The organism is Halosolutus sp. YCN4, assembly GCF_059736495.1.
In genome coordinates this window covers 1-112,463 of the sequence record NZ_JCASSM010000005.1, presented here as the reverse complement: position 1 = coordinate 112,463, position 112,463 = coordinate 1, and the positions used below count along the sequence as shown (strand labels likewise).

Below are 112,463 nucleotides of genomic sequence, written 5' to 3'. Positions count from 1 at the left end.
TCCGCTGGTCGTACTTCGTCAGGTGATAGATCGACTCGTAGCGGTCCTCGTACTCCTGTGGGGTGAGACACGAGAGGTGATCGAATCCGGCCTCGTCTCGCAACAGCGCCAGGACCGCCTGGACGTCGTCTGGGCGAATCACGAACGCCGGCGCGTTCTCGTGGTCGTCCCGGCCGATCGCGTACTCGTCGAGCAGCGCCGCGAGTTCGTCCTCGTCGACCTGCTCGTCCCGCAGGTGGTCGTACTCGGGGTCGATGCGCTCGCGTTCGCGGTGTTCTGGCTCGCTCATTGGTGGTCCTCCAGGGACGCCGTTGCGGACGCTAGCGTGTGTTTCCCTCACGTACACCTGACACGGGAATGAGGATTTTGGTGGGTCGGATTGACGGTCACGGGATCCGATCGGTCTTCGGGGTCGCGTCGTTCGGTTCTCTCGTCGCCGACTGCTCGCCGATCCGGGATCGCTTCTCGATCGCCCTCACATTGGCCGTCCCCGGAACGTTCGACCGTCAGTGACCGGCATCGGCCGCCGATGCGCGCACGATGTGGACCGGTACCGGGGCGGTTCGGATGGTCTTCTCCGCTACGCTTCCGAGCAAATATCGCTTGAATCCGGTTCGTCCGCGCGTCGCCATCACGATCAGATCGATGTCGTGCTCGTCGACGTACTCGAGGATCCCGTCGTGGGGTTCGCCTCGAACGACGGCCGGCACCGCGCGATCGACTCCGCGCGTCGACGCGGTTTCGACGACCGCCTCGACCGCCCGCTGTCCCCGCTCCTCGAGCGATTCGATCACCGACGACGTGATGCCTTCTGCGTCGTACGCCCTCGTGTCGACGACGTAGAGCACGTGGAGTGTCGCCTCGTACCGCTTGGCGAGATCGATCGCGTGGTCGACGGCGACGCTCGCTTCGTCGCTCCCGTCGGTCGGCAGGACGATTCGATCGTACATAGTCGACGTACGCCGTCCTAAGAGAAATCCCTGGGTGCAGTGGGAACCTCGATCCGGGTGTCGCGGGGCCCTCGATTGCTGCCGGGTTCGTGGTGCCCGATAGCGCCCGTTCCCTGCGCGCCGGAGCGTTGATTCGGCCGATCGCGGTCCGAACGATTAGCGTCTGCGGCGGTCGCGAGCGAGTCCCGATCGGTCTCTCCGACGCTCCGGAGGCCGACCGCAGTTCGTCAGGAATTTTACGGCGAGGACGAATCTCTCGACGGATGACCGACCGCGACCGGACCGTCACTCTCGAGGTGGTACTACTCGTCGTGCTCGGCGGTTTTCTGGGGGCGAACGCCCGGTACGGGGTCGGACTCGTCGCTCCGGGGGTGACCGGGACGTTCGTCGCGAACGTGTCCGGGAGTTTCGTGCTCGGGTTCGTCGTCTACGAGGCGATGTACACCGACTATCTCACGGATCGGAGTCGCCTGCTCGTGTCGACGGGCTTTCTCTCCTCCTATACGACCTACAGCACGTTCGCGTACCAGACGGTGACTGTCGAACCGCTGGTCGGCCTGCTCAACGTCGCCGCCAGTTACGCGTGTGGCTTTGCGGGCGTCGTACTCGGTCGACGGGTCGCGCTTCGAATTCGAGGTGGGTCTCGTGAGTGATCCGATCCCGGTGCTTCTCGTCGGCCTGGGCGGGGCGATCGGTGCGCTGGGACGGTACACGGTGACCGCGCTCGTCGAGGGAGGGCGCTTCCCGCTGCCGACGTTTCTGGTGAACGTCCTCGGAAGCCTCCTGCTGGGGCTCGTGCTGTTCGCGGACGTGGCCGGGTCGATCCAGTCGTTCGTCGGAATCGGTGTTTGCGGCGCGTTCACCACGTTTTCGACGTTCTCCGTCGACACGGTCCGACTCGTCGAGGAGGGGCACGTGCGGACTGCGACCGTCTACGTGCTCGGCAATACCCTGGGATCGGTCGCAGCGATCGGAGTTGCCTGGCTCCTGGTCGGCTGACCGGCTTGCTGGCGCTCGAAATGCCCTCGCCGTCGCCCGTTACTTCGCCGATTCGTCCGTATCGCCGTCCGCCCCGTTCTCGTCACTGGCGCGAGTGCCGGATTCGTGGTCGCCGTCGTCGGGGTCGACCTGCATATCGGACGCGTCCTCTTCCGGCGTCTCCTCGGGTTCGATCGCGTCCGTCTGCGTCGGCTGGGCCTGTTCGGGATCCGGCCCCGTCGCCTCGGACATCTCATCGGCCATGGCCGAGTCCGAGACGTCGATCGTCACGCTGTCGTCGTCGGTGTCGCGCCGAGGGTCCTCGTCGTCCCCGTCGAGTCCGGGTTTCGAGTGCGGTTCCGATTCGTCCCCGTCGTCCGTGAACTCGATTCTCGAGCCCGTGTCGCCCTCGTCGCCGAGCTGTGCCGAGTCGTCGATCTCGCCGCTCGCGTCGATCTGGGACTCTCGCCCGGAATCGGGGCGCTCGGCGGCAGCGTGGGCCGCATCCGAACTCTCCTTCCCCTCGGTCCCGCCGTCGATCTCGTCGGTACTCGGCTCGAACGTCGATCGATCGTCCGATCGGCGCTGCCGGAGGCCGATCCCGACCAGTCCGGCGCCGACGATTCCTTTCAGGAGCCCCCGTCGCTGCCCGCGTGACAGCGATCTGACCGCGGAGAGCAGCACCAGACCCCCGCCGGCCAGCGCGAGCGTCCCGTTCCGCGTCCCGCCGCTGGCGGCGGCCAGCGCCGTCTTCATCGGCGAGTCCAGTTCCTCGCGGTCCGCGAGTCCGTCCATCCCGACGTCGGACTGCCGGTCGTGATCTGCGGTCATCGTGACGGATCCGTACTCGTCCCGGACGGTTGAAGCTTGGACCGGCAGGTGCGGAAGACGGCGGGCCTACGTCCACTCGAACCGCTCCGGATCGCGGGCGGCGAGCGCCGTTCGCACCGCCGCGACGTTCTCCGGCACGTCGTGGACCCGGATCACGTCTGCACCCCGATCGGCCGCGAGCGCGCTCGCCGCGACCGTGGCTTCGAATCGCTCGCCGGCGTCGCGACCGACGTGCCCGAACATCGACTTGTGGGAGTGGCCGACGAGGACGGGACAGCCGAGCGCCACGAACTCGTCGATCCGGCCCAGCAGTTCGAAGCTCTCGCGAGCCGACTTGCCGAAGCCGATACCGGGATCGACGACGATGTCCTCGCGATCGATCCCCGCCTTCTCCGCGAGCAGGATTCGTTCGGTAAGCTGGTCGATCACGTCCTCGACGACGTCGTCGTAGGCGACCTCCCGGTCCGGAACCACCGGTGCGTCGATGCTGTGCATCAGCACGAGCCCCGCGTCGTGGTCGGCGACGACGAACCGCATCTCGGGATCCTCGAGTCCCGAGACGTCGTTGACGACGTCCGCGCCGGCCTCGAGCGCCGCCTCGGCGACGGCGCCCTTGCGTGTGTCGATCGAAATCGTCGCCTCGAGGTCCGCGATCCGCTCGATCACCGGGACGACCCGATCGATCTCGTCGGCCACTGGAACGGGATCCGCGCCGGGACGGGTCGATTCCCCGCCGACGTCGATCACGGTCGCGCCGGCGTCGACCATCGCCTCGGCGCGGGCGACCGCGTCCTCGATCGCGTCGTACTCCCCGCCGTCGTGGAAGCTGTCCGGCGTGACGTTCAGGATGCCCATCACGGCCGTTCGATCGTGCCACGGGTACCGAGACCCACTGCCCCCGCCGGTCCCGGCGCTGGCGCGATCGCCGTCCGTTTCCGCGGTCTCGCCCGCGTCGATCGCCAGCGTCTCGCGCAACTCGCGGCCGATCTCGGCGAGTCCGTACGGTTCGTCCGCGAGCGACTGGGTGAGCCGATCGAACTGGTCGAGCGTCCCCATCAGGACGGCGTCGACGTGCTCGTCGTCGCGGTCCAGCCCGGCGATCGCACACTCGCCGCCGAGGCGAAGCAGGTCCTCCTTGAGGCGTCTCGCCTGGCGTGACTGCAGGCTCGTTTTGACGACGCGGTGGACGGCTTCCCTGCGGGTTCGGGCGACGCCGGCCGCGTCGACGTTCGCCCCCTCGAGCGCGTCCGTCGCGTCGTCCACGTCCCGAATCCGCTTCGGAATCTCGGTTCCCGTCCACCGCGTCCTGGCCTCGGCGACGGCGAACAGCGAGCCGGTGACCAGCACGCAGTCGTCCGGGTCGCTCGCCGCGAGCGCCGCCGCGAGGGCGTCCTGGACGGCCGACTCCGTTCGCACGGTCTCGACGCCGGCCCGCTCGAACACCTCGGCGAGCACGTCCCGGTCTTCGGCCCGATCGAGCGGCGGTTCCGTCGCGACGACCCGATCGGGGGTCGGCAACGCGGCGGCCATCTCGCCGTGGTCTTTGTCGTGCATCGCTCCGAAGACGAGCGAGAGGTCGTCGTACTCGTAGCTCTCGAGCGTCTCGGCCAGTTGCTCGCAGGCCCCGGGGTTGTGGGCTCCGTCGAGGATCACCAGCGGATCGGTGTCGATCACCTCGAACCGGCCCGGCCAGTGGGCGCTTCGCAGGCCCCGTTCTACGTCCCCGATCGAAACGTCGGCGACCTGGCGGACGAGGGCGGCGGCGATGCCGGCGTTCTCGGCCTGGTGGCTCCCCGGAAGCGGGATCCGGGTCTCGAGGTCCCACCCCTCGGCGTCGATCGAGACGGCGGCCTCGGTGTGGTTCGCCAGTCCGTCGTAGGCGACGCGAACGTCTGCGGCCGAGTCGGTGCCAACCGTGACGACCTCGCCGACGACCTCGCGGATCGCCTCGAGCGGGGCGCCCGTCACGCCCGTCACCAGCGGCGCGTCGTCCGGGGCGACGTGGGCCTTGTCGCGGGCGATCGCCTCCTCCGTGTCGCCGATGATCCCCGTGTGTTCCAGGGTGACGCTCGTGACCGCGCTGGCGACCGGATCGACGACGCTGGTCGCGTCGTACTTCCCGCCGATGCCGACCTCGAGGACGGCGACGTCGACGTCCTGCCGGCCGAAGTGCCACAGCGCCATCACGGTCATCGTCTCGAAGAAGGTCGGCGACTCGCCGTCGGCACCGCGATCGGTGACGTACTCCCGGACGGCCGTGACGTACTCGGTGACGGCCGATCGGGGGATCTTGCGGCCGTCGACCCGGACCCGTTCGCGCAGGTCCTCGAGGTGGGGGGAGGTGTAGAGTCCGACCGAGAGTCCCGCCTCGCGCAGCGTTCGCTCGACCATCCGCGCCGTGCTCCCCTTCCCGTTCGAGCCGGCGATCTGGACGCAGTCGATCGACTCGTGGGGGTCATCGAGGTGGGCGAGCAACTGCGCGGTCGACTCCGTCCCGGGCTTCGGACGGAAGCGCCGCAGACCGAACAGAAAGTCCGCCGCCTCGTAATACTCCATACTCGAATCACAGAGTCTGCCCGCTTTAGGGTGTCGGACTCGGGTTCGACGCCAGAAATCGATCCACGGACGTCGGTTTCCGACGCGATCGTTCGATCGAACCCGCCGACGTGTTCGCCGCCCGCGCCCCCGTCGGTCGCGGCATTTGGCCCGTCGCAGATGGCCGATTCGCTGTCGTATGCGATGCGAGCGCGATGCCGTCGGGCCGTGACGACGATCAGTGGTCTTTCGGCTGGCCCCAGTACTCCTGGCGCTGCGGACGGTCGGTGATCGCCTGGACGTCGATCGGCTCGTCCTTGGCCGCCCTGGCCTCGAGGGCCGCCTTCGCGGATGTCTCCGTCGAGAAATAGGTGACTTCCTCCTCGACGGCGATCTCGAGTAGGTCGCGGTCCCGGGAAATGATCAGGTCCACCTCGCCCTCGCGGACGGCCTGGATCAGGTCGACCGCCTCGCAGAGGTCGTAGTACTCGGTGAAGCCGGAAACGAGTTCCTCGCCGGCCTCGCTGCCGGGGTCGGGGAACTCGTCGGCCGAGAGGTCGACGACGATCGTTCCGTCCTCCGGGATCGGTTTCCCGACGGCGTCCTGTGCCTTGTCGTAGGCCTTGCCGAACGTATCGGCGGTGCCCATGACCTCGCCCGTGGACTTCATCTCGGGACCGAGACGCGGGTCGGAGCCGGGGAGGCGATCGAACGGGAGGACGACCTCCTTGATCGAGGTCTGGGTGGGCACCTGTTCCTCGACGTCGAGGTCGGCAAGCGACTCGCCGGCCATCACCTTCGCGGCGATCTTGGCGATCGGGACGCCCGTGGCCTTCGAGATGAACGGGACGGTGCGCGAGGAGCGGGGGTTCGCCTCGAGGACGTAGACCTCTGGCTCCTCGTTCGGGTCGTCTATTCCGGTCACGGCCAGCTGGACGTTCAGCAGGCCGACCGTGTCGAGCGCCCGGGCGATCTCCTCGGCCACCTCGCGGACGCGGCGGTTGACGTCGCGGCCGAGCGACCGCGGCGGGATCATGCAGGCCGAGTCGCCGGAGTGGACGCCGGCGCTCTCGACGTGTTCCATGATGCCGCCGATCAGGACGTCTTCGCCGTCGGCAACGGCGTCGACGTCGAGTTCGACCGCGTCCTCTAAGAAGTCGTCCACGAGAATCGGCTTGTCCGGGCTCACGCGGACGGCCTCCTCGATGTAGGTCTCGAGTTCCTCGTCGTCGTAGACGACCTCCATCGCGCGGCCGCCGAGCACGTAGGAGGGGCGCACGAGGACAGGGTAGCCGATCTCGTGGGCGAGCTCCAGGGCTTCCTCCTGGGAGAAGGCAGTCCCGCCCTCGGGCTGGGCGATGCCTAGCTCGTCCATGAGCGCGTTGAACCGATCGCGGTCCTCGGCCAGATCCATCGCCTCGACGGAGGTGCCCATGACCTCGCAGTCGAGTCCGCGGCGCTCGAGTTCGTCCTCGAGCGGTTCGCCGATGTTGACGGAGGTCTGGCCGCCGAACTGGACCATCACGCCGTCCGCGCCGGTGGCCTCGGCGACGTCCGCCACCTCCTCGGCGGTGATGGGCTCGAAGAACAGCCCGTCGGAGGTGTCGTAGTCCGTCGAGACGGTCTCGGGGTTGTTGTTGACGACGTGGGCGTCGATCCCCTGGTCGCGCAGGGCCTGGACCGCGTGGACCGAACAGTAGTCGAACTCGACGCCCTGCCCGATGCGGATCGGGCCGCCGCCGACGACGATCACGCTCTCGACGTCCCGATCGACCTCGAGTTCGCCCGCCGCGGCGTCGCCCTTCAGCGGCCCCGACTCGAACTCGGACTTGCGCGCGGAGTAGTAGTACGGCGTCTCGGCCTCGAACTCGCCGGCGCAGGTGTCGACCTGCTTGTACGTGCGCCCGGGGACCGACTCCTCGACGGTGCCGACGTCCGCGCCGGCCGTGGCGGCGATCGTCGCGTTCGTGCGGCCGGCGATCGCGGCCTCCGTGAAGTCGCCGTCCTGGGCTGCGACGCTGGCGTCGGCGATCCGCTTGAACCGCTCGACGTACCACTCGTAGATGTCGGTCAGTTCACAGACCTCCTCGACGGTGTAGCCGCGTTCGAACGCCTCGAACATCGCGTACGGGCGATCGGGCGTCGGCGTCGCGAGGTGCTCGGACTCGAGTTCCTCGTCGCTGACCGCGTCCCAGTCGACGTCGGGGTCGTACTCCGAGGAGCGAAGCGCCTTGAGCAGGCTCTCCTCGAAGGTCCGGCCGATCGCCATCGCCTCGCCGGTCGACTTCATCGCCGTGGTCAGTTCGAAGTCGACGTCGTCGAACTTGTCCTTGGGCCACCGGGGCACCTTCGTCACGACGTAGTCGATCGCGGGCTCGAACGCCGCAGTCGTCTCGCCGGTGATCTCGTTCTCGATCTCGTGGAGGCGCTTGCCGAGCGCGACCTTCGCGGTGACGCGGGCGATCGGGTAGCCGGTCGCCTTCGACGCGAGCGCGGAGGAACGGGAGACGCGCGGGTTCACCTCGACGACCCGGTACTCGCCGCCGGGGGTGCCGTCGTCGCGCCAGGCGAACTGAATGTTACACCCGCCCTGAATCCCGAGTTCGCGGATGACGTCGAGCGCGGCGGTGCGCATCTCCTGGTGGCCCTCGTCGGGGACGACCTGCGAGGGCGTGACGACCGTCGACTCCCCGGTGTGGATGCCCATCGGGTCGATGTTCTCCATGTTGCAGATGATGATACAGGAGTCGTCGGCGTCGCGCATGACCTCGTACTCGTACTCGACCCACCCGGCGATCGATTCCGTGATCAGGACCTCGCTGTTCCGGGAGAGGCGCAGGCCCTTGCGCACGCGCTGAAGGAGTTCGTCCATCTCGTGGACGACGCCCGACCCGCTCCCGCCGAGCGTGTACGTCGTGCGGGCGATCACCGGCAGCCCGCCGACCTCCTCGACGGCGGCCTCGACGCGATCTTTGAGGTCCGCCTCGGTCAGTTCCGACACCTCCTCGCCCTCGTCGAGCGAGATGGTGGTCGACCGCGGGACCGGCTGCCCGATCTTCTCCATGCGCTGGCGGAAGAGGTCGCGGTCCTCGGTCGCGTAGATCGTATCGAGGGGCGTCCCCATGATCTCGACGTCGTGCTCCTCGAGAACGCCCTCCTCGGCGAGTTCGGCCGTGACGTTCAGGCCGGTCTGGCCGCCCAGGCCGGCGATGACGCCGTCGGGCTGTTCCTTGCGGATGATCTCGGCGATCGCTTCCGTCGTGATCGGTTCGATGTAGACCCGGTCGGCCATCTCCGGGTCGGTCATGATCGTCGCGGGATTGGAGTTGACGAGAACGACGCGAGCGCCCTCCTCCTGGAGCGCCCGGCAGGCTTGCGCGCCGGAGTAGTCGAACTCCGCGGCCTGCCCGATCTGGATCGGTCCACTCCCGATTAGCAGGATCGTACGTCCGTCCCCTGCGGCGTCCCCGCTGTGCTCGCCTTCCGCGGCTTCCTCGCCGCGCTGGTGGTCCGTACTCATTGGTTCCTGTCAGTCCGAAGTTCGCACATCGTAATAAGCCCCACGATACAGTACGAATCTCGAAATGGTGTTTCGAAATTCGAACCTCGCCGGAGACGGGTTCTCTGCCGGTTCCAGCGCGACCGGCCTCTAACGGCGGTTCGTACGGACCTCGCGGAACGGGGACGAGGCAGGGACGATCGTCTCCGATGTCGTCGAGACCCACGGCTGGTCGATCGAGATCGGCGTAAGTGGCGCGGACGGCGTCCGGTTCGACGTGACGATTTCCGACGATCGGGCCCAAATGCGGACTGAGGGCCGTCTCGCGAGCTAGAGCGCCCGATCGTGTTCGCTCTCGAACTCCCGCTGGCGGCGGTACTGGTCGACGAACTCGCTCACGTCGAATTCGAGCATCTGCGACTCGAACTCGGTGACGGCGTCGTCGTCTTCGGCGTGGCTGATCGCGTGTTCCATGAGTTCGACGACGAGTTCGACGACGATCTCGTGGAGTCGTCGCGAGTCGAAGTCGGTGACCCACAGCATCGCGTAGCCGACGGCCCCGTCCTCCGCGGCGTCGTGGACGGCGACCTTCTCGGGGAACTCCTCCATGACGACGCCCATCAGGTGCGGGGTCCCGAACTGGTCGAACTCGTCGTCGGTGTCGATCGTCTCGCGGAGCACGACGACGAGCGATTCGGGGAAAAAGCGAGAGGGCGGATGGACGTCGGTGACGACGGCGTGGGTGTCGCCACAGCCGCAGGCGTACTCACGCATGCCGAGGTCGATCGTGTGCGGGTCGAGGGTCTCCCCACAGGGAAGTTCGAGGTGGTCGTCACGGGGACCCGGGACGCGGGGTTCTGCCATCGGTCACGGTTCGGCCGGCGCGGGCATAAGGGCGACGACTCGGGCGATGGCAGCGTGACCGCTGGACGGGTCGAGAAGGCGGCGCGATCGGTCAGGGCCAGTCGTCCCGGACTGGTTCGGTGTCTTCCGTCTCGGTTTCGACGTTCGCGGCCAGCACCCAGTCGGCCGCCTCGGCGGCGTCCTCGATCGAGAGGAACTCCCAGTCGACCGTCTCGGCCAGCCGTTCGTCCTCCTCGTCGACGCCGATGAAGACGTACCGATCGGTGTCGAACTGTCCTTTGACGCCCTCGAGACTCTCCTGTTTCCCGCGGGGGCCGGAGAAGAAGTCCTGGCGGATGCGGTTCTTGCGCGTGAAGTTCGTGACGACGTAGGTCGGCTTCTCCGAGACGACGCCGATGTACTCGGTCCAGCTTCTGGCGTCCTCGAAGACGGTTTCCGGCGATGCGAGCTCCTTCAGCGCCTCGAGCTCGAACGCCAGCGTCATGTCGCTGTCGCCGTTCATACGTCATCGAACACGGGCACCGGGGAAAACGGCTTCGATACCGCGCACCTCGATCGGATCGCCGGGTTTCCCTATAGTCGCCACAGAAAGTCACTGCACACCTGATCGCAGAACGGCTTTGCGATCAGTGTGTGACTCGTTTCAGTGGCTACTCTAGCCGCGAACGACGCGGTAGTAGTCGGTGAAAACGATCACCTCGCCGGGCTCCAGACCGGTCCCGGTAGCCGGCAGCGATCGATCGGTTTCGATCGCGCTCCAGACGGCGGATAGCGTCTCCTCGTCGAGTTGATCGACGTGTCGAACGGTCGCGTTCGCGTCGACTGTCGCTACCGGTCGGAACTGCAGCGTCCGACCACGTCCGGAGCGTTCACTGGTTGCCATGCTTATAGTTACCAAATACCATGGTATCTCATAAGTGTTCCGCCGCGTACCGGTTCGCCAGCACCTGACGTCGGTTCCGATCGACTGGTCGATTCCGGGGATGTGTCTTTTTGTTCTACTGACCGCACAAAACATTGTATGAATAACATGTAATGGATCCCTGATGTGGTTGGAATGCGTACAGCGACCTCTCAGTCCGTGAGGCGCCGGTACACTTCGGTATGGGCGAAGAAAAATTCGCCCACAAGCCTTAATTATAATTAACTCTGAATGTTACAGCCATGTCACCCCCACGGCATCCAACGGGAACCGGCGACGGTAGAGACGCGCTACTATCACGGACGGACGACTACGGAGGGTGCCGCTGATGTTCGACGTTTCGCGGCGAACCTTACTGCGAGCAGGTGCCGCACTCGGACTCGCCGGCGTCGCCTCGTCGAGTGCGACGGCGGACGAGGGTCACAATGGGCCCTCGTACGAGGAACACTCCTCGCCGGAACTCGAGAAGTACGCACACGAACTCTCGATTCCGGAGGAACGAAGGGCTGACGGCAAGCGACGCGGCGCGGACTACCACGAGATCGCGGTCGAAGAGACGACACACAGCTTCCACCCGGATCTCCCGGATACGACGATCTGGGGATACGACGGACAGTTCCCGGGTCCGATCCTTTCGGCTCGCAAGGGCGAACGTCTCGCGGTCGAGTTCGACAACAGCGGGCTTCCCGACGAGCACCTGTTCAACGTCGATACGGACATCGACGGCACCACGTCCGAGAACTACGTCAACTACGACGGCCCCGTCCCGGAAGTCCGGCGCGTCACTCACTTCCACGGGCTCAAGGTCGACCCCGCGAACGACGGGCAGGCCGACATGTGGACCTCCCCCGATGGAGTCAACGGACCGCGATTCGCCGGTCGCGTACAGGAACTGCCGAACCGGCAGGACCGGCTGACGTCGATGTACCACGACCACGCCCGGGGCATCTCCCGGCTCAACAACTACGCCGGGCTGGTCGGCCCCTACCGGATCAAGAGCAAGCAGGAGGAGCAGCTCAATCTCCCCGAGGGCGAGTACGACGTCCCGCTCGTCATCGCGGACCGATCGTTCATGGACAACGGCGAACTCTACTACCCGGGCATGTTCATGGCGAACGTCGCCGGCGACGTCGCCACCGTCAACGGCGCCGCGTGGCCGTACATGGAGGTCGAACCGCGCAAGTACCGGTTCCACATCATCAACGTCTCCAACGGTCGAACCTACGACCTCTCGCTCGTCGAGGGCGAACCGGAGGACGACGGCGACCACCACGGCGGTGACGACGACCACCACGGCGACTTCCCGGCGCTCCACCAGATCTCGGCCGGTCACGGGTTCCTGGAGGACGTCGCGACCATCGGTCCCCACGGGGACATGGATTCGCTGGTACTGGCGCCGTTCGAGCGCGCCGAGGTTATCGTCGACTTCTCCGAGTACGCCGGCGAGACGTTCACGGTGACCAACGATGCCATGTTCCCGTACGAGGGGAGCATGGATCACGACGATCACGGCGACGATGACATGGACCATGGAGACGACGATGGGATGCACATGGACATGGATCATCCCGAAATCCACGAGATCATGCAGTTCCGGGTCGCCGAGGAGGTAACTACCGCGGACACCAGCGCCGACCCGACCGAACTCTCGCTCCCGAACCGCACCGGGGTAGACCCGAGTGCGGCCGGGGAAACCCGCGAGATCACCATGCACATGGGCATGGACGACAACGGGAACATGATTCACACGCTCAACGAGGAGCGGTGGGGCGACCCGATCGAGTTCAAGCCGCAGCTCGGCTCGACGGAGATCTGGGAGCTCAAAAACGACGACGACCACACGCACCCGATCCACCTGCACCTCGTCGAATTCGACGTCATCGAGCGCGAGATGCACGCCGAGGGCCACGATCCGAAACCGCCGAAGCCGAACGAGCGCGGCGGCGTGGACATCGTCAAGGTCAACCCCGGCGAGACCGTCCGGATCGCCGTGAAATTCGACGGGTTCGCCGGCAAGTTCCCCTACCACTGCCACATCCTCGAGCACGAAGAACACGACATGATGCGAATGTTCGAGGTCGTCAAAGGGGATTCCGGTAACTCGGGTCGCGACGGTAGTCACGGCCGTGGCTGCAACCGCGGTCGTGTCCCGGGGCAAGGTCGCGGGCAGACCTCCGATCACAACTACAGCCAGGGTCGTTGACGAAGCCACGAATCACCGCGCGATAACCGATCGGAGATTCCGATCGTCCCGAGATCGACACGCGACGCGTTCCGTCTAGTTCTTTCGGGCCGACGGAACTGGCCGCGTCCCGTCCGGATTCGTTTCTGTCCGAGGAACCGTCGGCTGCGGTCGCGCACCGCGATCGCTTCACCGCACGCGAGAACTCGAATTCACTTCCGATCACGGCGTACGTACCGGCGCGACGTCACGCCGATCGCGATACTCCGGATGAGAAATGATGCCGTCCGATTTCGACGCGGTACCCTTCGAATCGTCGGACCGAGCGCCGCTCCGTCGATCAGGCACGAGCGCGGACGGCCGGACGGGGGCGCTCGACCCGAGAGGAAACCGGCGTTACCGGGACGCGCCGCTCGTGTCGGTGTCCTGTGGCGCCGGTGCTTGCTCGTCACCGTCCGGGGACTCGTCCTGGCCGACGAACGAGAATACGTCGTCCCCGTCGGCGCTGGCCGATGTCCGGTCGCCGTCGATCGGAGTTCCGGGTTCGGCTTCGGTCTCGAACTCGTCCAGTTTCGCGGACAGCTCCGACGCCTGTTCGGAGAGGGTATCGATGGACCGAGTCACTTCGGTGAGCGCGGTGGTCTGTTCTTCGCCGGCGGCCGCGACGGTTTCGGCCTCGTCGGTGGTTTCCTTGGCGATCGTCGCCGCCTGGTCGACCATCGAGACCACTTCCTGGGTCGACGCCGCCTGCTGCTGGGTGGCCGCGGAGATTTCCTGGACGCCGTCGCTCGTCTCGTTCGCGTACGCCGCGATATCTTCGAGGACCGCCACGGTATCCTCGACCGCGTGCCTGTGGCGGGCGATTCGTTCGCGCGTCTGGCGAACTTCGCTGGCGGTGTGATCGGTCTCCGATTTGAGGTCCTCGATTCGCGCCTCGATGTCGTTCGTCGCCTCCTTCGTCTCTTCGGCGAGGTCCTTGACTTCCTCCGCGACGGCCGAGAATCCCTCGCCCGACTCGACCGATCGAGTGGCCTCGATGTTCGCGTTCAGGGCCAGCATGTTCGTCTGTTTCGCCACTTTCGTGATGTACTCGACCAGTTCGTCGATTTGAGCGATCTCGTCCTCGAGCGATTCGATGGCGTCGATCGTTCGGTCGGCATCGGCCTCGACCTCGTTCATCTCCTCGATGACTTCGCTCGCGACTTCCCGCCCCTCTCTGCCGGTTTTCGCGGTCTTCCCCGCGAGGTCGGCGAGGTTGTTCGACGAGGCGGCGATCTGTTCGGTCGTCGTCGACAGATCGTTCATCTCCCTGTTGACGGTCTGTAAGTTTTCGCTCTGTCGTTCCGCACCGTCGGAGATCTCCTGAATCGATTCCGTCACCTGTTCGCTCGCCGAGTGAACTTCTTCCGTGCTCGCGGTGACCTCTTCGCTCGAGGCGGCGACCTCGTTCGCGAACCGTGAGACGCGATCGACTGTCCCCTCGATCTCCGAGACCATCTGATTGAATTCGATCGCGATGTCGCTCATCGCCTCGCTCTCGCTCTCGGGATCCATTCGCTGCGTGAGATCGCCGTCCCCGCAGGTTTGCATTACCTCGGCGTACTCGTCGGCTTTCTCCTCCAGATGGTCGTTGAGACGATCGGTCCGGGCGCGGGCCTCCTCGACCTCCTGAATGCGTTCCTGTAAGGAGGTTCGCATGCTGTCGAACGCGTCGTACAGTTTACCGATTTCGTCCGTCCGGTTCGTCTCGAGTTCCGCATCGAGGTTCCCCGTTTCGAGTTCCGACGCCCGCTCGGCCAGCCGTTCGATCGGACGGGTCGTGTTTCGTCCGATGACGACGCCGACGGCCCCGAGGCCGAGTATCGAGAGGACGACCAGTGCGATGACGGAGGTTTCGATCTCGCTTTGCAGCGCGTACGCCGAGTCGGCGGGGACGTGGGTCATGATTACCCAGTCCGTCTCGGGAACCGGCGCGTACCCCATCGCCATCAGTTCGGCGTGCCCGTGGCCCATCTCCATCTCCATGTAGCCGGTGTCACCCTCGAGTCCGCGCATGACGGCCATCGAGTCCACGCCGAATTCGTCGTCGGAACCCCTGTTCTGGGTGTTGATGTCGTCGATGTGGTGGCTCATCACGACCGTCCCCCGGTCGTCGACGATATGGGTGAACGATCCGTCCGCCGTAGACGGTCGTTCGAGTTGCTCCATCTGGGTCTCGAGGTCGACGACCAGAACGATCGTTCGAGTGGGGTCGTCCGGCACCTGGCTGACGAACGCGACCGACTTGGTCCCCGTCGAGGGATCCTCGTACGGATGCGTGATGACGGTGTGGCCCTCGCTTTCGAACGAGAGGCCGTCGACCGCCCATTCGACGCCCTCCTCACGATAATCGACGTCGGTGGCCCCGTCTTCCGTACTGGCGAGCACGTCGTTCTCGGCCGTATCGTAGTAATGAATCGCCCCGATAGCGGCCGACATCTCCTGGTGTTCGGCCTGTAGATACGTCTCGATGTCCGAGGTGTTCCCGCTGGCGACGCGATCCGATTTCGAGAGGGAGTTCGTCTTGTCCCGCGTCTGATCGACCCACTCTCCGACGGTGTTCGCCTGAAGCACCGTCGACCGCTCCATGTTCTCTTCGGTGCTCTCCTGAAGCGCCGTTCCCGTTTGCATGTAGATGACGCCACCGATACTCGCGATGAGCACCAGGACGAACACGAAAAGGACGGCCAACTTCCGTGAGAAGCGACTTCGAATTGCCCTCATCGGCGACTCTAAAATACGAGTGTCCATATCCACCCCCAACAATACAGTAATCAAATAAGAGAATTGTGCTTCAGTAGAACAGTCTGGGGCACGTATCTAAGTCTCGCGGGAGAGATTGCGCTTCGAGTGGCGTTTGAACATCGTCTCGGTGACCCTTTCGAGAGGGTCGTAGGACCCTTTCGAAGGGGTCGTACGTCGTGAGATCCGCTCGCAGGTCGAAACGCGGCGTCGAGAAGGAGCGGTGACCGTTACTGTTCCTGGGGCGGGGCGAGTTCGTCCAGGTCGACGGTCTCGGAGAGCAGGACCTCCTTCTGGTCGGCGACGACGCGCTGTTCCCGCATCAGTTGCTTGAGTTTGCTCTGGGGCGAGAGGTCGCCGATGAGGACGCCGCCGACGACCTTGCCGTCCTTGAACGCGATGCGACGCCACTCGGTGTCGCTGTACTTGCGCTCGGCGTGGTCGTCGCCGAGCGTCGGGTGGCCAAAGGAGAGGAACGGGAAGTCGAAGTGCGTGATCGAGTACGAGGAGACCCACTCGAACGCCTCGGCCTCGTCGTCCGCGGCCATGTTGACGGCGGCGACGCGTCCCTGCTCTTTCGCGGAGCCCCACGAGCCGTTCTGGGCCTGTTCGCCGAGCAGGACGTCGTAGAAGCGGGTGATGTCACCGGCGGCGTAGACGTCGTCGACGTTGGTCTGCATGTACTCGTCGACGAGGATCCCGTTGTCCTGTTCGATACCGGCTCCGCGGAGGTACTCCGTGTTGAACGTCAGTCCGATCGCGACGCCGGCGAAGTCACACTCGTAGCGATCGCCGTTCGGGTCGACGGCGGCGGTGACGTGGCCGTCGTCGTCGGTCTCGAAGTGATCGACGCCGCTGTCGAAGACGGGTTCGACGCCCTTCTCGCGCATGCCCTCGTGCATGATCTCGGCGCCCTCTCCCGAGAGCGCGTACCGCCACCAGCGGTCGCCTCGCATGAGGTACTTGCCCTCGACGCCCTGGGAACCGCAGACGGCGGCGAAGTCGATTCCGAGCAGGCCGGCGCCGACGATGACCGCCTCGTCGGCCGCCTCGGCGCTCTCGCGGATCGTCCGGGCGTCCTGGAACGTCCAGAAGTGGTGGATCCCCTCGGCGTCGCTGTTGTCGACGGGGAGCTGGGTCGGCGTCCCGCCGGTCGCGATCAGCAGTTTGTCGTAGGAAATCTCCGCACCCTCGTGTGTGTGTACGGTCTTCGACTCCGTGTCGACGCTCGTCACGTGGGTGTTGAGCGAGAGATCGATGTCGCGCTCCTCGTACCACCCCTCGTCGTGGATCGAGATGGGGGCCTCAGGGAGCTTTCCTTTCGCGTGCTCCTTGATGAGAATCCGGTTGTACAGAGCTTCCCCCTCATCGGTGATGACGGTAATCGACGACTCCGGGTCTTCCTCCCGGAGGGTCTCGGCGGCTGAACTGCCCGAGATCCCGTCACCGATGATCACGTACTGAGTCATACCGTGACCGTTCGTAATGCGGGTTAAAGTGGGTTGCTATCTCGTTCATTTTGCCTCTCGGGCTGCGCTGTGCCAACGATCGTCCGCCAGCGGGCGTATTCGCACCCACGATCGAAACTTCGATCCCGTCATATGGTGGTCGTTTCGACCGATCGTTCGATCGGCCGCGATCGATCCGGTGACACGCCGGCGCCCACTGCCGGATGCAGCGGTGTTCGCCCCCTCCGAACCGTTCTTGAGGGACGACTCCCTAGATGGGTCCATGAAGATCCGCCAGAACGCGCGTCACTTCGCCTCGCGGAAGGCCCTCGAGATTCCGGGCGTTCGATCGGTCACCCGGTCGGGGCTGGTCCGCCTTCACACGTCGGTATTCACGAAGAAGGCCGACCCCGATCACGCCGACGAGCGAACCGATCGCCTCGACGCCTTCTTCGACGCGACGATGGACACCTACCTCCGGGCACTCCAGGACGGGTACTCCGAAGCCGAGGCCCGGGAGATCACCCACGTCCAGGCCAACTTCGACTTCTACAACCACGGCTGGACCGAGATGATGGAGTTCCCCGCCGACGAACTTGACGATCACTACGATCGCTACCGGGACTTCTTCGAGACGTGGGGGATCACGATCGACGACCCGCTCGGTCAGTTCGCGCCGCCGGAGGGACTCCCCGACGCGCCCTCGACCCCGGAGAAACTCGAGGAACCCGAACACCCGTACGCCGAGGGCGGGTTCGCGGACGACGTCTACGTCGAGACCGCGGACGGTGACCTCGTCGTCGGCGGGCAGGAGGAACCCGACGACGTCGACGTCTCGCGGGCCGTCGGCGTCGAGGATGGGGACGACGCGGCCGATCGCTGACGATCGATTCGTCTCGCTTCCGCACCGCCGCGTCGAACGGTTTCGCCCCCGGACGTGCGATCGGGTCCGAGATCACTTTTCGCCGGCCCGCAGGTCGGCAGTCAACTGCTCGAGCGTCTCGGCGACCCGTTCGAACGACTCGTCGTCGGAAACGGACAGCGTCGTCGGCGCTGACGGTGCGATCCGGGTCGCGAGCCGACCGACGAGCCCCTCGGCGTCGGTCCGCCAGGTGACGAGAGCCGACGATTCCGTCGATCGGCGTCGACGTCCGCGAGCCGCGAGAGACCGAAGCGGCGACCGTCGACGCACAGGGTCGGCGGCTCGAGCGAGTAGCGGTGATCGCCATCGCTCCAGTGGGCGGTCGCGTCCGTCGGAACGAGTGCGGCAGGTCGTCCCTCGAGCACCTCGCGGACGTCGTCGAGAACCCCGGCGGCGAGGGTTGCGTCGAGTTCGAACGTCCGGTGATCCGGGACGTACCACAGCAAGACGTTCCCATCCTGGCGGACGGCGACGGACTCGAGTGTGACGAATCGATGCCAGGTGTCGACCGCGAGAAGCCCGTCGAGCGCGTCCGTACACTCGGGGAGCGACCCGCGGTAAGTCCCCTCATCGATCCGCTCGAACTGCGCCTTCACGTCGGCGACGCGATCCGGGAAACCCTCCGCGAACCGGTCGGCGTCGAGTGTTAGCTCGACGCTGGTCCCGTGCTCGAGCACCGCCCCGACGGCCGCGTTCACGCACTCGAGTTCGTCTCGAGTGGTATCCTCCAGGGCACCGAGAATCAACGCATGCGTGGGATCGACGTCGGTCGCCGCCCCGTTCATATCGGCCGCTCGGTCCGCGTCGCGTTATATTCTACGCCGTTGGCGGGTGAACCAATCGCTCGAAACGGCCGGTTCCGGCCGCCGATCCAAGCCGCTAAGTGCGTAGAGCGTGCCGATTGAGGCAACGACTCGATGGCGCTCACTGCAAACGATCGATCGATCGCCGGCTTCACGATGGCCGGCCACGCGCTGGTTCACTGGTTCGAGACCTCCATTCCGATCTTCCTCGTCGTCTGGCTCGCCGAGTTCGACGTCGGCGTCGCGCTGTTCGGCCTCGTCGTCGCGCTCGGCTACGCGCCGTTCGGCCTCGGGGCGCTTCCCGGGGGCATCCTCGCCGATCGGTTCGGGACGAAACGGCTCATCATCGCCTGTCTCGCCGGGATGAGCCTCGCCTTTCTGGTGCTCTCGATCGGGACGTCGATCTACGCGATCGCCGCCGGACTCCTCCTGTGGGGGATCGCCGCCAGCATCTACCATCCGGCCGGCCTCGCGCTGATCAGCACCGGCGTCGAGGATCGCGGGACCGTCTTCGCCTGGCACGGCATCGCCGGCAACGCCGGCATCGCGCTCGGCCCCTTCGCCGCCGCGACCTTGCTCATCGTCCTCGAGTGGCAACTCGTCGCCGCCCTGCTCGCGCTCCCCGGCCTCGTCGCCGTCCTCTACGGACTCACCGCGGAGTTCGATCCCACCGCAGCGGTCGACGACGACGCGGACGCCGGCCCCGACGAGGCGCTCTCCCTGTCCGGCCTGCTCGGCGACTCCCGCGCGCTGTTCGCGAGCGCCTTCGCGATCGTCTTCGTCGTCGTCGCCTTCGAAGGGCTGTACTACCGGGGGATGCTCACGTACCTCCCCGAGATCCTCCACGGGCTCCCGGCGATGGACGCGCTCGACCTGCCGGCGGGACTCGAGGGGATCGAACCCGCCGACTACATCTACGTCGGCCTGCTGGTCGTCGGGATGGCCGGCCAGTACGCCGGCGGCAAGTTGACGAACCGCGTCGCGCCCGCCCGCGGAATGGCGACGATCTTCGGCGTTCTCGCGGTCCTCGCCGTCGCGTTCGTCCCGGTTACGGGACTCGGACTGGGGGCGATCGTCGTCCTCTGTGGCGTCTTCGGCTTCTTCCTCTTCGCGATCCAGCCGTTCTACCAGAACGCCGTCGCGGTCTACACCCCGCCGGACAGTCGCGGCCTCTCCTACGGCTTCACGTACCTCGGGGAGTTCGGGCTCGGGTCGGCGAGCATCGCGATCGGCGGCTTCGTCCTCGGCGGGTTCCCGCTGTCGACGTTTTTCCTGCTGATCGCCGGGTTCGCGGTCGCCGGCGGCCTCCTCTCGCTCGGACTGGTCGCCGGACTCGATCGATATCTCGTGACCGGACGCGCGCCGGAGAAACGGCCCGACGTCGACGACTGACGGCAGGGGTAGCTCGGTCGAATCCGCGAGCGAAACCGGTGGCACCTCCGACGAACCGGAGGCCGCGACGGACGAACCGGAGTCCACGAACGAGGACGCCGTCACCGACGACGCCGAAGCCGGCACCTTCGGTGACGTTTGGGGCCGGTGAACGCTCCGCGGACGACGAGTAGGAATATCTGACTCCGTTCCTGCCAGCGGTCGTTCTCGCGGCGGGTGACTCCGCCGTCAGAGACGCGTCTGCCGTCTGGCTCGCCGATCGCGATCGCGCCCGTCGAGTCGATCGGCACAGGCCAGTCCGGCGTCGATCGCCCCGCCCAGCCGTCGCTCCGGATAGTGGGGCGCGCTCGCGATTCCGGCGTAGTAGACGCCGGCGGCCACGTCGTCGGTGAGATCGATGGGGACGAGCGACGTTCGATAGCCGGCCTCGTAGACAGGCTGGCGAAACCGGGACGTCTCGACCGTCCGGAGGTCGGTCCGGTCGAACGCCTCGAACCGTTCCGCGAGCGCCTCGAGCCACCGGCGCTCGATCGCTCCGGTCGACTGGGTGCGGGCAGTGGACCCGCCGTCGAGGAGGTAGTACTGGTGGTGGCCGTCGTACCGGTCGGCGGGGACCAGCGCCGTGTGCGCGACGAGTTCGTCGAACGGCGCGTCCGCGTCCATCGTCACCCGGTACAGGTCGGTCAGCGGGGTCGTCGTCGCGATTCGGACGCAGGTCCGCGTCTGCACCCGGAGCGAACAGCCGTATCCGGTGAGTTCCGCCAGCGGGGCCGGTCCCGTGGCGATCACGACCGCGTCGACGGCGCACGTCTCCGACCCCCGCTCGCCGGCCCGATCGACGGTGATCGACTCGACCGCGTCACCGACGGCGACCTCGGTAACGCGTGCGTTCGTGTGGATTTTCTCGGGACCGATCGTCTCGACGAGCGCGTCGACGAGTCGGGCCGCACTGCCCGCGAGGTAGCCACGGATCGGCCGGCCGAAGCGGGTCGTTTCCCGGTCGGCCCGGACGTAATCGAGCACCCACGCGGCGCTGACGTCGGACGCGTGGGACCCGAACCGCGCCGCGAGGACGGGTTCGACGAACCGATCGTAAACGCGACTCGACACGCGCGTGCGCAGGAACTCGCGGGCCGGGACGTCGGCGAACGCGTCGTGGTCGTCGTACGCACCGAATTCCGGGGGCGATCGCGGGAGGCCGCTGCCGTTGACGCCGCTCGTCAGTGCCGCCAGCCGCGCGGCGTCGCCGAACGAGAGGTCCGGCAGGGCGAGAAACTCCCACGGCGCGTCGATCGGGTGGACGGTCCCGTCGACGTACCGTCCGGACCGGGTCGGGTGCCACTCGAGGCCGGCGTCCAGCCCCAGGTCGGCGAGCAGGTCGCAGGCCCGGTCGTCCTGCGGGCGGGACAGCGAGACGGGGACGGTCTCGATCGGGTCGCCGTTCGTCGCCGTCGTCCGCGCGAGGCCGCCGATCTCGTCGCTCGCGTCGAACACGCGAACGTCGTGGCCACGCTGGGCGAGACTGGCGGCGGCTGCGAGTCCGGAGACCGTTCCACCGACGACGGCGATCATGCCTCGACGACGGGCGTGATCGTTCTTTGCAGTTGCGGATGTGGGGGTCCCGGCCGATCGCGTCGTCGGTCGTCGTTCGCTACCTTTTTGCCTGCCGTCTCGGAAGGATTCGGCATGCTCTCCGTGCGGGCACCGGCGACGAGCGCGAACCTCGGGAGTGGCTTCGACGTCTTCGGCGTCGCGCTCGGGACGCCCGCGGACGTCGTTCGCGTCGAGCGCGCGCCCGAGACGCGGATCACGGTTACGGGTGTCGGGAGCCAGTACATCCCGGAGGACCCGGATCAGAACACGGTCGGTGCCGTCGCGAACGCCCTCGACGCGCCGGCCCACATCGAGATCGACAAGGGCATCCGTCCCTCCTCGGGACTGGGGTCGTCGGCCGCGAGCGCGGCCGCGGCCGCCGTCGCGCTGAACGCGCTCTACGATCGGGGCCTCTCCCGGGAGGAACTCGTCCCCGTCGCCGCCGAAGGCGAAGCCCTCGTCTCGGGCGTCGCCCACGCGGACAACGTCGCTCCGTCGTTGCTGGGCGGGTTCACGATCGTCACCGACGACGGCGTCACGCAGGTCGACGCCTCGATCCCCGTCGTCGTCTGTCTCCCCGAAACGACCGTCTCGACGCGCGACGCGCGCGGGATCGTCCCCGAAACCGCGTCGATGACCGACGTCGTCGAGACGGTCGGGAACGCCGCCACCCTGACCGTCGGGATGGCCCGCGACGACCCCGAACTCGTCGGCCGCGGGATGGGTAGCGAAATCGTCACCCCGGAACGCGCCGCGCTGATCGACGGCTACGACGCCGTCTCCGAGGCGGCACTCCAGGCCGGCGCGGCCGGCGTCACCGTCAGCGGGGCCGGGCCGGGCGTACTCGCGGTCTGTCAGGCGGAGGATCGCCGCCGAGTCGCGGCGGCGATGATGGACGCGTTCGACGACGCGGGCATCGACAGCCGGGCGTACCAGACGGCCGTCAGCGACGGGGCGCGACTGTATCGAGACTGATGGGGAACCGGACGGACGCGGGGCTCGCCGTGCTCGCACTCGCCGCGTTTCTCGGCGCCTTCGTCGTCGCCGATGCCGACTACTCGGTCCCGTTTCTGCTTCTCGGTGCCGCCGGCACCGTCGCGTTCGAACTGGTCGCGTTCCGCCACGTCGACGCCGTTCGCCGGGTGTGGGAGCGGCGATCGGTCCAGACCGCGTCGCTCCTCGGTGCATTCCTGCTGGCGATCGGCGGTGCTCTCTTCGCCCCGTCTCGCGTGCTTTCGGCGGGGATCGGGACGCTGATCGCGTATCTGATCGTTCTCGGTCTGGTCGTCGCCAGGCGGCGGTGGTGAACCGTTTTCCACCGTTCGTGATCGTTCGAGACCTCGAACGGTTCAACCGACACGGAGCTTATAATGGGAGAATGGTGTACTGCCGGGTGCCTATGACGACCGACGATTCGCTGTCAATAGTGCCGACTGCCGACGACGAATACGTCTATCCCGTCGTCAGGATCGCGTTGATCGTCGTCGCCGGACTGCTCCTATTCGGCCTGACGGCCCTCCTCCCAGGCCTCGATCGATTCCTGTCCGTGCTCCCGGTGGCCGTCGACGCCGTCCTGCTCGCCGGGGCGACGTACCTCGTCGCGGCCGGGCTCCTCGCGGCGGCCCCGTCGATCGATCGCCTCGTCCGGAACAGTCTCGACGGACCCGATCGCATCGTCGCGGACGCGGGCGCGAACGCGAAGAATCTCACCGCGTTCGTCGCCGTCCTCGTCGCGTATCGCGGCTTTCGGCCCGCGTTCGAGCCCGCGGTCGCCGACCTCGCCGGGGCCTGGGTCTACCACGCGGCGTTCCTGCTCGCCGGCCTGGTCCCGGTAATCTTGATCGGCCGTCGACTCCGCCGGAGTCTGGATCCGGTTGCCGACCTGATCACGAGGGAACTCGTCCGGACCGCCGAAACTCGCAGGGACGATTCGAACACGAGTCCCCAGCACGAGTGACGGGCGGCGCGAGTGACGATCGGATTTTCGCTCCCGTCTTCGGGACGGTCGGAACCGTTTTTACTCGGTAATCGATCCGCCTCGACGCCTGTCCGGGTACTGCGGTAGTCGCCACCTAGCACGCTAGTACGCGGCCCGTACGATTCGAAACCCGTGTTATACCGCCCGTAACTCGTTCTATAACGATTACTGACGTTCACGAAATCCGAACGAAATGGGGCGAGTGTTTCGCGGCGATCATCGAACCGGGGGGAGAGGGTGGTGCAGTTCGAACGTGTCGCGGTCCGGAACCGGGAGCCGCGGCCAGGTCCACGTTCTCGGGCTGGTTCTCCTCGTGGGGCTCGTCGCGATCGCGAGCGTCGGGATCGTCCTCCTCGGCTCGACCGCGCTCGACGCCCGGGCAACGACGGCCGAAACCGAACGCGCCGAGGGATCGATGCTCGAGTTCACCCACGCCGCGAAGACGGCCGCAGTAACTGGCCAGCGATCGTCGGTCGTCACGCTCGGGCCCTTCGATCACGGGTCGGTCGAGACGAGGCCCGACGACGGCCGGGTGCGGATCACGCACGTCACCGACTCCGAGGAGGTGTTGTACGACGCCTCGCTCGGGACGATCGCGTACGTCGACGGCGAGACCGAGATCGCCGCCCAGGGCGGCGGACTGTGGCGGCGCGAGGGCGACGACGCCGTGTCGCTCTCCTCGCCCGGCGTCGAGTACCGGGACGGAACGCTCTCGATTCCCGTCGTTCGCGTGACCGGAGACGGCGTCCAGGGCCAGTCGCCCGACGTTGCGGTGGCTCGATCGAGTGCCCCGACGGCGATCGATCTCTCCGACCGCGACGGCGATCGGTTCCACGCCTCGGCCGACGTCCGGATCGAGATCGAGAGCGCGTACTGCGAGGGCTGGGAGCGGGACCTCGAGGCGGCGGTCCCGGGGAGCGTCGTCGAACGGTGTTCGGAGGGGCAGCCAGATCGCCTGCGAATCGAACTGACCGAGCCGACGACGATCCGTTCGATCGATAGCGCCGTCATCGCCCACGAGATCGACGTCCACCGAAACGCACCGCCGATCGAGGGCGACGTGCGAACCGGCGCCGTCGACGCCGATCGGGTCGACGGGACGGTGCACGACACGGGGTACGACGCCCCGTCGGTCGACGACGCCGTCGACGCGATGGTCGATCGCTGTGCGGACGAGGGGTTCGAATCCCTCCCCGACGAGGTGACCGAACCCGGCCGCTACTGCGTCGAGACGATCGACGACGCCCACACGATCGACACCTCCGCGGGGGACGTCGAAATCGTCGTTCGCGACTCGATCGGCGATCCGAACTACCAGGACAACCTGCAGGTCACTGGGGAGAACGACCTGACGATCTACGTCGACGGCGATCTCTCGGCGCGCGGGAACGCCGCGATCGGGAACGAGTCCGACCCGTCCCGGACGCGCCTGCTGTTCTCCGCGGACGGGTCCGTGACGACCGCGAACGGCACCCCGACGATCGCGGCGCTCGTCTACGCCCCGGATTCGACCGTCTCCGTCAGGGGGAATCCGACGATCGACGGGAGTATCGTCGCCCAGCGGGTCGAGATCGATAATATCCGACCCGGCGTGGTCCGGCACGACGATCGGATCGCTGGAATCGACACGACCCCCGGTCCCGGGCCGCACATCCGGTATCTCGACGCGACCGCGTACGAACTCTCGATCGACGACTGAGTCGGGGTTCGTCAGCGCACCAGTGCTACCGCCGGGGCACACCGGATCGCCACCGCCGGCCGTATATCCGCGGGAGCGCGTCGACTTTGGCGTGTCGGACGTTCGACGGCACGGTCGACACTCTCGTTGAGACGCTTGCCGGGAGCGGGCCGTACGGAACGGACGAGACCGCCGTCGGGTTCTTCGAGACCGGTTTCCGGCCGGCGTAGCCGGTGCCGCGCTGGGACGACTCGTACAGGTCTTCGAACTTCGAGTGTCCGTCGATGACGCCGTTCCGAGCCTTCTTCGCCGCCTTTTTTGCCTCCTGCTGGATCGCCGCGTTCGTCGCGTTGCCTTTCTCCTCCTCGACGAACGTCTCGATCTCGGTCGCCGCCTCGGAGTCGCCGCCGGACTCGAGGGCGCCGAGATCGACGACGTCCTCGAGTTCGCTCCTGAACTGTCGCGCCTCCTTCCCGAACTCGACGAGATCGACGGTGTTCCAGAGTTCTCGCAGCGTGACGACCTTCCGGATCGTACTGAGATCCAGCATCAGATCCGGATCTTTCTCCCGGATCGCGTCCGGGACCTCGTCGAGATTCAGGAGTTCCGGGAGCGCCGACATCTCGACGGTATCCGGCAACCGCTCGAAGTCGATCGTTCCGAGGAGGTCCTCGACCTCGTCGACGACTTCCCACAGTTCGGTCGCGGTCGTCGCCACCGACTCGTCGGACGAGTCGGTGGCGATCTCCCGGAACAACTGCCCCGTTCCGGTTACGAGTCGATCGAGGAGGTGCTCGAGGCTGTTCGATGCTGGTTCCATACGGTACGGAAACTGGGTAGCGAGAAAACGGCAGTGCTTGCCGATCTATCGGGCGCGCAGCACGTTACGGTCCGCAGTCGCAGCCATCCGGTCCGCGGCAACAGCCGCCGCGGACGACTCCGGAGCGATCGACCGATCGATCAGACGCCGCGGCCCTGCAGTTGCTCCGCTTCGGGGAGGTCGGCGTTCGCGTCGCCTTTCATCCCCTTGCCGAGGTTCTTCGAGATCTCGGCGAGCGTCTCGGGATCGTCCCAGTTGGTGGTGGCCTCGACGATCGCCTCGGCCATCTCCGGCGGGTTCTCCGCGCCGAAGATACCGCTGCCGACGAAGATGCCGTCGCACTCGTGGTGCATCATGAGCGCGGCGTCGGCGGGCGTCGCGATGCCGCCGGCGGCGAAGTTGACGACGGGCAGCCGTCCCATCTCGGCGGTCTCGTGGACCAGTTCCGCGGGCGCCTCGATCTCGCGGGCGTAGGCCTCCCGTTCCTCGTGGGTCATTCCCTCCAGTTCGCGGATCGCTCCCTTGATCGTCCGCTGGTGGTGGACGGCCTGGTTGACGTCGCCCGTTCCCGCCTCGCCCTTGGTGCGGATCATCGCCGCGCCCTCGTTGATCCGGCGCAGCGCTTCGCCGAGGTCGCGTGCGCCGCAGACGAACGGTGCGGTGAAGTCGCGCTTGTCGATGTGGTAGGCGTCGTCGGCGGGCGTCAGAACCTCCGACTCGTCGATCATGTCGACGCCGACGGCCTCCAAGATCTGGGCTTCCTTCGTGTGACCGATGCGGGCCTTGCCCATCACCGGGATCGAGACCTCCTCGACGATTTCCTCGACGTCGGCGGGATCGGCCATCCGGGCGACGCCGCCGCGCTTGCGGATGTCCGCCGGGACGGCTTCCAGGGCCATGACCGCGACTGCGCCCGCGTCCTCCGCGATGCGGGCCTGTTCTTTGTCGACGACGTCCATGATGACGCCGCCTTTCTGCATTCGGGCGAACCCGCGCTTGACGAGATCGGTCCCGCGTCGCAATTCCTCCAGATCGGTGTCTTCCGCCATGGCGAGGCGTTAGGAGCCACCGCACTTACGCGTGTCCTTTGGGGACACATGAGGCCGCTACCGATCCCGGCCCGTCGGGGGATCCGTCCGGCTCTGTCTCGACTGCCGGTCCGTCACCGCGAACCGTGCGACGGCTCCTGGGAATCGCTATCGTTTTGCACCTGCCGTTCGTGGCGCTGGACGAGCACGATGTCCACGTCGACCGGGATCCCCGATCGCGACTCGTTGCCGAGCTATCTCGCCCCCCTACCGAAGACGATCGAGGAGCTGGGGCTCCGGTTCGCGTGGTTGATCGTCGCGATCAACCTGGCGGGGACGGCCTTCGGCTTCTGGTACTACTCGGGCCAGTTCGCGACGACGGCGCCCGTGATGTGGCCGTGGGTCCCCGACAGCCCGATGGCGACCCTGTTCGTCGCGCTGGCGATCGCGGCGTGGAAACTCGGTCACGAACAGCCGTGGCTCACGGCGCTCGCCTTCTTCGGCAATATCATCCTCGGACTGTGGACGCCCTACACGCTGCTGGTCTTCTCGGATATCTACGCCGCACAGACCCACCCGCTGATGTACCAGTTCCTCTTCTGGAGCCACCTCGCGATGGTCGTCCAGGCCTACGTGCTCCACCGGATCTCGGACTTCCCCGTCTGGGGGGTCGCCGTCGCCCTCGCCTGGTACACGAGCAACCTGCTCGTCGACTACTTCGTTCCGATCGTCGGCGAACCACACCACACGATTCTCCCGGTCCCCCGCGACGAACCGACCTTCCTCGGGGCCGACGCGCTGGGTGCCGCCGCCGCGGGCGAGGTGACGTTTACGCTACTGGCGCTCTTTCTCGCACTCGCCACCCGGGTCAAAAAGTGTGAAGCGGCCCGATTGCAGGACGAGAGCGGTTGAACGTGGGTACCGCGGTTCCCGGAATACGGGCGGGCGCTCCACGGGACAGCAGTCGCCGATCGACTCGCCACTGCCGAATGCGGACTGCGAGATTCCGGCCTACAACGGGCCGAAACGGACAGTGCGACGTCGGCAACCCCGACGCCTCGAACAGTCATCTCGGCCGGATAGTGTCGGTTACCGTGACCAGTATTTTATGTCGGATCGAACTGTCGAGTAGGGTGTGTCAGCCCTCGCGTTCCCTCACGAGCGCTTCTCCCGGAGGTGATGACTCGTGCGCACCCGGACCGAAGCGATCGAACCCGAAACCGACCTCGACGCGGCGACGATCAGGCTGGACGGTCTTACCAAGCACTACGGCGACGTCACCGCCAACGACGACATCAGCTTCAGCGTCGAGCACGGCGAAATATTCGGCTATCTCGGCCCGAACGGAGCGGGCAAGACGACGACGATTCGGCTGTTGCTCGGACTCATCAGGCCGACGTCGGGCACCGCGGAAGTGCTCGGTGCGGACGTTCGCGATCGGCGGGCGCTCACCGCGGTGAAAGCCAACGTCGGGTATCTACCGGACGAACTCGGATTCGAGGAGCGACTGACCGGTCGTCAGGCGCTGGACCACTTCGCGCGGATGCGAGGGGACGACCGACGGGACGAACTCCTGGACCTGTTCGATCCGCCGCTCGAGAAGCGGATCGAGACGTACTCCTCTGGGAATCGGCGGATGCTCGGCATCGTCCAGGCGTTTATGCACGATCCGGACCTCGTCATTCTGGACGAACCGACCGCCGGACTGGACCCGCTCAAGCAGGACCGGATGCACGCGTTCCTCGAGTCGGAACGCGACGCCGGGAAGACGATCTTCTTCTCGTCGCACGTCCTCAGCGAAGTCCAGCGCGTCTGTGACCGCGTCGGGATCATCCGCGCGGGGGAACTGGTCGCCCTGGAGGACATCGACGTCCTGCTCGAACAGGGCGGCAAGGACGTGCGGGTCCAGCTATCGGAACCGATCGCCAGGGAGCAGTTCGCAACGGCGGAGGTGATCGACCTCGAGATCGTCGACAGGACGGTTCGATTCACCTACACCGGCGACCCCGCCGCGTTACTGGAACACCTCGTCCAGTTCGACGTCGACGACGTCGACATCGGCGATCCACAACTCGACGACATCTTCAAGCACTACTACGGGGACGACGCCACCGCAGGGGCAGAATGACGGCGATTCTGCGCGTCGAATCCCGCAAACTGCTCCGCGGTTCGCTCACCCTGTCCGGCCTCCTCGCGATGCTCTCGGCGTTCTTTCTCGTCGTGTTTCCGAGCGTCCGGGAGGAAGCGGCGTTGATCGAGGAGGTGTACCCGGCGTACCTCCTCGAACTCCTGGGGATCGAAGAACTGCACACGATCGAGGGGTTTGTCGGCGGCTACATCTTCTCGTTCGTCTGGATCCTTCTCACCGGGATCTACGTCGCGTACGTCAGCGCCGGTATGATCGCGGGGGACGTCCGCGACCGGAAGATGGATCTCGTCCTCGCCAATCCGGTCTCGCGCGAGTCGGTCGTCCTCCAGAAGGTGGCCGCCCTGTGGGTTCCCCTGGTCGCGGTGACCGTTGCCCTGCTAGCCGTACTCCTCGCCGGCGTGCCCGTCCTCGACGAGTCGTTAGACCCCGTCGCGCTCACGATGGTGCACCTGCTCGGCGTCCCCTACCTGCTGGTCTGTGCCGGCATCGGCATCGTCCTCTCCGTCCTCGTCGATCGCGTCGAAACCGCCCAGGCCACAGCACTGGGACTGGTGTTCGTCCTCTGGCTGATCGACGGCCTCTCGATCATGAACCCCGATTTCGAGTGGGTCGGCGCCCTCACGCCGAGTCGGTACTACGATCCGACGGCGATCCTCGTCCACGAGGAGTACGCGTTCCTCGACGCCGGGATTCTCCTCGCGGTCTTTCTCGTGTTGCTGGGGCTGGCGCTCCTCGTCTTCACACGGAGGGACATCTGACGTGCGTCACGACGCGCACGATGGCGCGGGCGATCCACCGGAGGTGACGCCGTGACGGCCATTCTCCGACTCGAGTCCAGGAAGCGGGTTCGGGGCTCGATCGTCCTGCTCGTCGTGTTCGCCCTCCTGTCGGCCCTTTACTTCTCGATGTTCCCCGGCATCCAGGAGGAGATGGAGGTGTTCGAGGACGCGTTCCCGGCTTTTCTGTTCGACCTGTTCGGGATCGAGGCGCTGGACACGATCGAGGGGTTCATCGCCTCCGAAATCTACTCCTTCTTCTGGTCCCTCCTCGTCGCCGTCTACTTTGCATACGTCGGGGCTGGTATGATCGCGGGCGACGTGCAGGAGCGGCGGATGGACCTCACGCTCTCCAACCCGGTCTCGCGCGAGTCGGTCGTCCTCCAGAAGGTGGCCGCCCTGTGGGTTCCCCTCGTCGCCCTGAACGTCGGCGTTCCGGTCATCGTCTACGTCGGCGCGCTCGCGATCGGCGAGTCGTTCGATCCGATCGCGCTCGCGATGGTGCACCTGCTCTCCGTGCCCTACCTGCTGGTCTGTGCCGGCATCGGACTCGTCGCGTCGGTCCTCGTCGATCGAGCGCGTACCGCCAGGACGACGGCGCTGAGCGTGGTGTTCGCCCTGTGGCTCGTCGAGGCCGTCTCGCGGCTGGACCCGGCCTTCGAGTGGATCGGCGCCCTCACGCCGAGTCGGTACTACGACGAGACGGCGATCCTCGTCCGCGAGGAGTACGCGTTCCTCGACGCGGGGATCCTCGCGGTCGCGTTTCTCGCTCTGGTCGGCCTCGCCGTGCTGATCTTCACGCGTCGAGATATCTGACTCGCTGGGACCTGTAACAGTCGTGTGCGGACGAACGAGGACACGGGCTATATGCGGACGTGGGGTGTACGGGCCGTGATGGCGCCGAATCGGCGGGACGTACTCGAACTCGCAGGTGCAGCGGCGACGGTGGCCACCGTCGGAACCGCGGCCCCTCTCACGGGCGCCACACAGGAGACGACCGACGATCCCCCCGCGTATAGCCAGTGGCTCACGATCGAGGACGGCACGCTCGAGTTCGCCTACGTCGAGTGGGCGGCCCTCGACGACTACGTCCGGGACGAACTCGAGGACGCGGATCCGAACGAAGAGGTCCCAGAAGCGTACGAAGCGGATCCGATGATCGCGCCCGTCTCGGAAGGGGCCCTCGCCGTGTACTTCGTCGGCGGTCTCACGCTCGGCCAGTTCAGACTCGGCGGACTCCTCGACGACGCGTTCGACTCGACCGTCGAGGGACTGCTTCGGACGATCGACGCGTTCGTCGTGACCGGGCGCATAGAGCCCGGGGAGATCGACGCGCAACTCACCGCCGAACCGGAGGCGGAGTTTCTCGTCCAACTCGAGCGGACGACCGAGATTGGCGGGTTCGACGTCTATACGCCGGTCGCGGACGGCGACGACGCGGCGATCGGCGTCGACGGCGACGCGCTCGTCATCGTCGACGGCGAGGACGATCCGCTGGGGATACTGGAGACGACCATCGGTGCCGCGGCGGGCGACGTCACACGGGCGACGGACGACGCCGACGCGTTCGAGTGGGCCATCGGAACCACCGGCGACGGCGACGTCGTCGCCGGTCAGTACGGTCCCCAGCCGGACGACGAACTCGTCGATTTCTCGTACGAGGGGCTCGAGGACGCCGAGAGCATCGTCTCGTCGCTCACCGTCGAAGACGAGGACGCGTCCGCCGGCGACTTCGCGGCGGTCGTCGACGATCCGGACGAGGCGACGCTCGAGGAGTCACTCGGCGCGACCGGTTCGGACCGATCGGTCGACGTCGACGGAAATCGCGTGACCGCGACGGCGACGTGGCGGGAGGAGGATCTGGCGGTCGATCGGCTCCGCTCCCGTCTCTAGGAGCGGACGTCGAATTCTCGACCGGTGACGACGGGAGCAGCGGCGCTACTCGAGGATCACGACGGCCGACTCGGTCTCGAGCATCTCGCCGTCGCCCGAGTACGCCCGCTCGCGTTCGACTTCGAAGAGGTCCTCCTCGAGTTCCTCGCCGGCGACCCGCAACACGCCGGCATCCTGATCGATCTCGTACTCGCCGCTCTCGATGCCGGCGTCGATCTCGCCGACCTTCGAGCCGAACTTCGGCCCGAGCGTCGAGTAGTCGAGATCGATCGCCGCGACCTCGGTCGAGATTTCGGGCTCTTCCTCGAGCAGCGTCAGGTCCCGGACGTGCATCACGTTCTGGATCGCGTCCTCGAAGCCCTCCACGGGGCCGTACACCGAGACGGATTCGAGGTCGGCGTTCAGCGGAAGCTGGTTCTCGCTCTTGTAGCGCCGGAGCGCGGAGATGACTTCCATGGCGGTTTCGCCCGCCTCGAGGTCGGCCTCGTGGCCCTGCGGGCTGGGCCAGTCGCGGACGTGGATGCTGGTCTCGGTCAGGCCGTCCTCGCCGTCCCGCGGCTCGCTTCGCTCACCGCTCGCCCCATCCGAGGCGCTACGCGCCTCGCCGTCCGCATAGACGGCCTGCCAGATCTCCTCCGTGACGTGGGGGAGGAACGGCGCCCACAGTTCGAGGAACGTGCGGTGGGCGGTCCGGAGCGCGTACTGCGTCGACGGATTGTCCTCCCGCGTCTTGGCGATCTCGAGGTAGTCGTCACAGAAGGTGTTCCAGAAGAACGTCCGCAGGCGATCGCGGGCCTTCGCGAACTCGTACTCCTCGAGCATGCCGGTGAGCTCCGCGATCGCGTCGTCGAGCTCCGCCAGCAGCCAGCGATCGATCGCCTCGAGTTCCGCAGGCTCGTCGGGGTCGCGGGGCGCGAGGGTGTCGACGAGTTTGGAGGCGTTCCAGAGCTTCCGCAGCAGCTTCTCGCCGGCGGTCAGGTCCTTCTCCTGGTACGGGAAGTCGTCGCCGACGGCGGCGCTGGCGGCCCAGAACCGGACCGCGTCGACGGGGTACTCCGCGAGGACCTCGTCGGGTTCGACCACGTTCCCCTTCGACTTGGACATCTTCTCGCGGTTCTCGTCGAGGACGTGACCGTTGATCATCGTCGCGTCGAACGGCACCTCGCCGGTGTGTTCGTAGCACTTGACGACGGTGTGGAACAGCCAGAACGAGATGATGTCGTGGCCCTGCGGGCGCAGATCGAACGGATACAGTTCCGGATGTTCCATCGTGAACTCCTGTGCCTCCGCGTCCCAGTCCCAGCCGGCGTTGATCAGCGGCGTGAGCGAGGAAGTCGCCCACGTGTCGAAGACGTCCTCTTCGGCCTCGAACTCGTCGCCCCCGCACTCGGGACACTCGTCGACCGGTGGCTCGTCGCTCAGGGGATCGACCGGCAGGTCCTCGCGATCGGCCAGGATCTCGTGATCGCAGTCGGCGCAGTACCAGACCGGGAACGGGATCCCCGAGTCGCGCTGGCGCGAGATGAGCCAGTCCCACTCGAGCCCCTCGATCCAGTGTTTGTACCTGGTAAACATCTTCTCGGGGTACCAGTCCATCTCCCGGCCGGCCTCGAGGTACTCCTCCTTGTGATCGAGGATCTCGACGTACCACTGCTTGGAGACGCGGAACTCGACGGGCGTCTCGCAGCGCTCGTGGACCTGCACCGTGTGGGTGATCTCCCACCGATCGCGCAGGGCGCCCTCCTCGTCCAGGTCCTCGACGATCGCCTCGCGGGCCTCCTCGGTCGAGAGGCCCTCGTAGTCGCCGGCGAGGTCGGTCATCGTCGCGGACTCGTCGATCGCCACGCGGAGCGGCAGGTCGTGGGCCTGGTACCACTCGATGTCCTTCTGGTCGCCGAAGGTACAGCACATGACGATCCCGCTACCTTTCTCCATGTCGACGCGATCGTCCGCGATGATCGGCACCTCCTGGCCGAAGATCGGGACGCGGGCCGTCTCGCCGACGAGGTCCTGGTTCTCGTCGTCGTCGGGGTGGACGAAGACGGAGACACACGCGGGGAGGAGTTCGGGGCGAGTCGTCGAGATGACGAACTTGTCGCGCGGCGCCTCGCTACCCACCAACTCGAAGGCGATGTCGTTGAAGTGCGACCCTCGCTCGTCGTCCTCCATCTCGACCTGCGAGATGGCCGTCTCGCACTCGGGACACCAGATCGCGGGGGCCTTCTTGCGGTACTCGCGCCCCTTCTCGTAGAGGTCGAGGAACGAAAGCTGGGAGATGCGCTGGACGCGGGGTTCGATCGTCTTGTACGTATTCGACCAGTCGATCGAACAGCCCAGCCCCTGCATCTTCTCCGTAAACTCGGCCTCGTACTCCTGGCAGACCTCGCGACAGCGGTTCTGGAACTCGCGGCGCTCGTAGTCCTGGTGGCGGATGTCAAGTTCCTTCTCGGTCAGGCGCTCGCTCGCGATCCCGTTGTCGTCGTAGCCGAACGGGAACAGGACGTCGCCGTCGGCCATTCGCTGGAATCTCGCGGCGAAATCCTGGAGCGTGTGGCCGTAGAGGTGGCCCATGTGCAGGCTCCCGGACACCGTCGGCGGCGGCGTGTCGATCGCGTAGACGGTGTTGGGATCGCGCTCGGCGTCGCCTTCGTAGGCGTAGACCGCCTCGTCGACCCAGCGGGACTGCCAGCGCGATTCGACGGCTTCAGGGTCGTACCCGCCCTCGAGGCTCGGTTCGTCGCTGTCCTGTTCGGGTGCGTCCATACTCATGCTCTCACCGCCCAGGGTGGGCGTCGTCGGTTCGTCGGTTCGGTCCGGAGATGATCGGTATACATCGCTACTACTGGCCTTGATCGGTGAATTCTGGTCGGCGACAATACATCCGTCGAAACGGGGTGGGAAATGCGGGGCTATGGGGCCCCTACGAAAACCGTATCGCGCGACCTGTCGACGGCGATCGTGGCCGCGACGACGCGGGTCATGGTGTCGTATTTGGTCGAGACGGTGTTAGTTGTTTCGTCGTCACGACGCTCGATTCCAGGGGATCCCGTTCGATCGCCAGCGAGTTTTTCGATTTTGTCAGTCGAACGAAAACGAATATACAGTTGTCACGAGAACGCCCGATCGATGCTCCCCGCCGACGGAATCCACGGGTATCTCGGCGTCCAGGCCGCGTTCTACGCGTACGTGGCCCTCACGCTCGCGATCACGATCGCCCTCTGGTGGGTCGGCCTCCCCACGAACCTGTCTGTCGTCGCGTTTCTCGCGATCGGTGCCGTACTCCTGGTGCCGTTCTGGCCGCTGTTCGCCGACCACCATCCGGAACACGACGACTGAGCCGGTATCGTCGCCGCAGTCGGCTACTCCGGGTTCGGTCCCGTCCCGTTCTCCGGGTCGGACGGCTCCGACGCCGACTCGGACTTCTCCGTCTGTGCACTCAGGTGGATCACGGCCCGACTGTCGCTCGCGTGGGTTACCTCCCCGTCGAGGTACGCCGCCAGCCGATCGAGAAAGCCCGCCTCGGCGCGGTGGTCGTCGGCCCTGACGAGTTCGATCCGATCGTGCTTCCGCGGATCGTAGTCTCCCTGCATGATCACCGAGAAGAGTTCTCGCGGGGTCACCGGTTCGCCGGCGTCCAGTCGAGCGGCGATTCCCGAGAGCGAGGATTCGACCGTCGTCTCGACGTCGAACGTGACGTCGACGGAGACGCTCTCGTCCCGATCGGCCGCGGCGAGAAACTCCTCGGAACTCCTGATCGCCGGTTCGAGGATCGCCTCGAAGTCGACGCCGTACCGCTCCGTGCCGAGGTAGACGAAGGCGAGCATCGCCCGAAGCCCGTCGAGGAAGGCGTCGTCCGTCGTCGTCGCCTCGAAGATCTGGCGCCGATCCTTCTCGGAAAGGGCGTGCAACAGCAGGTCGAAGTCGAGCACGCCCGCGTGAACCCGTCGCCGGATCCGCGCCTCGGCGTTTCGCTTCGACTGCTCGTGGTTCATCTCCCGCTCGCCCAGCAGGTACGCCCGATCGGCCGGGCTGAGGACGCCCCGTTCGCGATCGATTTCCGTGTTCATAATCGATATCCGATTATACGACACCGACTTCCATCCGAAGCACTATGAATGGCCCGGTCCCAGTAGTCACCGATGACCACGAACGGGGGCCGGATCGACGGATGAGCGGTCGGATCGCGGGCAGGTACGCGGACGCGATCGTCTCCCACAGCCGACTCGTCGTCGCGCTCGTTCTCCTGCTGACCGCCGTCGTCGCCGTCGGGGCGGCCGTCGGCGAGAGCCAGGACGGCGGGATCGGACAGTTCGACGTCGACTCCGAGGAAACGCGGGCACAGGAGGAGATCGACGCCACGTACGGCACCGACGACGGGGTCGTCGCCCAGATCGTCGTTCGCGACGAGGGTGGCGACGTCCTGACCCGCGAGTCGCTGCTCGAGGGGCTCCGGCTACAACAGGAGATCCGCGAGGACGACGACCTGAACGCGACGCTCGACGAACGGGGGATCGTCGGTATCGAAAACGTCGTCGCGACGGCTGCGGTCTTCGAAGACCGGCAGGAAGCGGCGACCGGCCCGCCGGACGCGACCGGTCGCCCCGACGCCAGCGAACCCACGCTCGAGGCCCAAATCACCGCCCTGGAGTCCCGATCGGACGCGGAGGTCGAGGCCCTGCTCGCCGACGTGCTCGATCCCGACGGGGAGCAGGGTCCGCCCGGCGGGTCCGCCGGGGCCGGGGACCCGTACGAATTCCTGCCGGCGGACTACGATCCCGGATCGACCACCGCAGACGCGCGCATCGCGTTCGTCTTCCAGGTCGACGACAGCGGCCCCGACGAGGATCCCGCGGCCGCCTACGAGGCCCAGGTCGCGATCGATCGACTCGTCGAGGATCGATTCGACGACGCGTTCGTCTTCGGGCAGGGGATCACCGACGAGGCCTCCGCGAACGCCGTCGGCGACAGTTTCGCCATCATCACGCCGGTCGCGCTGGTGCTCGTCCTGCTCGCGCTCGGGGTCGCCTATCGCGACGTGGTCGACGTCCTGCTCAGCCTCGTCGGCATCGCGGTGGTGATGGCCTGGCTCGCGGGCATCATGGGCTGGCTGGAGATTCCATCGAGCCAGCTGCTGATCGCCGTCCCGTTCTTGCTGATCGGGCTGAGCATCGACTACTCGCTCCACGTGATCATGCGCTCGCGCGAAGCGCGGGCGGGACTGCTCGATCGAGACGACGCGACGACCGACGGCGGCTCGGGCCGGAGCGTTCGGGCCGGAATGCGGGCCAGCGTCACCGGGGTCGTCCTCGCGCTGGCGGCCGCGACGTTCTCGACCGGGATCGGCTTCCTCTCGAACGTCGTTAGCCCCCTACCGGCGATCCGGGAGTTCGCGATCCTCTCCGCCGGAGGCATCCTCGCGACGTTCGTCGCCTTCGCCGTCCTCGTCCCGGCGCTGAAAGTCGAGGTGGACGGCCTGCTCGAGGGCCGGTTCGGACTCGATCGCGCCAGGCAGCCGTTCGGTGCGGGCGCGGGAGTCGCCAACCGGGTCCTCTCCGGGGGCGTCGCGGTCGTCCAGCGGGCACCGATCGCGATCGTTCTCGTCGCGCTCGTGCTGGCCGCCGGCGGCGCGTACGGTGCCACGGGGATCGATACGGAGTTCAACCAGGCCGATTTCCTCCCGGAGGACGCCCCGGAGTGGGCCGAGTCCCTCCCCGGTCCGCTCGCGCCGGACACGTACACGGTCAGCGACGACGCCGAGTACCTCGGTGACAACTTCCAGGAACGCGGCGAGGGCAGTCGCACCGAGATCCTGATATGCGGCGACGTGACCGATCCGGCGACCCTCGCGGCGATCGAAGACGCGTCCGCCGACGTCGACGGCGACGGGACGCTCGTCGTTCGATCGGACGGGCGAGCGGCGATCGAGAGCCCCGTGACGGTGCTCCGGGCGGTCGCGGCCGAGAACGAGTCCGTCGCCGACGCGCTCGCCGAGCGCGACACGGACGGCGACGGACTGCCGGACGAGGACCTCGCGGGCCTCTACGACGTGCTCTACGCTGCCGACGAGGACGCGGCCTCGTCGGTCCTCTACCGGACCGACGCCGGCGATGAGTCCGAGTACGAGTCCGCGCGCCTCCTCGTGAGCGTCCGCGGCGACGCGGCCGCACAGGACGCGGCCGACGACACCCGGTCGGTCGCGTCCGCGATAGAGGCCGAGTCCGGCGGGTCGGTGACCGCCGTCGCGACCGGGGGCCCGGTTACGACGGCCGTCATCCAGGACGCCCTGCTGGAGACCCTCGTGCAGGCGTTCGTCATCACGCTGGTGGTCATCTTCGCGTTCCTCACCGTCCTCTACTGGGTCCGCTACCGATCGCTCTCGCTCGGGGCGGTGACGCTCGCTCCGGTCGTGGCCGCGCTCGCGTGGCTGCTGGGGACGATGGCGCTGCTCGATCTCCCGTTCAACAGCGAGACGGCGGTCATCACCAGCCTCGCGATCGGGCTGGGCGTCGACTACAGCATCCACGTCGGCGAACGGTTCATCGACGAGCGGCGCGAGGCCGATCGCACCGCGGCCTCGCGATCGGAGGCGCTCGGGCGCGCGCTCGCCGCGACCGTCACCGGAACCGGCGGGGCGCTGTTCGGCAGCGCGCTCACCACGGCGGCGGGCTTCGGCGTGCTCGCGCTCGCGCTGGCTCCACCTCTCCAGCGCTTCGGACTCGTAACGGGGCTGAGCATCGTCTTCGCGTTCGTGTCCTGCCTGACGGTCCTGCCGTGTCTGCTCGTCCTCCGGGAGCGACTGCTCGCGTGGAGCGCCACCTGATCTCAGCGGGCCGATCGCCCCCGCAGGAACCCCCGACGATGCGACGGGCCTGTTCGTCGGCCTCGTGGCCGATCGTGCGCCGGTGTTCCTCGCCGGTATACGTCGTGTGAAACTATAGTAACAACTGAAACGATTCACACACTGATCGCAAAGCGGTCCTGCGATCGGGTGTGCAGTGACTTTCAGTGGCTACTATACCTGCTGGTCGGTTTCGAGACGGGCATCACGGTCGAGAACTGGCGGATCACACGTCCCCGTCGTCCGAGTGGGCCCGCACCCAGAGTTCGCCGATCCGCGAGAGCCGCGTCCGGTAGGACTTGCCGTGTTCCTCGCGTTCGATGTACCCCTTGCCGCCGGGGCCGAGCCGATCGACGTTGTAGATGACCTTCGAGCGGAAGCTGTCGGTGTACTCCTCGTTGAGTTCGCGGGCCAGCGACTCGGCGAGTTCCGAGACGGAGTCGAACTCGCCGTCCTCGCCGAGTTTGAACAGGACGAGTTCCTCGAACGGCTTGACGTTCGAGAAGGAGGTGACCGGGAGTTCGACGATGTGACTCCCGTCGATCTCCTTCGCGCCGATCGTCGTCCCGCGCTCGTCGAACTCCGAAAGCAGGTTCCGGGCGCTCTCGAGTCGGTCCGCGATCCGATCGTCTGCGACGGCATCGTCCTGGAGGTCCTCGAGCAGGGTGATCTGCTCGCGCAGTTCCTCGGCGAGTTCGGTCTCCAGGTACTTCTCCGGGGCGGTGTAGTAGGTGTGGATCTGTTCGCGCTCGTCCTCGCGTTCGACCATCAGCGAGTTGGCGGCCGTCGCGAAGGCGAAGCTGACGGTCCGGGGCATCGCGGCGACGTTGACCCAGACCTCGTTGCCCCGATCGAGTTCGGCGGTGATCAGGTTGTAGGCCTGTTCGAACGCCTCGTCGTAGTCGTAGACGTCCTCGAGGACGAACCGCTCGGTTGCCGCGCCGAGCAGGTTCCGGAAGTCCGTCTCGAGCTTCTGCGAGAGGTTCCGGGAGTACTCGACGTTGGCTTCGCTGCCCACCGCCCCCTCGAGCAGAATGACGCTGTCGACGTCGATCTGATCGCGCACCAGCGGCGCGATCAGCCGGTCGTAGTCGAAGCCGACCGGGACGATATGAGTCTGCATACGTGGTACAGCGGTGCGGCAGTAATAAAAACCTCCAGACTCGGGATCCGCTCACGCCGCGTCCGTCCGGTCCCCTGCGCTTGAAGCGGGCGTCGGTTCCGCGTCGGTGACGATCGACCGATCGGGCAGTTCGGGAGTCGGTTTCCGGCCCAGCGTGAGGAGCCGCTCGGTGCGGGTCACCTCGTCCGCGGTCGGGGACGGCTTCTCGATCTCCTCGTACTCGACTGCCACGCCGTCGGGGGCGTCGCTGATGCGGACGACACACAGCTGATAGGACGGGTAGAACACCGGCGGGAGGACGCCGGCGACGACGTCCCGTCGGTGGAGTCGCTTCAGCCACGTCCCGGTGTTGACGAGCAGCCTGCCGTCGACCTCGGTGACTCCCGGGCGGTGGGTGTGCCCGTAGCAGAACACCGCCGTCTCCGGCCGATCGGCGAACACCTCCCGGGCGGCGGCCGCGTACGGTTCCTCGGGATCGACGGTGAGGTCCGTCTCGAACACCCCGAATCGATCGACGGTCTCGCCGAGGTCACGGAGGACGAAGTAGACCGGGATGGCCGCGAGGAGGAGCACGCCGGCGATCGCGACGTTGACGACGAGGAGGAAGTGGACGGCCTCCCCGACCAGGCCCAGCCGGCCGAGCGCCGCGTCCGTCGTCGCCACCGGCATCGTCCAGATGCCGGCGACGTCCAGTCCCGCTAACACCGCGAGGACGATGCTGACGTTGAACAGCAACAGGAACGGGATGATGGCGTACCGCAAGAGGGGGTTCATTTCGCGGTAGAAGTACTTCGAGAGGAGCCAGCGAGGCACGCGTTCGGTCGGCGTGACCGCCTGAACGTCCTTCAACCAGTTGAACCGGCCCCGATCGGACAGTCGGCCCGCTCGACTCGTCACCTGGGTGTTGTAGTGGTAGCCGACCGGTGTCTCGTACGGATTCCCGTGGTCCTCGAAGCGGTTGTTGGGGTCCTGCTGATGCCCGTGTTCGAAGTGAATCGTCCGGTCGCCGACCCGTCGGGTGAGCGACTCGGACTGGACGAGGTCGACGTTGTACTCGGCGAGTCGGTCGACGTACTCGTCGTACGCGGCGAGTTCGTTGTCGTGGTTGCCCGGCAACAGCGTGATCGGAATCGCCTCGCCGGTCGCGCGCAACTGGTCGAACAGGTCGGGATACCGCTCTGTCAGGACGTCGAATTTCGCGAGGCCGTCGACCTCGGTGAACTCCCACAGGCCGAACGCGTCGCCGTTGATCAGCAACTCCGCGTCCTCCTCGATCGTCTCCAGGCGTTCGAGAAAGGCGACCAACTCGTCGAGAAAGTCCACCGTGGCCAGTTGTTCGTCGCCGCCGATGTGGAGGTCGCTGATCACGTAGTAGACCAGATCGTCGGCCATCGTGTCATCCGTTCGAGAGCAGTACGTATAGTGCTACTCCCGCCGGTTCGCCGGCGCCGCCGGTTCGCGAGCCTTCGTTCGGCGGTTCGTCGATCGGTCCCGGCAGGTAGCGAGTGCGCTCCGATCGACTGTCGGAGACGAAGCGACTTCAGCAAGAACGGAAACGTGAGTGAGAGTGTCGACCGTCCCGGTTCGCGACTGGAACGCGGGCCGGTCACGTCGGGTCGTCGGTGGGAGGCGACGATCCGACCGGCAGGAAGTGAGCATGAGCACACACCGGGTGGTGTGGCCACAGGTCACAGCCACAGGGGTTGACTACGGTGGTTTCGGTTCGTCGGTGTATTCAGTCGTGATCACCTCACACCAGTATTGACTGACTGTCCGGCATTAAACCTTATTGTTGGAACAATATCTGGAATATTCTCGATTTTGGTTTACAACCAGGATTGAAATTGGCCCTATTCCGCTGTAGTTCCAACTATTGCATCGTTTGGGTCCGCAAGGTTGACGTCCGCCCGGTTTCGAGCGCCACGGGCACGCTCACCTCCGCGGGACCGGCGTCGTCGGTCGCACCGCTCAGTCGTCCGTCGACCCCGATCGCGCCGCGTCCGGCCCCTCCAGGATCGCCGCGACTAGTTTCTCCTGTGCCGACCGGAGATGTTCGTGAAACGTCGCGGGGGAGACGTCCAGCGTGTCGGCGATCTCTTCGCCCGAACTGTTGCGGGGCCACTCGAAGTACCCCGCGTAGTAGGCCGTCTCGAGGGCGCTCCGCTGGCGATCGGTCAACTCGTGGGCCAGGTGTGACTGGAGTTGGCCGATCGACGGGTCCGTAGGGGTAACCTGTCGCCGGGCGATGGTTCGAACGCGGGGATAGACGTCCCTGATCGCGTCGGTGACGGCCCTAACGTCGGTTTCCTGGGGGAAGTGAAGGGTCATGATGTAGTCCCCGTCGTGGATGGCCGTCGACTCGACGTAGCCGCCGTGGGCATCGATCGTCGAGTACAGGGGCGGCGACGAGATCGTGAGTTCGAACCGGACCTCGCCGACTGATTCGTCAAGTACCGTGATCTCGTCCCAGTGGGGCACTGCGTCGACGAGTCGTTCGATGGTCGGGATCGTCTCCGCGGCCGTGGTCCCGTACTCGAGGTACCGATCGCCGTCGATATGGATGACCCGATCGAACCAGACGGACTGGCCGTCCATGTTCGGGCCATCAAACATCGCGACCGCGTCGTCGATGACGAGTTCGAGTTCGATCACCGTCTCGCTGAGCATGACCTGTTTGCGCTCGTGGGCGGCGATCGCGTGGCCGAGAATCTCGCCGAGCTGGCCGACGACGGTTCGCTCTTCGTCGGTGAACGCCTGACTGCGGGCGCTGGTCACGCCCAGGACGCCGTACAGCGCGCCGTCGTGCGTGATCGGCACCGCGGCCGCGGCCCGATAGCCGCGTTCCCGGGCGTCGTCCCGCCATGGTTCGAAGTCCGGGTCGGTGAACACGTTGTTGGACACCTGGGGTTCCTGCGTCCGGGCCGCTTGCCCGAGCGGGCCCTGGCCGGCGGGTTCGTCGGGGTCGGTCGAGATCGGGATCGACTCGAGATAGCCGTCGACGCCCGCCTCGGCCCTCTTGGAGACCGCTCCGTCGGACGGGTCGACGCCGGCGACGAAGGCGAACTCGTAGGACGGCGAGTCCGCGAGCGAGTCGCAGACGATCCGCTCGAGGTCGGCCCTGGAGGAGCCGGTGACGATCGCGTCGTTGAGTTCCCGGACGACGGTGTACACGTGATCGAGTGCGGCCAGCCGCTCGCGCTGTCGCTCGAGTTGCCGCTCTCGCCTGCGGGTCTCCGTGACGTCCCGGAGGATCGAGAGGTGCATCCCGGGGCGGACGTTGGCGACGGCGTTGCACTCGACGACGCGTTCGTCGCCGTCGGACTGAACGATCGTGAACGAGCCGCGAAACCGGCCGTCGTCGAGGAACTGCTCCCACGCCGTTTCGACGTCGTGATCGTCGTGGACGAACTCGATCAGCGATCGGCCACGGAGTTCCGATCGGCTGGTGTCGAACAGGTCGCAGGCGGCCGGATTGGCGGCGGCGATCCCCGATTCGTCCCCGACGAGGATCGCGTCGTGTGCGTCTTCGAAGACGGACCGGAACCGCTCGTACCCCGATTCGAGCCCCTCCTCGCGGGTTCGCCACGGCGTTCGATCGCACACGTGGACGGTGACGCCGCTCTCGTCGGGGTAGAGCCGTGCCTCGATCCAGCCGTCGATCGGCGGGTGGTACGTCTCGATCGTGAACGGGCGCTGGTGCTCCATCACGCGTTCGTGGGCGGTCCGGAACAGTGCGGGATCATCCTCCGTGTCCGATACACCGTCGAGTCCGAGCAGATCGCGAGCTTCCTCGTTGACGTACGTGTACTGGAGGTCCGCATCGAGCGCGTAGACTCCGTCGTGGATGCGCTCGATCGCCGTCGAGAGCGCCGCCGGCCGGTCTCCGCCGACTCCCGTGGTGTCGCCGGTCGACGACGCGTCCCCTTCCCGTCCCGGGTCCTGCTCGCCGGTGGTCGAGTCTCGGCACATCACAGGAGGGTCGGTACCGTCGGAATCGGGCCGAACGGTCGCGACGACCCGCTCGGATCCGTCGGACGGGGTGCTGACCTGTAACTGGTGCGTACACGGGACCTCGTCCCCGGCGGCGGTCTGGAGCGTGAGATCGAGCGTGACCCGCGGACCGGCCGCACGCCGATCCGTGGGCCCGCCGTGGCCGTTCCCCGAGGGTTCGTCACCGTCCTCCGCGTTTTCGTGGTCGTCCGTCGCGGTTCCGTCAGCGTCGGTCTGTGCCGATCCCCCGGCCGTGTCCTCGCGACTCGTATCCACGAGCGTTCGGGCCAGGGTCTCGACGCGATCGACCGCGGGATCGGGATAGACGAGCGACGCGTGTTCCCCCAGGAGGCGATCGTCCTCGTACCCGGTGATCGTGGCGAATGCCTCGTCGACGGCGACGAACTGGTACCGGGAGTCGAGTTCGTAGGACGCCTCGCTGGGGGCCCACAGCGACTCGCGTGCCGACGGCCGCTCCTCCCGGCAGCCGGTGGTCGACCATCGTCTGTGCGCTGTCATTACCGTCCACAATGGGTCCCCGTGAATAAGCGTACCGGGGGTGACACCGAACGGATCGACGGTTTCCTAGCGGCGTGGGGCGGCCGAGACGTCACTCCTCGTCGGCCGTCCCCGGATCGATCGATCGAACCAGTTCCGCGATCCGCTCGCGGTCGCGCTCCGGGTCGATTGGGATCTCGTCGCCGATCGAGGTGGCGACGTCGGCCGGTATCTCGAGCGGGGTCGTCCCCCCCGCCATGCCGTACGTCGTCTCGGTGGGCCAGACGGCGACGTGGGTCTCGGCCGGGAGCCGATCGGGACCGTCCGCGGCCACGCCGGGTGCGATCGGGTAGGACACGTCGAGGACGAACCACCGTCCCCTGGTGCCGTTTGCGGCCTCGAACGCGTGGGTCTCCCGGGTTCCGTCGACGACCAGCCCCTCGTCTTCGATGGTGTCGACGAACTGGCCGCGGGCTTTCGGAGCCGCAATCGAGAACGCAGCCCGCGGTGAGACGCCGAGCGAGGGGAGCGGCGGCGAAAACGCCAGGTCGACCGCGAACAGGGACCGAAGGGGCACGTCGCTCGCGCCGAGTTCGGCCAGCGTCGACGCCGTCTCGATCGGTTCGTATAGCGTCGTCTCGGCGGTGATCGAGGCGACCAGGACGGACGTCGTCCCCGTTCGGGTGCCGGCGGGTCGCCAGGTCTCGGCCAGCGACGCGGGCAGCGCGATCGTCATTGCGGTCCCGTACGCGCTCGACCCCTTTCCGCTTTCCGCGTGCCGGTTCCGGCCGGCGGTTTCTCGGGGCGGATCCCGCGTTTCTCAGACGGTCCGCTCCGTATCAGTCCGCGCCGAACCCGTCGAAGTAGATCGCCCGCCGTTCGTCGGCCGCGGGGGCGGTCACGAGCGAGACGCCGACGGTGACGAGGAGCCCGATTCCCATGCCGACGATGCCGGCGGTCCAGCCGGCGTACGTTCCCTGGAAGACCGTCGTGACGACCGTCACGAGCGCCGGTTCGAGGCCGCCGAGAAGCGGTGCGAGGAACTCGATCGCGCCGACGAGCGAGTCGACGAAGAGCGCCGAGAGGTAGAACGCCTGGCTGACCACGATCCCGGCCGTGATGCCCGCTCGCGTCGTCCGTCGCCAGTAGAGCGCGACCGCGACGGGCAGTGCGAGTTGGGCGAACCCGCCGAAGGCGGCGTCGCCGAGTTCGAACAGCGTCGCGGGAGTGACGAGACTCGCGGCGAAGGCGGCGGTCGCGAAGACGACGACCCCGACCCGGGCGAGGAGGTCCTCGCGGCGGTCCGAGAGGGACCGATCGACGAACGGCCGGTAGAGGTCGCGGGTGAAGTACGACGACCCCGAGAGGAGCATCGAGTCCGAGGAGGACATCATCGCGGCCATCGCGCCCGCGATCACCAGCGCGGCCAACCAGACGGGCGTGAACTCGGCGAGTACGGTGGGGAGGACGTTTCCGCCCTCGGGCACCGCGACGTCTAGGCCGCGAGCCCACGCGCCGAGCATGAACGCGGGGACGAACAGCAGAACGCAGAGGATCGGCCAGAGCGCGAACGATCGCTTGAGCACCGTCTTCGATCCCGCCGCGAAGAAGCGCTGGTTCACCTGCGGGAACATCGCGACGCCGAAGCCGATCACGATCGCCGTCGAGAGCATCCACTGCGGGGTGTAGAACTCGCCCCCGAGCGCGAGGTGGCCGGCCGCCTCGGATTCGAGCGCGCCGGTCGCGACGCCGGGGCCGCCCACGACCGCGAGCACCCAGATCGTCGCGACCCACGTCGTGACGAGCATGAACGCCCCCTGGAGCGTGTCGGTCCAGGCGATGCCGCGCATCCCGGCGACGACGACGTAGAGGATCATGAACGCCGTGATCAGCCCCGCGCCGACCGCGTAGGGGACGGCTCCCTCCGTCAGGGCCTCCAATGCCGTCCCGGCCCCGACCTGCTGGAGCATCACGTACGGGAACAGCCACAGGAGGCTCACGCCGGCGACCATGCCGCGGAGCCGTCGAGAGCCGAAGCGACCGCCGAGCATCTCGCCCAGCGTCACGAACCCGTACTGCTGGCCCAGCAGCCACTGCTTGTAGCCGATCGCGTACCAGAGGATCGCGAAGATGATCCCGTCCATCAGCCCCATCACGAGGATCCACTCCGGCCCCTGGTGGTAGGCGATGTTCGGCCCGGCGAAGAAGGTAAAGGCCGACAGCAGCGTCGCGAAGGTCGTAAACAGGAGGACGACCGTCCCCAGCGTCCGACTCGCGAGGTAGAAGTCCTCGGCGGTCCGATCGGTCAGGCGGTAGGCGACCAGCCCGATCGACAGCGCCAGCAGGAGGTAGCCGACGATGATCCCCAGTTGGAGCGGCAGGCTCATCGCCGCTCACCTCCGATGCTCGCGTCTCGATTTCGATCGGTGCCGGTCGGTCCCCCCGCGGTGCCGGAGGACCTCCCCGCCGATCCGTCGCGCTGGGGTTCGACCCCGATCCCCCACGCCCGCTGGGCGAAGACCCAGAAGACGATCGACGCCAGCAGCATCCAGCCGACGTGCCACCAGAGCCACAGCGGGAGGCCGGCGACGACCGTCGCGGACCCCCACAGGAACCACGGGATCGCCAGCGCGCAGAGAGCTATCCCGACCCCGATCCAGCTCCACAGTTCCAGACGATGCATACTCGCTCGTCGGGCCTCGCGTCGGTAATCCTTTCCCTTTGACGATCGGTGCCACGACTCACTGGTTCCGACGGCGTCGACGCCTCCCCCGTCGCGGGCTGGCAATTCGGTAAGCTAAAAGAGCGCTTTCACCGAGGAAAAGGAGTATAAGTGTCGGATAACGAATGGAAGACAACGACCATGGCCCGTCTGTTTCCCTTCCGGTCCGAGCCCTCGACGCGAGATGGGCAACCGCGCGTCGTCGATCTCGAGGGCGAAGACGCCGACGCCGTCTTTGGCGCGCTCTCCTCGACCACGGCGCGCGAGATCTACGCGCGACTCGACGACGAACCCGGGACGCCCAGCGACGTCGCCGACGCGATCGATTCCTCGATCCAGAACGTGCGCTACCACCTCGAGAAACTCGAGGACGCCGGCCTCGTCGAGGTCGTCGACACCTGGTACTCCTCTCGGGGCAACGAGATGAGCGTCTACGCGACTACGGACGGGCCGTTGATCGTCACGAGCGACGAGTCGACGGCTTCGCAGCTGAAGACCGCTATCTCGCGGCTGATCGGCGGCATCGGGGCGCTCGCGGGCGGCAGTCTGCTCGTCCAGTACGCGCTCACGCGCCGGTTCGGCGGCGGCGCCGACTCCGCTCCCGCCGACGGCGGGGCCGCGCCCACTGGCGGCGACGACGAGGACGGCGAGCCGACGGGGGCTACCGAGGAAGACGGAAGTACCGGGGACGAATCCACTGACGGTGGCGACGGCGAGGACGCCAGTGACGATTTCAGTACGGAGGAGGTCGAAGACGAACACGCCGACGAGATGGAGGACGGGGAGGAAGCGAACGATGCGGAAGCCGGCGATTCCGGTTCGGCGGACGCCGACGACGGAGAGGCCGTCGATCCCGAGTTCGACGTCGACCCGAACGGGTCGGAAAACGCCACCGATCCGAACGGGTTCTTCGAAAACATCGTCGACGGCGGTGTGGAGGGCGTCGAGACGGTCTTCGGGACGATGCCGCCGGGACTGCTCTTCTTCCTCGGGGGACTCGTCGTGTTGCTCGCCGTCACGGCCTACTGGTACTGGTACCGGCCGGCGTACTGATGGCCCGATCGTGCCACGGGTCAACAGCTATTTGCCCGTCACGAACCACATTCTACGTAAACCGGTTTCCGGACGCACGTATCGTCCCCTCGCGGGGGCGGATCTCCCATGGAAGATACTTCGAAATACCTCATTCACGCGGACGTGACGGCTGACGGGGTCGTCGAGCGGAGCGACGTCGTCGGTGCGATCTTCGGCCAGACCGAAGGCCTGCTCGGCGACGAACTCGATCTCCGCGATCTACGCCAGTCGCAGAAAGTCGGACGCATCGACGTCGACATCTCGAGTACCGGCGGCCAATCACACGGCCACCTGACGATCGCGACCAGCCTCGACAAGGTCGAGACGGCGACGCTGGCCGCCTCGCTGGAGACGATCACCCGCGTCGGTCCCTGCCGGGCCGACGTCGAAGTGACCGAGATCGAGGACGTCAGGGCGGCGAAACGGAAGGAAGTCGTCGATCGCGCGAAGGAACTTCTCAGGACGGGTTTCGACGACACCGTGATGTCTTCCGAAGAGATCCTCGCGGAGGTCCGCCAGCACGTCCGCGTCGAGGACATCACCGAGTACGAGGGGCTGCCCGCCGGTCCGCGCGTGACCGACAGCGACGCCATCATCGTCGTCGAGGGCCGATCGGACGTGCTCACCTTGCTCAAGTACGGTATCAAGAACGCCGTCGCGGTCGAGGGGACGAACGTCCCCGACGCGGTGGCCGAACTGACCCGTCACCGCACGGTCACGGCGTTCCTCGACGGTGACCGGGGCGGGGACCTCATCCTCGAAGAACTCGCACAGGTGGGCGACGTCGACTACGTCGCGTTCGCGCCCTCGGGCGAATCGGTCGAGGAACTCGATCACCACCAGTTGTTCGCCGCGCTCCGGAACAAGGTCCCATACGACTCCGTCTCCGGGATGAACGAACCCCGCGAAGCGGTTGCCGCGACCGACGGCAGTACGACGCCCGCACCGCCGCCGGACGAACCCACGGGCGCGAACGTGTCCTCGATCGACGACGGGGACGACGCGCCGGAGTCGGCCCGACTATCCACGGCGGACGCGGGCGGGGCGGCGACCGCGTCTCCCGAACCGGGACCGGCGACGCCCGTTCCCGACGCGGCCACCGACCAGAGACCGACGCCAACCGCGGAGCCCGACGCGAAGACGACGACCGATCGGTCCGGAGCGCGTGACGAACCGGCGGAATCCGCTGCGGCCGACGCCCCGAAAACGATCTACGACCACGCGTCGGCGGTCATCCGCGACGGCACCGACACGGTCCGGTTCCTCGACGCCGACGCCGACGTGATCGAGGACGCCCCGGCGAGCGAGGCCTACGGGAACCTCGAGGACCTCGAGACGGTTCCGACGACAGTACTTCTCGACGAGATTCTCGGCCAGCGACTGCTCGACCTCGCCGCCGACCGGGGCGTCGATCGAATCGTCGCGCGATCGCTGGGCCAGTTCACGAAGCGGCCGACGAACGTCAGGATTCACGCGATCGACGACGTCGCCGAGACGGCCCCGGAGACGGAATCGACCTGAGACGGACTGCTGTCCGTCGCTTCCGGTGCAACCGCAACCGCCGTGCGATCGCACCGGTACAGCGGACCGTCTGAGGCGTTCGACCCGTGGCCCCTGTGATCGACTCGCAGCGGCGTTCCCCGGCGAGAAGTTGGGAGTAGTCCTGTCCGTCGAGACCGATCGCTCCGACGTGGGCCGCTCTCATCCGAGCATGGCGAACGAGAGCACGAGCAGGGCACAGATCAGCGCCCCCGACAGCGTCGCGAGGAAGTTCACGCCCTGATTGCCGAGGACGGTGCCCTCGAGCGTGGCCCCGAGGAGACTGTCGACGGTCATCCCGACGAACCCGGCCGCGACGATGATCGCGGCCCCGGTGAGGCCGACCTCCGGGAAGAGCGCGTAGGAGATGCCGGCGACGACGATCGCGCCGACGATCCCGGCGAGTTCCCCTTGCCACGTGACCCCGCCGTCGGTCCCGGGTTCGACCGGTTCGAACGTCGTGATCAGGCGCGGCGTCTCGAAGACACTGCCGATCTCGCTCGAGAGCGTGTCGCTCATCGCGGTGGCGACCGACCCGGCGAACGCGAAGAGGAACAGGGTCGGATCGGGGTTGCTGGGGAGCAACGCCGCGGAACTGGCGGCGTAGCCGAGCACGGCTCCGAGCGCGACGGCCGCGTTCCCGAGCACGTTGCCGCTCCCGCGCGCCCCGTCGTTGTCCTCGGCGACGCCGAGGCGCTCTTTCTCCTCGTAGCGGAACTTCGTCGAGAGACCGCCGATCGCGAAGAAGGAGATGAGAACGACGAACCAGCCGTAGTTTCCGAGGACGATCGTCAGCAGGCCGAGCAGGATGCCGGTGAGCATCCCCGCGATCGAGGCCGTCTCGAGCGCGTAGGAGGCGTAGCCGAGGGCGATGGTGACTACCAGTGCGACGAGGATCTCGCGGGCCCCCAGCCCGGACTCGAGTTCCGCGAGCAGCCACAGGAGGAGGCCGACCGAGAGCATGACCACCGGATCGTCGTAGAGGAAGAGCACGTCGCGTAACAGGGCGGCGAGCAACGCGCCGCTGGCCGCGAGAAAGAGCAGCGTCGGGAGCTGCGACTCGACGACGGCCGGTCCGTACTCGAAACTCATCGAGGCGGCACCCCCGGCCACGGCGGCAGCCGTCGCGAACACGGAGAACGCGGTCACGTGGACGACGTCGTCGTCCGTCCGGGTTCTCGCGAGCTGTTCGCCGAGGTTCCCGTACCCGATCAGGAGGACGGTCCCGACGAAGACGGTGATCGACATCGAGGACCTGGTCGCGATGAGTCCCAGCGCGATCCCGGCGAGGACGAACGTGATCAGCCCGTAGAGACGGTTGTCCTCGTAGTCGCCCGGATAGGCGAGCAGGTCGAAGAGCGGTCCGTCTGTGACGACGAACGCCCCCAGCAGGACGGCCGCAGCGATCGGGGCTGCGGCCTGCGGACCGACGATCGGGACGGCGAGCGCGAGCGTACAGAGGATCGCGAAGGCGCCTGCCCGCCGAACGGGTGCTGTCACGATATCCGATCCTTTCTGTGGCGGTTACTTGAACCTTCGTGAAGTCGTTCCGAGTGGGTTTTCGACGCCTTCAGCGGCTCTGACAGGAATTCCCGAACGGTCACTGTTCCGATTGATCGGGTCCCCGACAACCGATGATCCGGGCCCGTCGTCCGCAGTCTGCGATCGTGCCGCATCGATCGTTTCAGACGGGTCGCCGTCCGTAGCAGTGCCGGTCGAACCGACGAGCGGTGCGTACGAACCGGCGGCACGTGCCGTCCGAACCCACAACCCGTATGTCACTCGACGGAAAACACCGACTGTGGGCCTGTACGAACGATATCTCGCGTACCGGATCTGTCGCCACGAGGGGTCCCTCCCCGAGCACGTCGCGCTGATCATCACCGAACGGGACCTCCTCGAGGAGGGCGCGTACGACACCCTGACGGACTTCTTCGAGTGGGCGTTCGAGTACGCCTCCCGCGTCACCGTCTACGTGAGCGTCCTCGACTCCGCGGCGGTCCCTACCCTGCGGCGCGAACTGGAGACGATCGACGCGCCGCGGGAGGTCGCCGTTCGCGGCCCCGAGGACCGGACGCCCGCCGACGCCCCGATCCAGATCGGCATCGGACTCGGCGGCAAACACGAGTTCACGAGCGCCGTCCAGAACCTCGCCGAGAGCGTCGACGCGGGCGACCTCGACCCCGATCGGATCGACGACGAACGCGTCGAGGAACATCTGGTCTTCCCCTCCGAACCCGACCTGGTGATCAAGACCGGTGCGGAACGGCTCTCCGATTTCATGATCTGGCAGTCGGTCTACTCGGAACTGTACTTCACCGACGTCAACTGGCGGGACTTCCGCAAGCGGGACTTCCTGCGCGCCGTCCGGGAGTTCTGTAACCGATCGCGCCGGTTCGGGCGGTAGATCGCTTCGGTCGCGGCAGGTCCCAGATCGCTCCCGATCAGGGCGCGGTCTCGGTCTCGATCGACGGGCGGACGACGGCGAGAAACGTCGCGAAGACCCCGACGAGCAAGAGCACGAGTCCGCCCCCGATCGCGACGAACTCGATTCCGGTCGTCCGTTCGGCCGCCGTCGCGGGATGTCGAAGGGCACCGGTCGCCGCGAGCACGAGGAAGACGGCGAGGCCGAGCGCGATCGTGCCGACCCCGGACGCGAACAGACGGCGGTCCATACTCGGGGTTCGTGGGCGTTCGAATTGGAGGTTTCGATCGAATCGGTGCTCGATCGGTCAGTCGGCAGTCGTCGTCCCAGACTCGATCGTCTCGAGGTCGCTCTCGTCGGGCCGTTCGGCGGTCGGGAGCGAGTCGCGGAACCGGGTGACGATCGAGCGCGCCTCGGGGAGTTCGGCGTCGCCGACGGCCCCGAGGAGGGCGAGCGCCCGGCGGGCGCGGGTCCGCCGCCAGGATTCTTCCCGGGATTCGTAGGTGCGGATGCCCCGGAGGAAGTCGGTCTTCGAGAACTCCGGCCAGTAGGGCGTACAGAAGAAGACCGCGGCCTCGTTGCCGTTGGCGTGCCACGGCAGGAAGTTCGAGGTGCGCTCGTCGCCGCCGGTCCGGATGATCAGGTCGACGTCTCGCACCGGGTCGTCGTACAGACGCCGTTCGATCGTCTCCACGTCGATCTCGTCGGGGTCGATCGACCCCGCGTCGACGTCGGTGGCGACGCCCCGGGCCGCTTCGAGCAACTGCGAGCGACCGCCGTAGGCGAGCGCGATGTTGAGCACGAACCGATCGTAGCCGCGGGTGCGCCGTTCGGCGTAGTCGACGGCCTCCTGGACCCGCTCGGGCAACTGGTCGACGGCGCCGATCGCGCGGATGCGGACCTCGTTCTCGTGGACGCGCTCGGCGTCGGCGAACTCCCGGAGTTTCTCACGGAGCAGATCGAACAGGGCCTCGCGCTCCTCGGGCGGGCGCTCGAAGTTCTCCGTCGAAAAGGCGTAGAGGGTCAGTTCCTCGACGCCGATATCCTGGCACCACTCGAGGACCTGTTCGGTCGTCCGGGCACCGGCGCGGTGGCCCGCCGTCTCGTCCTCGCCCTTCCGGCGAGCGTACCGTCGATTACCGTCCTGGATCACTGCGACGTGGGTCGGCGCGCCGGAGATCTCTCTGGTGAGCAATTGCTCGTAGGCACCGTCGACCCGCTGGCGGAGCCACCGCTTCATCGGTCCATTTGACGGTGCCGATGACTATGTGTCTTGTGTGTCACTCCACGACAGTGATAGCGGGGACCACACCACGATCGGAACCCGCGGTGAGTCGCCGAACGGGGGCACGAAGACCCGTCAAATGACGCGTCTCCCACCGCTCTGGAATCGTGACGGCTATCCGTCCGGGTCCCCTCGATCCGGCCAATGCCAGACGTAATCGACGAGGACCTCTACCAGCGAACGAAGGCGCTGCTGGAACCCGGCGACATCGAACTCAACGGCGCGATCGTCCACACCGACTACGACGGTCAGGAGGACGTCCAGATGATGCAGGCGACGATCGACGTCGGCGACGTCATCGCCGAACACTCAGGGTACGACCCGAAAGATTGCTTCGTCTACTCGGGCAACGACGACACGGACTTCTCGTCGAACCAGCACCAGGGCCTCACCCTCGACGACGAGGAGTTCGTCTGGGAGTGCCAGCAACTCCTGCGCGAGGGCAGTTTCGACATCGTCATCTATTACGAGGCGAGCGCGGATCACGAGGCGATCCTCGAGGACGTCCGCGACCTCGGCTTCGAGGTCACCGGCGTCGAGGGGTAGCCCCGGCGTCGAAGGGGCGTCGCTCGATCGCGACGACCCTCCGTCCGGGCGTCACGCTCTCCCCACGATCGCAGGTAGATCCCGATCGCCGGTCCGGACCGTCCTGTCACGACGATCCCGATCGGGGGGAGATCCCGGTTCGCTTATACACCGCGACTCCTGACCATCTCGTATGAGCACGGACGTCGACCTCACGGATCGCGAGCGGGCTGTCGTCAACGCCTTCCAGGGCGGATTCCCGGTCGTCGATTGGCCCTTCGACGCCGCCGCGGCCGCCATGCGCGATCGCGGGGTCGACATCGACGCGACGTCGCTACTCGAGACGATCCGCGACCTGGACGAGCGCGGCGTGCTGTCGCGGTTCGGCCCGCTCGTGAACGCCCAGGAGATCGGCGGGGCGGCGACGCTCGTCGCGATGCACGCCCCCGAGGACCGGTTCGACGAGGTCGTCGACCAGGTCAACGCTCACCGCGAGGTCGCGCACAACTACGAGCGCGAGCACCCGCACCTGAACGTCTGGTTCGTCGTCTCGGTCGCGGACGAGGATCGGGTCCGGGAGGTGCTCGACGCGATCGAGGCCGAGACCGGCCAGGAGACGTACAACTTGCCGAAACAGCGGGAGTTCCGCGTGGAGGCCAAGTTCTACGTCGACGGTCCTTTCGACGGCTCGGACGGTGACCCCGCGGGAATCGACTGTCGCGACCTGGGCCCCGACGTCTCCCCGAGCGACGCGACGACGCTGTCGCCGGCCGAACGCGACCTCGTCCTCGAGATTCAGGACGGCCTCCCGCTCTCCGAGACGCCCTACGCCGACGTCGCCGACGCGATCGATCGCGATCCCGCGTGGACTCGCGAGACGATCACGCGGTTCGATCGCGAGGGGAAGATCCGCCGGATCGGCGTCGTCCCGAACCACTACGCGCTGGGCTACACGGAGAACGGGATGACGGTCTGGAACGTCCCGGACGACGTCGTCAGCGAGGTCGGACCGGCGGTCGCCGGCCTCCCGTTCGTGACCCACTGTTACGAGCGACCGCGCCACGAGGGCGTCTGGCCGTACAACTTCTTCGCGATGACCCACGGCCGAAGCGAGGCCGAGAGCGACCGCCGGATCGAACGGGTTCGCGAGACGATGGCCGACTACTGGGACGTGACCGACGACGACTGGGACTCGCTGTTCTCGTCGCAGATCCTGAAGAAGACCGGCATTCGGCTGGACGAGCGTGCCGAAGCGAACACGACTGCCGACCCCCGATAAGGACACCAGTTCACGAAATGTTCCCGCGACTCCAGAACACGAAATGATTCCGCTACTGCACGACTTCACCGGCGCGAGGGTCCTCGTCTTCGGCGGCGGACCGGTCGGTGCGCGCAAGGCCCGCCGATTCGCCCGCGAAGCCGAGGTAGTGGTCGTCAGTCCCGCCTTCGCCGATCGGGACTTCGGCGATTCCGAGCGGGTCCGGGCCGCGCCGGACCCCGAAGACGTCGCGGACTGGATCGATCGGGTCGACCCGGCGCTGGTCGTCGCGGCGACGGACGACGAGGCGGTCAACGCGGCGATCGCCGATGCGGCCCGGGAGCGAGGGTGTCTGGTCAACCGGGCGGACGAGTCCGGCGGCCGCGACCCGGGAAGCGTCGTCGTCCCGGCGACGATCCGCGAGGATCCGGTCATCGTCGCGATCGCCACCGGCGGCCAGGCCCCCGCACTGAGCAAGTACCTCCGGGGGGAACTCGAGGAAACCCTTTCGGGTGCCGGCGAGATGGCCACGGTCTGTTCGGCGCTCCGATCGGAACTCAAAGCGCGGGACGTGGCGCCGACGCGCAGGCGCGAAATCGTGACCGAGGTCGTCACGTCGCCGGATATTTGGACAGCTTTACGTACCGGTACTTCCAATTGTTCGCAAGTGATCGAGGACGTACTCGGTGAGGAGCCGACGACGGACGGTGATCGGCCGTGAGATCGGCCGGGGTCGTCACGGCCGCTCGCGTGACCCACCAGAGCGGCAGCGTCGACGATCTCGCTGCTGCGACCCCCGACAGTCAGCGTGCTGGCGTCTCCGGACTGCTCGCGATCCCGGAGATCGACGAGGCGTTCGTGCTCTCGACGTGTAACCGCGTCGAGGCCTACGTCGTCGGGGCGGACGCGGCCGTCGGACGGGCCGCCCTCGAGGAGTTCTTCGCGTCGATCGACGACGACGCGCTCGTGGTGACGGATCACAACGAGAGTCTGCGACACCTGCTTCGGGTCGCCTCGGGACTCGAATCGGTCGTCCTCGGCGAGGACCAGATCATCGGCCAGGTCCGGACGGCCTACGAGGACGCCCGCGCCGAGGGCGGAATCGGGTCGATGCTCGAGGCCGCCGTGACCAAGGCGATCCACGTCGGCGAACGCGCACGCACGGAGACCGCCATCAACGAGGGCGTCGTCTCGCTCGGCTCGGCGGCCACGAAACTCGCCGCGACCGAGGTCCCGCTCGAGGGCGCGACCGCGCTGGTCGTCGGCGCCGGCGAGATGGGACGGCTCGCCGCCCGCAGTCTCGCGGACGCCGGCGCGGACGAAATCGTCGTCGCCAATCGAACCGTCTCCCACGCCGACCACCTCGCGACGGAACTCGACGCCGAGACCAGCGTCGCCCCGCTCGAGGCACTCGGGACGGTCGCGACCGAGGCGGACGTCGTCGTGACCGCGACCGGGAGCGACGATCCCGTCCTCGAACCCCACCACCTCGCGATCGACGAGGACGACCTGGAGGCCATCCCGGAAACGACCGACTCCGACGCCCCGATCGATCGGCGGGCGAGCGACGCCGCCGATCCGGATCGGGTGATCGTCGACCTCGGCCAGCCCAGGGACGTCGCCCCGGCGACGGGAGCGCTCGACTCCGTGGCGGTCTACGACCTGGACGATCTCGAGTCGATCACCGAGGAGACCCGCTCTCAGCGGTCCGACGCGGCCCGCGAGGTCGAGTCGATGATCGACCACGAGTTCGAGTTACTCTGTGACCAGTACAAGCGGGCCCGCGCGGACGAGGTCATCGCCGCGATGTACGAGTCCGCCGAACGGCTCAAGCAGCGCGAACTCGAGATGGCCTTCTCGCGACTCGACGACGACCTCTCCGAGGAGCAACGCGAGATCGTCGAGGCGATGGCCGACTCGCTGGTCAGCCAGTTGCTCGCGCCGCCGACGAAGAGCCTCCGGGAGGCCGCGGCCGAGGACGACTGGAGCACGATCAACACGGCCCTGCAACTGTTCGATCCGGACTTCGGCGACGACGGCCCCCTGGCTCCCGCGTCCGCCGTGGGACCGTTCGGTTCCGATCGCACCGACGCCGGACTCGGCGCGATCGACGACGACTGATACGGATTGCTGTACCGATTTGCCGGCGCAACCGCGATCCGGGCGGCGGTTGCGCCGGAAATGACTTACAGTAAACCGTATGAGACGGTCCCCTGTCACGCTGTACGGCGCATCCGCACGGCAGGTGCCGAGTGCGGCGACACTGGCTGACAGCGCTCCGTACGACGATCGGCCGATCGGATCCCGCGTCGACGCCCTCGCCCCTGCGTCGAATGTGGACGAGGCACAATCATTATTTGATTGGCTTGCGTTCGGCCGCACATGGCCGACCTGCTTTCCGACGACGAGATCGCCGACCGGCTACCCGATGCATGGGAACGCGAGGGGGACGAGATCGTTCGAACCTACGAGTTCGACGACTACCTTCGCGGCGTCAACTTCGCCCAGATGGTCGGCGAGATCGCCGAAGCGCAGTTTCACCATCCCGAGATCGTCATCCGCTACGAGGAGGTCGAGATCCGGCTGACCTCCCACGAAGAAGGCGGGATCACGGACGACGACATCGAGATGGCGAAGCTGATCGAATCGGAGCGCGACGCCTGACCTTCGGACGCCCGTTTCGAGTTAGATGAACGGACAGTACGTCTTCCGCGTGACGCTTCGACTCGCGTCGCCGCGGGACGCGGTCACCGTCGATCCGGCGACCGGCGAGACGACGGTCACGGTATCGCGCGAGGCCCCGGAACCCGGCACGGAGGGCTGGCTGTTCTTCCGGAACACGCTCTGGCGCGGCGAGATCGGCGACGACGAGTACGGCCGCGAACTCGCCGCGGAGTGGCTCGACGTACCGATCGATCGGATCGAGTCGGTCTCGTTTCGCGAACTCCAGGTCGACGAGGCGTACTTCGAGGCGCTGAAAGACGAAATCGCGGCCGATCTCGACGCGTTCAACGCCGAGACCGTCTCGGAGGTCCTCTCGAAGTACCTCGGCTCGAGTATCCGGGTCACCGGCAGTGACGCGTAAGCGATAACCATTTACTGGAGAATCCCGTACATCTGTGTCCCGATGGTCTCCGAGTACGACTTCTGGCTGCTCGATCTCGACGGCACGCTCGTCGACGTCGAGTGGTCGTACACCCGGGAGGTGTTCGATCGGGTCGGCGATCGGCTCGATCGCGAGTTCACCGATCGGGAAGCAGAGATCCTCTGGCACGGGCTAACCGGGTCCCGGGATCACCAGCTCCTGAAGTGGGGCGTCGATCCCGACGCGTTCTGGACGGCGTTCCACGAGGAGGAGGATCCGCTCGTCCGTGCCGAACAGACCTATCTCCACGACGACGCCGCGTTCGTCGCGGACCTCGACGAACCGGTGGGACTGGTCACCCACTGCCAGGAGTTCCTCTGTGAGCCCGTGCTGGACAACCTCGGCATCCGCGACTGGTTCGATGCCCGCCTCTGCTGTACCGAAGAGACCGGCTGGAAGCCCGATCCGGATCCCGTCCAGTCGGTCATGCGCGATCTGGGCGTCGCACACAACGGTCACCGGGGCGTGCTGGCGGGTGACGGGTCCTGTGACGTCGGTGCCGCGTGGAACGCCGGACTGGACGCGATTCACGTCGAACGGTTCGGCCACGATCGGCGCGGCCAGTGCGTGCTCGGGGACTACCGCGTGCAGTCGTTCGACGAACTGTACTGACCGTCGAACCGCCGCGATCGTCGGCCGAACCTGCGATCGTCGGCCGGCCTAGGGCGGATTCACCGCGGGCTGTAGCTCCTCGTCGACCAGCGTCTCGTAGGCCCGTCGCAGCCGCTCCGACAGCGCCTGGTGGGAGATCCCGAGTTCGGACGCGAGTTCCTCCATCGAGATGTCCCGCGGAATCTCGAAGTAGCCCCGTTCGAGTGCGGCCTCCAGGGCCTCCCGTTGCTGGGGCGTCAGCTGCGTCTCGGTGCCGGCCGCGTTCGAGATGTCGGTCACCCGCCGCAGGTCGACGGTGACGCCGCGATCGACGAGCCGATCGTGGACGGCACAGAGGCTCTCTCGATCGTGATACCGGACCCTGACCTGCCACCAGCCGTCGGTTCCCCACGCCTCGAGCAGGGACCCGCCGTGGGCGAGCAACTGGTCGCCAAGGGTCTTCGTCCCGTTCGTGAACGACACGTCGTACAGCAATCGATCGCCCGCCTCGACGAGGAGGTCGTACGCCTCGATCGACGGGTCCGCTTCGAACGCCGCCGCGACCGCAGTGTGCTCGACCCCGGATACCCAGAGACAGGGACGCGTCCGGGAGACGGCCGATTCGAGTTCGACCGTCGCTTCAGGAACGCGATCGAAGACGACCCCGAGGGTCGTATCCGACGCTGGGAGCCGGAACTCGGCTATGGTCGACATCACGTCTCGTACACCGCGATCACGTAAAAATCGCTGTCGAGGCGATCGTGATAGTCGCTACTGCTGATAGTCGTCCGACTCCAGCGCCCGGGCGAGTTCCCGGACGCCCGGTTTCTCGCGCCGGTCCGGGTTCGCGAGGACGCGGACCGGCTGGTCGTCGATCGGGACGAACCCGAGGTCGAGCCGATCGGCGGTCGAACGAAGCCCGAGGCCGGCGTCGGCGTCGCCGGCGATGACCTTCCGGGCGGGGCTCTCGTGGGCGCGCAGTCCGAGGTCGAAGCCGTCGATCGACTCGACGAGGTCGTGACGGGTCGTCCCGCGTTCGTCGGCGAGGTCGGCGATCGCCGCCCCCAGGCTCGTCCGGAGGCCGGAGTCCGTCGTCCGATTGACGAACCGGAGGTCCCGATCGATCAGGTCGGCCAGCCCCTCGATCTCGGCCGGGTTGCCCGGGCGGACGACGAGTCCCCACTCCCGATCCCAGCGCCCGAGTTCGGTCGCGTCGTTCGCGCGCCCGCCGGCGCGCTCCGATCCGGCGGTTGTAGCCGCCTCGCTCTCGCGGTCGAGCGGTCCCGCCACCACTGCGACGTCCGGCACCCCCGCTCGAAGCCGTCGCAGTCCGGGTCGCGCACCGATCGCGAGGTACCGCGGATTCTCGAGGCCGTCGAGCAACCGGTTGAAGGTCGGATCGTCCTCGCCGACGCCGAGCAGCGTCGGCGGGCGGACGTCCGCCGAGAAGAGGTGAACGGTGACGGACTCGCCTTCGTCGAGGTAGTCGGTCTCGGGGGCGACCTCGACGACGCCGTCCGCCTCGGCGAGGCTCGTCGTCGCGCCGCTGCCCTTGTCGACGGGGTAGACGAGCGTCTCGCCGTCGCCGTCGGTGACGACGCCGACCGGCATCAGTCGGAGCCGTCCCTCGGCGTAGCGCTCCTGTCCGGCCATCCGGCCCTCGACGGTCGCCGCCTCGGGTTCGGGAAGCCCCGCGGCCTCGCGGATCGCGGGGGCGACGAACGTCCGGAAGACCATCATCGCGGAGACGGGGTAGCCCGGGAGGCCGACGTACGCGGACTCTGCCAGTCGCCCGACGAGCATCGGCTTCCCCGGCTTGACCGCCACGCCGTGGAGGAGCAACTCCCCTTGCTCCTCGATCACGCGGTAGATGACGTCGACCGCGCTCGCGCTGGTCGACCCCGAGGAGAGCACGAGGTCGCACTCTTCGGCGGCCTCCCGGAGGAGTCGCTCCATCTCGTCCTGGTCGTCCCCGGCGTGGGGGTAGAGGACGGCCTCGCCGCCGGCGTCCTCGACCCCCGCGGCGATCGTGTAGCTGTTGACGTCGTAGATCTGGCCGCGATCGCTGTCGACGGGTTCGCCGGGCCGGACGAGTTCGTCTCCGGTCGAGACGATGCCGACCCGGGGCCTGGCCCTGACTGGGACATCGTCGATCCCGAGCGCCGAGAGCAGGCCGATATCACGGGGCGTGATCCGCGTTCCCGGGCCGAGCGCGCGCTCGCCCGCGGCGACGTCCGCCCCGGCGAACATGACGTTGTCACCGGGGGCGACGGACGTTCGGACGAGCACGTCGTCTCCCTCCATGTCGGTTCGCTCCACGGGAACCATCGCGTCCGCGCCCGGCGGCATCACCGCGCCGGTCGAGATTTCGACGGCCTCGCCCTCGCCGACCTCGATCGCCGGTTCCTCGCCGGCGTGTACCTCGCCGGTCACGGTCAGGCGGGCCGGATCCGCCTCGTCGGCCCCGAACGTGTCCGTCGCCCGGAGTGCGTAGCCGTCCAGGCTCGCCCGATCGAACCCCGGCACGTCGAGTTCGGCGTCGAGTCGGGCGACGAGCACCCGCCCGCGGGCGTCGTCGAGCGAGACGCGTTCGACGCCGCCCTCGAGCGAGAGCGAGCCGATCGCCTCGCGCGCCTCGTCCGGAGATGCGAGATCGCGAAACTCCTTGCGGTCCATACCGGCCCTTCGCGTGCCGGGAGTAAAAACGTCGGTCGAATCGGCCCGACCCGACGGTCGATCGGACCGGCTGCGATGTGTTCCCAGACGACAACGATTAAGCCTCCGCTCGAAACACACCGTGGTATGTCACGACTCGCCGACAGCGACCGGGAGCGCATCGCCGCCCTGTTCGATCGCCAACTCGAACTCGGACTCCACCACGGCGCACAGCTAGCCGTCTACGTCGACGGCGAGGCGGTGCTCGACCTCGCAGGTGGCGTGACGGGTCCCGACAGCGGGGAGACGACGAAGAGGCAGCGACACGTCCTCTTCTCCTCGACGAAACCCTACGCGGCCGTCACGCTGCACACCCTCGTCGACGATGGCGCGCTCGCCTACGACGATCGGGTCGTCGATCACTGGCCCGAGTTCGCCGATTCGGGGACGGAGAAGGCCGAGATCACGGTCCGGCAGGTGCTCAGCCACACCGCCGGCCTCACGCAGGGCGAGATCGACGAGCGACCCGATCTCTGGAACGACTGGGACGCCTGCGTCGAGCGGATCGAGGCGATGGAACCCGTGTTCTCGCCCGGCGATCGGGCGGCGTACCACCCGCTCACGTTCGGCTGGCTGGTCGGCGAACTCGTGCGCCGGGTGACGGGGACGCCGATCGAGGACGCCGCACGGGAGCGCGTCTTCGAGCCGCTGGGAATGGACGACACCGGGATCGGCCTTCGCGACGACGAGGACGACGACGTGGCCACCCTCGTCGCGTTCGAGGCGTTCGATCGCTGTCGCGACCCCGGAGAGGGACTCGGCGATCACACCGAGGTCGCGGCCCCGTTCAACACCGAGGCGGTCCACCGGTCCGTCGTCCCCGCCGCGACGGGTCTCGGGACCGCTCGCGACATGGCCCGGTTCTACGCCTGTCTCGCGAACGGCGGCGAACTCGACGGGACCCGGCTCCTCTCGTCCGAGACCGTTGCGGAGATGACGGCGCTCGAGGCCGAGACGGACGCGGACGGTACGCTCGGTCGACCGGGGCGGTTCGCGCTCGGCTTCTGGAAGGGCGGCACGACGGCCGACCCCTACGGCTCGCTCACCCCCGAGTACGTGTTCGGCCACGCCGGCCTCGGGAGCAGCGTCGGCTGGGCCGACCCCGAGGCGAACGTGGGCTTCTCGTACGTCACCAACGGCGTGCGAGAGGGATCGTACGAGCACGTCGCCCGCGTGCGACAACTGGCGGACGCGGTTCGAGTCGCTCTCCAGTGACGGTCGCCGGACGTCACAGCGACTCGATAAACCGGCTCACGATCCGATTGAATCGCTCGGGCTCTTCGATCGTCGGACAGTGTCCGCTGTCGTCGAAGCGTTCGACGCTCCCGTCCGGGACGAGCGTTGCGACGTGTTCGATGGAGTCGACGGTCCCTCGTTTCTCGTCCGCACCGGCACACGCCAGCAACGGAACGTCGATTTCGGGGAGCACGTCCCGGTAGTCGCGGGTGAGCGTATCGAAGAGGATCGCGCTCTTGATCGACGGTGGCGTCCGTGAGAGTTCGTCGAACACCAGGGCTCTCGTCTCGGCCGAGGGCGGGTCCGCGAAAACCTGCTCCGTGAGGCGTTCGATGAGACTCGACCGATCCTGTTGTGCCAGCCTCAGCGTCGTTTCGAGTCCGTCCAGATCGGTGAGCCCGTACTCGTAGTCGCCCCATCGGAATCGGGTGGCTTCCATGTCGACGTCCACCAGCCCTCGAATCCCATCGGTACCGAACTGATCGACGTAGTCCCACGAGACGAGCGCCCCCATCGACCATCCGACCAGGACGACGTCCTCGAGGTCGCACTGGTCTGTGAAGGCGTACAGATCGCGGGCGTACTGCGCGACGGTGTGTCCCAGCTCCGTCTTCTCCGATCGGCCGTGACCCCTGAAATCGAGGGCGATCGTTCGATAGTCGGACGAGAGCGCCGTCAACTGGGGTTCGAAGAACCTGTGGCTCGCCATGACGCCGTGCAAGAAGACGATCGGCGCCCCGTCACCGGCGTCTTCGTAGTAGAGATCCGCCCCGTTGCATCGCCTGTACGGCATAACAGTGTACCTTCGCCGTCATCGATGATAAACGACTGCGGGTGGTTCAGGGCAGTTCCGGGACTTCGTGGGGAAGTGATCGTCCGGATCCCCGATATGAAAACGCTCTCGTCGGTACACACCCTCGTATCGAGCGGATGGCTACGAACGTCGATCGCGCCCTCGTCGCCGAGTATCTCGATCGGTACGCCGAGACGCAGGGCGTCCTGCCCGACCGACTGGAATCGTTCGGCGATCGGTATCGCGAACAGGGGTATCTCACCCGGGACCAACTGTACGCCATCGCCTACGAGTCCTCGACGCGGAGCGCCTACCACGTCGAGTCGAACCCCGAGGACCGGTGTCGGACGGTCACGGCGAACGTGCTCGCCGTCGGCGACGACTTCTCGAAGATCCAGCTCCTGACCGGACTCTCGGGATTCAAGGCCCCGACGGCCTCGTGCGTGCTGACCGCGCTCGACCCGTCGGCCCACGCCATCGTCGACACGCGCGTGTGGGCGACGCTCGATCGGTTCGACTACCTCGACGGTCGCAAGGAGTCGTTCGACGCCGCCGACTACGTGGCGATGATCGACCCGATCCGCGAGATTGCGGCGGAGACGGGGTTCTCCCCGGCCGAGGTGGGCTACGCGCTGTTCGCCTACGACGCCGCGCACCGCGAGGGGACGCTGCATTGAGAATCGCCTCTCGCCGATCGGCGCAGAGCCGAACCGCGAGGGGACCGATCGCGGACCGCTACGGATTCACTTCCCAGTTCTCGACGGCGACCGTCTCGCCGGCCGGGATGCCCTCCCGATCGTCGTCGACGACGACCCAGCCGTCGGCCAGGGCGACGCTCGAGAGGACGCCTGAACCGCTCGCCCGCGTCGGGATCGCCCCGAACTCGGGGGCCCCGTCGGCGTCCCGTTCCTCCAGACGGACCCGCGCGAACGTCCGTGTCCCCGGTTCGCTCGGGATCTTGCGATCGAGTTTTGCCTGCACGCGCGGGTGGGGATCAGGCGTCGTCCCCTCGAGCCAGCGCAGGGTCGGTCGGAGGAACTGGACGGCGTTGACGATACAGGCGACGGGGTAGCCCGGGAGCGCGAGGACCGGCGTCTCCTCGACGACGCCCAGACAGACGGGGTGGCCGGGTTTGAGACCGACGCCGTGGACGATCACCTCCCCCAGGTCGTCGATCACCTCCGGGATGAGGTCGCGCTCGCCCACGGAGGAGCCGCCGGTCGTGACGACGACGTCTTTTGTCAGGTCGCGCTGAATGGCGACCCGGAGCGACTCGGGGTCGTCGGTGACCACGTCGCGATAGGTCGCCCGCGCGCCCCAGCGCTCGGCCAGCCTGGAGACGGTGAGGCCGTTCGTCTCGATCACCTCGCCCGGGTCGGGATCGGCCGCGACGAGTTCTTCGCCCGTCGGCACCACGCCGACGGTCGGCCGCTGGGCGACGTCGACTCGCGCGTAGCCCGCCGATCGCAACAGCCCGAGATCGGAGGGGCGAAGCCGGTGTCCCGGTTCGTACAGCACCGCTCCCTCCTCGACGTCTTCCCCGACCGGGGCGACGTTCTCGCCCTCCGCGACGGCGTCCGCGACCTCGAGTTCACCCATCGCGTCGAGTTCGTCGACGTGTTCGATCATCACGACCGCGTCGGCTCCCTCGGGGAGCGCGCTCCCGGTGTGGACCCGCGCCGCCGCTCCGGTCGCGATTCGATCGGCGGTCGCGTGGTCGGTCTCCGCGTCCCCGGCAGGCTCCGCGATCCGGAGGACCGCCGGCGATCGATCGCTCGCCCCGAAGGTGTCGCTCGCCCGGACCGCGTAGCCGTCCATCGCCGCCCGCTCGTAGTGGGGCACGTTCCGCGCGGCGGTGATCGACTGTGCGAGGGTCCGCCCGTCGGCGCGCTCGATCTCGACGGTCTCGGTTCCCGTCCGCGGGTCCTCGCCGTCACCGTCAGGGGCGACGGCGTCCCTGAGTACCCGTCGCGCCTCGTCGACGGGAGTCCGTACTTTGAACCCGGCCTCCGTGCGCTCCCGATCGGCACCTTCCATACCCTGAATCGGGTCGCCGGGAGCCAAAAGCGTAGGGGGACCGTCGCGGTCGACGGCCGCGGCCGTCGACGTGTCGACACACTTACCGTACCGTCCGGGGGAGTGAGGGTATGGTCGCGCCGTCGCCCGGTCCCGTCGCGTTCGTCGGTCTCGTGGTCGTGGCCGCGGGCACTCTCCTCGCGCTGGTGTACGGGGTCCGCGAACTCCGACTCGCGTCGCACGTGCTCCGGTCGCACCCGGACGCGGTGCTCGACGCGCCGGACGGCGGCCCGATTCAGCTCCGGGGGACCGCGAAGCCGGCCGGTGGCCGCCTCCGATCGCCGTTCACCGACACGCCCTGTCTCGCCTACGAGTACGTCGTCGAGGAGGCCCGCGACTCGAAGCACGGCCGGTCGTGGACGACGATCGCGTCCGGCGAGCGGTACGTCCCGTTCCGACTCGACGACGGATCGGGCAGCGTCCTGATCGAACCGCCAGGGGCGGACTTCCGACTGGAGGACCACGCCCGGATCGACGTCGACGGCGGGCGAGCACCGCCGGAGCCGATCCAGCGGTTCATCGACCGGACCGAGGACGTCGACAGCCAGAACCGGCGGCTGGACCTGCGCCTGTTCGAACTCCGTACCGGGACCGATCGGCGGTTTCGAGAACGCGTCCTCGAACCCGGCGAGGAGATCCTCGTTCTCGGCACGGCGCGGTACGATACGACCGTCTCCCGTCGATCAGGCGAGGTGAACGCCGCCGTCGGAATCGACGAGCGTGTCCTCTCCGACAGTCGCTGGATCCGATTGCGCCATCGACTGTTCGGCTACCCGTTCGTCGTCTCCGACAGCACCGAACGACGGCTGGGACTCCGCGCCGGACTCCGTGGCGGCGGGGCCGTCGCGGCCGCGATTGCCGTGATCGGACTCGCGATCGCGTGGGCACTCTGACGGCTTCGCGCCCACGCGAGCAGCCGCGTCCGAACCGCCGGGACCGCGGCCTTTTTCGTATCGGCGACCCAATTGACGGTCATGTCAGCGCTCCGCGATGCGTTGCGGGATCTCTCCGAAGACGTCTTCTTCGATCTCCTCGAAAGCGAGGAGGCCTACTTGCTCGTGCTGGACGTGCCCGGGGCCACCGCCGACTCGCTCGATCTCACGATCGAGGACGGCCGCATCTCGATCGAGGCCCGCCGGGAGAAAGACCTCGCCGACGACTACGACTACGTCGAGGAGAATCGATCGCTCTTTCTCGACCTCGAGGTACCGCTGCCCGACGACGCGGCGGAGTCGGAGTCCGAAGCGGTGGTCGAACGGGGGGTCCTCGAACTGACGCTCCCGAAGCGAGCGGGGATCGACGAAACGACGATCGACGTCGTCGACGGTGACGTCTAATCCGAGGTGACCGAGACTGGCTCAGCTTCGCGCCTACAAGCGCTTCGCCATCGTCGCCTGGCACTTTCTCCCGCTGTTGCTCGCGTACGCGCGTGACCGGCGGCGGTTCCTGCTGTTCGGTCGGCGACGGCGGGTCGGTTCCGAGACTCATCGCCACCGTGCCGAGGTGTTGCTCGAGTCGCTCTTGACCCTCGGCCCGACGTTCATCAAACTCGGTCAGTTGCTGTCGACCCGCCCGGACGTGCTCCCGCCGGAGTACATCGAGGTGCTCTCGGCGCTCCAGGACGAGGTGCCGCCCGCGGAGTGGCCCGGCGCAAAGCGGGTGCTCGAGGACGAACTCGGCCCCGTCGAGGAGCGGTTCGTCGAGTTCGACACCGACGCGATCAGCGGCGCGAGCCTCGGTCAGGTGTACCGGGCGCGAATCGACGGCCAGGCCGACGTCCGAGAGAACGGACTGGAACGGGAGGTGGTCCGCGACGTCGCCGTCAAAGTCCGCCGTCCCGGCATCGAGGACCTGGTGGAGGCCGACCTGCGGGTCGTCCGCTGGTCGCTCCCGATCCTGATGTACTTCGTCGACGACTCGCGGGCCTTCTCGCTCGAAAACCTCGCCGACGAGTTCGCCAAGACGATCCGCGAGGAGATGGACTACGAGCGCGAGGCGACGATGCTCACCGAGATTCGGGCGAACTTCGACGACGACGATCGGTTCGTCATCCCGCGAGTCGTCGAGAGTCACTCGGGCCCGCGCGTGCTCACGATGGAGTACGTCGGAGGAACGAAGATCAACGACGTCGACGAACTCGATCGCAAGGGGATCGACCGCACCGAACTCGCGGAGAACCTCCAGCGATCGTACCTCCAGATGATCATCGACGACGGGGTCTTCCACGCCGACCCGCACCCGGGCAATCTCGCGGTGACCGACGGGGGCCGGATTATCTTCTACGACTTCGGGATGTCCGGCCGGGTCGACGAGTTCGTCCAGGAGAAGATCGTCGACTTCTACATCGCCGTCGCCAACCAGGACATCGACGCCATCCTCGACGCGCTGATCGAGATCGGCACCCTGAGCCCGGAGGCCGATCGGGGCGTGATGGCGGAGGTGATGGAACTGGCGATCGCCGACGCCCGCGGGCAGGACATCGAACAGTACCGCGTCCAGCAGATCGTCGGCCAGATCGAGGACTCGATATACGAGTTCCCCTTCCGCTTGCCGAAGAACCTCGCGCTCGTCCTGCGAGTGGCGACGGTCGTCGAGGGGGTCTGTGTCACCCTCGACTCTGACTTCGACTTCATCGCGACCGCGACGGACTACCTGACCGAGCAGGGCTACCGCGAGGAGTCCATCCGCCAGTACATCGAGAACTCCGGCGAACAACTCCGCCGATCGGGCGAGTCCCTGACCCGGATCGCGCCGAAGACCGAGCGCACGCTCGATCGACTCGATCGCGACGACCTCTACGTCCGTATCGGCGTCGAGGACTCGAAGGGCGTCTTCGACACCTTCGCCAGGCGACTGATCTACGGAATGCTGCTGACGATGTCGCTGTTCTCGATGGGCGTCCTCTACGCGCTCGAGGCCCCGGAGGCGTCGATCGTCGCGGCCGTCTTCTCCGCGTTCGTCGTCCTCCTGCTGTACCGATCGTTCCGCGAACCGACGTCGATCGGTGCGAAGCCGCAGTTCACGCGCCAGAACCTCCGTCAGCGTCGCCGAAACGAGTGACGCTGGCGGACCGCTACTCGTCGGACGCCGACTCGTCCGCTTCGCGGACCGCGACGTCCACGCCGTTCGGTTCGTAGGCGTTCGCGGCGTACCCGCCCTCGTTCCAGGGGAACGCCTCGTCTTCGAGGGCGTCGCGCCAGTCGTCCGGCCCGGAGATGCTCGCCGGCTGTCGCCGGCCCCGATCGTCGGTCGCGCGGGAGTACAACCGGTACTCGCCCGGGTCGGCGTCCCAGTCGTACCGGAACAGCCGCCATGCGCCCGCGTACTCGGGACCGAACAGGTCCGCGTCGGCCCAGGTGTCGCCGCCGTCGGTCGACACCTCGACGCGATCGACCTCCTCGTCGCCCGCCCAGGCGACCCCGCGAACTTCGATCGGTCCGTCCGCGCCCACCGGAATCGGTTCCTCCCCGGAGGGCGTCCCGATCACCGACATCACGGTCGCGTCGAACGTGTAGGGGTGCTCGACCGCGCCCTCTAGCTGGTCCCACGTGTCGACCGCCTCGACGGTCTCGTTCGTCTCGGGCTCGACTCCTTCGGGGTGCATTCGGTAGGCGGTCTGTTGCCAGTAGGCGTGTTCGCCGTCGCGATCGAGCGATCCCTCGACCACCATCGAATCCATGACCCGGAGTTCCTCGAGCCACTTCACGTTGTTCACGCCGTACCAGCCGGGAACGATCAGCCGGACCGGATAGCCGTGCTCCCGCGGCAGTGGCTCGCCGTTCATCTCGTAGGCCAGGATGCAGTTGTCGAGCGCCTTCGAGAGCGGAATCGATCGCGCGAACACGTCGTCGCCGTCCGCCGGATCGCCCCCGACCGCGGTGAGCCACCGCTCGTCCGCCGAGTCGACGCCGTGCTCGCGGAGGATCGAACTGACCGGGGTGCCGGTCCAGAAGGCCGTGGCGGCCGCCTCGAACCCCCACTGGACGCTCCCCGTCTCGGGCCGGTGCTGGCCGCGACCGTTGCCGGCACACTCCATCGTGTGCGCGACCGCCACCGTCGGGTACGACTCCTCGATCTCGCTCAGCGGAAGATCACCCTCGACGTGCCCGGTGAGCGCGACGGTCCAGTCGTCCGCCTCGGCGTCCGGGATGTCGTTCCGGTGGCAGACGAAGTGTTCCTCGATCGGCGTCAACCAGTTCGCGTACGTGCGCCGATCGGCGGCGCCGACGACGGTGTACTTGTCGGCCTCGTCCCGCGTCTCTGTGACGCCGCCCGCCTTTCGGTCGACGATCGACTCGATCTCCTCGTGACGTCCCTCCCGTGGACTCTCTGTGGCCATGTCTAACACGACCCACAGCCACGACGAAATAACTGGCCCTCACGTTCGTCGACTCTATAGTAGCCACTGACAGTCACTGCACACCTGATCGCAAGGCGGCTTCGCGATCAGCGTGTGAGTCGTTTCAGTCGTTACTATAACGTTCTTTTCGCTGGCGTCCGAGGTGTCGTCCATGGAGTACGACCGACTCGCCGATCTCCCGGTGACGATCGATTCCGTCTCGACCGATCGCCTCGAGCGCGAGACCTCGAGCGATTTCACGCGCGTGACGACCGAAATCTCGCTGTCCGGCCCCGGCCCCGACGGCGAGTCGGTCGTCGGGATCGGCGAAGACGTCACCTACGAAGCGGCCGACCACGACGCGCTGGCCGACAGCGGCCTCCCCGACCTGACCGGCGAGTACACGATCGACTCGTTCTCGGACGCGCTCGCGTCGCGCGACCTGTTTCCCGGGGGTGCCCCCGGTCGAGAGGTCTTCCGGAACTACCGGCGCTGGGGGGTCGAGAGCGCCGCGCTGGATCTCGCCCTGCGACAGGCGGGCACGGACCTCGCGAGCGCCCTCGATCGATCGCCCGATCCGGTGCGGTTCGTGGCCAGTACGCGACTCGGCGATCCGCCGACGACCGATCGGCTCGCCGACCTGCGCGATCGGGTGCCGGACCTCGAGTTCAAACTCGATCCGACGCCGGAGTGGGACGCGGCCCTCGTCGACGGGATCGACGAGACCGTCGGTCGGGACGCCGTCCGAATCCTCGACCTCAAGGGCCAGTACGAGGGCACCGACGTCGACGTGCCTGCGGATCCCGACCTATACTCGCTCGTCCTCGAGGCCGTCCCGGACGCCGTGATCGAGGACCCCGCACTGACCGACGAGACCGAGCCCCTGTTCGACGACCCCGACGTGCGATCCCGCGTCTCGTGGGACGCGCCGATCCACGGCGTCGCGGACGTCGAAGCGCTCCCGTGGGAGCCCGACTGGCTGAACGTCAAGCCCTCGCGGTTCGGCTCGATCGAGTCGCTGTTCGAGACGATTCGCTACTGCGACGAGCGCGGGATCCGACTGTACGGCGGCGGCCAGTTCGAACTCGGCGTCGGCCGCGGTCACGTCCAGTTGCTCGCGTCGCTTTGCTACCCCGACGGGCCGAACGACGTCGCTCCCGGCGTCTACAACGATCCGGACGTCCCGGCAGCGTTACCGACGAGTCCGCTCGAACCGCCGGCCGAGGCCCGCGGATTTCGGTGGTGAATCGATCGGATCCGCCGGGTACCACATTCGCCGATCGTCCCGACGGGCGCGAGGATCGATCGGCAGTGCCCTCGCCGTTGCGAGTCGGCGATCGATCGCGAACGGCCGCCCGACGGCCGTCCCGCTGTATGTCGACGTGACACGTCCCGCCGGTGTTCCAAACGGTTTATGAGCGTCGGTTGATTACCCCGGGACATGGCGAAACAGCAGCAAGAAGTTCGCGACCTTCAGGAAGGGAGCTACGTCATGATCGACGACGCCGCGTGCAAGATCAACTCGTACTCGACGGCGAAGCCGGGCAAACACGGCAGCGCCAAGGCTCGCGTCGAGGCCGTCGGCGTCTTCGACGGCAAGAAGCGATCGCTCTCGCAGCCGGTCGACGCCAAGATCTGGGTCCCGATCATCGAGCGCAAACAGGGCCAGGTCGTCTCCGTCGACGGCTCGGATATGCAGGTCATGGACTTAGAGACCTACGAGACGATCACGATGCGGGTTCCCGAGGACCAGGACGTCTCCCCGGACGACAACATCGAGTACCTCGAGATGGACGACCAGCGAAAGATCGTCTGATGTTTCCCGGGGCGACCGACTACCGGACGAACGGGTCCGACGCGACCGGCCACGCGGCCGATTCGGAGGGCGCGAACTTCGTGGTCGTCGGTGCGCCCCTGGACGCCTCGACGACCTTTCAGCCGGGAACCCGCTTCGGGCCCCGGCGCATCCGGACGTTTGCGGAGACGTTCGACGACTACGATCGTCGAACCGACCAGTACTTTTCCGACTGCGCCGTCGCCGACCACGGCGACGTTCGCGCGTGGGACGACGTCGACGAGTACCTCGAGTGGCTGGCGGGGACCCTGCGCGAGGTCGTCCGGGACGGCGCCGTCCCGCTGACGCTCGGCGGGGAACACACCGTCTCGCTGGCCGGCGCACGCGCGGTCGAACCCGAGGTCGTCGTCTCGCTCGACGCCCACCTCGACCTGCGCGACGCCTACGACGGCAACCCGCTCAGCCACGCCAGCGTGATGCGACGGATCCTCGACGACACGGACTCGGTCGAGGAGTTGTTCGTCCTCGGCGCGCGAACGGGCAGCGAAGACGAGTGGGTGCGGGCGGACGAGTCCGACGTGACCGTCGTCCCGCCCGAGGACGTCGCGGCGTGGTCCGTGCCCGACTCGCTGGCCGATCGCGACGTCTACCTGAGCGTCGACATCGACGCGGCCGACCCCGCGTACGCGCCGGGAACCGGGACGATGGAACCGTTCGGCCTCGAACCGCGCGAGATGCGCGACGTCGTTCGCCAGGTCGCCCCGCACGCGACCGGGTTCGACGTCGTGGAAGTCAACGATCGGGACGACGGCCAGGCCGCCGCGCTGGCGGGCAAACTCCTCCGGGAGTTCGTCTTCTCGAACGCCGCCGATCGATCGTAGCGCTGCGGTGCGCGTCTCGGTTCGATCTCGCGAGGGACTCCTCGCACAGCGATCGGGACCGCGGTACCCACGAGCCGTTCAGCCCCAACTGGTTTGGCTCAAGAACTTGGTAGGAACGTGTCCGAGTCGACAACGCATGACCACACCGGAGCCAACCGCGCTCGAGCCGGCGACGGTCTCCGCACTTCTGGCCGATCCCGATCGCCAGCGCGTGCTCTCGTACCTGGACCCGGGGAAACGGGCAACCGTCGAGGAACTCGTCGACGAACTCGCCACTGGGGAGCGGACGGAACCGCCCGCCGACGGCGGCCCGGTCGATCGATCGCGGATCGCGGTTTCGCTCGTCCACCACCACCTCCCGCGACTGGACGACCACGACGTCGTCGACTACCGGCCGGCGTCGAAGGAGGTCGTCTTGACCACGCCGATCGCGGAACTGGTCCCAGCCGAGGGTGCGTTCGAACCGCTCGTCGAATCCGATTGAGCGACCGTCTCATAGGGATTATCGTAGGAGTTCATAGTGTCTCTCTGAAGAACCGAGACACAGCGCCGAAGGCCGGGTTTCGAGATCTCCGGTTGGCTGCGATAATCCCTATCAGAACGGGCCGGAGAGGTACTCCTTCGGCACCGCGTTGCGCACCGTCACGAGCGGGTCGACCACCTGGCTGATCTCGAGGCCGCCGACGAGACTCGAGAACATGTAGGCGTCGGTCGCGTCGAACCCGTGCTCGCCCCGGAGCAGTTCGATCGCGTCCCGGTTCGCGAGTTCGCAGGCCGCCTGGAGCGTCTCCGCGCTCGCGATCGTCTTCCACGCGTCGGGGGTCTCGACCAGCGGCCGTTCGAGGTCGATCGCGGCGTCCTCGAGCACCTCTATCGTCGCGTCGATCTCGGTCGCGATCTCCGCACCCGTGCCGCACATCTCGCCGTCCGCCATCGCGGCCTTGCAGTCGCCCATGGCTAGCATCGCGCCGTCCTGAAAGACGGGAAAGTAGATCGCGTTTCCGGCGGTCACGTCCGTCGTGTCCAGGTTGCCGCCGTGGTCGTGGGGGACGAGCGTCGTGTGCGACTCCGACTCCGGGGCGACGCCGATCGTGCCGATGACGGGGTCGACGGAGACTTCGAGGTCGTCGAACGCGATCGTCCCGTCGTCGACCGGCGTCATCCGCGTGCGGGGCGCCTCGATGTCCTCGTGCCGATCGAGCAGGCCGAAGCCGTCGATGGTGATCACCCGGCCCTGGGCTTCGGCGAGTCGGATCTCCTCGATTTCGACCCGGAGGACGTCTCCCGGCGTCGCACCCTCGACCGCGATCGGGCCGGTCGCGGCGTTGACCTCCTCCGGGACCGACTCGATCACGTCCGACTCGTCCTGGACCGCGCCGTCTAAGCTGTCCCGCGTCTCGATCGTCAGTTCCGTTCCCGGGTCGATCGTCGCGATCGCCTCGAGATCGGGGGTGAACTCGTAGATCGCACCGTCCTCGTGGGAGACAGTCCGGCGTGTCATACGTCATCCGTCGCCGGGGAGTGCCGTAAATTCCCCGCCGGCCGAAGACGCTGCCGGCAGGCACGCACCGCGCGATCGGAGTCGCTAGGGTACAAGCCGATCGCGTACCAAGCCGTGGACATGGACCTCTCGGAGTTCGCCGATCGACTCGACGAGGAGTTACGGACCGACGACTACGCCGATCTCGACGCGAGCGCGAACGGGTTGCAGGTCGGCCCCGACGAGGGAACCGTCGATCACGTCGCGTTCGCGGTCGACGGCGTTCGCGAGACGATCGACCGGGCGATCGACGCCGGGGCCGACGCCCTCGTCACCCACCACGGGCTCTCCTGGGGCGGGTTCGATCGCGTGACCGGCCGCACGTACGATCGGATCGCCCCCCTGATCGAGGGTGACCTCGCGCTGTACGTCTCGCACCTGCCGCTGGACGGGCATCCGGAACTCGGGAACGCGGCGGGCGTGGCCGACCGTCTCGGCCTCGAGAACCGGGCCCCGTTCGGCAAACTCGGCCCCGAATACGTCGGCCAACGCGGCGTCGCGCCCGAGTCGGTCGCGCCGGACGAACTGCGCGAGCGACTCGAGACCGCCCTCGTGACCGGCGGACAGCCCGTCCAGGTGCTCGAGTTCGGTCCCGAGGAGATCGACGAGGTCGCAATCGTCACCGGGAGCGGGACGGACTGGCTCGACGAGGCCGTCGCGGCCGACGCGGACGCGCTGGTGACCGGCGAAGGGAAACAGAAAGCGTACCACGAGGCTCGCGAGGCGGGGATTCACGTCTTCCTCGCGGGCCACTACGCGACCGAGACCTTCGGCGTCCGCGCCCTGCAGGGACTCGCCGACGAGTGGGGGCTCGAGACGACCTACCTCGAGGTCCCGACCGGACTGTGACGGCGCTCTGCGGGGGACGCACGTTCCGCCGATCGACGCCGCGGGTCCCCGGGGAACCGCGGCGTTCAAATCGCTGGGTCACCGACGCTGGGACATGACGGACGAGGACGGCGACGAGCACGACGTGCACCACGACCCCGATCGGGAGACGTTCAGCCACGATCCGATCGGCCACGCCGAGGCCCGGGCCGGAATGACCGTCGGCGAACTGGCCGACGAGTACGGCGAGGCGGGCATCGGCGCGTCGTCGCTCCACGAGGCGGTGAACGTGACCGAGGCCATGTTCGACGACGACGTGACGGTCTTCTTCTCGCTCGCGGGCGCGATGGTTCCGAGCGGGATGCGCCGGATCGTCGCCGACCTGATTCGCGACGGCTACATCGACGTCCTGGTGACGACGGGGGCGAACCTCACCCACGATTCCATCGAGGCGATCGGCGGCAAGCACCACCACGGGTGCGCCCACGCCGAGGGCAAGACGGAGCGAGAGCACGACGAGACGCTCCGGGACGAGGGCGTCGATCGGATCTACAACGTCTACCTGCCACAGGAGTTCTTCGCGACGTTCGAGTCCCACCTCCGGGAGGAGGTGTTCCCGGTGCTCGAAGCGGAGGGCGTCGTCGGCATCGAACGGCTCACCCGCGAACTCGGGCGGGCCAACGCCGCGGTCAACGAGCGCGACGACGTCGACGAGGCCCCCGGCATCGCGGCCGCGGCCTCCGAGAACGACGTGCCGATCTACTGTCCCGCCGTCCAGGACTCCGTGCTCGGCCTGCAGGCCTGGATGTACTCCCAGACCTCCGACTTCTCGCTCGACGCGCTGTCGGACATGACCGCCCTCACCGATCGCGCCTTCGAGGCGGAGGAGGCCGGGGCCTTCCTCGTCGGCGGCGGCGTCCCCAAGAACTTCACCCTGCAGACGATGCTCGTCACCCCCGGTGCGTACGACTACGGCGTCCAGTTGACGATGGATCCCAAGCAGACTGGCGGCCTCTCGGGGGCCACGCTCGACGAGGCCCGATCGTGGGGCAAACTCGAGAAGGACGCCGAGAACGTCTCGGTCTACGCCGACGCGACGATCACGCTCCCGCTCGTGGTCGCCGCCGCGCGGGAACGCCTCGACGGTTAGCCGCCACGTTGCGGCGGGCGCGAGCGCCCCGGTCGATCGCGGCCGCATACTCACGGTACGGACTCACCCGGCCGGTCGTTCCGGGACCCCACGCGGACGGACTCCTGTCCGTCAGGTCCGGTGGGACTGCAGGCCGATCGCGGTTGCACCGGTATCGGCACCGCAGACCGTCTCAGTACGTCCGGTAGCTCGTCGATCCCACGTCGATCCGGACGAGTTCGTTCTCGGCGTAGGCCTCCGGTTCCGCGCCGTACTTCTCGTTGATCCGTTCGCGGGCCCGCTTCGTCTCGGCCTCGTCGTCGACGATCGTCGCCGTGCCGAGCAGCGTCACCGTCCACTTCGTCTCGCCCGCCTCGTCGGCCTGCACCGAGAGCGCGACGCGGGGGTTCTCGCGGATGTTCGCCAGCTTTCGCCCCGTCGTCACGATTTCGACGACGCCGTCCGCGTACCGGTACCACACCGGCGCGACGTGGGGTCGCCCCTCGACGCAGGTCCCGAGGTGGGCCATCACCGGCTCGCTCTCGAGCAATCGCTCCGCTTCCGCCGGGACAGCTGTCACGATCGGTAGGCGGTCTCGACCGTCAAAAGCGATCGCCATGCTGGTGCCGGACCGGTCGCGAGCGGACCGCCTCCTCGGGACTCGTAATCTGGTGGGGTATTTCGTTACCGATTGGCATCCGTGTGGGTTGCTTTCACACGTCAGTGCGGCCATAGTTGATTCATCACGAACTTTTATGCATGTCTGGTCTGTAGAACGGGGTACAGATGTCGGTCGTACACGTAGGCGCCTGACTTCGTTTTCCGCGTAGCGCATCGTTTCGCGACGACCCCATCACCACCCGACCGACATGCACACACGACACTCCACGCCCGACTCGACGCCGGACCGACCCACGAACCCATCGCCCGCCCGGACCCCTCCCGAACCGATCGCTCGCACCCCGACTGATCGGGCGCCCCGGACGTTCACGCGGAGTTCCCACCGCCTCCAGAACCTCGTCGACGAGTTCAACGCCGGATTCCCCGGTTCGACTGCCGATCTATCGGACCAGTCCTGACCCGCCGATCCAAACCGTCTTTTGACCGTCGGCCGTAGGGCCGATCGGCCGATGACGATGCACCCGCTCCGAGTCGGACTCGGCATCCGATCGTGACGAGCCCTATGAGTGCCGAGGCCTCATAACTGACGTTAGTATTTACGAGACGAATGGACTAGAGTCTAACGGTTATTTAAAGCCAGAAAACACCCGTCAAATTCTGAAAACAGGGGCTATTTCGAACGGTCAGCGTGATGGAGATGCCACCCTCGGTCAGCCGATAGGTCAATCCTCGATAGACCGTGTTATTCGTCCTTCGTCCTGCCGATCACTCCCTTTGCAGATCGGCCCTCGATTTATGCCACATTTGCGCTCTCTATTCAGCGTCTTTGAACCCTTCAACTGACAGGAGTCGCGTGCTGAATATAGAAGATGCAGCAAATCGGTAACGATAGGGTACAGCGTTAACGGTAGGATTCGTGGCCAACAATAATAAGCTGTGGTTTGTTAATTCATCACATGGTCAAATGTGCTCGATGCGGCCGTGATGTGGATGATCTTCGAAACATCTCGCCGGATGCTATCACGAAAGAACTGATCGACTCAATCAATCACGGCGAAGAAGACTTTGCCGGGGGAAATGGTCTGAAAGTTTGCACCGAGTGTATGGATGAACTGAAGGGAGACTGAAAACGAAACAGGTATTATTAATTATGATTTCGGCACGATCCGGATTACGACATTCGCGCCCTGTATGCAGCAGAGGCTACAAGAATCATGTGTGGGCTGTTAGTTATCGGCGTTGTCCTTGCCGGAGTGCATCGGCAGTCGCTGTCCCAGAAATGCGAATGTATCTCTGAGCAGTGGCGAGATCGCTCCACCCCATCAGTGCCTGTAATGGGACTGGCGCAACCCCTTGGTAGGCGTGATAGCTCGCAGCCGTTGCTAGCAAACAGTGTGGATAAACACGCCCTCGGAGATCGGCAGCCTCGGCCGCTTCGTTCACCCGTCTATTAATCGTCGAGCACGAATGGGGGAACGAATCGTAGCGTTTGGCGAACCGTTCGATACACAATTCGAGACGCAAAGACAGGTCGAAGGGGATAGCTCGCGCAGAGGAGATCGTCTTCGGATGCCACCGCGCCTCTACTACCTCGTCCTCGGTGAGGTCGTCACAGTGGTTCACTTCCTGAGCTGCTTGGCGACGACAGTATCCGCAGGAACACGGTTCATGCTGGGGAATCTGGAGCAGTTTCCGATCCCAGTCGAACCACTCGGTATTGAGGTGGGAAATCTCTCCGCCCCGCAATCCGAGCCGTCCTGCGGCCAAACAGATGAACCGAGCTTGGAAATCACGGGGACTGGGTAACTCCGAGCAGGCTTCGAGTAGCAACTCGAACTCTCGGTCAGTGAGGACATCTTCGTGACAATGGCGTGTCGTCAATGCTCGTCGATGGCGCTTCGCCCACGTTGATGACTCAGACTGATGCTGGGTCATTACAGCCGGAGATGTGCGCGAGTCCCAGAGAAACTATTCAAAATGGAGATTGTTTGGCAGTGCTGAATTGAGAGCTTCACTTCAGCAGGACCCGATGCTGATGCGCCTACTAAATGTCGGAGCCCATGTTCGCAGGCAGTCGACGGAACGAGGAGGACAGTCGATGGCCTCTAGATCCCCGGAACCAGTTCACTACTGACAGCAGTCAGTCACCCGCGAATTCATTAGATGGTTTTAGTCGGTGGAACGAGATGCATAGCTATGGACACACTCCAATCGAACGGCAGTACGTTCCGGGGGTACCGATGGTAAACGTCGCGCTCTCAGCGGCACAAATCGTCTTAGCGCTGTTTCTCGTGGTGCTCAACGGCTTTTTTGTCGCTGCAGAGTTCGCCTTCGTTCGGATTCGGGGAACGTCGGTTGACCAACTCGTCGAAGAGGGGCGGCCCGGCTCGGGAACGCTCCAAGAAGTGATGACGAACCTCGACAACTACCTCGCCACGACGCAACTCGGCATCACCATCGCCTCGCTCGGATTGGGATGGGTCGGCGAACCCGCCGTGGCGGCGCTCATCGAGCCCGTACTGGAACCGGTTCTCCCGGCGAATCTCATCCATCTCGTCGCGTTCGCAATCGGCTTTAGTATCATTACGTTTCTCCACGTCGTCTTCGGTGAACTCGCACCGAAGACGCTCGCAATCGCCCAGACCGAGCGACTCTCGCTGTTCCTCGCCCCGCCGATGAAGTTCTTCTATTACATCCTCTATCCGGGAATTGTCGTCTTCAACGGGGCAGCCAATGCTTTCACGCGGTCGCTCGGTGTGCCGCCCGCGTCCGAAACGGATGAGACACTCGGTGAGCAGGAACTCCTTCGGGTACTCACACGATCGGGCGAGGGCGGGGACATCGACGTGGCAGAAGTGACGATGATCGAGCGCGTCTTCGATCTCGACGACACCGTGGTGCGGGAGGTCATGGTCCCACGGCCGGACGTGGTGAGCGTTCCGGCGGATGCCACGCTCTCCGAACTACATTCGACCGTCTTAGAGGCCGGTCACACGCGCTATCCGGTTCTTGACGCCAACGACGGTGACCAGGTGGTCGGATTCGTCGATGTCAAGGACGTATTGCGAGCAGAGGTGGACGATGGGGATGCCGAGGTAGTTGGTGACATCGCCCGCGAGATTCTCATCGTCCCGGAGACGATGGCAATAAGCGATCTCCTGATACAGTTCAGGGAGGATCGCCAGCAGATGGCCGCAGTCATCGACGAGTGGGGAGCGTTCGAGGGGATTGCGACGGTCGAAGACATCGTCGAGGCCCTCGTCGGGGACCTTCGGGACGGGTTCGATCTCGATGAGCGCGAACATTCGATACGCCAGCGTGACGATGGGGGGTACGACATTGACGGCGGAGTCCCATTGTCGAAAGTTTCCGACGCCCTCGATGGCGACTTCGAGAGCGAAACGGTCGAAACGATCGGTGGGCTGGTGCTGGGACGACTCAACCGCGCGCCAGAACCTGGCGATCGCGTCGAGATCGACGGTCACGTCGTTGAGGTAACGAGCGTCGAGGGGACCCGAATTTCGACGGTATGGGTCCACGAAAGAGATATCGGCGATCCAGCAGTGGACTGATAGTGATATAAGCGTTGATCCTCATACTTTCCAGTGTAGCAGATCACAAATCTGTCGAAATCGGCGTGCAAGACTTAGAGGATGAGTTCAGCACAACACCATTGTTTGTCTCACATTGGTAGGAGTGAACGATATGCGCGATATACGTACGAACGTTATGCTTCGGAACCTAGTAGTTATAGATTCTTCTCTTAGAAGTCTGCTAGACAAAGCAAGTGGTGATATCCACAATAGTCCTACTCTTGAACTGCTTCGTCGGCGGTAAATGCCGTGAGGACATCATCAGTATTACCACTCCGAGACAGTACCGTCACGATGTCATCTGGTTGAATAACAGTTGTTCCATGCGGCGTCAATACGTGATCTCCTCGTTCGATCGCGATAACTAACGAGTCATCGTCGAGAACATTATTTTCAACCGCCTCTGCAAGTGTACGATCGACGATCGGAGCATCGTCTGCTACAGTTACATCGACGACATTCGCATCACCAGCGAGGCTGATGATGTCTGTCGCTCTGGGTGAGGAAATTTCCTCGTCGGGACCGAACGCGGTGTAAGGACTGTGTGTTTCGGATTCCACGAGTGTCTCGTCCTCGATCTCGATCCCCAGTCGTGAGAGTGCTCGTGCGATCCGCCTGAGGTGTTCCGTGTCTTCACCGACAGCTAAAATGTGCAGGTTTCGTCGGCCGGTCATCAGCTGTCGGACGTTGATGACTCCGGGGACAGCGCTGGCTTCCTGCGCGAGCGCATTGCGTTCGGAGACCGGTACGTTGCAGACGTAGAGATTCGTCAGATGGCCCTCCGCCCGTTCGAAATCGATTTCGGCGGTGTAGTTTCGGATAATGTCGTGCTCTTCCAGGTTGTCGATCCGATTGCGTATCGTTCCCGGGGAGACGTTGACCTGTTCGGCAATCGTCGGTGCGGATGTGTTTCGGGCATCCCGCATCAACTCGTAAATGATGCGCCGATCGATCTCGTCGAGCCGATAGTCCATGTCACTCGTATCGACTCGTGGTCATTTATATTGTTCTGGAATAGCGAATGCTTAATGCGCAATTATCCACCCCTATTATTGCTGATACAGCATTTTCTACCGATGATCTTATATATGGGCTATCCGATTTCCGGGTATGAGCCACGGCGAGAGCGACGAGGAGCTCGCGAAGGACCTCGGCCTCATCTCGGCGATGACGATCGGTATCGGGACGATGATCGGTGCCGGCATCTTCGTCTTGCCCGGCGTTGCCGCCAACGCAGCAGGGCCGATCGTCGTCATCTCGTTCGTCGTCGGCGGCCTGATCGCAATGGTGAACGCGCTGTCGGTCTCCGAACTCGGCACCGCGATGCCGAAAGCCGGCGGCGGTTACTACTACATCAACAAGTCGCTCGGACCGATGTTCGGATCGATCGCCGGCATGGGCGACTGGATGGGACTGGCCTTCGCCTCGGCGTTCTACTGTATCGGCTTCGGCCAGTATCTCGCCGTCTTCGTCCCACTGCCCGAGATTGTCTTCCTCAGCCCCATCCAGGTCGGCGCACTCATCGCGGGAGCGGTCTTCGTCGGTGTCAACTACATCGGGGCGAAGGAGACCGGCGGCGTCCAGACGATCATCGTGTTCTCCCTGCTCGCGATTCTCACCGCGTTCGCACTCGCCGGTTTCTCGTCGTTCGACTACGCGACGCTGGCCGACGAGGGCGGCCTCGCGCCGTTCGGGGCGGGCGCGATTCTGCCGGCGACCGCGCTCGTGTTCGTCTCGTTCCTCGGCTACGCGAAGATCGCGACTGTCGCCGAGGAGTTGAAGAATCCGGGCCGGAACCTCCCGATCGCCATCATCGGGAGCGTCGGAATCGTGACCGTCATCTACACGATCCTCGTGACCACCATGCTCGGGGTCGTCTCGTGGCCCGAACTCAGCGAGGACGCGCCGGTCGCACAGGCCGCCGAGCTCGCGTTCCCGGCCTCGATCGGTCCCATCGGGGGCGTCGCGGCTGTCGCCGCGGCGTTGATGACCGTCGGCGCACTGCTGGCGACGGCCTCGTCGGCCAACGCCTCGATCCTCGCCTCCGCACGGATCAACTTCGCGATGGGACGGGACAAGATCGTCACCAACTGGCTCAACGAGATCCACCCGAACTTCGCGACGCCCTACCGATCGATCCTCGTCACGGGCGCGCTCATCATCGCGTTCATCGCGGTCTTGGGTCAGGAAATCGAAGTGCTCGCGAAAGCGGCGAGCGTCCTCCACCTTATCGTGTACGCGCTGATGAACGTCGGACTCATCGTGTTTCGAGAAGCCGACGTTCCGGAGTACGATCCCGACTTCGAGGTCCCGTTCTATCCCGTTACGCCGATCCTCGGCGCGGTCCTCTCGCTCGGCCTCGTCGCGTTCATGGACGGAGTCGAGATCGCACTGTCCGCGGTGTTCGTCGTCGGGGCGGTGCTCTGGTACTTCCTCTACGCTCGGGACAAGACGGTCCAGCAGGGCGTCCTCGCGGACTACATCCGCCACCGTGAGGGGGAGATGCCGGATCGCGTCGTCGAGGCCGCCGATGCAGTCGCACCGAGCGGCGGGAAGGGGCCGACGATCATGGTCGCACTGGCCAACCCGCGAACCGAACGCGCGCTCATCACGCTCGCCAGCGCGCTCGCCGAACACGAAGACGGGCGCGTCCTCGCGACGCATATCGTGACCGTCCCCGATCAGACGGCGCTCGCCGCTGCCGCCGAAAACGGCGATCGGATCGACGCCGTCTCGGAATCGCTTCTCGACGACGCTAAAGCGGACGCCGCGGCGTTCGACGTCCCGATCGAGACGAAGACGATCCTCTCCCATCGGGGTCTCGAAGAGGTCTACGACGCGGCGCAATCGATCGACGCCGACACGGTCGTGATGGGTTACGGCGGTACGCGGTTTACTGGGGGTCGTGCGGAGAGCACGCTCGACGAACTGACCCACGACCTGCCGTGTGACTTCCTTGTGCTGGACGCAACGGAGTTCGATCCGACCGACATCGTCGTCCCCACGGCGGGCGGGGCGTCGTCCGACCTCTCCGCAGAGGTCGCCCGTGCGCTCCACGATACGATCGACGCCGAGGTGACGTTGTTACACGTCGCCGAGGAGGGGGAGGAAGCAGAGGGACGGGAGTTCTTGCGCGAGTGGGCGGACAGCCATCAGTTGTCCGAAGCCGCGTTACACGTCGAGACCGGAGACGTCGAGAGCGCAATCGAACGCTCCGGCGCTGATCACGGGCTCGTAATAATCGGTGCGACCGAGCGCGGGCTCCTGTCGCGGATCGTCCGGGGATCGCTCGTGTTCGACGTGATCGAGGACCTCGACACGCCCGTCCTGTTGGCCGAACGGCCGTCGTCGCGGTCGCTCGGTGATCGGCTCTTTGGCCGCCGCTGACCTGTCCAGCGTCCTCAACTGAGTCGTCGTTACTCGTTCCTCTCCGTCCGCGGCAGGGCGATGACGGGCCGATCGGCCTGAGTAACGAGTTTGAGCGATCGGTCACCCGACAGAAACTGCATGATTCGGTTGCCCCCGCGGGCGCGGTACGCGATGGTGCTCGCGTCGACATCGTCGGCAGCCTCGAAGATCGCTCCGACGACGTCACGAGCGTAAGCAGTGTGATCGTCGGCGTCAGGAAACACCTGGCGGACAGCGGCGTACGACTCCGCGGCCAACTCCTCGGACTGCTCGACGGGCGTTTTGTCCGGCACTCCCTCCCCCTTTTCGACGACGTGGAGCGCTGTCACGTGGTCGGGATCGTAGGGCTCGAGCGCCATCGCCGTCTTCAGGGCATCGTCCTCGTGTGCGACCGGAACGAGAACGTGAGCGAGAAGCTCACCCCGGGTAGAGCCGTGCGCGTTGCTCATACGAGAACGGAGGAAATCCCACACTATAACGATTCGGTGGGGTAGTCGACCGTCGTTCGATCGAGCACTCCAACGTCACTCGTCGTCGGGGTTGACCTCCCCGAGGAATCTCCAGTACGCCGTTTCCGTGCCGTCCGGATGGCGTTCCGGGGTGGCGTGGTAGAGGTACGGACCGTGCGGACAATCATCACAGTCCTCACTACAGTACACCTGTTTTACCACTTCGGTGTAGCCGTCGTGTTCGGTAACCCGAACGATGTCTTCCCCGGGCTCCGGCTCGATCGGTGATTCTCATTTCCTTCAGATGTTCACGGGTTTGATGCAATCGAGGTATTCTTCCCGGGCTTCGTTCCTGTCGACGCGGGTGTAGATGTCCATGGTCTCGCTGTTGCTGTCGCCACGAATGTACCGGAGGACGTGGTCGCTCATCCCCTGGTTCCGCATCAACGTGGTGAAAACCGTTCGATAGGTGTGCGGGGTGAATTTCTTGTGGAACCGTTTCTCGCCCTCCTGCATTATCTCGGCGTCGACCGCGGCTTTCCTGATGACTCTCCGGACGCGCTCCCGACTGACTCGATCGCCACGGATTGACACGAAGAGGTAGTCCGTCCCGGGATCGTGCAGGCGGACATACATGAACCGTTCAATCGCACGGATGGTTTCCTGATCGATGGGGACGACCGTTTGTTTGCCACCCTTCCGTTTCCTGAGCCGGATGAATCCTTCCTCGAGCATGAGGTCGCCCAACCCGATCTCGAGGGCTTCGATCAGTCGGCACCCGGTTTTCGCGAGGACAATGGCGATCGTCTTATTTCGCGGATTGGTGATGTGGTGGATAATCGTCTTGCCATTTTCCCAGGTGGCGCAGTCCGGTCGATCCCTGATTGTCCGCGGGAACTCTTCGAGGACGACCGCGGCAGGGTTCCCCGTAATCTCCTCGAACCGTGGTCGTTTCATCGCCCACGTGAAGAAGGCCGAAAGGCATTCGAGGTAGCGACGTTTAGTGTTGGAGGCCAATCCTCGGTCGTCGAGGATGGCGACGTACTCTTCGATGTGTCGCACCTCGGTTTCAGTCGGGGCGAGGTCGGGGAAGTGCTCGTGGTAGAACTTCTTGAGAACACGGCTGTACTCGTTCAGGGTTCGCGGACTCCGGCCCATCGTTTGCTTGCTCGTGAGGAACTCCTGGATTTCGCTGTGTTTGTTGTCGAAGACCTGGCGCTCCCAGTCGTCGGCCATCACTCATCACCTCCCGTGAGTTTCCAGCCGTGGCCCTGTTTGTACTCGACGCGATCCTGTGCTGCGAGGAAGTACAGCTGGTCCTCGACCGGCTTCCGGATCAGGTCGTTCAGCGCCCCGCTTTCCACGATCGACTGAAGGATTTCCTCCAGGGGTTTATACTGGGTGTCGATAAACCGGAAGAGAAACTCCGGATCGTCTATCTGTACCTTGCCACTCTCCCGTTGCTCCTTCTTCTCCAGTTGCGTTTCGAGGGTCTCGATCCGCTGGTTCGGATAAGGAGGCTACGGTCGGTCTGGGAACAGCGCGAGGTGGCTGATGATGAGCCGACTCTCCAGCCCGCCCGCCAACGCGCCCGAGAGTACCCCGATGGTGCTGATGAACGCACCGGTTCGGACGAGATCGATGAAGCCCACGGTCGGTTCCTCCAGGCTTGGCCAGTTGGACATCAGATTCGGCGGGAAGACGACCAGTTCGATGACGAGGATGATCGCCCACACGAGCGTGAATAAGCCGACCATCGCGAGAAGGAGGACGAAAAAGACCGTAACGTTGACCAGGGCCGTGTGTTCGGTGACGATCTGATGTCGTTTCCGCGGGAAGGAGAGGTTCTGGGCGAACAGGAGGTAGAGCGTTGCAGTGAAGATACTGACGACCGCGAACAGCGCTGCCGTCACGTTGGTCATATGGAAGCCGACGTCCCAGGATTCGGCGCTGAAGACGATGACGAGCGTTGGTGCCAGCGCGGCCGTCGACAGCTTCGGTAACGAGAGTGGCAACAACGGTGCCCGGCTGTTCCCGAGCGCCTGCAGGATCTGTCCGGGATTTCGAGCAGCACTGACTGCGTGGAAGGTGAGGCGCTCTACTGGGCCGCGTGGGCGGGCTTCAGCCGCGGAGACCTCCTCGGCGATTCGATGGAGATACCGCTCGACGTCCGCATCGATCGGCGGAACGGCCCGTCGTTCCGGATCGAACCGGAACGGCTCCATGACGCCCCCGTCGGCGTCGCGGTGACGGGCGCCCAGCATGTGTCCGACGAGGTGGACCACGAGCGTGGCCGTATTCCAGCGGACGGCGTCGGCCTCGAGCGAGCGTCGAGGTTCGTTACGGGGCGCACTGCGGAGGTTGTGCGTCGAGATGACCGCGATGCGAGAGAGCGGCGACGCCAGTCCGGGGACGAATCGCTCCTTACTCGAGACGAGCGGAACGTCCGTCACGACGAGGATCAAGTCGTACGGCCCCTCGACCATCTGGTGCGTGGCGCGGTCGAGGAACTCCGAGGGCCGCCGCTTGTCGTGGTCGGCGAGCGTTACCGCGTCTTCGAGGTAGAACCGCCAGGTGACGTCCGTGACCGACGCGAGTTCGCCGACCGTATCTTCGGCGGCTCGCGTCGCAAACGACTGGAGCCGGCTCGGGTCGGTTCCCGGCGCGTGTGCGACCAGCACCCCCACGTCGATCTGCAGCCCGATCGATCCCTCGCACTCGGCCGCGACTAGCGTCGGGCCGTCGTGGTCGTCCGAGAGAGAACGACACATCGTCAGACGGTTCATCGTGGGGGGTCTTAACGGCTGGTGGCGACGTCCCCATGTGAGTACCGTGCGACAGGCCGACCCAACCCTACCGAATTCGAAACGTACTGATAGCGCGCTACCATCGCGTTCGATTCTGCCCGAATACCACTTGCCGAAGTGAGTACAGATGGATTCGGCTGGGCGGTACGAGTACACCGTTTCCGTTCGAGTACCGAGGCCACCGATTTACATGTCACCGGAACCTAACTGGGTCGGACGCCAGTGACTAGTTCCCGAAATCGGAACGCACCACGTAACTCACGAACGGCGCTTCGCTTGCGCGTACGGGCGACGAAACGACCGAAATAACGTAGATCACGAAATTCACCGTGGCCACAGGTACACGGCGGACGTGACGTTCCGTTCGCGGCTCCTCCATCTCGGACGGGGGACGGGGATTCGTACGGGTTGCTGTCCCGATGTCCCGGCGCACCCGCAGATGGGGCGTGGTCGCGCTGGAACGTCCCCCGTGCTACATGACGGACAGCAGCCCGTATCAGCGCGTCCGAAACAGTACGTCTACTGCGGACCCGATCGAAAAGTGAATCTAGTTGTTGTCGCTCCGGAGCGGGGCTCCGTAGTCGATGTGGACGTCCGGTGTACTGGACGAGTCCGGTGCGGGGACGCCGTTCCAGTCGACGACGTGAACGTTCGCCAGCTGGCCGGAGAACCGGAACCGCATCACGCCGGTATCGATCGCCCCCTCTGCGGAGTGGTCCGTAACGACGGTCGCCTCCTCGAGCGGATCGGCACCGACGAGTTCGATGTCGCCGTCGACGGTGATTTCGTAGTTCGATGGCACGCCTCGGCCAACGATCGTCACGAGATTTGGCAGGGTCTCGGTGGTCTCTTCGGGCATACGTTGCCAACGCTATTCTGTCGGTATAAGCCTTCTTTTCGACAAAAACGTAGGAATCAGTGAACGTTCGATACGAGTGAATGCGAATCGACTCACATATTTACGTACCGGTTCTCCCATTCCCGCCGCTCCTGGATCGCTTCCTCTCCCGCGTCGGTGATGGCGTAGTAGTTCGTCCGCCGATCGAGTTGCCCTTTCTCGACGAGTTCTTTGTTGACGAGGGTGTCGAGATTCGGATACAGCCGGCCGTGATTGATTTCGGCGCTGTAGTATTGCTCGACGTCCTCCTTGACGTCCTGGCCGGACGGCTGGTCGGCACCTGCGATCACGTACAGTAAGTCTCGCTGGAATCCGGTGAGGTCGTTCATCTCACAGGAGTCTTCACCAAAGCTGTATTTGATTTCTTTTCCGAACTGTGTTGTACGTGTATACCGCGAGACTATCTTCGTTCGGTGACTGTCGAATCCGATTTTATCGATCCTGACCGTCACGACTCCTGACTTCCGTAGCCACAGTGGCACACCAGTCCGATACCGGATGCCGCGTTCGTCACACCTGACAGTAAGTCGCGCGCTTCGGGTGCAGGCCCGTAACTCACGCACGGTTCTCGGGGGGATCGTATCGGGCGCGACACCCGGAGCGCGAAGCGCAGGGAGTGCACCCGATTCGATCGGTCGAATACGATTTCGAACCGGTCAGTCGGCGTCGCGGGCAGTCTCGAACGAGAAAACCTATATGGAACCGATCGACAGCGGGAGGTGTAATGAACGAGAATCGGACGATCGCCGATATTCTCGAGCGAGTACGGGAGTCGCGCCGGCGAAAGCGGTGTCCGCACTGTGACGGTGCCGTTTCTATCCGTGGGTTCAGGGGCGAGTACCGCTGGGAGTGTCTGAACTGCGATGCGATCGGCATCGGATTCACGTCCCGGTCGGAGGCTCTGCAGGGCGTCCAGAAGCAGCGCCGGTAATCGCCGCCGGGAGACACGGTTCGTCGATCGTGTCGACCTCGCGTCGATCGTGCAGATCCCCACGGCGTCGGCACCGAACGACTCGTAGATCCGGATCGGCCTCGCTCGTAGTTCTGAATCGCCCTCTCCAGAGCGTTCGGGAGCGGCTTCGGACCCGATCGAGGAGCGGTCTCGAACGCTGACTCGACGGCCATCGGTTGCGCCGTCGTCCCATCACCGTGCGTGATAGTCACGATACCGTGGAGGTGGAACGTGGGTTTATATCCGTATCAGTGGGACGGGAACGCGGGTTCATGCCTATCGAAAACCTTGCCCGAAGCGACGTCGTAACGGCATCCGAAGACGAGTCCGTTCAGGAACTCGCAACACGGATGGACGAGTCCCACGTCGGCAGTATCGTGATCACAGACGGCGACGAACCGATCGGAATCGTCACCGACCGCGACCTCGCGACGCGCGTGATCGGTGACGGGATGGATCCGGCGGATACGATGGCGAGCGACGTCATGTCCGACGATCCGACGACCATCGACGACACTGCCGGGTTCTACCAGGCGACTGAACTGATGAGCGAACACGGCGTCCGTCGACTCCCGGTCTGCGACGACAACGACGAACTGGTCGGGATCATCACGTTCGACGACCTCAACGAACTCCTCGCCGACGAACACATGCAGTTCGCGGACGTTATCCAGGCCCAGCGACCGGAGTACTGACGAGTTCGTACCGTCGGCGCTGGCCGACTCTCCATCGAATTCGTCCAGCGTGGACGGGTCGTCTTCCGACCCGATCGCGCCGGTTCGTAGAACGATCGGCGCGACTCACGTCGACGGTTCGACGTTCTGGTTCACGTGGAAGACGTTGTGGGGATCGTACCGCGCCTTGACCTCCTGCAGTCGCTCGTAGTTGTCGCCGTAGGTCGCCCGAATCCGGTCGTCCCCCTCCTCCATCATGAAATTGACGTACGCCGCACCGGCCGAGTGCGGGTGGACCGCCTCCCAGTAGTCCCGGGTCCAGTCGGCGATCAGGTCGCGCTTGTACGGGTCCCGATCGACGCCGAAGATGACCATCGACCAGGTGACGTCGCGATGGTTCCAGGCGGTTTCGTCCGCGTCCACGTCGTGGACGGCGCCGTCGATGGGGTAGAGGTGCATCCCCGACTGCGGGGTCGGCACCTCGGCGAAGCGCTCGTGCTCGGCGATCGCCTCGTCCGTCAAATCGTCGAAGAAGTCGCCCTTCCAGTACCACTGGTCGCCCGGCGGGTAGAGGTCGTCGAACAGGCTCTGGAGCGTCGGGTAGGGCATCGACTCGACGTGTTCGAACAGCGGCGTCGCGGCGTCTCGCGCCGACTGGATCGCGGCCTCGGACTCGGCTTCCGTCCCGAGGTGGCACCAGACGAGGCCGCAGACGTTCTCGCCGTGGATTTCCTCCGGGAAAGGATCACCCGGCACTTCGGCGACGACGTAGGCGGCGTACGCGTCTTCCGGGGCCTCCGGTAGCCACTCGCGGTACCAGCGCACGGTCTCCTCTAGGTCCTCGATCGGCCAGAACAGCGGGCCAGCGACGACCGTCTCGACCGGATGTAACTGGAACTCGAACGAGGTGACGACGCCGAAGTTGCCGCCGCCGCCCCGAAGCGCCCAGAACAGGTCCGGATTCTCGTCTTCGCTCGCGTGAACCAGTCGGCCGTCGGCAAGCACGACGTCCGCACCCAGCAGGTTATCGATCGTCAGTCCGTACTTGCGGGACAGGTAGCCGTGGCCGCCCCCCAGTGTCAGGCCGCCGACGCCGGTCGTGGAGACGACGCCGCTGACCGTCGCCAGGCCGAAGGCGTGGGTCGCGTGATCGACGTCGCCCCAGGTACACCCGGCTTCGACTCGCACGGTCTGCGCGTCGGGATCGACCTGAATCCCCGTCATCTCGGACAGGTCGAGGACCAGTCCGTCGTCCACCAGCGCGAGCCCCGGTCCGTTGTGACCGCCGCTCCGGATCGCGATTTCGAGGTCGTGCTCGCGGGCGGCCGTCACGGCCTCGATCACGTCCGCGACGTCGGTACAGCGGGCGATCAGCCCCGGCTGCTTGTCGATCATCGCGTTGTAGATCGTACGTGCGTCGTCGTACTCCGGATCGTCGGGTTCGATCAGGTCACCCCGGAACTCGTCCCGTAATCGGTCGACGGTTGCCTCGATACTGTCTCCTACGTAGGTTGCCATCAGGTATCACCTTTCACAGGAGAACACAGCGGGAACGATCATGTAGGTATCCGGTGGGACTCGTACGGCCAGTGCCCAGTTTGCAGACGGTGACCGGCACTCACGGTCTGCAATCGAGTCCTGTTCGCGACGCGGCTCGGCGCGTCGATCGTCTCGGCCATCCGGCCACCGTCGTCCCGACGCCGACGTACTGGGCACCGTCTTCGCCGCTGAGAGAGACCGGATTCGATCGCCGCGGGCGAGAGAAACCGAGTGACTGGAACGGGGTCCACCCGATCGACGGACGCCCAAAAGCCGGCGATCAGGTCGATCGGGACTCCTCGCCAGCTTCCGCCGTCCGGGGACCGGATTCACTCCCCGGGTAGGCGAGGACGGCGCCGACCACGAACACGATCGTCGCGAGGTAGATGGGGCCGAGGTGTGTCACCCAGTCGTGGGTGAAGAGGTCGGCGTAGTGCATCGGGAGGGCGATCGCCAGGCCAACCACGGCGCTGACGATCGCCGTTGCCCATGCCCACAGGTGCCCGCCGCGGACGCCGTACCACGAGAGCGCCGTAATGGCGATCCCGGTGGCGATGATAAACGCCGCCGTCGCGACGTGCAGGTGGTTGATGTAGTGCATGATCGCCGGATCGATCGCGTTGAGTTCCGCCGGTGTCACCCCGTTCAGGGTCGCCACGCCGAGTTCGAACCCGCTCCCGAAGAACGTTCTGGCGAGGAAGACGACCCCGTAGCCGACGAAGGCGACGCCCGCGAACGCCATCAGGAGCGAGCCGATTCGCGTCCCGCGATCGAGTTCGTGCGCGGTTCGATGTCGGTCAGCCGTCGCTTGATCGAGACTCATCGGTCCAGTCCTCCGTGTTCGACCTCGACCGTCTCCACGTGCTGATCTTCGATTTCGTCGAGGCTGACGTCCTCTCCGTGCTGTTCTTTGACGTGCTCCTGCGTGATTTCCAGCAGTCGATCTCTGTCGTCCTCCTCGGTACGCACGAGAAAGACACAGCCCGAAATTTCCGTGTCACATGCTACCTGGAGCGCCGTCGTACTGTCTTCCGATTGTAGGTCGTTTGTCATGGATACGCCTCCCGGCACCGATCGCTACGAGTCGAGAGAACGTGTACGTATCTCGTGAATTCTGTGCAATCGCTGACGCCCGTGCACCTGTTGCGCGGTGCTCAGCGGGTGCAAGCGATCGATCTGGTCGCGGCTGGATCGCCCCGGATTCGCGGACAGCCCCTGGACCCGGATTCGCGGACAGCCCCCGGACCCGGAGTCGACGCCCCGCTCGACGGCGCAAGCGAGCCGTCTGCGAGCCTGATTACGGCGATCCCACGGCGCCAGTCGTGGGGAACAGACTCCGGGAGCGGTTCGAGAACGTGGTATCTGTCGCGGAAACGGTGGGTAACGCCGGAGCGGCCGGCGACGATCGCCCAGTGACACCGACCGCGCCGACACGTCCGACCTCCCTACTCCGGAAACAGTTCCTCCTCCCGATCGATCGACGCGATTCGCGCCCGGTCCTCGGCGTCCAGGTCGATGTCGGCGGCGGCCAGGTTCGACTCCAGGTGTGCACGTGAGGAGGCTTTTGGAACCGTGACGACGCCGTCGGTGCCGACGAGCCAGGCGATCGCGACCGATTCGGGCGTGGCGTCGTGTTTGTCGGCGACTGCCTGTACGGCGGGGACGTCCCCGACGCGACCGCCTGCCAGTGGCGAGTACGCGACGAGTGGGTACCCGTTCGCCCGCGCGTCGGCGAGGACCGCGTCCCGCGCGAACAACGGATGCCGTTCGACCTGATGGGCCACGATGGGGGCGTCGAGGTGCTCTCGGGCGGTCGAGACCTGGTCGACCGTGAAGTTCGAGAGCCCGATCGACGAGACGAGGCCGTCCTCGACGAGCGCGTCGAGGGCCGGCAGCGTTGTCGAGGGCTCGTACGGGCCGCGCGGACGGTGGACGTACAGGAGGTCCAGCCGATCGAGTCCGAGTCGATCGAGGCTCTCCTCGGTGGCCGGCCGGACGCGATCGGGATCGAGGTCGTCGACCCAGAGTTTCGTCGCGACGGTCACGTCCTCGCGGGGGACGTCGCTCGCTGCCAGCCCCGCCCCGACGACGCGTTCGTTCTCGTAGATTCTGGCCGTGTCGAGGTGCCGATAGCCGATCTCGAGGGCCGTCTCGATCACGTCGGAATCTTCGATTCCCATGGTTCCGAGTCCGATCGGCGGGAGGTCCATACCGGTCGTCGGGCGGTCACGGTGATAAGCCCCGTCGTTCGGCGCGCCCCGGTCGAGGCTCTCGCCGGTCCCGACTCGTTCCCGTGGCACCGCTGTCTTCGATTCTGACCTGTCGGTCACACGACCTGCGGAACCGTTATGTCCATTGGTACCGTAGCACATACTGTGGCGGACGAGGCCACGAGGAGACACCGAACGATTCGGTTCGACGCCGTCGAACCGGATGCGAGGGACAACCGACGCTCCGGTCACGCGGAACCGAGGTCTCCCTCGACGGAGACGACCGCGGTCCACGATCGATCCACGTCGTGGATCGGTGTCACGGCCCAGTAGCGACCGCGCGCAAGTGTGGTCGTGAACGACACCAGGGCTAGACGACTGCGGAACGCGCTCTCGTTCGGCTCCAGATCGTGGTTTCGTCCGGTTGTTTTTTCACCACGAGACGATAGTCGCCGCTCCGGGGCTGTCGTCTCCGGCAGTCGAGACGTGTCGACAGTCCGGTCACTGCCCGAATGGCGATCAGGTCCGGTACGTGGCGATCGAGTCCGGGACGATTCGTCCCTGGACACGATCCATCGAACCTGTTCCCACCCGTCGATGGACGCCACGCGCTTCTTGTGGCTCGGCACCGTCGTTCGACACATGCGCGTCGCAGTCGCCGGCACCTTCGGACCGATTCACGACGGACACCGCCTGTTGTTCGAGCACGCGCTCCGGTTCGGCGAGGACGGCGTCGTCGTCGGCCTGACGAGCGACACGCTCGCGAACGCGTCTCGATCGCGCCCCGTTCCGGCGTTCGAAGACCGCGAGCGATCGGTCGCCGCGGCGTTCGCGGCGATCGACGAGTGGGACCGTGACGTGACGATCAGGACGCTCACGGATCCCCACGATATCGTGACGGACGATCCGTCGATCGACGCGCTGGTCGTCTCGCCCGAGACTGCGGACGAACTCGTGGCGATAAACGAGGCGCGCAGGGATCGTGGCTTCGACCCGCTCACGGGGATCGTGGCCCCGTACGTGCTCGCCGACGACGGCGACCGCATCTCTTCGACCCGGATCGTCGAGGGTGAGATCGACGAACACGGTGCCGTGTCCGAGTGATCCGAACGCCCGGTGTCAGGTTCCAACACTTTTCATCTCGGGGGGTCTCTAGTCGAGCGCATGGTTCCCGAGCCTTCCGATTCCGATTTCGGCACCCCTCCGGTCGACGATCGCCAGCGGTCCGACGACGGCTTCGGTACCGTCCTCAACGGACTGATCGGCGGCCTCGCCGGCGTGATCCTCTCGCGTGATCCTCTCGTTCGTCCCGCTCGTCTCGACGATCGCCGGCGGCGCGATCGCCGGCTATCTCGAGGGTGGCGAGACGAACGATGGGGTGACGGTCGGGGCGATCGCCGGGCTGGTGATGGTCGTCCCGTACTCTGCGTTCGCCTTGATCGCGTTCTTCATGCTCCTCGGCGCCGGACCGTCCGCGTTCGGCGTGATCGTTGTCTTCGCCCTGCTGTTCGTTGCGGCGCTCACGATCGGATTGAGCGTTCTCGGCGGCGTTCTCGGCGTGGCTCTCGCGGAGAAGCGGTGAGGCGTCGCGGACGTCGCGCCGCGATCGATCACCGCGTCTCGGTCGATTCGATCACCAGTCGTAGTCCTCGTGGAGACGCCGTCCCGCCTCGTTCAGCACGGGGCCGACGACCTCGGTGACGCCCTCGAGGACGGCGGCCGATCGGACCGGCGTCTCCCGACCGGTGAACGCCTCGATCTCGTCGCCCCCGACGCTGTAGACGACGCGCCCGAGTCCGGCGTACCGGAGGCCGCCGGCACACATCGGACACGGCTCGGTGCTGGTGTACATCGCGGTCTCCGCTCGCGTTTCGGGATCGAGTTCCCGACGGGCGCGGTAGGCGAGGTGGAGTTCCGGGTGTCGGCGAACGTCGTCCTCGGTCAGGACGCGGTTCGAGGCCTCCATGACGATTTCGTCGTCGCGAACGAGGACGGAGCCGAACGGCCGATCGCCCCGGTCGACGGCCGATCGAGCGAGTTCGATCGCCCGGCGCATGTGCGATTCGTGATCGAAACTATCGAACGGTGCTGTGGTCACGTTCGATGGTCTCTTCGGACCGGCAAGAAACTCCGGTCCGTATGGGCGGCGCGCCCGGTCCAAAACTGACCGAATGATTATGCCATATTATGACGTAATAGGTATATCATATGTTTACCGGTTAGATTTATATTTCTGTTCCGGGTCCGTCCACGCAAGATGTCCGTGAACACGACGACGAACTGGTCCGATCCCGGTACCTGCCCGTTCTGTGGCGACGAACTGTCCAGCCCCGGTGTCGGATTCATCGACCACATCGACGAGAGCGCGTCCTGTGAAACCAGCTTCGATCAGTGGCGGGGCAATCTCGCCGGCGACCTCGCCGGTGAGTGGGGCGGGTGACGATCGGATTCACGCCCTGGCTACCCCGTTCGCGACGTGTCTCGACACCCCGCTCGTGAGCGTCCCGTCTCCGTTTTCGTTCGCGTCCGTGGCCGGCGATCGGGCCCCGTCGAACGCTCGCCCTGTTATATACTCGTAGCACGTGCCACATGTAGGTATATGAGTACGGGACCGTTCCCACGAGATGGAGGAACCTGTAATGCCAACCGGTACGGTCGCGTTTTTCAACGACACAGGCGGCTACGGCTTCATCGAAACGGACGAGATCGACGACGACGTCTTCTTCCACATGGAAGACGTCGGTGGTCCCGACCTCGAGGAAGGACAGGAAGTCGAGTTCGAGATCGAACAGGCGGACAAGGGGCCACGGGCGACCAACCTCGAGCGCCTCTAGCGGCGATTCGACGACGGCCCACCGGCCGTCCGGTCGACCGCGGGATCACCCGGGCGACGTGACGACCAGCGCAGCGGACCGATAGTCGCCGATCGAAACGAGTACCCGCATCGATCCCCGCGGAGACGAACGGACCGGGGATTCCGACGATCTGGCAGGGGAGCGGCCCGGCTGCCATCCTCGATCAGGAAGCGGTCGATGACGATCCAGCAGTACTCACCACTCTATGACGCAGGATGCAGACGACGTTCGACGCCGATGGGCGGATCGTTCGCGGGCCTACTCGCCGGCGTACTACGCGTACTACGGGGCCGACGAGCGAAGCGAACGGCTCCGGGCCCTACTCGACGGTCGCGTCGAGCGAACCGCGGCCGTGCTGGAACTCGGCTGTAGTTCGGGCCGGCACCTCGCACACCTCGCCGACCACGGGTACGCGACGCTCGCGGGGATCGACGTCAACGACGACGCGTTCGAGGTGATGGAACGGACCTACCCCGACCTCGCGGCGACGGGAACCTTTCACCACGGACCGATCGAGTCCGTCGTCCCCTCGTTCGACGACGGCCAGTTCGACGTCGTCTACTCGGTCGAGACCCTCCAGCACTTGCACCCGTCCTGTGACTGGCTGATCGACGACCTGGAGCGTGTGACGGCCGAGTTGCTCGTCACTGCCGAGATCGAACCGGACGACCCCGACGACGATCGGACCCGTCCAGCCGACGAAATTCGCGAGACGACCGTCGACGGACTCGCCCTGTACAAACGCCGCTGGGATCGCGTCCTCTCCGACTCCGGCTTCGTCGAAACGCGCTCGATCGATCTCGATCGGGTCACGTTCAGGGCGTTTCGGCCGCCCGATCGGTGAGGCGGCCCCGATTCACGACTCCCGATCCGCGTACGCGACCAGTCGGACCAGCGATCGATCGGGGTCCTCGGCGTAGTACTGGACGCTCAGGTCCGCGCAGGCGTTGAGGAGTTCGTTCGGTTCGAACCGGTATCGGTTGCCGGGCGTCCCCGCCGCGTCCGACTGCAGACGGTGTTCGTAGACGAGCGCACCCCCGGGTGCGAGGGCGGCTTTGACGGCGTCCAGCCGATCGCGGGCGTCGAAGAACCGGATCGTCACGACGTCGTAGACGGCCTCCGGAAAACAGTAGCTGTCGACGTCGGCGAGGATCCAGTCGATAGAACTCGGACGGCCGTCGGGTCCCGATCGGTCGGCCCGGCGCTCGCGGGCCCGGTCGAGCATGGTCCGCGAGACGTCGACGGCGTGGACGTCCCAGCCGCGATCGGCGAGCAGATTCGCGACGCGCCCCTCGCCGGTCGCGAGGTCGAGTGCGCGGCCCTTCGGCAGGTCGTCGACGATCGCGTCCGCCAACGTGTCGCCGTCACGCGGCTGTAACGGTGCTCGTCGACCGTCCTCGGTCCACGATCCGTTCTCCTCCGGCATCACTAGCACCTCCAATCCCCACCCGGACGCACATCAGTCTAGCCGTCCCCTCGAAACCGTGCCGTCGATCGCCCACGCTGGACGGCGTCGCTGTATTTTGATATCTCGGTATGCGATTTATCGCGTCCGAGTCCGGCCAGCGCCGAGGTGACTCCGGAACACGGAATTCGGACGCAAACAGCGCTCTTCGTCTTTCGAACGGTCGGTCCGCTCGCGACGGCCGATCGGTCGTCCACCACAACGGAATCCGATCACCACTACAGGGTAGAACTCGCCGGGCGGACCACTAAACCGCTCGCGGTGATAGGCCGGGTACTATGACACTGCTTGGCGGAAACGATGGCTCGAGCGGCGTTGACGTCGCCGGCCCCACGGATGCACAGTCGATCGTGTTCGTACACGGCGCGATGTTCACGCGAACGATGTGGCTCCCACAGCAACGCGCGCTCGCCGACAGCTATCACGTCGTGGCGCCCGATCTGCCGGGCCACGGCGTCTACGGTGACGATACCTTCCGGATGGAGCCAGCGATCGAACGGCTACAGCGGGTGATCGACGCGGAGACCGACGGGAGCGCCGTCCTCGTCGGCCTCTCGCTGGGCGGCTACGTCGCGACGGAGTACGCCCACCGGCACCCTGACGATGTGGACGCGCTGGTGCTGTCCGGCAGTAGCGCGAACCCGGTCCGCGGGATGGAACTGCTCACCCGGGCGACCGGGGGGGTCGCCAGGCTGCTCACGAAACCCGATATCGGCAAACGCGCGGTCGAACGCCTCGCGACGCGATGGGTTCGCAACCGCGATCTCCAACCGGACGTCGAGGAGGCGATCATCGAGTCCGGCTTCTACCCGAAGCAGTTCGGCGACGCAGGGCCGGACATCGCCGGACGGGACTTTCGGGAGGCGCTCTCGACGTATCCCGGGTCGACGCTGATTCTCAACGGCGAGAACGACGCCCTCATGCGCCGCGGCGAGCGCGACCACGCGGCGGCCGCGCGAGACGGCCGGATCGAGGTCCTCACGGGTGCCGGTCACATCTGCAATCTCCACCGCCCGGAAACGTACTCGTCTCGCGTCCGGAACTTCGTGCAGCGCCGGGTTCCCCAGCAGTGAGCGGGGCCCGGCCAGGTCCGATCGCCTCTCCTGGCCACCCGCCCCAACCGTCAACTAGGTGGCCGGTGGAGTCCCGCGTATGGCGATCGACGAACACCACACCGTGACCGACATTCCCGTCGGCGATGCGACGCTCGAGGGCGAACTCGCCGTACCTGCCGACGCCGGTGGGCTGGTCGTCTTCGCCCACGGCAGCGGCAGCAGCCGCCACAGCCCGCGAAACAACTTCGTCGCGGAGACCCTTCGCAAGCGCGGCCTCGGTACCCTCCTGTTCGATCTACTGACCGAGGCGGAGGATCGCTACCGGGAGAACCGCTTCGACATCCCGCTGTTGACCGATCGGCTCGTCGCCACGACGACGTGGGTCCGGGGCCGGAGCGAGATCGGGGACGACACCCCGATCGGCTACTTCGGCTCGAGTACTGGCGCTGCGGCGGCGTTGCGCGGGGCGGCCCGGTCGGAGACGGACGTCGACGCGGTCGTCTCCCGGGGCGGTCGCGTGGACATGGCCGAAGAGGTGATCGACGACGTGACGGCCCCGACGTTGCTGATTGTCGGCGGCGAGGACGAGTCGGTCCTGGAACTGAACCGGGAAGTCCACGACGCGTTGTCCTGCGAGAAGGAACTCCGCGTGATCGAGGGTGCCGGCCACCTCTTCGAGGGCGAGGGCGAACTCGAGGCGGTCGCCGATCACGCCGCGGACTGGTTCGTAACGCACCTCGACCGGTAGATCGAACGGAGACGCTACGTCCGCGTCGGCGGACGCATTCGTGGGCGACGAGTACTGTCGCCGCCACTGGAGAAGACGCCGTCCAGGCGCGAGGACCGGTCCGACCGACCTCGGGCGATCGACGCGCGTTCTCGCCTGTCGCGGCGTCACTCGATCGCGTCCCGATCGTGGGCCGTCAGGTCGAGCGTCTCCGGATCGAGCGTGTAGTACCCCTCCCAGGCTGGCGCGAGGCTCACGACGCGAGTCCCTGCGATTGTCGCCTCGCGGTGCTGGTGGTGGTGTCCGACCAGACAGAGCTCCGGCGAGAGGGTTTCGAGCAGGTCGGTCACGTGCTCGCAGCCGGGGTCGTAGCCGTACCAGAGCAGGCCGGTCGGGGCCTCGTGAGTGAGGAGGACGTCGACGTCGGACAGCGAGGCCGCGCGATCGACGTCCTCGCGGGTGAAGTGTCGCCGCCGATCGCCCGACAGTGCCGATCGTGGCTGGTCGTACTTCGTGGGCGCGTAATTCCCGGACAGCCCGGCCACGCGGCGCCCGTCGATCGTGGCCGCCGTACTCGCGAGCAGGTGCGCGTTTCGCGTTCCGTCGGGCTCGTCGCCCGCCCGGAGCGCGTCGATCACGTCGAGGTCCTCGTTGTTGCCCGCGACGAACCACGTCGGTGCCGGGAGGTCGTAGTGCTCGAGGTCGCCGACCTGCAGGACGCAGTCGGGATCGAGCCTGCGGTAGTGCGCGAGCAGCGCCTCGCGACGATCCGGATCGGACGCGTGGGCGTCACCGAGGACGAGCATGCTGGTGCTTCGCGGTCGAGACGGAAACTCCCCCTGCTGACACGTGCGCGTTCGATGGGCACCCAGCGGTGGACAGGGTCGAATTCGGATCCCCGACGTCGTCGATTCGCGCCGGGCAGATTCAGGGCCCGACTTTAGGATCGTCGTGCTGGTACTGCGTCACATGGCCGATACACCCGACGTCGACAAAATCGAGACCGAAGACGACTACATCCACGTCCGGTTTCGCGATCCCGATCGGTACGACGAGATTCGCACGCCCGACTGGGCCGAGAAGCCGGCTGAATCGGTCTCCGAGGGGAGCGAAGTCCGAACCGGCAAAGTCGAAGGCGAGGACGACTGGGAGGTGACGAGCGTCCTCATCAGCAAGACCGTCGGCGAGGACAAGGCGGAAGAACAGGCGCGAGAGATCGTCGAGAAGATCGAATCGTAGGGGCGGGGTCGATCACGGAGATCGAATCGTAGGGACGAGGCCGCGTCGAGAATCACGGCGTTACCCTCGCCGCGTCGAGCGTTCGGCGCGGAACGATCGAATTCCGGGTGCTGTGACGGTCACGACGACGCCAACGAACGCTTATGAGCGGCGTCGTGGTCGAAGCCGATATGGTCGACAGCCGAACCTACGCGTTCGAGGGCACCAGCCCCACCATCGACGACGCAGCGCACGTGAGCCGCGACGCGGTGCTGGTGGGCGATGTCGAGGTCACGGCTGACGCGAGCGTCTGGCCGGGCGTCGTGTTGCGGGGTGACATCGGTCCGGTTCGCGTCGGACGACAGGCACACGTCGGCGACAACGCGACGATTCACGCGTCGACGCTCGAATCTGAGGTGATGGTAGGCCACGGGGCCGTCCTCAACGAGGTCACCGTCGAGGAGCGCGCGCTCGTCGGATTCAATACGACGGGCAACACCGGTGCGACGATCGGGGAACGGAGTATCGTCGCCGCGGGGACGGTGATCCCCGACGAGTACGACATCCCGCCGGCGTCGTTCGTGCGAGGCGTCCCCGCCGAGGTGACTCCCCTCGCGGACACTGGAATCGATCCCGACGCCGTCTTCGAGGAGTTCTCCTCGGGGGAGTACACGAACCTGGCCCAGCGCCACGAGGACCTGTTCGAGTGAGCCCCTGCGTCGGACCCTGTTTCGCGTCCGAGGTCCCCGCGACCGCCGCTGACGCCGTCAGAACAGGCCGAACGAGTCTGTTCGGTCCGCGAGCATCGATCGATCGAGCGTGAGTCGTTCGAGCCCCGCTTCGCGGGCGTGTTCGACCACCGCCTCGTACTCTTCGTCGGTGATCGGGCGGCTGATCTCCGCGTAGAAGTCCTCGTCTCTCGCCCTGTAGTGGGGTCGGTACTGCGCCATGACGTTGACGAACGTTTCCTCGGAGATCTCCTCGGCGACGAACTCGAACACCCGCTTCGCGCTCTCGACGTGGTTCGGCATCACGAGGTGGCGCACGAGGAGGCCGCCGGTCGCGAGGCCGGTGTCGTCGAGTTCCAGGTCGCCGACCTGTCGGTGCATCTCCCGCAGCGAGTCGGTGACGTTCGACCAGTACTTCGGCGCTTTCGAGTACGCCGCGGCGGCCGCGTCGTCGCCCCACTTCACGTCGGGCATGTAGACGTCGACGATCCCCTCGAGTCGCTCGAGGATCTCGGTCCGCTCGTAGCCGCCGCAGTTCCAGACGATCGGGAGGTCGAGACCCCGATCCGTCGCGATCTTCACGGCCTCGACGAGGTGTGGCGAGTGGTGGGTCGGCGAGACGAAGTTGACGTTGTGACAGCCCTTCGCCTCGAGTTCGAGGGCCATCTCGGCGATCTCCGCTGGCGTCGCTGGCTCCCCCTCGGCCTCGTGGCTGGTCTCGAAGTTCTGGCAGAAGACGCACTTCATGTTGCAGTTGGCGAGGAAGATGGTCCCGCTGCCGTTGTGGCCCTTCAGGCAGTCTTCTTCGCCGAAGTGGGGGAAGTACGTGGAGACGTACGCGGTGTCGTCGACCTGGCAGGTACCGACGTCCCCCGCGGTTCGATCGACTCCGCAGTCGTAGGCACACAGGTCGCAGTCCGCGTATCGCTCCCAGAGGTCCGCGACCCGCTCCTCGAATTCGTCGTCCCCGAGCGTGCGGTGGTTCGGCGTCGCGTTCGGCGTGCCGGTGCTCATGTCGGACGTGATGGCGATCGATCGGCAAAGCTGTGTTGGAAGGTATCATTCGACACGATCGTCCGGAGAACTGCTACCCGCTCGCCGATCGTCGCGCGCGAAATATCATAGGGACCCGACTCAGGACTGCTGCGGAGCGTTGCCGATCTCGAAAATCTCCGCGTAGAGGCTCTCGGCGAGTCGATCGAGGTTCGCTTCGGCCTCGCCGGCGTCCATCGCGTCGCCGACGCCCTGCCACTCCACGGCGAGTCGCGAGATGGGAACCAGCGCGACGCCGCCGATCGTGATCTCTCCCTCCGGGGTGTGGACGGTCCACTCGGTTCGCATCCCGCTCGAAGAGCGGGTGACGTCGGTGATCTGCGCGCCGGCGTCGAGCCACCGATCGACGAGGCCGTCGGTGATCCGCCGGAGTCGTCGCTCGCCCAGCAGGTGGACGACGCCGCCGCCGATCGCGAGGACGACGAACGCGACGCCGGCCAGCAGGAGGCCGCCGTAGGGAACGTTCAGCGACGCCGCGAGCGCCGCGGTCACGACCACGAGGCCGATTACGCGCGCGTCGATCGCCGTCGGAACCGTGCCGGACCAGGTCGACTCCTGGGACGGCTGCTCGAGTTGCATGCCGCCGTCTCAGGACGACGGTCTCGTAGTCTTTTTCATGTCCGATTCGCCGCTTTATGCGGGTATGGACGATCCTACTCGTAATCGAGTAATTCGTCGTCGCCGTGACTGTCTCTGAGATCGTCGAGGTACTCGCGTTGCGCTTCGAGGCGCGGCGTGGGGTTCTCGTACGTGTACTCGAACATCTCGCGCGGGTCCGCCTCGACGTCTTCGGTGCGATCGACGATCGTCGCGAGCGTGTCCTCGATCTCCGCCTCGATCTCCCCGATCAGGGCGTCGCCGAGCACGCCGCGGTCCCGGAGGTAGGCCTCGAACCGATCGATCGGGTCGCGCCGGCGCCAGCGTTCGACCTCGGCCTTGTCGCGGTAGACGTCCGGATCGTCCGCGGTCGTGTGCGCGCCGTAGCGGTACTGGATCGCCTCGACGAGCATCGGCCTGGGTCGATCGTCGCCGTCGCTGAGGGCCTTCTCGCGGGCCGCTTCGGTCACGACGTAGGTCGCGAGCGGGTCCATCCCGTCGACCTGGACGCCATCGAAGCCGTAGGCGCGGGCCTTCTGGGCGATCGTGGCGCTCGCGGTCTGGCGCTCCCGCGGGACGGAGATGGCCCACTGGTTGTTGTTACAGAAAAAGATCGTCGGCGTGTCGTAGACCCCGGCGAAGTTCATCGCCTCGTGGAAGTCACCCTCGGAGGTCGACCCGTCGCCGAAGTGGACGACGGTGACGCGCTCGTCGTCGTTCAGTTTCGCCGCCCACGACCAGCCGACGGCGTGGGGCAGGTGGCCGCCGATCGAGATGTTCAGCGGAAAGACGTTCACCTCGGTGAGCGCCGCGTTCCCGTCCTCGTGGCCCATCCAGTACAGCAGGTACTCCCACGGGAGGTCGCGGGCGACGAGCGCGCCGTGTTCGCGGTACTGGTAGGAGAGCACGTCGTCGTCGGCCAGCGCGTACGTCGATCCGATCTGGGACCCCTCCTGGCCGGCCAGCGACGAGTAGGTCCCCATCCGGCCCTGCCGCTGGAGGCTGATCATCCGCTCGTCGAAACGCCGAGAGAAGCGCATATCGCGGTACATCGACCGCAGGGTCGCCGGTTCGAGGTCCGGTTCCAGCGCCGGTTCGACGACGGTGCCGTCCGTGTCGAGCACCTGCACTCGATCGTCCGGCGATCGATCGAGGACGTCCCGGGCGAGCACGTCTCGTGACATGTCCCCACGGTAGTACCGGGCCCCCATAACAGTACTGTCAGGGCGGGCCGCCGATCCGGTGGGGGGACCGGATCGATCGCCCCCACGTTCCGGGGCCGTCAGCGATCGCCCCCACGCTCCGGGCCCGTCAGCGATCGACCACCGTTCCGGGTCCGTCGCCGACCGGCCACCGTACGTCCCCGCTACTGCTCGAGTCGAGCGACGAAGAACGGTTTCGTCGCGCCCTCCTCGTCGGCGACGGTGTCGGGGACGTCCCACCGCTCGAGGATCGCGAACCCCGCGTCTTCGAGGTGTGATCGGGTGGCCTCCGCACCGGCGATCTCCCACCGCATTTCGACGCCGCTGTCGAGCCAGTCGGGGTTCGCTCCCGTCCACTCGACGGCCCCTTCGGAGCACAGCAGTCGGCCATCAGGTGCCAGTACCCGCGCGAATTCGTCGACGACGGTCCCGTGGGCCGCGAGCGGCACGTGGATCAGCGAGTGGATCGCCGTCACGGCGTCGAAGGCGTCGTCCCGGAACGGCAGGCTTGTCATGTCTCCCTGGACCAGCGGGGCATCGGGCACGGCTCCGGCGGCCAGGGCCAATTGCTCGCGCGAGAAATCCAGCCCGATCGCGGTCGCCGCGTCGTCCAGTCGGCGCAGGACCGGCGTCCCCTGCCCGCAGCCCGCGTCGAGCACTCGGGGCTCGGCAGGCAGCGAGTCGGCGACCGCGTCGAGGAAGTCCCGTTCGTCGCCGGCGATCGATCGTTCCGCTCGGTAGGTGTCCGCGAGTGCGTCGTAGGCGTCGCGAACGGTCGATTTCGCGTTCTCGTCCATCGTACCCTGTCTCGCGCACAGGGTTTCTGACACGACCGGAAATCGATTGTGGTGTCGGTCGCGTGTCGAAAAACGCTATGCGCTGGCCGCGGAACGCCCGGCCATGAGCTGGACTGTCATGCCGACCTACGACGACTACGACCGGGCCCGCGAGGACTTCGCGTGGGACCTGCCCGAGGCGTTCAATCCCGCCGTCGATTTCCTCCGGAAACACGAGGACACGAGCCGCGTCGCCCTGCGGTACGAGCGGCCCGAGCGCGGCGGCGTCGAGACCTACACCTTCGACGACCTCGACGATCGATCGGACCGCCTCGCCGCCGCGCTCGCCGATCTGGGGGTCGGGGCAGGCGATCGGGTCGGCGTCGTCGTTCCGCAGAAACCCGCGAACCCGATCACCCACCTCGCGAACTGGAAACGCGGCACGATCTCGGTCCCGTTGACGGTCCTGTTCGGTCGCGACGCGCTGCAGTACCGCCTCGAGGACAGCGGGGCGAACGCGATCGTCGTCGATCCGAGCGTTCGCGAGACGATCGACGAGATCCGGGACGACTGTGCGGCCCTGGAGCACGTGATCGAACTCGGCGACGGCGAGGCGGTCGACGGCGCTGGCGACGCCGATACCCACGCCTTCGACGACCTTCTCGCGTCGTACGAACCGGGGATCGACGTCCACGACGCCACGCCGGAGACGCCGACGGCGATCATGTACACCAGTGGCTCGACGGGGCCGCCGAAGGGCGTGCTCCACAGCCACGCGCTCTGGCTCGGCCGGGCCGCGGCGGCGTACAACTACTTCGATCAGGGGCTCGCCCCGGGTGAAGCGACCCTCTGGACGCCGGCCGACTGGGCGTGGGGCGCGGCCCTGGGTGGCACCCTCTTTGCGGCCTGGCACCACGGCTGCTCGATCGTCGCCTGGCCGCGGGACGGCTTCGACCCCGAGGACGTGTTCGACCTGCTGGAACGCCACGGGGTCACCCACTCGTTTATGCCGCCGACGGCGCTCCGGATGCTGACGTCGGTCGAGGACCCCGAGCGCGCGTACGACCTCGACCTCGAGACGTTCGCCTCCGCGGGAGAACCGCTCACCGCGGAGGTCGTCGACTGGGTCGACGACACGTTCACGGACGTCGCGATCAACGACTTCTACGGCCAGACGGAGTTGAATCTCGTCGTCGGCAACGCCGAGGCGTGGTTCGACACGCGACCCGGTAGCATGGGCAAGCCGTTCCCCGGCTACGAGGTCCGGCTTCTCGATCCCGATACCCGCGACCCGGTGCCGACCGGCGAGGTGGGTGAACTCGCCGTAAAGCCGGCCGATCGGCGCGTCTTCTTCGACGAGTACTGGGGCCTGCCGGAGAAGACGGCGGCGAAGCAGACGGACGAGGGATGGTTCCTGACGGGCGACCTGGTCGAGCGGGACGCGGACGGCTACCTGTGGTTCGTCTCCCGGACCGACGACGTGATCCTCACCAGCGGCTACCGCGTCGGTCCGATGGAGGTCGAGGAGGCGATTCTCCATCACCCGGAGGCCGAACAGGCGGGCGTCGTCGGCGTTCCCGACGAAACCCGCGGCGAGGCGATCAAAGCCTTCGTCCAGCCAGCGAGCGACGAGTACGACCCCGAGACGCTCCGCGAGGAGATCCGCGACCTGGTCCGGGATCGACTCGCCGAGTACGAGTACCCCAGAACGATCGCGTTCGTCGACGAACTGCCGACGACTACCACCGGCAAGATCCGTCGCCGATCGCTTCGGGAACACGAGACCGACGCCGACGAGTGATACGGATCGCTGTACCGATGTACCGGCGCAACCGCCGCCCGGATCGCGGTTGCGCCGGAAATGACTCACAGTAAACCGTATGAGACAGGTCCGGGGGCGGACGAGTCGGCGGTCGATCGCCGACCACTGGCGGCGAGGCCGGGACGAGAACTCCGACCCGTCCGGAACGCACTAGCGGTTTTATAGGTCGTCTGTGCGAACTGTCCGGTATGCACCGCGTGCTGATACCCGTCGACACGAACGAGGAGCGAGCCCTCGCACAGGCGAAGTACGTCGCGTCGTTGCCCGACGCCGACGAGTCCGTCGAGGCGTACCTCCTGTTCGTCTTCACCGACGAGGGGGAGGATCTCCCCAAGGAGTTCGAGCAGTTCAAATCGGCCTCGCGGATCGGCTCCGTCCGGACGGCCCAGGAACACCTCGAGGACCACGACGTTGACGTGACGATCCTCGAAGACAGCGGCGACACGGAGGACGACATCCTCGAGTGGGCCGACGAGTACGACGTCGACGCCATCGTCCTCGGCGGGCGGAAACGCTCCCCCGTCGGCAAGGCCGTCTTCGGGAGCGTCACGCAGTCGATCATTCTCAACACCGATCGGCCGGTCGTCGTGACGGGTGCGGGCGGGGACGAGGACTGATACGGATCGTTGTAACGTTCTCCCGGTGATCGCCCGACGGGGGCGGCGATCGCTGGGAACGAATCACGACAGACCGTATGACACTCCTCCGACCGCGTCGCGGGACCAGTCTCCGGGAGGCGCAGCGGTTTACGTCTCGAACGCCTACGAGCGCCTATGACGGACGATCCGGAAATCACCGCGGACCTGCCCGAGAGCCCGATTCGGCTCTCCGGAACCGACCACATCACGCTGATCGGGAGCAACGAGGCGGACACGATCGCGTTCTACCGCGATCTACTGGGGATGCCCCTCGTTCTCAGACAGCCCAACCTCGACGATCCGGACTCGACGCACCTCTTCTTCGACACGGGCGACGGCCGGATTCTCACCTTCTTCGTCAGCGACGATCGAGGCTCGAATCCCCGTCCGCTCCAGCACCAGATCGGCTCGGTCCACCACCTCTCGTTCTCGGTCGATCCCGAGCGATTCGTCGAGACGAAGGAGGCGCTCGAGGACGCCGGCCGCGGCTACAACGAGTTCGATCGCGGCATCTTCCACTCGCTGTACACTCGCGATCACAACGGCCTAACGATCGAACTCGCGACGGACAAGTTCTCGATCCCGGACGACCGTCGCGGCGAGGTGCTGGCCACCGCCCAGCGGCTCCGCGAGGCGGACGGGGTCGACTTCGCCGAAGAGCGTCACCTCGAGGCCGCACTCGAGGAACTGGGGATCGAAGTCGAGAAACACGAGTTGCCGGACGCCCCGACCGGCGCCGGCGTCTGAGGGCGTATCGGCCGACGCTGGCGTCGATTCATCGCCCGCCGGCGCGATCGGTTACCGCGGACGCCCCCTCGCTCGCGGGGTCGGCCCCGGTCTCCGCCTCGGCGCTCTCGTACGGCCGTTCGAGCTCCGGATCACCGTCGAGGAGTTCGCTCAGGCCGCGCGTGAGGAGATCGAAGACGAACACGAGCGGGTAGAGGAGCCGCTGGATCGCGGCCAGCGGTCGAGCCACCCGGAGGCTCCACGTCTCGGCGTGACCCAGGCCGTAGGACTTGGGGAGGATCTCGCCGGCGATCAACACGAGCGAACTGGCGACGACCGTCGCCACCACGGTCGCTTCCGTCGGGGGCAGGTAGGTGACCGCGAGGACGGTCGTGATGCTCGAGATCGCGATGTTGACGACGTTGTTCCCCACGAGCAGGGTTACGAGCAGTCGGTGGCTGTTCTCGGCCAGCGCGGCGAGGGTCGTCGCGTCGGCGTCGCCGGTCGCCGCCCGTGACTCGATCCACTCGGGTTGCAGCGAGAAGAGCGCGATTTCGCTGCTCGAGAAGAAGGCGCTGATCGCCAGCAGCGCACACACCGCCACGATCCCGGCCGGGAGGAGTCCGAAATCCGTCATCGGCGGTCGTTGGACCACCCGGGACAAAAAGCCACGCACCGATCGGGCTGCGAGCCACAGTCGCTGGCCGCTCCCAGCGGCCGCCGCCGAAATCGAGTCCGCCCCCGACAACTATACGCTCGGTCACGAATACTGGTGGTATGTCGCTGAAGAAACCGGATCTGTCCGGCCAGACGGCCTTCATCACCGGAACCACCCGCGGAATCGGAAAGGCGATCGCGCTCGCGCTCGCCGAGCAGGGCTGTAATATCGTCTCGACGGGCAAGACGAGCGAGACGGACGAGGACTACGAAGACAGCGACCTCGAGGGGTCGATCGAGGAGACGGCTCGCGAAGTCCGCGAACGCGGTGTCGAAGCGCTCCCGATCCAGTTGAACGTCCGCGACGAGGCGAACGTCGAGGCGGCCGCCGAGCGCGCGATCGACGAGTTCGGCGAGGTCAACATCGTCATCAACAACGCGAGCGCAATCCAGCTGTCGACCGTCGCGGACCTCCCGCCGAACCGCTTCGATCTCCTGACGGATGTCAACGTCCGCGGCACGTACCTCACCTCGCGGGCGTTCGTCGACCACCTCCGGGAGGTCGACGACGCCTGGCTGCTGACCAACGCGCCGCCGGTGACCGTCGATCGGGCCCCCGGCGAAGCGCCCTACGCGTGGTCGAAACTCGGGATGTCGTTCCTGACGCTCTCGCTCGCCACCGAACTGAGCGGGGACGACGTGGGCTGTAACGCTTTCTGGCCGGTCACGGCGATCGACACCCGGGCGACCCGCTACTTCGGACTCGGGACCGAGGACGACTGGCGGACGCCCGACATCGTCGCGGATACCGTCCTCGAGATTCTCAGCCGCGATCCGGCCGAGTTTACGGGGCACGCCGTCTACGACGAGGAGTTCCTCCGGGACGCCGGCGTCGAGGATTTCTCGCAGTACAACCTGACCGAGGGCGATCCGGCCCCGATGTCGGCCCAGATGTTCGATCCCGACTACAGCCGTTCCGAGTGACGCCGCCTGCAATCGGACGGAAAACATATACGGGCCGACAGGCCTGGCAAACACATGCCAGGCGCACGCGTTCGGGACGGCGATCGAGTCACGCTCAGGACGGTCGAGAAGGAAGACGTCCCGTTCCTCCAGCGCGGCTGTGCGAATCCGGAGCTTCGATATCCGCTCGGGACGCCGATCAGGTCCCGGTCGGAACTCGAAGCGGAGTTCGACGACGCCGACGACGATCGATTCCTCGTCTGTCTCGAGGACGGGGAGACGACGCCGCGATCGGATGGGAGCGACGACGTGCGGCCGATCGGCGTCGTCTCGGTCGCGGACGCCGACTGGCGACGCCCCGAACTGGGGTACTGGCTGATCCCCGAAGTCCACGGCGAGGGGTACGGCCGGGAGGCCGTGTCGCTGGTCATCGACTACGTGTTCCGCGTCTACGACGCGCCGGGCGTCTGGGCGGTCGCCTACGATTTCAACGACGCCTCCCGCGGACTGCTCGAGTCGCTCGGATTCGTCGAAGAGGGGCGTCTCCGGAAAGACCGGTTCGTCGACGGCGAGTACCGCGACACCGTCCAGTACGGACTGCTCCGCGAGGAGTGGCGGGAGTGACGTCGTCCCGTCGCGGTCCGAACCGTAGCCGGGCCTCGTCCGGCGCTCTCAGGAGGTGGCGATCGGGGCCCGCGTCGTCCGGTCCCCGCCGATCATGGCTGCGGGTTCGCCCGTGGTTTCGGTTCCGTCGGTCTCCTCGATCACGTAGCGCTGTCCCAGCATCGGGTCCAGCAGGCTATCGACCTCGCCCCGATCGTCGGTCAGCACCGGCGCGTCGTCGGTGTCGGGTTCGGCCATCCGGTTGTCGATCGCGTATTCGAGGTCGACCCCCGTCTCCCGCGCGGCGTTTCGATCGCGGAGTTCGGCTTTCGTGAGCCGCGTGTCGTCCTTCGAGGCCACGAGCTGGACGTTCTGGATCGCGTTCAGGTCCGACGTGCGGTAACTGGAGACCGTCGGAAAGACCTCGGCCATCGTCTTGTACTGGGCGCGGTAGAACTCGCCGGCCGGCCCGCTGGGTGCCGAGATCACGTTCGCGTGGACCATCCCGTCCTCGCTCAGCCGATCGGAGAGCAGTTCCATGAACTCGACGGTCGTCAGGTGGAACGGAACCTGCTCTTTCTTGAAGGCGTCGAGGACGATCAGATCGTAGGTCTCGTCGGTCCGCTGGAGGAACTGACGGCCGTCTCCCGTGTGAACGCTGACCTCTCCGCGATCGAGATCGAAGTAGGTCTCGGCTGCGTCGGTCACCTCGGGATCGATCTCGACCACGTCGACGGTCGCGTCGTACTGCTCCGCGAAGTCCTGCGGGCCGGTGTAGCCGCCCCCGCCGATGAACAGGACCCGATCGACGTCGTCGACGTCGTCGGTCATCAGCATCGGCAGGTGGAAGTACTCCGTGTAGGTGAAGACGTGGCGATCGGGGTCTTCGAGGTCGATCGCGCTGTGGCGCGCGCCGTCGAGGTACAGCGTCCGGACGTCGCCGTCGTCGACGACCTCGAGTTGCTGGTAGGGCGTCTGGGTCTCGTAGACGACCTCGCCGCGGTAGTCGTACGCGATCGGAGTGCCACCCGCGGCGCCGACGAGCAACAGCACGACGACCACGCTCGCGACGGTCGGCTTTCGCGGGAGCGACGGTAGCGTCAGGGCGACCGCCGTCCCGACGAGGACGAGACCGAAGAGGACGCCGATCTGTGAAATCGTGAGCGCCGGCACGAGGACGAACGTGGTCGCGCCCGAGCCGAGGATGCTCCCGATCGTCCCCAGCGCGTAGACGTGGCCCGAAGCCTCGCCGGTTCCCTCCTTCCGCGAGAGTTCGGCCGCGTAGGGGCTGATGAAGCCAAGAAGGTACGTCGGCGGCCCGAACAGGAGGATCACGGCCGGCAGCGAGGCGTACCGTGGCGGGACCGCGAGCGTCGCCGTCGCGGTGAGCAACAGATCGCTCGCGTAGACGACTACGGCGACGTAGGTCGCCGTCGCGAGCATGATCCAGACCATCTCCCGATTCGTGGCCGCGACCGATCGTTTGCCGCCCTGCCAGTAGCCCAGGCTCAGGGCCGCGAGAAAGACCGTCAGGATGCCGCCGACGGTGTAGATGTGGCTCCCGAACTGCGGTGCGACGATCCGAACCGCGAGTATCTCGAGGCCCATGCTGACGATCCCCGAGATCAGTACGGCGAGTTCGGGTTTCGTGGGCTGGTACGTCGTCAGTGCCCGTCCTGCCATGTGTCGGCACTGAATGGGGCCGCCCGTGAGTACCTGTCGGCTCGACCGGGGGCGCTGTTCAGATTAGAGTTTGAAGAAGCGAGGCGGTGGAATTCGCGGTATCCATGCCCGAATTCAACCGCCTCACGCTACCTAGCACCGACATTCAGTTAGAATTTGTGGAGCGCGAGCAGACAC

108 protein-coding genes and 1 pseudogene (1 of these 109 running past the window's edge) are annotated in these 112,463 nt (G+C 66.3%); 55 read left to right on the top strand and 54 right to left on the bottom strand.

Going from position 1 to position 112,463, the window contains the following annotated elements:
- Positions 1 to 289 carry the beginning of an NADH-quinone oxidoreductase subunit D gene (locus tag AC6I6X_RS18245; protein WP_497931984.1) on the bottom strand. 1,397 nt of this gene lie to the left of the window's left edge, so the window shows 289 of its 1,686 coding nt (coding positions 1-289); the start codon lies at positions 287 to 289; the stop codon falls past the left edge of the window.
- Positions 290 to 506: 217 nt separating this feature from the next.
- The gene (locus AC6I6X_RS18240; protein WP_497931983.1) at positions 507 to 950 is read right to left on the bottom strand and encodes a universal stress protein; all 444 of its coding nucleotides are present in this window, start codon (positions 948 to 950) and stop codon (positions 507 to 509) included.
- 263 nt (positions 951 to 1,213) lie between these two features.
- On the opposite strand from AC6I6X_RS18240, the gene AC6I6X_RS18235 reads away from it, so the two are divergent.
- Entirely contained in the window at positions 1,214 to 1,603 is a 390-nt protein-coding gene (locus AC6I6X_RS18235) for a fluoride efflux transporter FluC (protein ID WP_497931982.1), read from the top strand.
- On the top strand, positions 1,596 to 1,949 hold the full coding sequence (crcB, locus tag AC6I6X_RS18230) for a fluoride efflux transporter CrcB (RefSeq protein WP_497931981.1): 354 nt from the start codon (positions 1,596 to 1,598) through the stop codon (positions 1,947 to 1,949). Before AC6I6X_RS18235 ends, crcB begins: the two co-directional genes overlap by 8 nt.
- Positions 1,950 to 1,988: 39 nt before the next feature.
- Here the strand turns inward: crcB and AC6I6X_RS18225 are convergent, their stop codons facing one another.
- The 6 genes from AC6I6X_RS18225 to AC6I6X_RS18200 all read right to left on the bottom strand — a co-directional run bounded on the left by AC6I6X_RS18225 (position 1,989) and on the right by AC6I6X_RS18200 (position 10,546).
- A complete protein-coding gene (locus AC6I6X_RS18225; RefSeq protein WP_497931980.1) occupies positions 1,989 to 2,759 on the bottom strand; it encodes a hypothetical protein in 771 nt (256 codons plus the stop codon).
- A 66-nt stretch (positions 2,760 to 2,825) separates the two neighbouring features.
- The gene (folP, locus tag AC6I6X_RS18220) at positions 2,826 to 5,315 is read right to left on the bottom strand and encodes a dihydropteroate synthase (protein WP_497931979.1); all 2,490 of its coding nucleotides are present in this window, start codon (positions 5,313 to 5,315) and stop codon (positions 2,826 to 2,828) included.
- A gap of 217 nt (positions 5,316 to 5,532) precedes the next feature.
- A complete protein-coding gene (gene carB, locus AC6I6X_RS18215; protein ID WP_497931978.1) occupies positions 5,533 to 8,814 on the bottom strand; it encodes a carbamoyl-phosphate synthase large subunit in 3,282 nt (1,093 codons plus the stop codon).
- Positions 8,815 to 9,123: 309 nt separating this feature from the next.
- Complete coding sequence (locus AC6I6X_RS18210) at positions 9,124 to 9,657, bottom strand: DUF5815 family protein (RefSeq protein ID WP_497931977.1); 534 nt, start codon at positions 9,655 to 9,657, stop codon at positions 9,124 to 9,126.
- A 91-nt stretch (positions 9,658 to 9,748) separates the two neighbouring features.
- On the bottom strand, positions 9,749 to 10,159 hold the full coding sequence (locus AC6I6X_RS18205; RefSeq protein WP_497931976.1) for a DUF7124 domain-containing protein: 411 nt from the start codon (positions 10,157 to 10,159) through the stop codon (positions 9,749 to 9,751).
- A gap of 153 nt (positions 10,160 to 10,312) precedes the next feature.
- On the bottom strand, positions 10,313 to 10,546 hold the full coding sequence (locus AC6I6X_RS18200; RefSeq protein WP_497932225.1) for a hypothetical protein: 234 nt from the start codon (positions 10,544 to 10,546) through the stop codon (positions 10,313 to 10,315).
- A gap of 361 nt (positions 10,547 to 10,907) precedes the next feature.
- Here AC6I6X_RS18200 and AC6I6X_RS18195 point away from each other — a divergent pair, with 361 nt between their 5' ends.
- Positions 10,908 to 12,782, top strand: coding sequence for a multicopper oxidase domain-containing protein (locus AC6I6X_RS18195; RefSeq protein WP_497931975.1), 1,875 nt, complete (start codon positions 10,908 to 10,910; stop codon positions 12,780 to 12,782).
- A 375-nt stretch (positions 12,783 to 13,157) separates the two neighbouring features.
- On the opposite strand, the gene AC6I6X_RS18190 is transcribed toward AC6I6X_RS18195, so the two are convergent.
- Positions 13,158 to 15,431 carry a methyl-accepting chemotaxis protein gene (locus AC6I6X_RS18190; RefSeq protein WP_497931974.1) on the bottom strand — a complete coding sequence of 758 codons (2,274 nt, stop codon included), beginning with the start codon at positions 15,429 to 15,431 and terminating at the stop codon, positions 13,158 to 13,160.
- Between the two features lie 341 nt (positions 15,432 to 15,772).
- Entirely contained in the window at positions 15,773 to 17,011 is a 1,239-nt protein-coding gene (locus tag AC6I6X_RS18185; RefSeq protein WP_497931973.1) for an NAD(P)/FAD-dependent oxidoreductase, read from the bottom strand.
- A 262-nt stretch (positions 17,012 to 17,273) separates the two neighbouring features.
- Between AC6I6X_RS18185 and AC6I6X_RS18180 the strand changes: the two genes are divergently transcribed.
- The gene (locus AC6I6X_RS18180) at positions 17,274 to 17,873 is read left to right on the top strand and encodes a DUF6149 family protein (protein ID WP_497931972.1); all 600 of its coding nucleotides are present in this window, start codon (positions 17,274 to 17,276) and stop codon (positions 17,871 to 17,873) included.
- A gap of 101 nt (positions 17,874 to 17,974) precedes the next feature.
- On the opposite strand, the gene AC6I6X_RS18175 is transcribed toward AC6I6X_RS18180, so the two are convergent.
- On the bottom strand, positions 17,975 to 18,697 hold the full coding sequence (locus tag AC6I6X_RS18175; RefSeq protein WP_497931971.1) for a hypothetical protein: 723 nt from the start codon (positions 18,695 to 18,697) through the stop codon (positions 17,975 to 17,977).
- A gap of 132 nt (positions 18,698 to 18,829) precedes the next feature.
- Here AC6I6X_RS18175 and AC6I6X_RS18170 point away from each other — a divergent pair, with 132 nt between their 5' ends.
- Positions 18,830 to 20,107, top strand: coding sequence for an MFS transporter (locus AC6I6X_RS18170; RefSeq protein WP_497931970.1), 1,278 nt, complete (start codon positions 18,830 to 18,832; stop codon positions 20,105 to 20,107).
- 228 nt (positions 20,108 to 20,335) lie between these two features.
- Here the strand turns inward: AC6I6X_RS18170 and AC6I6X_RS18165 are convergent, their stop codons facing one another.
- Positions 20,336 to 21,679 (bottom strand): FAD-dependent oxidoreductase, encoded by a 1,344-nt coding sequence (locus AC6I6X_RS18165; protein WP_497931969.1) that lies wholly within the window; start codon positions 21,677 to 21,679, stop codon positions 20,336 to 20,338.
- A gap of 114 nt (positions 21,680 to 21,793) precedes the next feature.
- Between AC6I6X_RS18165 and AC6I6X_RS18160 the strand changes: the two genes are divergently transcribed.
- From AC6I6X_RS18160 to AC6I6X_RS18145, 4 genes are all read left to right on the top strand, one after another.
- Entirely contained in the window at positions 21,794 to 22,675 is an 882-nt protein-coding gene (locus AC6I6X_RS18160; protein WP_497931968.1) for a homoserine kinase, read from the top strand.
- A complete protein-coding gene (locus AC6I6X_RS18155; protein ID WP_497931967.1) occupies positions 22,675 to 23,007 on the top strand; it encodes a hypothetical protein in 333 nt (110 codons plus the stop codon). The genes AC6I6X_RS18160 and AC6I6X_RS18155 overlap by 1 nt, the downstream gene beginning before the upstream one ends.
- Positions 23,008 to 23,099: 92 nt before the next feature.
- Positions 23,100 to 23,657: a hypothetical protein gene (locus AC6I6X_RS18150; protein ID WP_497931966.1), complete on the top strand. Its 558-nt coding sequence runs from the start codon at positions 23,100 to 23,102 to the stop codon at positions 23,655 to 23,657.
- 274 nt (positions 23,658 to 23,931) lie between these two features.
- Entirely contained in the window at positions 23,932 to 25,377 is a 1,446-nt protein-coding gene (locus AC6I6X_RS18145) for a DUF7289 family protein (RefSeq protein ID WP_497931965.1), read from the top strand.
- 25 nt (positions 25,378 to 25,402) lie between these two features.
- Here the strand turns inward: AC6I6X_RS18145 and AC6I6X_RS18140 are convergent, their stop codons facing one another.
- Complete coding sequence (locus tag AC6I6X_RS18140; protein WP_497931964.1) at positions 25,403 to 26,176, bottom strand: hypothetical protein; 774 nt, start codon at positions 26,174 to 26,176, stop codon at positions 25,403 to 25,405.
- Positions 26,177 to 26,316: 140 nt separating this feature from the next.
- Complete coding sequence (pdxS, locus tag AC6I6X_RS18135; protein ID WP_497931963.1) at positions 26,317 to 27,225, bottom strand: pyridoxal 5'-phosphate synthase lyase subunit PdxS; 909 nt, start codon at positions 27,223 to 27,225, stop codon at positions 26,317 to 26,319.
- Between the two features lie 189 nt (positions 27,226 to 27,414).
- Between pdxS and AC6I6X_RS18130 the strand changes: the two genes are divergently transcribed.
- From AC6I6X_RS18130 to AC6I6X_RS18110, 5 genes are all read left to right on the top strand, one after another.
- Positions 27,415 to 28,116 carry a DUF1405 domain-containing protein gene (locus tag AC6I6X_RS18130; RefSeq protein ID WP_497931962.1) on the top strand — a complete coding sequence of 234 codons (702 nt, stop codon included), beginning with the start codon at positions 27,415 to 27,417 and terminating at the stop codon, positions 28,114 to 28,116.
- Positions 28,117 to 28,390: 274 nt separating this feature from the next.
- A complete protein-coding gene (locus tag AC6I6X_RS18125) occupies positions 28,391 to 29,332 on the top strand; it encodes an ABC transporter ATP-binding protein (protein WP_497931961.1) in 942 nt (313 codons plus the stop codon).
- Positions 29,329 to 30,111: an ABC transporter permease subunit gene (locus tag AC6I6X_RS18120; protein ID WP_497931960.1), complete on the top strand. Its 783-nt coding sequence runs from the start codon at positions 29,329 to 29,331 to the stop codon at positions 30,109 to 30,111. The genes AC6I6X_RS18125 and AC6I6X_RS18120 overlap by 4 nt, the downstream gene beginning before the upstream one ends.
- Before the next feature lie 51 nt (positions 30,112 to 30,162).
- The gene (locus AC6I6X_RS18115) at positions 30,163 to 30,945 is read left to right on the top strand and encodes an ABC transporter permease subunit (protein WP_497931959.1); all 783 of its coding nucleotides are present in this window, start codon (positions 30,163 to 30,165) and stop codon (positions 30,943 to 30,945) included.
- A 78-nt stretch (positions 30,946 to 31,023) separates the two neighbouring features.
- Complete coding sequence (locus AC6I6X_RS18110) at positions 31,024 to 32,022, top strand: hypothetical protein (RefSeq protein WP_497931958.1); 999 nt, start codon at positions 31,024 to 31,026, stop codon at positions 32,020 to 32,022.
- 45 nt (positions 32,023 to 32,067) lie between these two features.
- On the opposite strand, the gene AC6I6X_RS18105 is transcribed toward AC6I6X_RS18110, so the two are convergent.
- On the bottom strand, positions 32,068 to 34,785 hold the full coding sequence (locus AC6I6X_RS18105; RefSeq protein WP_497932224.1) for a valine--tRNA ligase: 2,718 nt from the start codon (positions 34,783 to 34,785) through the stop codon (positions 32,068 to 32,070).
- A gap of 363 nt (positions 34,786 to 35,148) precedes the next feature.
- Here AC6I6X_RS18105 and AC6I6X_RS18100 point away from each other — a divergent pair, with 363 nt between their 5' ends.
- Positions 35,149 to 35,358 (top strand): hypothetical protein, encoded by a 210-nt coding sequence (locus AC6I6X_RS18100; protein WP_497931957.1) that lies wholly within the window; start codon positions 35,149 to 35,151, stop codon positions 35,356 to 35,358.
- Positions 35,359 to 35,381: 23 nt separating this feature from the next.
- Here the strand turns inward: AC6I6X_RS18100 and AC6I6X_RS18095 are convergent, their stop codons facing one another.
- Positions 35,382 to 36,089: a DUF8102 family protein gene (locus AC6I6X_RS18095; protein WP_497931956.1), complete on the bottom strand. Its 708-nt coding sequence runs from the start codon at positions 36,087 to 36,089 to the stop codon at positions 35,382 to 35,384.
- Between the two features lie 101 nt (positions 36,090 to 36,190).
- On the opposite strand from AC6I6X_RS18095, the gene AC6I6X_RS18090 reads away from it, so the two are divergent.
- Positions 36,191 to 38,842, top strand: coding sequence for an efflux RND transporter permease subunit (locus AC6I6X_RS18090; protein ID WP_497932223.1), 2,652 nt, complete (start codon positions 36,191 to 36,193; stop codon positions 38,840 to 38,842).
- Positions 38,843 to 39,086: 244 nt separating this feature from the next.
- Here AC6I6X_RS18090 and AC6I6X_RS18085 read toward each other — a convergent pair whose 3' ends face one another.
- The 6 genes from AC6I6X_RS18085 to AC6I6X_RS18060 all read right to left on the bottom strand — a co-directional run bounded on the left by AC6I6X_RS18085 (position 39,087) and on the right by AC6I6X_RS18060 (position 47,154).
- Positions 39,087 to 39,983, bottom strand: a complete 897-nt coding sequence (locus AC6I6X_RS18085; RefSeq protein WP_497931955.1) for an HFX_2341 family transcriptional regulator — start codon at positions 39,981 to 39,983, stop codon at positions 39,087 to 39,089.
- Between the two features lie 51 nt (positions 39,984 to 40,034).
- On the bottom strand, positions 40,035 to 41,375 hold the full coding sequence (locus AC6I6X_RS18080; RefSeq protein WP_497931954.1) for a metallophosphoesterase: 1,341 nt from the start codon (positions 41,373 to 41,375) through the stop codon (positions 40,035 to 40,037).
- 576 nt (positions 41,376 to 41,951) lie between these two features.
- Positions 41,952 to 44,492, bottom strand: a complete 2,541-nt coding sequence (locus AC6I6X_RS18075) for a bacterio-opsin activator domain-containing protein (protein WP_497931953.1) — start codon at positions 44,490 to 44,492, stop codon at positions 41,952 to 41,954.
- Positions 44,493 to 44,583: 91 nt separating this feature from the next.
- A complete protein-coding gene (locus AC6I6X_RS18070) occupies positions 44,584 to 45,207 on the bottom strand; it encodes a DUF6517 family protein (protein ID WP_497931952.1) in 624 nt (207 codons plus the stop codon).
- A 103-nt stretch (positions 45,208 to 45,310) separates the two neighbouring features.
- Complete coding sequence (locus tag AC6I6X_RS18065; protein WP_497931950.1) at positions 45,311 to 46,858, bottom strand: sodium:solute symporter family protein; 1,548 nt, start codon at positions 46,856 to 46,858, stop codon at positions 45,311 to 45,313.
- Entirely contained in the window at positions 46,855 to 47,154 is a 300-nt protein-coding gene (locus AC6I6X_RS18060) for a DUF3311 domain-containing protein (protein WP_497931949.1), read from the bottom strand. The genes AC6I6X_RS18065 and AC6I6X_RS18060 overlap by 4 nt, the downstream gene beginning before the upstream one ends.
- 180 nt (positions 47,155 to 47,334) lie before the next feature.
- On the opposite strand from AC6I6X_RS18060, the gene AC6I6X_RS18055 reads away from it, so the two are divergent.
- Complete coding sequence (locus AC6I6X_RS18055; protein ID WP_497931948.1) at positions 47,335 to 48,246, top strand: ArsR/SmtB family transcription factor; 912 nt, start codon at positions 47,335 to 47,337, stop codon at positions 48,244 to 48,246.
- 108 nt (positions 48,247 to 48,354) lie between these two features.
- Positions 48,355 to 49,788 (top strand): DNA primase DnaG, encoded by a 1,434-nt coding sequence (dnaG, locus tag AC6I6X_RS18050; RefSeq protein ID WP_497931947.1) that lies wholly within the window; start codon positions 48,355 to 48,357, stop codon positions 49,786 to 49,788.
- A gap of 180 nt (positions 49,789 to 49,968) precedes the next feature.
- Here dnaG and AC6I6X_RS18045 read toward each other — a convergent pair whose 3' ends face one another.
- The gene (locus AC6I6X_RS18045; protein ID WP_497931946.1) at positions 49,969 to 51,306 is read right to left on the bottom strand and encodes a DUF92 domain-containing protein; all 1,338 of its coding nucleotides are present in this window, start codon (positions 51,304 to 51,306) and stop codon (positions 49,969 to 49,971) included.
- 301 nt (positions 51,307 to 51,607) lie between these two features.
- Here AC6I6X_RS18045 and AC6I6X_RS18040 point away from each other — a divergent pair, with 301 nt between their 5' ends.
- A complete protein-coding gene (locus AC6I6X_RS18040) occupies positions 51,608 to 52,213 on the top strand; it encodes an undecaprenyl diphosphate synthase family protein (RefSeq protein WP_497931945.1) in 606 nt (201 codons plus the stop codon).
- Between the two features lie 37 nt (positions 52,214 to 52,250).
- Here AC6I6X_RS18040 and AC6I6X_RS18035 read toward each other — a convergent pair whose 3' ends face one another.
- The gene (locus tag AC6I6X_RS18035; RefSeq protein WP_497931944.1) at positions 52,251 to 52,481 is read right to left on the bottom strand and encodes a hypothetical protein; all 231 of its coding nucleotides are present in this window, start codon (positions 52,479 to 52,481) and stop codon (positions 52,251 to 52,253) included.
- 57 nt (positions 52,482 to 52,538) lie between these two features.
- Positions 52,539 to 53,471: a polyprenyl diphosphate synthase gene (gene uppS / locus AC6I6X_RS18030; protein ID WP_497931943.1), complete on the bottom strand. Its 933-nt coding sequence runs from the start codon at positions 53,469 to 53,471 to the stop codon at positions 52,539 to 52,541.
- 189 nt (positions 53,472 to 53,660) lie between these two features.
- Between uppS and AC6I6X_RS18025 the strand changes: the two genes are divergently transcribed.
- The 7 genes from AC6I6X_RS18025 (at position 53,661) to AC6I6X_RS17995 (ending at position 59,056) form a co-directional block, all read left to right on the top strand.
- Positions 53,661 to 54,062, top strand: coding sequence for a DUF5778 family protein (locus AC6I6X_RS18025; protein ID WP_497931942.1), 402 nt, complete (start codon positions 53,661 to 53,663; stop codon positions 54,060 to 54,062).
- Positions 54,063 to 54,234: 172 nt separating this feature from the next.
- Positions 54,235 to 55,320, top strand: a complete 1,086-nt coding sequence (gene ahbB, locus AC6I6X_RS18020) for a siroheme decarboxylase subunit beta (RefSeq protein ID WP_497931941.1) — start codon at positions 54,235 to 54,237, stop codon at positions 55,318 to 55,320.
- Positions 55,321 to 55,363: 43 nt separating this feature from the next.
- The gene (locus tag AC6I6X_RS18015) at positions 55,364 to 56,020 is read left to right on the top strand and encodes a precorrin-2 dehydrogenase/sirohydrochlorin ferrochelatase family protein (protein ID WP_497931940.1); all 657 of its coding nucleotides are present in this window, start codon (positions 55,364 to 55,366) and stop codon (positions 56,018 to 56,020) included.
- On the top strand, positions 56,017 to 57,420 hold the full coding sequence (hemA, locus tag AC6I6X_RS18010; RefSeq protein WP_497931939.1) for a glutamyl-tRNA reductase: 1,404 nt from the start codon (positions 56,017 to 56,019) through the stop codon (positions 57,418 to 57,420). Before AC6I6X_RS18015 ends, hemA begins: the two co-directional genes overlap by 4 nt.
- Positions 57,421 to 57,681: 261 nt before the next feature.
- Positions 57,682 to 57,963: a 4a-hydroxytetrahydrobiopterin dehydratase gene (locus AC6I6X_RS18005; protein ID WP_497931938.1), complete on the top strand. Its 282-nt coding sequence runs from the start codon at positions 57,682 to 57,684 to the stop codon at positions 57,961 to 57,963.
- 25 nt (positions 57,964 to 57,988) lie between these two features.
- Positions 57,989 to 58,384 (top strand): LWR-salt protein, encoded by a 396-nt coding sequence (gene lwrS / locus AC6I6X_RS18000; RefSeq protein WP_497931937.1) that lies wholly within the window; start codon positions 57,989 to 57,991, stop codon positions 58,382 to 58,384.
- A gap of 42 nt (positions 58,385 to 58,426) precedes the next feature.
- Complete coding sequence (locus AC6I6X_RS17995; protein ID WP_497931936.1) at positions 58,427 to 59,056, top strand: HAD family hydrolase; 630 nt, start codon at positions 58,427 to 58,429, stop codon at positions 59,054 to 59,056.
- Between the two features lie 48 nt (positions 59,057 to 59,104).
- On the opposite strand, the gene AC6I6X_RS17990 is transcribed toward AC6I6X_RS17995, so the two are convergent.
- Both AC6I6X_RS17990 and AC6I6X_RS17985 read right to left on the bottom strand, forming a co-directional pair.
- The gene (locus AC6I6X_RS17990) at positions 59,105 to 59,749 is read right to left on the bottom strand and encodes a helix-turn-helix domain-containing protein (RefSeq protein ID WP_497931935.1); all 645 of its coding nucleotides are present in this window, start codon (positions 59,747 to 59,749) and stop codon (positions 59,105 to 59,107) included.
- 57 nt (positions 59,750 to 59,806) lie between these two features.
- Positions 59,807 to 61,711 (bottom strand): molybdopterin biosynthesis protein, encoded by a 1,905-nt coding sequence (locus tag AC6I6X_RS17985; protein ID WP_497931934.1) that lies wholly within the window; start codon positions 61,709 to 61,711, stop codon positions 59,807 to 59,809.
- A 126-nt stretch (positions 61,712 to 61,837) separates the two neighbouring features.
- Here AC6I6X_RS17985 and AC6I6X_RS17980 point away from each other — a divergent pair, with 126 nt between their 5' ends.
- Positions 61,838 to 62,965 carry a serine hydrolase domain-containing protein gene (locus AC6I6X_RS17980; protein ID WP_497931933.1) on the top strand — a complete coding sequence of 376 codons (1,128 nt, stop codon included), beginning with the start codon at positions 61,838 to 61,840 and terminating at the stop codon, positions 62,963 to 62,965.
- Positions 62,966 to 62,978: 13 nt separating this feature from the next.
- Here AC6I6X_RS17980 and AC6I6X_RS17975 read toward each other — a convergent pair whose 3' ends face one another.
- Complete coding sequence (locus AC6I6X_RS17975) at positions 62,979 to 63,779, bottom strand: alpha/beta fold hydrolase (RefSeq protein WP_497931932.1); 801 nt, start codon at positions 63,777 to 63,779, stop codon at positions 62,979 to 62,981.
- A 137-nt stretch (positions 63,780 to 63,916) separates the two neighbouring features.
- On the opposite strand from AC6I6X_RS17975, the gene AC6I6X_RS17970 reads away from it, so the two are divergent.
- A complete protein-coding gene (locus AC6I6X_RS17970) occupies positions 63,917 to 64,456 on the top strand; it encodes a hypothetical protein (protein WP_497931931.1) in 540 nt (179 codons plus the stop codon).
- 58 nt (positions 64,457 to 64,514) lie between these two features.
- On the opposite strand, the gene AC6I6X_RS17965 is transcribed toward AC6I6X_RS17970, so the two are convergent.
- Positions 64,515 to 65,816 (bottom strand): molybdopterin molybdotransferase MoeA, encoded by a 1,302-nt coding sequence (locus AC6I6X_RS17965; RefSeq protein WP_497931930.1) that lies wholly within the window; start codon positions 65,814 to 65,816, stop codon positions 64,515 to 64,517.
- A gap of 110 nt (positions 65,817 to 65,926) precedes the next feature.
- On the opposite strand from AC6I6X_RS17965, the gene AC6I6X_RS17960 reads away from it, so the two are divergent.
- The 3 genes from AC6I6X_RS17960 to AC6I6X_RS17950 all read left to right on the top strand — a co-directional run bounded on the left by AC6I6X_RS17960 (position 65,927) and on the right by AC6I6X_RS17950 (position 68,915).
- The gene (locus AC6I6X_RS17960) at positions 65,927 to 66,748 is read left to right on the top strand and encodes a GIDE domain-containing protein (protein WP_497931929.1); all 822 of its coding nucleotides are present in this window, start codon (positions 65,927 to 65,929) and stop codon (positions 66,746 to 66,748) included.
- An 81-nt stretch (positions 66,749 to 66,829) separates the two neighbouring features.
- Positions 66,830 to 67,192: an Hsp20/alpha crystallin family protein gene (locus AC6I6X_RS17955; protein WP_497931928.1), complete on the top strand. Its 363-nt coding sequence runs from the start codon at positions 66,830 to 66,832 to the stop codon at positions 67,190 to 67,192.
- A gap of 76 nt (positions 67,193 to 67,268) precedes the next feature.
- Positions 67,269 to 68,915, top strand: coding sequence for an ABC1 kinase family protein (locus tag AC6I6X_RS17950; RefSeq protein WP_497931927.1), 1,647 nt, complete (start codon positions 67,269 to 67,271; stop codon positions 68,913 to 68,915).
- 13 nt (positions 68,916 to 68,928) lie between these two features.
- Here the strand turns inward: AC6I6X_RS17950 and AC6I6X_RS17945 are convergent, their stop codons facing one another.
- Positions 68,929 to 70,194, bottom strand: a complete 1,266-nt coding sequence (locus tag AC6I6X_RS17945; RefSeq protein WP_497931926.1) for a sulfite oxidase — start codon at positions 70,192 to 70,194, stop codon at positions 68,929 to 68,931.
- Between the two features lie 172 nt (positions 70,195 to 70,366).
- On the opposite strand from AC6I6X_RS17945, the gene AC6I6X_RS17940 reads away from it, so the two are divergent.
- The 4 genes from AC6I6X_RS17940 to AC6I6X_RS17925 all read left to right on the top strand — a co-directional run bounded on the left by AC6I6X_RS17940 (position 70,367) and on the right by AC6I6X_RS17925 (position 73,354).
- On the top strand, positions 70,367 to 71,440 hold the full coding sequence (locus tag AC6I6X_RS17940; RefSeq protein WP_497931925.1) for an enolase-like domain-containing protein: 1,074 nt from the start codon (positions 70,367 to 70,369) through the stop codon (positions 71,438 to 71,440).
- A gap of 195 nt (positions 71,441 to 71,635) precedes the next feature.
- Positions 71,636 to 72,010, top strand: coding sequence for a translation initiation factor IF-5A (locus AC6I6X_RS17935; RefSeq protein ID WP_497931924.1), 375 nt, complete (start codon positions 71,636 to 71,638; stop codon positions 72,008 to 72,010).
- Positions 72,010 to 72,870 (top strand): agmatinase, encoded by an 861-nt coding sequence (gene speB, locus AC6I6X_RS17930; protein WP_497931923.1) that lies wholly within the window; start codon positions 72,010 to 72,012, stop codon positions 72,868 to 72,870. Before AC6I6X_RS17935 ends, speB begins: the two co-directional genes overlap by 1 nt.
- Positions 72,871 to 73,006: 136 nt before the next feature.
- Positions 73,007 to 73,354: a DUF7344 domain-containing protein gene (locus AC6I6X_RS17925; protein WP_497931922.1), complete on the top strand. Its 348-nt coding sequence runs from the start codon at positions 73,007 to 73,009 to the stop codon at positions 73,352 to 73,354.
- Positions 73,355 to 73,465: 111 nt separating this feature from the next.
- Here the strand turns inward: AC6I6X_RS17925 and AC6I6X_RS17920 are convergent, their stop codons facing one another.
- Positions 73,466 to 74,371: an acetamidase/formamidase family protein gene (locus AC6I6X_RS17920; RefSeq protein WP_497931921.1), complete on the bottom strand. Its 906-nt coding sequence runs from the start codon at positions 74,369 to 74,371 to the stop codon at positions 73,466 to 73,468.
- Between the two features lie 120 nt (positions 74,372 to 74,491).
- Between AC6I6X_RS17920 and AC6I6X_RS17915 the strand changes: the two genes are divergently transcribed.
- Complete coding sequence (locus AC6I6X_RS17915) at positions 74,492 to 75,259, top strand: Nif3-like dinuclear metal center hexameric protein (protein ID WP_497931920.1); 768 nt, start codon at positions 74,492 to 74,494, stop codon at positions 75,257 to 75,259.
- 94 nt (positions 75,260 to 75,353) lie between these two features.
- A complete protein-coding gene (locus AC6I6X_RS17910; protein ID WP_497931919.1) occupies positions 75,354 to 76,388 on the top strand; it encodes a deoxyhypusine synthase in 1,035 nt (344 codons plus the stop codon).
- Positions 76,389 to 76,560: 172 nt separating this feature from the next.
- On the opposite strand, the gene AC6I6X_RS17905 is transcribed toward AC6I6X_RS17910, so the two are convergent.
- Positions 76,561 to 76,986, bottom strand: coding sequence for a pyridoxamine 5'-phosphate oxidase family protein (locus AC6I6X_RS17905; RefSeq protein WP_497931918.1), 426 nt, complete (start codon positions 76,984 to 76,986; stop codon positions 76,561 to 76,563).
- Positions 76,987 to 78,218: 1,232 nt separating this feature from the next.
- Positions 78,219 to 78,923 carry a tyrosine-type recombinase/integrase gene (locus AC6I6X_RS17900; RefSeq protein ID WP_497931917.1) on the bottom strand — a complete coding sequence of 235 codons (705 nt, stop codon included), beginning with the start codon at positions 78,921 to 78,923 and terminating at the stop codon, positions 78,219 to 78,221.
- Positions 78,924 to 79,228: 305 nt separating this feature from the next.
- Here AC6I6X_RS17900 and AC6I6X_RS17895 point away from each other — a divergent pair, with 305 nt between their 5' ends.
- Positions 79,229 to 80,560, top strand: coding sequence for a hemolysin family protein (locus AC6I6X_RS17895; protein WP_497932222.1), 1,332 nt, complete (start codon positions 79,229 to 79,231; stop codon positions 80,558 to 80,560).
- A 236-nt stretch (positions 80,561 to 80,796) separates the two neighbouring features.
- Here the strand turns inward: AC6I6X_RS17895 and AC6I6X_RS17890 are convergent, their stop codons facing one another.
- A complete protein-coding gene (locus AC6I6X_RS17890; RefSeq protein ID WP_497931916.1) occupies positions 80,797 to 81,555 on the bottom strand; it encodes an Lrp/AsnC family transcriptional regulator in 759 nt (252 codons plus the stop codon).
- A gap of 136 nt (positions 81,556 to 81,691) precedes the next feature.
- Here AC6I6X_RS17890 and AC6I6X_RS17885 point away from each other — a divergent pair, with 136 nt between their 5' ends.
- Positions 81,692 to 83,968 carry an amino acid permease gene (locus tag AC6I6X_RS17885; protein ID WP_497931915.1) on the top strand — a complete coding sequence of 759 codons (2,277 nt, stop codon included), beginning with the start codon at positions 81,692 to 81,694 and terminating at the stop codon, positions 83,966 to 83,968.
- 29 nt (positions 83,969 to 83,997) lie between these two features.
- Here the strand turns inward: AC6I6X_RS17885 and AC6I6X_RS17880 are convergent, their stop codons facing one another.
- The 7 genes and pseudogenes from AC6I6X_RS17880 to AC6I6X_RS17850 form a co-directional block, all read right to left on the bottom strand.
- Complete coding sequence (locus tag AC6I6X_RS17880; RefSeq protein ID WP_497931914.1) at positions 83,998 to 84,438, bottom strand: universal stress protein; 441 nt, start codon at positions 84,436 to 84,438, stop codon at positions 83,998 to 84,000.
- A gap of 75 nt (positions 84,439 to 84,513) precedes the next feature.
- Positions 84,514 to 84,726, bottom strand: a pseudogene (locus AC6I6X_RS17875) (hypothetical protein); the annotation flags it as partial.
- Positions 84,727 to 84,738: 12 nt separating this feature from the next.
- Positions 84,739 to 85,674: a tyrosine-type recombinase/integrase gene (locus AC6I6X_RS17870; protein ID WP_497931913.1), complete on the bottom strand. Its 936-nt coding sequence runs from the start codon at positions 85,672 to 85,674 to the stop codon at positions 84,739 to 84,741.
- Positions 85,674 to 85,802: a hypothetical protein gene (locus AC6I6X_RS17865; protein WP_497931912.1), complete on the bottom strand. Its 129-nt coding sequence runs from the start codon at positions 85,800 to 85,802 to the stop codon at positions 85,674 to 85,676. The genes AC6I6X_RS17870 and AC6I6X_RS17865 overlap by 1 nt, the downstream gene beginning before the upstream one ends.
- 156 nt (positions 85,803 to 85,958) lie before the next feature.
- A complete protein-coding gene (locus AC6I6X_RS17860; protein WP_497931911.1) occupies positions 85,959 to 87,209 on the bottom strand; it encodes a hypothetical protein in 1,251 nt (416 codons plus the stop codon).
- 583 nt (positions 87,210 to 87,792) lie between these two features.
- Positions 87,793 to 88,104: a hypothetical protein gene (locus tag AC6I6X_RS17855; protein WP_497931910.1), complete on the bottom strand. Its 312-nt coding sequence runs from the start codon at positions 88,102 to 88,104 to the stop codon at positions 87,793 to 87,795.
- A gap of 92 nt (positions 88,105 to 88,196) precedes the next feature.
- Positions 88,197 to 88,472: a PadR family transcriptional regulator gene (locus tag AC6I6X_RS17850; RefSeq protein ID WP_497931909.1), complete on the bottom strand. Its 276-nt coding sequence runs from the start codon at positions 88,470 to 88,472 to the stop codon at positions 88,197 to 88,199.
- A gap of 395 nt (positions 88,473 to 88,867) precedes the next feature.
- Here AC6I6X_RS17850 and AC6I6X_RS17845 point away from each other — a divergent pair, with 395 nt between their 5' ends.
- Positions 88,868 to 89,074, top strand: coding sequence for a hypothetical protein (locus tag AC6I6X_RS17845; protein ID WP_497931908.1), 207 nt, complete (start codon positions 88,868 to 88,870; stop codon positions 89,072 to 89,074).
- Between the two features lie 293 nt (positions 89,075 to 89,367).
- Positions 89,368 to 89,790 carry a CBS domain-containing protein gene (locus AC6I6X_RS17840; protein ID WP_497931907.1) on the top strand — a complete coding sequence of 141 codons (423 nt, stop codon included), beginning with the start codon at positions 89,368 to 89,370 and terminating at the stop codon, positions 89,788 to 89,790.
- Between the two features lie 105 nt (positions 89,791 to 89,895).
- Here the strand turns inward: AC6I6X_RS17840 and AC6I6X_RS17835 are convergent, their stop codons facing one another.
- The 4 genes from AC6I6X_RS17835 to AC6I6X_RS17820 form a co-directional block, all read right to left on the bottom strand.
- A complete protein-coding gene (locus tag AC6I6X_RS17835) occupies positions 89,896 to 91,287 on the bottom strand; it encodes an FAD-binding oxidoreductase (RefSeq protein WP_497931906.1) in 1,392 nt (463 codons plus the stop codon).
- A 301-nt stretch (positions 91,288 to 91,588) separates the two neighbouring features.
- Positions 91,589 to 92,131 (bottom strand): hypothetical protein, encoded by a 543-nt coding sequence (locus AC6I6X_RS17830; protein WP_497931905.1) that lies wholly within the window; start codon positions 92,129 to 92,131, stop codon positions 91,589 to 91,591.
- Entirely contained in the window at positions 92,128 to 92,361 is a 234-nt protein-coding gene (locus AC6I6X_RS17825) for a hypothetical protein (RefSeq protein ID WP_497931904.1), read from the bottom strand. Before AC6I6X_RS17825 ends, AC6I6X_RS17830 begins: the two co-directional genes overlap by 4 nt.
- 392 nt (positions 92,362 to 92,753) lie before the next feature.
- Positions 92,754 to 93,518 carry an aldo/keto reductase gene (locus tag AC6I6X_RS17820; protein ID WP_497931903.1) on the bottom strand — a complete coding sequence of 255 codons (765 nt, stop codon included), beginning with the start codon at positions 93,516 to 93,518 and terminating at the stop codon, positions 92,754 to 92,756.
- Between the two features lie 642 nt (positions 93,519 to 94,160).
- On the opposite strand from AC6I6X_RS17820, the gene AC6I6X_RS17815 reads away from it, so the two are divergent.
- Together AC6I6X_RS17815 and AC6I6X_RS17810 are read left to right on the top strand one after the other, a co-directional pair.
- Positions 94,161 to 94,622: a phosphopantetheine adenylyltransferase gene (locus tag AC6I6X_RS17815; protein WP_497931902.1), complete on the top strand. Its 462-nt coding sequence runs from the start codon at positions 94,161 to 94,163 to the stop codon at positions 94,620 to 94,622.
- 187 nt (positions 94,623 to 94,809) lie between these two features.
- Positions 94,810 to 95,100 (top strand): DUF5518 domain-containing protein, encoded by a 291-nt coding sequence (locus tag AC6I6X_RS17810; RefSeq protein WP_497931901.1) that lies wholly within the window; start codon positions 94,810 to 94,812, stop codon positions 95,098 to 95,100.
- A 51-nt stretch (positions 95,101 to 95,151) separates the two neighbouring features.
- Here the strand turns inward: AC6I6X_RS17810 and AC6I6X_RS17805 are convergent, their stop codons facing one another.
- Positions 95,152 to 95,616, bottom strand: a complete 465-nt coding sequence (locus tag AC6I6X_RS17805) for a nucleoside deaminase (protein WP_497931900.1) — start codon at positions 95,614 to 95,616, stop codon at positions 95,152 to 95,154.
- Positions 95,617 to 95,775: 159 nt separating this feature from the next.
- Between AC6I6X_RS17805 and AC6I6X_RS17800 the strand changes: the two genes are divergently transcribed.
- The 3 genes from AC6I6X_RS17800 to AC6I6X_RS17790 all read left to right on the top strand — a co-directional run bounded on the left by AC6I6X_RS17800 (position 95,776) and on the right by AC6I6X_RS17790 (position 97,217).
- A complete protein-coding gene (locus tag AC6I6X_RS17800) occupies positions 95,776 to 95,958 on the top strand; it encodes a DUF7501 family protein (protein ID WP_497931899.1) in 183 nt (60 codons plus the stop codon).
- Positions 95,959 to 96,157: 199 nt separating this feature from the next.
- Positions 96,158 to 96,352: a cold-shock protein gene (locus tag AC6I6X_RS17795; RefSeq protein ID WP_250140215.1), complete on the top strand. Its 195-nt coding sequence runs from the start codon at positions 96,158 to 96,160 to the stop codon at positions 96,350 to 96,352.
- Between the two features lie 226 nt (positions 96,353 to 96,578).
- Entirely contained in the window at positions 96,579 to 97,217 is a 639-nt protein-coding gene (locus AC6I6X_RS17790; protein ID WP_497931898.1) for a class I SAM-dependent methyltransferase, read from the top strand.
- A 12-nt stretch (positions 97,218 to 97,229) separates the two neighbouring features.
- On the opposite strand, the gene AC6I6X_RS17785 is transcribed toward AC6I6X_RS17790, so the two are convergent.
- On the bottom strand, positions 97,230 to 97,799 hold the full coding sequence (locus AC6I6X_RS17785; RefSeq protein ID WP_497931897.1) for a class I SAM-dependent methyltransferase: 570 nt from the start codon (positions 97,797 to 97,799) through the stop codon (positions 97,230 to 97,232).
- A gap of 317 nt (positions 97,800 to 98,116) precedes the next feature.
- On the opposite strand from AC6I6X_RS17785, the gene AC6I6X_RS17780 reads away from it, so the two are divergent.
- Positions 98,117 to 98,911, top strand: coding sequence for an alpha/beta fold hydrolase (locus AC6I6X_RS17780; RefSeq protein ID WP_497931895.1), 795 nt, complete (start codon positions 98,117 to 98,119; stop codon positions 98,909 to 98,911).
- Between the two features lie 79 nt (positions 98,912 to 98,990).
- Positions 98,991 to 99,641, top strand: coding sequence for a dienelactone hydrolase family protein (locus AC6I6X_RS17775; protein ID WP_497931894.1), 651 nt, complete (start codon positions 98,991 to 98,993; stop codon positions 99,639 to 99,641).
- Between the two features lie 146 nt (positions 99,642 to 99,787).
- Here the strand turns inward: AC6I6X_RS17775 and AC6I6X_RS17770 are convergent, their stop codons facing one another.
- Positions 99,788 to 100,426 carry a metallophosphoesterase family protein gene (locus AC6I6X_RS17770; protein WP_497931893.1) on the bottom strand — a complete coding sequence of 213 codons (639 nt, stop codon included), beginning with the start codon at positions 100,424 to 100,426 and terminating at the stop codon, positions 99,788 to 99,790.
- 163 nt (positions 100,427 to 100,589) lie between these two features.
- Between AC6I6X_RS17770 and AC6I6X_RS17765 the strand changes: the two genes are divergently transcribed.
- Together AC6I6X_RS17765 and AC6I6X_RS17760 are read left to right on the top strand one after the other, a co-directional pair.
- The gene (locus AC6I6X_RS17765; protein WP_497931892.1) at positions 100,590 to 100,859 is read left to right on the top strand and encodes a hypothetical protein; all 270 of its coding nucleotides are present in this window, start codon (positions 100,590 to 100,592) and stop codon (positions 100,857 to 100,859) included.
- A 170-nt stretch (positions 100,860 to 101,029) separates the two neighbouring features.
- Complete coding sequence (locus AC6I6X_RS17760; RefSeq protein WP_497931891.1) at positions 101,030 to 101,548, top strand: gamma carbonic anhydrase family protein; 519 nt, start codon at positions 101,030 to 101,032, stop codon at positions 101,546 to 101,548.
- A 57-nt stretch (positions 101,549 to 101,605) separates the two neighbouring features.
- Here the strand turns inward: AC6I6X_RS17760 and AC6I6X_RS17755 are convergent, their stop codons facing one another.
- The 4 genes from AC6I6X_RS17755 to AC6I6X_RS17740 form a co-directional block, all read right to left on the bottom strand.
- A complete protein-coding gene (locus AC6I6X_RS17755) occupies positions 101,606 to 102,580 on the bottom strand; it encodes a radical SAM protein (protein ID WP_497931890.1) in 975 nt (324 codons plus the stop codon).
- Between the two features lie 120 nt (positions 102,581 to 102,700).
- Positions 102,701 to 103,198: a hypothetical protein gene (locus AC6I6X_RS17750; RefSeq protein WP_497931889.1), complete on the bottom strand. Its 498-nt coding sequence runs from the start codon at positions 103,196 to 103,198 to the stop codon at positions 102,701 to 102,703.
- Positions 103,199 to 103,272: 74 nt separating this feature from the next.
- The gene (gene pdhA / locus AC6I6X_RS17745) at positions 103,273 to 104,400 is read right to left on the bottom strand and encodes a pyruvate dehydrogenase (acetyl-transferring) E1 component subunit alpha (RefSeq protein ID WP_497931888.1); all 1,128 of its coding nucleotides are present in this window, start codon (positions 104,398 to 104,400) and stop codon (positions 103,273 to 103,275) included.
- A 182-nt stretch (positions 104,401 to 104,582) separates the two neighbouring features.
- Positions 104,583 to 105,215: a class I SAM-dependent methyltransferase gene (locus AC6I6X_RS17740; RefSeq protein WP_497931887.1), complete on the bottom strand. Its 633-nt coding sequence runs from the start codon at positions 105,213 to 105,215 to the stop codon at positions 104,583 to 104,585.
- Positions 105,216 to 105,318: 103 nt separating this feature from the next.
- Between AC6I6X_RS17740 and AC6I6X_RS17735 the strand changes: the two genes are divergently transcribed.
- The 3 genes from AC6I6X_RS17735 to AC6I6X_RS17725 all read left to right on the top strand — a co-directional run bounded on the left by AC6I6X_RS17735 (position 105,319) and on the right by AC6I6X_RS17725 (position 108,401).
- Positions 105,319 to 106,995 (top strand): acetate--CoA ligase, encoded by a 1,677-nt coding sequence (locus AC6I6X_RS17735; protein WP_497931886.1) that lies wholly within the window; start codon positions 105,319 to 105,321, stop codon positions 106,993 to 106,995.
- A gap of 209 nt (positions 106,996 to 107,204) precedes the next feature.
- Complete coding sequence (locus AC6I6X_RS17730) at positions 107,205 to 107,633, top strand: universal stress protein (RefSeq protein WP_497931885.1); 429 nt, start codon at positions 107,205 to 107,207, stop codon at positions 107,631 to 107,633.
- Between the two features lie 156 nt (positions 107,634 to 107,789).
- Entirely contained in the window at positions 107,790 to 108,401 is a 612-nt protein-coding gene (locus AC6I6X_RS17725) for a VOC family protein (RefSeq protein WP_497931884.1), read from the top strand.
- A gap of 28 nt (positions 108,402 to 108,429) precedes the next feature.
- Here AC6I6X_RS17725 and AC6I6X_RS17720 read toward each other — a convergent pair whose 3' ends face one another.
- Positions 108,430 to 109,017, bottom strand: coding sequence for a CNNM domain-containing protein (locus tag AC6I6X_RS17720; protein ID WP_497931883.1), 588 nt, complete (start codon positions 109,015 to 109,017; stop codon positions 108,430 to 108,432).
- Between the two features lie 140 nt (positions 109,018 to 109,157).
- On the opposite strand from AC6I6X_RS17720, the gene AC6I6X_RS17715 reads away from it, so the two are divergent.
- Together AC6I6X_RS17715 and AC6I6X_RS17710 are read left to right on the top strand one after the other, a co-directional pair.
- Positions 109,158 to 110,021 carry an SDR family oxidoreductase gene (locus AC6I6X_RS17715; RefSeq protein WP_497931882.1) on the top strand — a complete coding sequence of 288 codons (864 nt, stop codon included), beginning with the start codon at positions 109,158 to 109,160 and terminating at the stop codon, positions 110,019 to 110,021.
- A 54-nt stretch (positions 110,022 to 110,075) separates the two neighbouring features.
- On the top strand, positions 110,076 to 110,624 hold the full coding sequence (locus AC6I6X_RS17710; protein ID WP_497931881.1) for a GNAT family N-acetyltransferase: 549 nt from the start codon (positions 110,076 to 110,078) through the stop codon (positions 110,622 to 110,624).
- Between the two features lie 48 nt (positions 110,625 to 110,672).
- On the opposite strand, the gene AC6I6X_RS17705 is transcribed toward AC6I6X_RS17710, so the two are convergent.
- Positions 110,673 to 112,286: a spermidine synthase gene (locus AC6I6X_RS17705; RefSeq protein ID WP_497931880.1), complete on the bottom strand. Its 1,614-nt coding sequence runs from the start codon at positions 112,284 to 112,286 to the stop codon at positions 110,673 to 110,675.
- Between the last annotated feature and the right edge of the window lie 177 nt (positions 112,287 to 112,463).

Coding starts and splice junctions, on each gene's coding strand:
- AC6I6X_RS17795 (WP_250140215.1), top strand. CDS start 96,158: ATGCCAACCGGTACGGTCGCGTTTTTCAACGACACAGGCGGCTACGGC.
- AC6I6X_RS18065 (WP_497931950.1), bottom strand. CDS start 46,858: ATGAGCCTGCCGCTCCAACTGGGGATCATCGTCGGCTACCTCCTGCTG.
- AC6I6X_RS18150 (WP_497931966.1), top strand. CDS start 23,100: ATGACGACCGACGATTCGCTGTCAATAGTGCCGACTGCCGACGACGAA.
- AC6I6X_RS17920 (WP_497931921.1), bottom strand. CDS start 74,371: ATGACACGCCGGACTGTCTCCCACGAGGACGGTGCGATCTACGAGTTC.
- AC6I6X_RS18070 (WP_497931952.1), bottom strand. CDS start 45,207: ATGACGATCGCGCTGCCCGCGTCGCTGGCCGAGACCTGGCGACCCGCC.
- AC6I6X_RS17800 (WP_497931899.1), top strand. CDS start 95,776: ATGTCCGTGAACACGACGACGAACTGGTCCGATCCCGGTACCTGCCCG.
- AC6I6X_RS17880 (WP_497931914.1), bottom strand. CDS start 84,438: ATGAGCAACGCGCACGGCTCTACCCGGGGTGAGCTTCTCGCTCACGTT.
- AC6I6X_RS18075 (WP_497931953.1), bottom strand. CDS start 44,492: ATGACAGCGCACAGACGATGGTCGACCACCGGCTGCCGGGAGGAGCGG.
- AC6I6X_RS18105 (WP_497932224.1), bottom strand. CDS start 34,785: ATGGACGCACCCGAACAGGACAGCGACGAACCGAGCCTCGAGGGCGGG.
- AC6I6X_RS17935 (WP_497931924.1), top strand. CDS start 71,636: ATGGCGAAACAGCAGCAAGAAGTTCGCGACCTTCAGGAAGGGAGCTAC.
- AC6I6X_RS17970 (WP_497931931.1), top strand. CDS start 63,917: ATGGCTACGAACGTCGATCGCGCCCTCGTCGCCGAGTATCTCGATCGG.
- AC6I6X_RS18130 (WP_497931962.1), top strand. CDS start 27,415: ATGTCCACGTCGACCGGGATCCCCGATCGCGACTCGTTGCCGAGCTAT.
- AC6I6X_RS18180 (WP_497931972.1), top strand. CDS start 17,274: ATGAAGATCCGCCAGAACGCGCGTCACTTCGCCTCGCGGAAGGCCCTC.
- AC6I6X_RS17910 (WP_497931919.1), top strand. CDS start 75,354: ATGACGGACGAGGACGGCGACGAGCACGACGTGCACCACGACCCCGAT.
- AC6I6X_RS18205 (WP_497931976.1), bottom strand. CDS start 10,159: ATGAACGGCGACAGCGACATGACGCTGGCGTTCGAGCTCGAGGCGCTG.
- AC6I6X_RS17815 (WP_497931902.1), top strand. CDS start 94,161: ATGCGCGTCGCAGTCGCCGGCACCTTCGGACCGATTCACGACGGACAC.
- AC6I6X_RS17870 (WP_497931913.1), bottom strand. CDS start 85,674: ATGGCCGACGACTGGGAGCGCCAGGTCTTCGACAACAAACACAGCGAA.
- ahbB (WP_497931941.1), top strand. CDS start 54,235: ATGAGCACGGACGTCGACCTCACGGATCGCGAGCGGGCTGTCGTCAAC.
- AC6I6X_RS18165 (WP_497931969.1), bottom strand. CDS start 21,679: ATGATCGCCGTCGTCGGTGGAACGGTCTCCGGACTCGCAGCCGCCGCC.
- AC6I6X_RS17770 (WP_497931893.1), bottom strand. CDS start 100,426: ATGCTCGTCCTCGGTGACGCCCACGCGTCCGATCCGGATCGTCGCGAG.
- AC6I6X_RS17835 (WP_497931906.1), bottom strand. CDS start 91,287: ATGGCAACCTACGTAGGAGACAGTATCGAGGCAACCGTCGACCGATTA.
- AC6I6X_RS18035 (WP_497931944.1), bottom strand. CDS start 52,481: ATGGACCGCCGTCTGTTCGCGTCCGGGGTCGGCACGATCGCGCTCGGC.
- AC6I6X_RS17985 (WP_497931934.1), bottom strand. CDS start 61,711: ATGGACCGCAAGGAGTTTCGCGATCTCGCATCTCCGGACGAGGCGCGC.
- AC6I6X_RS18095 (WP_497931956.1), bottom strand. CDS start 36,089: ATGAACACGGAAATCGATCGCGAACGGGGCGTCCTCAGCCCGGCCGAT.
- AC6I6X_RS17940 (WP_497931925.1), top strand. CDS start 70,367: ATGGAGTACGACCGACTCGCCGATCTCCCGGTGACGATCGATTCCGTC.
- AC6I6X_RS17705 (WP_497931880.1), bottom strand. CDS start 112,286: ATGGCAGGACGGGCACTGACGACGTACCAGCCCACGAAACCCGAACTC.
- AC6I6X_RS17720 (WP_497931883.1), bottom strand. CDS start 109,017: ATGACGGATTTCGGACTCCTCCCGGCCGGGATCGTGGCGGTGTGTGCG.
- AC6I6X_RS18015 (WP_497931940.1), top strand. CDS start 55,364: ATGATTCCGCTACTGCACGACTTCACCGGCGCGAGGGTCCTCGTCTTC.
- AC6I6X_RS18155 (WP_497931967.1), top strand. CDS start 22,675: ATGGGGAACCGGACGGACGCGGGGCTCGCCGTGCTCGCACTCGCCGCG.
- dnaG (WP_497931947.1), top strand. CDS start 48,355: ATGGAAGATACTTCGAAATACCTCATTCACGCGGACGTGACGGCTGAC.
- speB (WP_497931923.1), top strand. CDS start 72,010: ATGTTTCCCGGGGCGACCGACTACCGGACGAACGGGTCCGACGCGACC.
- AC6I6X_RS17885 (WP_497931915.1), top strand. CDS start 81,692: ATGAGCCACGGCGAGAGCGACGAGGAGCTCGCGAAGGACCTCGGCCTC.
- AC6I6X_RS18175 (WP_497931971.1), bottom strand. CDS start 18,697: ATGAACGGGGCGGCGACCGACGTCGATCCCACGCATGCGTTGATTCTC.
- AC6I6X_RS17710 (WP_497931881.1), top strand. CDS start 110,076: ATGCCAGGCGCACGCGTTCGGGACGGCGATCGAGTCACGCTCAGGACG.
- AC6I6X_RS17780 (WP_497931895.1), top strand. CDS start 98,117: ATGACACTGCTTGGCGGAAACGATGGCTCGAGCGGCGTTGACGTCGCC.
- AC6I6X_RS17820 (WP_497931903.1), bottom strand. CDS start 93,518: ATGGACCTCCCGCCGATCGGACTCGGAACCATGGGAATCGAAGATTCC.
- AC6I6X_RS18080 (WP_497931954.1), bottom strand. CDS start 41,375: ATGGCCGACGATCTGGTCTACTACGTGATCAGCGACCTCCACATCGGC.
- uppS (WP_497931943.1), bottom strand. CDS start 53,471: ATGAAGCGGTGGCTCCGCCAGCGGGTCGACGGTGCCTACGAGCAATTG.
- AC6I6X_RS18110 (WP_497931958.1), top strand. CDS start 31,024: ATGGCGCCGAATCGGCGGGACGTACTCGAACTCGCAGGTGCAGCGGCG.
- AC6I6X_RS18185 (WP_497931973.1), bottom strand. CDS start 17,011: ATGACTCAGTACGTGATCATCGGTGACGGGATCTCGGGCAGTTCAGCC.
- AC6I6X_RS18190 (WP_497931974.1), bottom strand. CDS start 15,431: ATGCAAACGGGAACGGCGCTTCAGGAGAGCACCGAAGAGAACATGGAG.
- AC6I6X_RS17740 (WP_497931887.1), bottom strand. CDS start 105,215: ATGGACGAGAACGCGAAATCGACCGTTCGCGACGCCTACGACGCACTC.
- carB (WP_497931978.1), bottom strand. CDS start 8,814: ATGAGTACGGACCACCAGCGCGGCGAGGAAGCCGCGGAAGGCGAGCAC.
- AC6I6X_RS17995 (WP_497931936.1), top strand. CDS start 58,427: ATGGTCTCCGAGTACGACTTCTGGCTGCTCGATCTCGACGGCACGCTC.
- AC6I6X_RS17825 (WP_497931904.1), bottom strand. CDS start 92,361: ATGACAAACGACCTACAATCGGAAGACAGTACGACGGCGCTCCAGGTA.
- AC6I6X_RS17755 (WP_497931890.1), bottom strand. CDS start 102,580: ATGAGCACCGGCACGCCGAACGCGACGCCGAACCACCGCACGCTCGGG.
- AC6I6X_RS17915 (WP_497931920.1), top strand. CDS start 74,492: ATGGACCTCTCGGAGTTCGCCGATCGACTCGACGAGGAGTTACGGACC.
- AC6I6X_RS18240 (WP_497931983.1), bottom strand. CDS start 950: ATGTACGATCGAATCGTCCTGCCGACCGACGGGAGCGACGAAGCGAGC.
- AC6I6X_RS17765 (WP_497931892.1), top strand. CDS start 100,590: ATGGCCGATACACCCGACGTCGACAAAATCGAGACCGAAGACGACTAC.
- AC6I6X_RS18005 (WP_497931938.1), top strand. CDS start 57,682: ATGGCCGACCTGCTTTCCGACGACGAGATCGCCGACCGGCTACCCGAT.
- AC6I6X_RS17850 (WP_497931909.1), bottom strand. CDS start 88,472: ATGAACGACCTCACCGGATTCCAGCGAGACTTACTGTACGTGATCGCA.
- AC6I6X_RS18120 (WP_497931960.1), top strand. CDS start 29,329: ATGACGGCGATTCTGCGCGTCGAATCCCGCAAACTGCTCCGCGGTTCG.
- AC6I6X_RS17785 (WP_497931897.1), bottom strand. CDS start 97,799: ATGCCGGAGGAGAACGGATCGTGGACCGAGGACGGTCGACGAGCACCG.
- AC6I6X_RS18195 (WP_497931975.1), top strand. CDS start 10,908: ATGTTCGACGTTTCGCGGCGAACCTTACTGCGAGCAGGTGCCGCACTC.
- AC6I6X_RS17735 (WP_497931886.1), top strand. CDS start 105,319: ATGAGCTGGACTGTCATGCCGACCTACGACGACTACGACCGGGCCCGC.
- AC6I6X_RS17775 (WP_497931894.1), top strand. CDS start 98,991: ATGGCGATCGACGAACACCACACCGTGACCGACATTCCCGTCGGCGAT.
- AC6I6X_RS17990 (WP_497931935.1), bottom strand. CDS start 59,749: ATGTCGACCATAGCCGAGTTCCGGCTCCCAGCGTCGGATACGACCCTC.
- AC6I6X_RS17840 (WP_497931907.1), top strand. CDS start 89,368: ATGCCTATCGAAAACCTTGCCCGAAGCGACGTCGTAACGGCATCCGAA.
- AC6I6X_RS17955 (WP_497931928.1), top strand. CDS start 66,830: ATGTCAGCGCTCCGCGATGCGTTGCGGGATCTCTCCGAAGACGTCTTC.
- AC6I6X_RS17730 (WP_497931885.1), top strand. CDS start 107,205: ATGCACCGCGTGCTGATACCCGTCGACACGAACGAGGAGCGAGCCCTC.
- AC6I6X_RS17905 (WP_497931918.1), bottom strand. CDS start 76,986: ATGGCGATCGCTTTTGACGGTCGAGACCGCCTACCGATCGTGACAGCT.
- AC6I6X_RS17890 (WP_497931916.1), bottom strand. CDS start 81,555: ATGGACTATCGGCTCGACGAGATCGATCGGCGCATCATTTACGAGTTG.
- AC6I6X_RS17925 (WP_497931922.1), top strand. CDS start 73,007: ATGACCACACCGGAGCCAACCGCGCTCGAGCCGGCGACGGTCTCCGCA.
- AC6I6X_RS17725 (WP_497931884.1), top strand. CDS start 107,790: ATGACGGACGATCCGGAAATCACCGCGGACCTGCCCGAGAGCCCGATT.
- AC6I6X_RS18025 (WP_497931942.1), top strand. CDS start 53,661: ATGCCAGACGTAATCGACGAGGACCTCTACCAGCGAACGAAGGCGCTG.
- AC6I6X_RS18140 (WP_497931964.1), bottom strand. CDS start 26,176: ATGGAACCAGCATCGAACAGCCTCGAGCACCTCCTCGATCGACTCGTA.
- AC6I6X_RS18225 (WP_497931980.1), bottom strand. CDS start 2,759: ATGACCGCAGATCACGACCGGCAGTCCGACGTCGGGATGGACGGACTC.
- AC6I6X_RS17715 (WP_497931882.1), top strand. CDS start 109,158: ATGTCGCTGAAGAAACCGGATCTGTCCGGCCAGACGGCCTTCATCACC.
- AC6I6X_RS17790 (WP_497931898.1), top strand. CDS start 96,579: ATGACGCAGGATGCAGACGACGTTCGACGCCGATGGGCGGATCGTTCG.
- AC6I6X_RS17895 (WP_497932222.1), top strand. CDS start 79,229: ATGGTAAACGTCGCGCTCTCAGCGGCACAAATCGTCTTAGCGCTGTTT.
- pdxS (WP_497931963.1), bottom strand. CDS start 27,225: ATGGCGGAAGACACCGATCTGGAGGAATTGCGACGCGGGACCGATCTC.
- AC6I6X_RS17980 (WP_497931933.1), top strand. CDS start 61,838: ATGTCACGACTCGCCGACAGCGACCGGGAGCGCATCGCCGCCCTGTTC.
- lwrS (WP_497931937.1), top strand. CDS start 57,989: ATGAACGGACAGTACGTCTTCCGCGTGACGCTTCGACTCGCGTCGCCG.
- pdhA (WP_497931888.1), bottom strand. CDS start 104,400: ATGTCACGAGACGTGCTCGCCCGGGACGTCCTCGATCGATCGCCGGAC.
- AC6I6X_RS17900 (WP_497931917.1), bottom strand. CDS start 78,923: ATGACCCAGCATCAGTCTGAGTCATCAACGTGGGCGAAGCGCCATCGA.
- AC6I6X_RS18090 (WP_497932223.1), top strand. CDS start 36,191: ATGAGCGGTCGGATCGCGGGCAGGTACGCGGACGCGATCGTCTCCCAC.
- AC6I6X_RS17960 (WP_497931929.1), top strand. CDS start 65,927: ATGGTCGCGCCGTCGCCCGGTCCCGTCGCGTTCGTCGGTCTCGTGGTC.
- AC6I6X_RS17855 (WP_497931910.1), bottom strand. CDS start 88,104: ATGCCCGAAGAGACCACCGAGACCCTGCCAAATCTCGTGACGATCGTT.
- AC6I6X_RS18100 (WP_497931957.1), top strand. CDS start 35,149: ATGCTCCCCGCCGACGGAATCCACGGGTATCTCGGCGTCCAGGCCGCG.
- AC6I6X_RS17760 (WP_497931891.1), top strand. CDS start 101,030: ATGGTCGACAGCCGAACCTACGCGTTCGAGGGCACCAGCCCCACCATC.
- AC6I6X_RS17945 (WP_497931926.1), bottom strand. CDS start 70,194: ATGGCCACAGAGAGTCCACGGGAGGGACGTCACGAGGAGATCGAGTCG.
- AC6I6X_RS18055 (WP_497931948.1), top strand. CDS start 47,335: ATGGCCCGTCTGTTTCCCTTCCGGTCCGAGCCCTCGACGCGAGATGGG.
- AC6I6X_RS18060 (WP_497931949.1), bottom strand. CDS start 47,154: ATGCATCGTCTGGAACTGTGGAGCTGGATCGGGGTCGGGATAGCTCTC.
- AC6I6X_RS17975 (WP_497931932.1), bottom strand. CDS start 63,779: ATGCCGTACAGGCGATGCAACGGGGCGGATCTCTACTACGAAGACGCC.
- AC6I6X_RS18170 (WP_497931970.1), top strand. CDS start 18,830: ATGGCGCTCACTGCAAACGATCGATCGATCGCCGGCTTCACGATGGCC.
- AC6I6X_RS18085 (WP_497931955.1), bottom strand. CDS start 39,983: ATGCAGACTCATATCGTCCCGGTCGGCTTCGACTACGACCGGCTGATC.
- AC6I6X_RS17750 (WP_497931889.1), bottom strand. CDS start 103,198: ATGCAACTCGAGCAGCCGTCCCAGGAGTCGACCTGGTCCGGCACGGTT.
- AC6I6X_RS18160 (WP_497931968.1), top strand. CDS start 21,794: ATGCTCTCCGTGCGGGCACCGGCGACGAGCGCGAACCTCGGGAGTGGC.
- AC6I6X_RS18235 (WP_497931982.1), top strand. CDS start 1,214: ATGACCGACCGCGACCGGACCGTCACTCTCGAGGTGGTACTACTCGTC.
- AC6I6X_RS17830 (WP_497931905.1), bottom strand. CDS start 92,131: ATGAGTCTCGATCAAGCGACGGCTGACCGACATCGAACCGCGCACGAA.
- AC6I6X_RS17965 (WP_497931930.1), bottom strand. CDS start 65,816: ATGGAAGGTGCCGATCGGGAGCGCACGGAGGCCGGGTTCAAAGTACGG.
- AC6I6X_RS17845 (WP_497931908.1), top strand. CDS start 88,868: ATGAACGAGAATCGGACGATCGCCGATATTCTCGAGCGAGTACGGGAG.
- folP (WP_497931979.1), bottom strand. CDS start 5,315: ATGGAGTATTACGAGGCGGCGGACTTTCTGTTCGGTCTGCGGCGCTTC.
- AC6I6X_RS17860 (WP_497931911.1), bottom strand. CDS start 87,209: ATGTGTCGTTCTCTCTCGGACGACCACGACGGCCCGACGCTAGTCGCG.
- AC6I6X_RS18210 (WP_497931977.1), bottom strand. CDS start 9,657: ATGGCAGAACCCCGCGTCCCGGGTCCCCGTGACGACCACCTCGAACTT.